This window comes from Mesorhizobium calcicola (assembly GCF_042682105.1).
Taxonomy (GTDB): domain Bacteria; phylum Pseudomonadota; class Alphaproteobacteria; order Rhizobiales; family Rhizobiaceae; genus Mesorhizobium; species Mesorhizobium calcicola.
Genome location: NZ_JBHUGY010000009.1, coordinates 56,147 through 144,397, shown reverse-complemented (window position 1 = coordinate 144,397; position 88,251 = coordinate 56,147). Strand labels below are relative to the sequence as shown.

Annotated in this window: 78 protein-coding genes and 1 tRNA gene; 36 read left to right on the top strand and 43 right to left on the bottom strand. The window is 64.1% G+C overall.

The window, feature by feature from the left end:
- The 3 genes from atpA to ACFSQT_RS05470 form a co-directional block, all read right to left on the bottom strand.
- Positions 1-1,243 (bottom strand): F0F1 ATP synthase subunit alpha (gene atpA, locus ACFSQT_RS05480; protein ID WP_379017346.1); only part of this gene is annotated, 1,243 nt, incomplete at its 3' end.
- Entirely contained in the window at positions 1,243-1,803 is a 561-nt protein-coding gene (locus tag ACFSQT_RS05475) for a F0F1 ATP synthase subunit delta (RefSeq protein ID WP_379017345.1), read from the bottom strand. The genes ACFSQT_RS05475 and atpA, both read right to left, overlap by 1 nt.
- Positions 1,804-2,048: 245 nt before the next feature.
- Complete coding sequence (locus ACFSQT_RS05470; RefSeq protein WP_379017344.1) at positions 2,049-2,444, bottom strand: AGROH133_08824 family phage infection protein; 396 nt, start codon at positions 2,442-2,444, stop codon at positions 2,049-2,051.
- 382 nt (positions 2,445-2,826) lie between these two features.
- Here ACFSQT_RS05470 and ACFSQT_RS05465 point away from each other — a divergent pair, with 382 nt between their 5' ends.
- Positions 2,827-5,796 carry a hypothetical protein gene (locus tag ACFSQT_RS05465; RefSeq protein WP_379017343.1) on the top strand — a complete coding sequence of 990 codons (2,970 nt, stop codon included), beginning with the start codon at positions 2,827-2,829 and terminating at the stop codon, positions 5,794-5,796.
- Between the two features lie 81 nt (positions 5,797-5,877).
- On the opposite strand, the gene ACFSQT_RS05460 is transcribed toward ACFSQT_RS05465, so the two are convergent.
- Positions 5,878-6,573 carry an aspartate/glutamate racemase family protein gene (locus ACFSQT_RS05460; protein ID WP_379017342.1) on the bottom strand — a complete coding sequence of 232 codons (696 nt, stop codon included), beginning with the start codon at positions 6,571-6,573 and terminating at the stop codon, positions 5,878-5,880.
- 53 nt (positions 6,574-6,626) lie between these two features.
- Positions 6,627-8,810 (bottom strand): primosomal protein N', encoded by a 2,184-nt coding sequence (locus ACFSQT_RS05455; RefSeq protein WP_379017341.1) that lies wholly within the window; start codon positions 8,808-8,810, stop codon positions 6,627-6,629.
- A 90-nt stretch (positions 8,811-8,900) separates the two neighbouring features.
- On the opposite strand from ACFSQT_RS05455, the gene fsa reads away from it, so the two are divergent.
- A complete protein-coding gene (fsa, locus tag ACFSQT_RS05450) occupies positions 8,901-9,557 on the top strand; it encodes a fructose-6-phosphate aldolase (protein ID WP_379017340.1) in 657 nt (218 codons plus the stop codon).
- A 104-nt stretch (positions 9,558-9,661) separates the two neighbouring features.
- Here fsa and ACFSQT_RS05445 read toward each other — a convergent pair whose 3' ends face one another.
- From ACFSQT_RS05445 to leuS, 3 genes are all read right to left on the bottom strand, one after another.
- A complete protein-coding gene (locus tag ACFSQT_RS05445) occupies positions 9,662-12,364 on the bottom strand; it encodes a DNA translocase FtsK (protein WP_379017338.1) in 2,703 nt (900 codons plus the stop codon).
- A gap of 289 nt (positions 12,365-12,653) precedes the next feature.
- Positions 12,654-13,235, bottom strand: coding sequence for an LPS assembly lipoprotein LptE (gene lptE, locus ACFSQT_RS05440; RefSeq protein WP_379017337.1), 582 nt, complete (start codon positions 13,233-13,235; stop codon positions 12,654-12,656).
- Positions 13,222-15,846, bottom strand: coding sequence for a leucine--tRNA ligase (gene leuS / locus ACFSQT_RS05435; protein WP_379017336.1), 2,625 nt, complete (start codon positions 15,844-15,846; stop codon positions 13,222-13,224). The genes lptE and leuS overlap by 14 nt, the downstream gene beginning before the upstream one ends.
- A 153-nt stretch (positions 15,847-15,999) precedes the next feature.
- Here leuS and ACFSQT_RS05430 point away from each other — a divergent pair, with 153 nt between their 5' ends.
- Both ACFSQT_RS05430 and ACFSQT_RS05425 read left to right on the top strand, forming a co-directional pair.
- Positions 16,000-16,662, top strand: coding sequence for a YggS family pyridoxal phosphate-dependent enzyme (locus ACFSQT_RS05430; protein ID WP_379017335.1), 663 nt, complete (start codon positions 16,000-16,002; stop codon positions 16,660-16,662).
- A 111-nt stretch (positions 16,663-16,773) separates the two neighbouring features.
- Complete coding sequence (locus tag ACFSQT_RS05425) at positions 16,774-17,823, top strand: aldo/keto reductase (RefSeq protein WP_379017334.1); 1,050 nt, start codon at positions 16,774-16,776, stop codon at positions 17,821-17,823.
- A gap of 56 nt (positions 17,824-17,879) precedes the next feature.
- On the opposite strand, the gene ACFSQT_RS05420 is transcribed toward ACFSQT_RS05425, so the two are convergent.
- Complete coding sequence (locus tag ACFSQT_RS05420; RefSeq protein WP_379017333.1) at positions 17,880-18,788, bottom strand: LysR family transcriptional regulator; 909 nt, start codon at positions 18,786-18,788, stop codon at positions 17,880-17,882.
- A 119-nt stretch (positions 18,789-18,907) separates the two neighbouring features.
- Here ACFSQT_RS05420 and ACFSQT_RS05415 point away from each other — a divergent pair, with 119 nt between their 5' ends.
- The 3 genes from ACFSQT_RS05415 (at position 18,908) to ACFSQT_RS05405 (ending at position 22,522) form a co-directional block, all read left to right on the top strand.
- A complete protein-coding gene (locus ACFSQT_RS05415; RefSeq protein WP_379017332.1) occupies positions 18,908-20,101 on the top strand; it encodes an MFS transporter in 1,194 nt (397 codons plus the stop codon).
- Between the two features lie 61 nt (positions 20,102-20,162).
- Positions 20,163-21,443, top strand: coding sequence for an SGNH/GDSL hydrolase family protein (locus tag ACFSQT_RS05410; protein WP_379017331.1), 1,281 nt, complete (start codon positions 20,163-20,165; stop codon positions 21,441-21,443).
- A 44-nt stretch (positions 21,444-21,487) separates the two neighbouring features.
- Complete coding sequence (locus tag ACFSQT_RS05405) at positions 21,488-22,522, top strand: aldo/keto reductase (RefSeq protein ID WP_379017329.1); 1,035 nt, start codon at positions 21,488-21,490, stop codon at positions 22,520-22,522.
- Between the two features lie 318 nt (positions 22,523-22,840).
- Here the strand turns inward: ACFSQT_RS05405 and ACFSQT_RS05400 are convergent, their stop codons facing one another.
- Positions 22,841-23,113 (bottom strand): usg protein, encoded by a 273-nt coding sequence (locus tag ACFSQT_RS05400; RefSeq protein WP_379017328.1) that lies wholly within the window; start codon positions 23,111-23,113, stop codon positions 22,841-22,843.
- Positions 23,114-23,417: 304 nt separating this feature from the next.
- On the opposite strand from ACFSQT_RS05400, the gene acs reads away from it, so the two are divergent.
- On the top strand, positions 23,418-25,373 hold the full coding sequence (gene acs / locus ACFSQT_RS05395) for an acetate--CoA ligase (RefSeq protein WP_379017326.1): 1,956 nt from the start codon (positions 23,418-23,420) through the stop codon (positions 25,371-25,373).
- On the top strand, positions 25,373-26,122 hold the full coding sequence (locus tag ACFSQT_RS05390) for an MOSC domain-containing protein (protein ID WP_379017325.1): 750 nt from the start codon (positions 25,373-25,375) through the stop codon (positions 26,120-26,122). Before acs ends, ACFSQT_RS05390 begins: the two co-directional genes overlap by 1 nt.
- Here the strand turns inward: ACFSQT_RS05390 and ACFSQT_RS05385 are convergent, their stop codons facing one another.
- From ACFSQT_RS05385 to ACFSQT_RS05375, 3 genes are all read right to left on the bottom strand, one after another.
- Positions 26,123-27,385, bottom strand: a complete 1,263-nt coding sequence (locus ACFSQT_RS05385) for a class I SAM-dependent methyltransferase (protein WP_379017323.1) — start codon at positions 27,383-27,385, stop codon at positions 26,123-26,125.
- 414 nt (positions 27,386-27,799) lie between these two features.
- A complete protein-coding gene (locus ACFSQT_RS05380) occupies positions 27,800-29,218 on the bottom strand; it encodes a pilus assembly protein TadG-related protein (protein ID WP_379017322.1) in 1,419 nt (472 codons plus the stop codon).
- A gap of 329 nt (positions 29,219-29,547) precedes the next feature.
- Entirely contained in the window at positions 29,548-30,417 is an 870-nt protein-coding gene (locus ACFSQT_RS05375; RefSeq protein WP_379017321.1) for a transglutaminase-like domain-containing protein, read from the bottom strand.
- A gap of 168 nt (positions 30,418-30,585) precedes the next feature.
- Here ACFSQT_RS05375 and ACFSQT_RS05370 point away from each other — a divergent pair, with 168 nt between their 5' ends.
- The gene (locus ACFSQT_RS05370) at positions 30,586-31,257 is read left to right on the top strand and encodes an HAD family hydrolase (protein ID WP_379017320.1); all 672 of its coding nucleotides are present in this window, start codon (positions 30,586-30,588) and stop codon (positions 31,255-31,257) included.
- A 123-nt stretch (positions 31,258-31,380) separates the two neighbouring features.
- On the opposite strand, the gene ACFSQT_RS05365 is transcribed toward ACFSQT_RS05370, so the two are convergent.
- Positions 31,381-31,602 carry a DUF1674 domain-containing protein gene (locus ACFSQT_RS05365; protein ID WP_379017319.1) on the bottom strand — a complete coding sequence of 74 codons (222 nt, stop codon included), beginning with the start codon at positions 31,600-31,602 and terminating at the stop codon, positions 31,381-31,383.
- 204 nt (positions 31,603-31,806) lie between these two features.
- On the opposite strand from ACFSQT_RS05365, the gene htpX reads away from it, so the two are divergent.
- The 3 genes from htpX to ACFSQT_RS05350 all read left to right on the top strand — a co-directional run bounded on the left by htpX (position 31,807) and on the right by ACFSQT_RS05350 (position 36,077).
- The gene (gene htpX, locus ACFSQT_RS05360; protein ID WP_379017318.1) at positions 31,807-32,820 is read left to right on the top strand and encodes a zinc metalloprotease HtpX; all 1,014 of its coding nucleotides are present in this window, start codon (positions 31,807-31,809) and stop codon (positions 32,818-32,820) included.
- On the top strand, positions 32,811-34,205 hold the full coding sequence (locus tag ACFSQT_RS05355) for an RsmB/NOP family class I SAM-dependent RNA methyltransferase (protein WP_379017358.1): 1,395 nt from the start codon (positions 32,811-32,813) through the stop codon (positions 34,203-34,205). The genes htpX and ACFSQT_RS05355 overlap by 10 nt, the downstream gene beginning before the upstream one ends.
- Before the next feature lie 147 nt (positions 34,206-34,352).
- A complete protein-coding gene (locus ACFSQT_RS05350; RefSeq protein WP_379017317.1) occupies positions 34,353-36,077 on the top strand; it encodes a heparinase II/III family protein in 1,725 nt (574 codons plus the stop codon).
- A 27-nt stretch (positions 36,078-36,104) separates the two neighbouring features.
- Here ACFSQT_RS05350 and ACFSQT_RS05345 read toward each other — a convergent pair whose 3' ends face one another.
- Positions 36,105-36,413: a putative quinol monooxygenase gene (locus tag ACFSQT_RS05345; protein ID WP_379017316.1), complete on the bottom strand. Its 309-nt coding sequence runs from the start codon at positions 36,411-36,413 to the stop codon at positions 36,105-36,107.
- Positions 36,414-36,563: 150 nt separating this feature from the next.
- Here ACFSQT_RS05345 and purH point away from each other — a divergent pair, with 150 nt between their 5' ends.
- Entirely contained in the window at positions 36,564-38,180 is a 1,617-nt protein-coding gene (gene purH / locus ACFSQT_RS05340) for a bifunctional phosphoribosylaminoimidazolecarboxamide formyltransferase/IMP cyclohydrolase (RefSeq protein ID WP_379017315.1), read from the top strand.
- A 139-nt stretch (positions 38,181-38,319) separates the two neighbouring features.
- On the opposite strand, the gene ACFSQT_RS05335 is transcribed toward purH, so the two are convergent.
- Both ACFSQT_RS05335 and ACFSQT_RS05330 read right to left on the bottom strand, forming a co-directional pair.
- Positions 38,320-39,696: an MFS transporter gene (locus tag ACFSQT_RS05335; protein ID WP_379017314.1), complete on the bottom strand. Its 1,377-nt coding sequence runs from the start codon at positions 39,694-39,696 to the stop codon at positions 38,320-38,322.
- 274 nt (positions 39,697-39,970) lie between these two features.
- Positions 39,971-44,758: an NAD-glutamate dehydrogenase gene (locus ACFSQT_RS05330; protein WP_379017313.1), complete on the bottom strand. Its 4,788-nt coding sequence runs from the start codon at positions 44,756-44,758 to the stop codon at positions 39,971-39,973.
- A 136-nt stretch (positions 44,759-44,894) separates the two neighbouring features.
- Between ACFSQT_RS05330 and ACFSQT_RS05325 the strand changes: the two genes are divergently transcribed.
- Complete coding sequence (locus tag ACFSQT_RS05325) at positions 44,895-45,458, top strand: peroxidase-related enzyme (RefSeq protein WP_379017312.1); 564 nt, start codon at positions 44,895-44,897, stop codon at positions 45,456-45,458.
- Positions 45,459-45,595: 137 nt separating this feature from the next.
- On the top strand, positions 45,596-45,919 hold the full coding sequence (locus tag ACFSQT_RS05320) for a YciI family protein (RefSeq protein WP_379017311.1): 324 nt from the start codon (positions 45,596-45,598) through the stop codon (positions 45,917-45,919).
- A gap of 92 nt (positions 45,920-46,011) precedes the next feature.
- Here the strand turns inward: ACFSQT_RS05320 and ACFSQT_RS05315 are convergent, their stop codons facing one another.
- A complete protein-coding gene (locus ACFSQT_RS05315; protein ID WP_379017357.1) occupies positions 46,012-46,623 on the bottom strand; it encodes a LysE family translocator in 612 nt (203 codons plus the stop codon).
- A gap of 100 nt (positions 46,624-46,723) precedes the next feature.
- On the opposite strand from ACFSQT_RS05315, the gene ACFSQT_RS05310 reads away from it, so the two are divergent.
- Both ACFSQT_RS05310 and ACFSQT_RS05305 read left to right on the top strand, forming a co-directional pair.
- Positions 46,724-47,620 carry an alkaline phosphatase family protein gene (locus ACFSQT_RS05310; protein WP_379017310.1) on the top strand — a complete coding sequence of 299 codons (897 nt, stop codon included), beginning with the start codon at positions 46,724-46,726 and terminating at the stop codon, positions 47,618-47,620.
- 431 nt (positions 47,621-48,051) lie between these two features.
- The gene (locus tag ACFSQT_RS05305) at positions 48,052-48,678 is read left to right on the top strand and encodes a DUF1062 domain-containing protein (protein WP_379017309.1); all 627 of its coding nucleotides are present in this window, start codon (positions 48,052-48,054) and stop codon (positions 48,676-48,678) included.
- Between the two features lie 63 nt (positions 48,679-48,741).
- Here the strand turns inward: ACFSQT_RS05305 and typA are convergent, their stop codons facing one another.
- On the bottom strand, positions 48,742-50,571 hold the full coding sequence (gene typA, locus ACFSQT_RS05300) for a translational GTPase TypA (RefSeq protein ID WP_379017308.1): 1,830 nt from the start codon (positions 50,569-50,571) through the stop codon (positions 48,742-48,744).
- A gap of 197 nt (positions 50,572-50,768) precedes the next feature.
- Here typA and ACFSQT_RS05295 point away from each other — a divergent pair, with 197 nt between their 5' ends.
- Entirely contained in the window at positions 50,769-51,050 is a 282-nt protein-coding gene (locus tag ACFSQT_RS05295; protein WP_379017307.1) for a hypothetical protein, read from the top strand.
- 128 nt (positions 51,051-51,178) lie between these two features.
- Here ACFSQT_RS05295 and ACFSQT_RS05290 read toward each other — a convergent pair whose 3' ends face one another.
- Complete coding sequence (locus tag ACFSQT_RS05290; RefSeq protein ID WP_379017305.1) at positions 51,179-52,753, bottom strand: alkaline phosphatase D family protein; 1,575 nt, start codon at positions 52,751-52,753, stop codon at positions 51,179-51,181.
- A 196-nt stretch (positions 52,754-52,949) separates the two neighbouring features.
- Complete coding sequence (locus tag ACFSQT_RS05285) at positions 52,950-54,233, bottom strand: MFS transporter (RefSeq protein ID WP_379017303.1); 1,284 nt, start codon at positions 54,231-54,233, stop codon at positions 52,950-52,952.
- 73 nt (positions 54,234-54,306) lie between these two features.
- Here ACFSQT_RS05285 and ACFSQT_RS05280 point away from each other — a divergent pair, with 73 nt between their 5' ends.
- Positions 54,307-54,924 (top strand): TetR/AcrR family transcriptional regulator, encoded by a 618-nt coding sequence (locus ACFSQT_RS05280; protein WP_379017301.1) that lies wholly within the window; start codon positions 54,307-54,309, stop codon positions 54,922-54,924.
- 44 nt (positions 54,925-54,968) lie between these two features.
- A complete protein-coding gene (locus ACFSQT_RS05275) occupies positions 54,969-55,562 on the top strand; it encodes a hypothetical protein (protein ID WP_379017299.1) in 594 nt (197 codons plus the stop codon).
- A gap of 275 nt (positions 55,563-55,837) precedes the next feature.
- On the opposite strand, the gene ppa is transcribed toward ACFSQT_RS05275, so the two are convergent.
- From ppa to ACFSQT_RS05245, 6 genes are all read right to left on the bottom strand, one after another.
- Entirely contained in the window at positions 55,838-56,371 is a 534-nt protein-coding gene (gene ppa / locus ACFSQT_RS05270; protein WP_379017298.1) for an inorganic diphosphatase, read from the bottom strand.
- Positions 56,372-56,470: 99 nt separating this feature from the next.
- Entirely contained in the window at positions 56,471-56,977 is a 507-nt protein-coding gene (locus ACFSQT_RS05265) for a GNAT family N-acetyltransferase (protein WP_379017297.1), read from the bottom strand.
- 117 nt (positions 56,978-57,094) lie between these two features.
- A complete protein-coding gene (locus ACFSQT_RS05260; protein ID WP_379017296.1) occupies positions 57,095-57,733 on the bottom strand; it encodes a TPM domain-containing protein in 639 nt (212 codons plus the stop codon).
- 9 nt (positions 57,734-57,742) lie between these two features.
- A complete protein-coding gene (locus ACFSQT_RS05255) occupies positions 57,743-58,636 on the bottom strand; it encodes a TPM domain-containing protein (RefSeq protein ID WP_379017295.1) in 894 nt (297 codons plus the stop codon).
- On the bottom strand, positions 58,636-59,448 hold the full coding sequence (locus ACFSQT_RS05250; RefSeq protein WP_379017294.1) for a TPM domain-containing protein: 813 nt from the start codon (positions 59,446-59,448) through the stop codon (positions 58,636-58,638). The genes ACFSQT_RS05255 and ACFSQT_RS05250 overlap by 1 nt, the downstream gene beginning before the upstream one ends.
- Before the next feature lie 200 nt (positions 59,449-59,648).
- Entirely contained in the window at positions 59,649-60,287 is a 639-nt protein-coding gene (locus tag ACFSQT_RS05245) for a LemA family protein (RefSeq protein WP_379017293.1), read from the bottom strand.
- Between the two features lie 163 nt (positions 60,288-60,450).
- On the opposite strand from ACFSQT_RS05245, the gene ACFSQT_RS05240 reads away from it, so the two are divergent.
- From ACFSQT_RS05240 to ACFSQT_RS05215, 6 genes are all read left to right on the top strand, one after another.
- Positions 60,451-60,702: a hypothetical protein gene (locus ACFSQT_RS05240; RefSeq protein ID WP_379017292.1), complete on the top strand. Its 252-nt coding sequence runs from the start codon at positions 60,451-60,453 to the stop codon at positions 60,700-60,702.
- 13 nt (positions 60,703-60,715) lie between these two features.
- Entirely contained in the window at positions 60,716-61,600 is an 885-nt protein-coding gene (gene pdxY, locus ACFSQT_RS05235) for a pyridoxal kinase PdxY (RefSeq protein ID WP_379017291.1), read from the top strand.
- Complete coding sequence (locus ACFSQT_RS05230; protein WP_379017290.1) at positions 61,597-62,367, top strand: DUF429 domain-containing protein; 771 nt, start codon at positions 61,597-61,599, stop codon at positions 62,365-62,367. The genes pdxY and ACFSQT_RS05230 overlap by 4 nt, the downstream gene beginning before the upstream one ends.
- Before the next feature lie 147 nt (positions 62,368-62,514).
- On the top strand, positions 62,515-63,159 hold the full coding sequence (locus ACFSQT_RS05225; RefSeq protein ID WP_379017289.1) for a carbonic anhydrase: 645 nt from the start codon (positions 62,515-62,517) through the stop codon (positions 63,157-63,159).
- A 60-nt stretch (positions 63,160-63,219) separates the two neighbouring features.
- Entirely contained in the window at positions 63,220-63,633 is a 414-nt protein-coding gene (locus tag ACFSQT_RS05220) for a nuclear transport factor 2 family protein (protein WP_379017287.1), read from the top strand.
- Between the two features lie 220 nt (positions 63,634-63,853).
- On the top strand, positions 63,854-65,908 hold the full coding sequence (locus ACFSQT_RS05215) for a M3 family metallopeptidase (RefSeq protein ID WP_379017286.1): 2,055 nt from the start codon (positions 63,854-63,856) through the stop codon (positions 65,906-65,908).
- Positions 65,909-65,925: 17 nt separating this feature from the next.
- Here the strand turns inward: ACFSQT_RS05215 and ACFSQT_RS05210 are convergent, their stop codons facing one another.
- The 4 genes from ACFSQT_RS05210 to ACFSQT_RS05195 form a co-directional block, all read right to left on the bottom strand.
- Positions 65,926-67,401 carry a M81 family metallopeptidase gene (locus ACFSQT_RS05210; protein WP_379017284.1) on the bottom strand — a complete coding sequence of 492 codons (1,476 nt, stop codon included), beginning with the start codon at positions 67,399-67,401 and terminating at the stop codon, positions 65,926-65,928.
- 88 nt (positions 67,402-67,489) lie between these two features.
- A complete protein-coding gene (locus ACFSQT_RS05205) occupies positions 67,490-68,314 on the bottom strand; it encodes a carbohydrate ABC transporter permease (RefSeq protein ID WP_379017356.1) in 825 nt (274 codons plus the stop codon).
- 26 nt (positions 68,315-68,340) lie between these two features.
- Complete coding sequence (locus ACFSQT_RS05200; protein WP_379017283.1) at positions 68,341-69,210, bottom strand: carbohydrate ABC transporter permease; 870 nt, start codon at positions 69,208-69,210, stop codon at positions 68,341-68,343.
- Positions 69,211-69,703: 493 nt separating this feature from the next.
- Positions 69,704-70,936, bottom strand: coding sequence for an ABC transporter substrate-binding protein (locus ACFSQT_RS05195; protein ID WP_379017282.1), 1,233 nt, complete (start codon positions 70,934-70,936; stop codon positions 69,704-69,706).
- A 288-nt stretch (positions 70,937-71,224) separates the two neighbouring features.
- On the opposite strand from ACFSQT_RS05195, the gene ACFSQT_RS05190 reads away from it, so the two are divergent.
- From ACFSQT_RS05190 to ACFSQT_RS05180, 3 genes are read left to right on the top strand one after another with little or no spacing between them, the layout of a single operon-like run.
- A complete protein-coding gene (locus tag ACFSQT_RS05190) occupies positions 71,225-71,962 on the top strand; it encodes an SDR family oxidoreductase (protein WP_379017355.1) in 738 nt (245 codons plus the stop codon).
- A gap of 2 nt (positions 71,963-71,964) precedes the next feature.
- Complete coding sequence (locus ACFSQT_RS05185) at positions 71,965-73,032, top strand: ABC transporter ATP-binding protein (protein ID WP_379017281.1); 1,068 nt, start codon at positions 71,965-71,967, stop codon at positions 73,030-73,032.
- Positions 73,033-73,042: 10 nt separating this feature from the next.
- Positions 73,043-73,924 (top strand): MurR/RpiR family transcriptional regulator, encoded by an 882-nt coding sequence (locus tag ACFSQT_RS05180; protein WP_379017279.1) that lies wholly within the window; start codon positions 73,043-73,045, stop codon positions 73,922-73,924.
- Between the two features lie 18 nt (positions 73,925-73,942).
- Here the strand turns inward: ACFSQT_RS05180 and ACFSQT_RS05175 are convergent, their stop codons facing one another.
- Positions 73,943-74,263, bottom strand: a complete 321-nt coding sequence (locus ACFSQT_RS05175; protein ID WP_379017278.1) for a DUF167 domain-containing protein — start codon at positions 74,261-74,263, stop codon at positions 73,943-73,945.
- A 13-nt stretch (positions 74,264-74,276) separates the two neighbouring features.
- Positions 74,277-74,567, bottom strand: a complete 291-nt coding sequence (locus ACFSQT_RS05170; protein ID WP_379017277.1) for a YggT family protein — start codon at positions 74,565-74,567, stop codon at positions 74,277-74,279.
- Between the two features lie 161 nt (positions 74,568-74,728).
- Here ACFSQT_RS05170 and ACFSQT_RS05165 point away from each other — a divergent pair.
- Positions 74,729-74,804 (top strand) — tRNA-Ala (locus tag ACFSQT_RS05165).
- 225 nt (positions 74,805-75,029) lie between these two features.
- On the opposite strand, the gene ACFSQT_RS05160 is transcribed toward ACFSQT_RS05165, so the two are convergent.
- Positions 75,030-75,446: a cupin domain-containing protein gene (locus tag ACFSQT_RS05160; protein WP_379017276.1), complete on the bottom strand. Its 417-nt coding sequence runs from the start codon at positions 75,444-75,446 to the stop codon at positions 75,030-75,032.
- A 181-nt stretch (positions 75,447-75,627) separates the two neighbouring features.
- On the opposite strand from ACFSQT_RS05160, the gene ACFSQT_RS05155 reads away from it, so the two are divergent.
- The 3 genes from ACFSQT_RS05155 (at position 75,628) to ACFSQT_RS05145 (ending at position 77,065) form a co-directional block, all read left to right on the top strand.
- Positions 75,628-76,104, top strand: coding sequence for a hypothetical protein (locus ACFSQT_RS05155; RefSeq protein ID WP_379017274.1), 477 nt, complete (start codon positions 75,628-75,630; stop codon positions 76,102-76,104).
- Positions 76,105-76,533: 429 nt separating this feature from the next.
- Complete coding sequence (locus ACFSQT_RS05150; protein ID WP_379017272.1) at positions 76,534-76,785, top strand: hypothetical protein; 252 nt, start codon at positions 76,534-76,536, stop codon at positions 76,783-76,785.
- A gap of 97 nt (positions 76,786-76,882) precedes the next feature.
- Positions 76,883-77,065: a hypothetical protein gene (locus ACFSQT_RS05145; protein WP_379017271.1), complete on the top strand. Its 183-nt coding sequence runs from the start codon at positions 76,883-76,885 to the stop codon at positions 77,063-77,065.
- A gap of 15 nt (positions 77,066-77,080) precedes the next feature.
- Here the strand turns inward: ACFSQT_RS05145 and ACFSQT_RS05140 are convergent, their stop codons facing one another.
- The 3 genes from ACFSQT_RS05140 to exbB are packed head-to-tail and all read right to left on the bottom strand — an operon-like array spanning position 77,081 to position 79,448.
- Entirely contained in the window at positions 77,081-78,016 is a 936-nt protein-coding gene (locus ACFSQT_RS05140) for a TonB family protein (protein ID WP_379017270.1), read from the bottom strand.
- On the bottom strand, positions 78,013-78,480 hold the full coding sequence (exbD, locus tag ACFSQT_RS05135) for a TonB system transport protein ExbD (RefSeq protein ID WP_379017269.1): 468 nt from the start codon (positions 78,478-78,480) through the stop codon (positions 78,013-78,015). Before exbD ends, ACFSQT_RS05140 begins: the two co-directional genes overlap by 4 nt.
- Before the next feature lie 11 nt (positions 78,481-78,491).
- Positions 78,492-79,448 carry a tonB-system energizer ExbB gene (gene exbB / locus ACFSQT_RS05130; protein WP_379017268.1) on the bottom strand — a complete coding sequence of 319 codons (957 nt, stop codon included), beginning with the start codon at positions 79,446-79,448 and terminating at the stop codon, positions 78,492-78,494.
- A 223-nt stretch (positions 79,449-79,671) separates the two neighbouring features.
- On the opposite strand from exbB, the gene ACFSQT_RS05125 reads away from it, so the two are divergent.
- Positions 79,672-80,346, top strand: coding sequence for a cysteine hydrolase family protein (locus ACFSQT_RS05125; protein ID WP_379017267.1), 675 nt, complete (start codon positions 79,672-79,674; stop codon positions 80,344-80,346).
- 250 nt (positions 80,347-80,596) lie between these two features.
- Here the strand turns inward: ACFSQT_RS05125 and ACFSQT_RS05120 are convergent, their stop codons facing one another.
- Both ACFSQT_RS05120 and ACFSQT_RS05115 read right to left on the bottom strand, forming a co-directional pair.
- Complete coding sequence (locus ACFSQT_RS05120) at positions 80,597-81,544, bottom strand: LLM class flavin-dependent oxidoreductase (protein ID WP_379017266.1); 948 nt, start codon at positions 81,542-81,544, stop codon at positions 80,597-80,599.
- Between the two features lie 134 nt (positions 81,545-81,678).
- Positions 81,679-81,834, bottom strand: coding sequence for a hypothetical protein (locus tag ACFSQT_RS05115; protein ID WP_379017265.1), 156 nt, complete (start codon positions 81,832-81,834; stop codon positions 81,679-81,681).
- Between the two features lie 292 nt (positions 81,835-82,126).
- Here ACFSQT_RS05115 and ACFSQT_RS05110 point away from each other — a divergent pair, with 292 nt between their 5' ends.
- A complete protein-coding gene (locus ACFSQT_RS05110) occupies positions 82,127-82,894 on the top strand; it encodes an SDR family NAD(P)-dependent oxidoreductase (RefSeq protein ID WP_379017264.1) in 768 nt (255 codons plus the stop codon).
- 252 nt (positions 82,895-83,146) lie between these two features.
- On the opposite strand, the gene ACFSQT_RS05105 is transcribed toward ACFSQT_RS05110, so the two are convergent.
- The 4 genes from ACFSQT_RS05105 to ACFSQT_RS05090 all read right to left on the bottom strand — a co-directional run bounded on the left by ACFSQT_RS05105 (position 83,147) and on the right by ACFSQT_RS05090 (position 87,950).
- Positions 83,147-84,091 carry an ABC transporter permease gene (locus ACFSQT_RS05105; RefSeq protein ID WP_379017263.1) on the bottom strand — a complete coding sequence of 315 codons (945 nt, stop codon included), beginning with the start codon at positions 84,089-84,091 and terminating at the stop codon, positions 83,147-83,149.
- The gene (locus tag ACFSQT_RS05100; protein ID WP_379017262.1) at positions 84,088-85,143 is read right to left on the bottom strand and encodes an ABC transporter permease; all 1,056 of its coding nucleotides are present in this window, start codon (positions 85,141-85,143) and stop codon (positions 84,088-84,090) included. Before ACFSQT_RS05100 ends, ACFSQT_RS05105 begins: the two co-directional genes overlap by 4 nt.
- Positions 85,143-86,654, bottom strand: coding sequence for an ABC transporter ATP-binding protein (locus ACFSQT_RS05095; protein ID WP_379017261.1), 1,512 nt, complete (start codon positions 86,652-86,654; stop codon positions 85,143-85,145). The genes ACFSQT_RS05100 and ACFSQT_RS05095 overlap by 1 nt, the downstream gene beginning before the upstream one ends.
- Before the next feature lie 264 nt (positions 86,655-86,918).
- Positions 86,919-87,950: a BMP family protein gene (locus tag ACFSQT_RS05090; RefSeq protein WP_379017260.1), complete on the bottom strand. Its 1,032-nt coding sequence runs from the start codon at positions 87,948-87,950 to the stop codon at positions 86,919-86,921.
- Between the last annotated feature and the right edge of the window lie 301 nt (positions 87,951-88,251).

Sequence of the window (88,251 nt, the reverse complement as noted above, 5' to 3'; positions counted from 1 at the left end):
GCGTGGCGGCATCGAGATCGGAGCCGAACTGCGCGAAGGCCGCCATTTCGCGGTACTGCGCGAGCTCGCCCTTGATCGAGCCGGCAACCTGCTTCATCGCCTTGATCTGCGCGGCCGAGCCGACGCGGCTGACCGACAGGCCGACGTTGACGGCCGGACGGATGCCCTGGAAGAACAGGTTGGTTTCGAGGAAGATCTGGCCGTCGGTGATCGAGATCACGTTGGTCGGGATATAGGCCGACACGTCGTTGGCCTGCGTCTCGATGATCGGCAGGGCGGTCAGCGATCCGCCGCCCAGATCGTCGTTGAGCTTGGCGGCGCGCTCGAGCAGGCGCGAGTGCAGGTAGAAGACGTCGCCCGGATAGGCTTCGCGGCCCGGCGGGCGGCGCAAGAGCAGCGACATCTGGCGATAGGCGACGGCCTGCTTCGACAGATCGTCATAGCTGATCAGCGCATGCATGCCGTTGTCGCGAAAATATTCACCCATGGTGCAGCCGGCGAACGGCGCCAGGAACTGCATCGGCGCCGGGTCGGACGCGGTGGCGGCGATGATGACCGAATATTCGAGCGCGCCGCGCTCTTCCAGCACCTTGACGAACTGCGCCACGGTCGAGCGCTTCTGGCCGACGGCGACGTAGACGCAGTAGAGCTTTTCCTTCTCGGGGCCGTTATCGTGCACCGACTTCTGGTTGAGCATCGTGTCGAGGATGATGGCGGTCTTGCCGGTCTGGCGATCGCCGATGACCAGCTCGCGCTGGCCGCGGCCGACCGGGATCAGCGCATCGATGGCCTTGAGGCCGGTCGACATCGGCTCGTTCACCGACTTGCGCGGGATGATGCCGGGCGCCTTGACGTCAACGCGCTTGCGCTCGACCGCCTTGATCGGGCCCTTGCCGTCGATCGGATTGCCGAGCGCGTCGACGACGCGGCCGAGCAGGCCGGGGCCGACCGGAACGTCGACGATGGCGCCGGTGCGCTTGACGATGTCGCCTTCCTTGATGTCGCGGTCGGCGCCGAAGATGACGACGCCGACATTGTCGGCTTCGAGGTTGAGCGCCATGCCGCGGATGCCGCCGGGGAATTCGACCATCTCGCCGGCCTGGACATTGTCGAGGCCGTATACGCGGGCGATACCGTCACCGACGGACAGCACCTGTCCGACTTCGGAGACCTCGGCCTCCTTGCCGAAATTCTTGATCTGGTCTTTCAGAATTGCGGAAATTTCCGCGGCGCGGATGTCCATCAGCCGACCTCTTTCAGTGCAAGCTTGAGCGAATTGAGTTTGGTTTTGAGCGACGTATCGATCTGGCGCGAGCCCATCTTGACCACCAGTCCGCCGAGCAGCGACGGATCGACGGTGACGGAGATGGCCACGTCCTTGCCGGCAACGCTCTTCAGCGCCGCCTTGAGTTCGGTCTGCTGGGCATCGGTCAGCTCGTGCGCCGACGTCACTTCAGCAGCGGTCTCGCCACGGTGTTCGGCGGCGATCTGGCGGAACGCCCTGATCATGCCGGGGATGGCGAACAGCCGGCGATTGCTGGCGACGACGCGCAGGAAATTGCCGGCGAGGCCGACAATCCCGGCCTTGTCGGCGATCGCCGCGATGGCCTTGGCCTGGTCCTCGCTGGAGAACACCGGGCTGTTGATCAGCCGGGTCAGGTCGGCGCTGCCCGCGAGCATCGCTTCGAAGCTGTTGAGGTCCGCCTCGACCTTGGCCACGGAATTTGCCTGCAGGGCGAGTTCGAACAGCGAACCCGCATAACGTTCTGCGACACCTGAGATTGGCGATGACGATTGAGCCACGGACCGTCTTTTCTCTTGTCTGACAGGCCGCAGATTGTTTGCGCGAGCAAAAACTCTGGCTAAATCTTTGACCTTACTGCATTTTTTCAAGCACGGAGACGCGGCTTCCGCTATCCCCGGCCGAAAGTCGATTGCCGTCTAGCACAGGCATTTTAAGACCGCAATGCGTCGTTCCGCATGGTTTTCAGGCACTATTGTCGCATCCGGCGAAAGTCACCCGTCTTCGGCCCCGGAATACCGGGGATTCAGGGCAGAAAGCCGAAGGCAAAGGCGAGCGGCAACGCCGCCAGCACCAATTCCACCACAATGGAAACCCAATTGAAAGGCGTATTGGCGCCATCCGACATCATCGACAGCAGCCGGCCGAAGGCGGTGAACAGCCAGGAGAAGCCAAGCGTCATGTAGATCAGCGGCTGCGCCAGCAGGATGCAGCACAGGCCGACGCCCAGATAGAAGCCCGACATCCTGCCGCGCCCCTCGGCGATCGCCGCAACCTTCTCGGGCTTGACCTGCAGCCGCAAGATCCGGAAGGCCAGGCCGGGCGCCAGGAAAAACAGAAGGCCGAGCAGCGCGGTGACGACGGCGCTCGACCAGGCCAGCCATTCGCCCTGGCTCATTGGCCATGGAAACGCAAAATCCATCTTGTCTCGCCCCCCTCACAGCAATTCCGGATGCATTGAATGTCGCCCGCGAAGGAAGTCAAGCGTGCGGCCGGCAAGTCGGGGTTTCGGCAACGCCGCACTGGAAATACTGTCGCCTGATATGAGCCGCCCGCTTGGACGCGACGGCTTTGCGGCCGGTTGGACTGCTGCGCAAACACCCCCCGGACAAGAGCATCCCAGGTGCGATTTCTTCAACAGTATAGATCGCGCGCCTTGCCGTAACGCACAGTAAGTACTATGCTTCAAATGTTCCTTTCGTCGACTTCTTGCTTAGTTTAGCAATTTCACATGTTTCGCCATCACTTGTGAAATCTACACGGACGGAGTGCGGCAGGCAGGATCTCAAAATTCGGAGAAGATCATGCCGGATCTCTGTCGGGCCTTGCATCTGGCCAGCTTCTGGGTCGCTGCGGCAGCCCTTGTCGGGATCACGCAGGGCGCACGCGCGGGCTGTATCGCCGAACGGCCGACGGTCATGGCTCCCGCCGATCCTCTGGTCTGCCAGCAGCTCGCGGCCACGATCAGGAAGCCCTCGGCGCTGTCCCTGGGAGACTACGAGAACAAGCTCAACCAATATCTGGGCAGTTACTGTTATCGCGACGAGGCTGCCGGATGGGTGCACGACAAATATGTGCGCCAGGCCGGGCCGCGCATCGCGACCCTGGTCAACGGTGCCTGGCAGGGCAAGGATTTCGGAACCCATGCGCCTGTCATGATCTGGTATTCGCCTGACATGATGGACTGGCTTCGCAAGAATCGTTCGGCCGGAGGCGAGGTCGATCATCCGCCGCCGGTTCCCGACGGCGCCATCATGGTGAAGGAGATGTTTTCTGAGCCGGCGTCGGATTGCCGGACGGTCGATCCTCTCAGGCTTTTTCCAACCAGCGGCGCCGCGATCATGATCCGCGATGCCAGCGCCTCTTACGACGGCTGGTTCTGGGGCTGGTACGGCTTCGGCAGCCAGAGCGGCTGGACTCCGGATTGGCCAGCCCTGCCGGCCGACAACAACAGCATGCCCAACATGGGCTTCGCCCAGTACTGCATGAACTGCCATGCCTCGGCGGCCGACAATCTGACCTTCGCCTCTCCCAAGAATGCCGCGGGCGAGCCAGGCAAGCCGCTCAACTATCTCGCACAGGATTTCTTCACGGGAGCGCCGGCAGAGACCTTGCACCAGACCGTCGTTTTGCCGGTCAATGCCAACCCGCGTCTTGGCCAACCGCTCTACAGTCCGAACGCCGACGTGATCGCCGCGTTGCAGGCCTATGTCCGCGAGATGCCGACCTATGAGACCGTCTCGCGAATGCCTTCCGAAACCTACGACAACACCTGGGTCGGAGCCAAGGGTCCCGATGCGTCCGATACGTTCCTGACCTCGAGCCAGTGCCTCGGTTGTCACGATGCCGGCAGCACCGGGTTGCAGTTCGACATGACCAGGCCAAACCCGCATGGCGATGGCATGATCAATCTGTCGCCACTGGCGACCTGGCGAACCTCGCCGATGGGGCTGGGCGGCCGCGATCCGATATTTTTCGCGCAGCTGGCCAGTGAAACGCAAAGCTTTCACCCCAAAATGTCCGGTGTCGTGCAGGACGTTTGCCTTGGCTGCCATGGCATCGCCGGAGAACGGCAGTTTCACATCGACGAGAAGGCGCGCTCGGGCAAATGCGAACTGTTCTCGCGCGACATGGTCGATGCGACGCCCTGGCCGGCCGACAATCCGAGTGCCGCGCACGCCAATTACGGCATGCTTGCCCGCGACGGCATCACCTGCACCTCCTGTCACCGCATGGTGCTCAACACCAAGGCCAGCGGACCGCTCGCCGATCAGCCGCAGAACGCCTGCGTCGACGAGCGGCAGGCGCTGCTCAATCCGCATGCGACCGGTTTTGCCAAGACCTTCACCGGCAGCTTCATGGTCGGTTCGCCCGAAACGCTCATCGGCCCCTTCGAGAAGCCGGAAGCCGGGCCGATGCATACGGCGCTGGGCATCAAACCGGTCCACGACGCCACGATCATGAGCTCCGAGGTTTGCGGGACCTGCCACACGGTTCATTTGCCGGTTCTGCAGGGCACCAACACATTGGCGCACATCTACGAGCAGACGACCTATCCGGAATGGGCGTTCAGCGCCTATCGAACCGGCAGCAGCCCGGATGGACCGCTCCCGCTGGGCGCCGGCGCCACGCCGCGCAGCTGTCAGGGGTGTCACATGTCATCGACGGAACCGGACGGATCGCCGACGATGAGCAAGATCGCCAGCATCCAGGAAAATCTGAATTTCCCGCAGACCGAGTCCAGCAACGCACCGGATCTTTCGGTCCGCGAGGGATTTGCCCGCCACACGCTCGTCGGTCTCAACGTCTTCCTGGTCAAGATGGCACAGCAGTTTCCCGATGTCTTCGGCATCAGGACGCGCGATCCGATGATGGGCAAGAAGGCTCTCGATCCTCTCGTCCTCACCGAGCAGGCGATGCTGGACCAGGCGTCGCAGGCAACCGCCACCGTAGCCATCAGCGATCTTGCCATGACCACCGAGGCGCTCGATGCCAAGGTGACGGTGAAGAACCTGGCCGGTCACAAGTTCCCCTCCGGAGTGGGTTTCCGGCGCGCGTTTCTCACCTTCAGCGTGCTCGACCAGAACGGCGAGCAGCTCTGGGTCTCCGGTCGTACCAACGCCGCCGGTGTGATCGTCGGTGCCGACGGCAAGCCGCTTGATGGCGAGCTTTGGTGGAAGGACGATTGTTCCGGCCGCGTCCATCCCGGCGAACGGCCGCATCAGCCGCATTACCAGAAGATCACGCGACAGGATCAGGTTCAGATCTACCAGGAACTGGTCTCCACGCCGCCCGCCAATACGCCCAATCCAGTGTGCAATGCACAGTCGAAGCCGGAAGGCGAGCTAACGACCAGCTTCCTGTCGATCTGCACGGAGGTGAAAGACAACCGGATATTGCCGGCTGGCTTCCTGCCGGTTGAAAGCCGGCTGGAAATCGCCAAGGCATTGGGCGCGGATGAGGAACTCGCCGTCGATGTCGGCACCACCGCCGTCGAGGACGATCCCGACTATATCGAGGGCGGCAGCGACACGCTGAGTTACTCGATACCGCTTGCCGATTTGCCGAAGGGCACACACCCCGCCAGCATCGAGGCGGACCTCTACTACCAGGCGACGCCTCCGTCCTATCTGCAGGACCGGTTCTGCACCGCCAAGGGCCCTGACACCGACCGCCTGTATTTCCTGGTCGGGCATCTCAACCTCGCCGGCACGCAAGCGGACGGGTGGAAGCTGAAAGTGGTCGGCAGCGGAACTGTCGCCGTCCAGCCCTGACCTCTGTCTGACGCAATTCCCCAGGGAAAGCGCTCCGCGATTTTCCCGGGAAAACCGCCTCACACTTTTCCTGGAATTGCTTCAGGGCAGCATGAACGCCACCGCCGCCTCGGCATGGATCCGCGTCGTGTCGAAGACCGGAATGTCGAAGTCCGGCTGGCCGATCAGCATGGTGATCTCGGTGCAGCCCATGATGACGCTGTCGGCGGCCTCCTCGCGGCGCAAGCGCTCGGTCTCGGCGATATAGGCCGCTTTCGAGGCTTCGGTGACGACGCCCTGGCACAGTTCCTCGTAGATGACGCGATGCACCATGTCGCGCCCGGCTTGATCCGGCACCACGGGTTGAAGTCCATATTTGTCGGCGAGCCGGCCCTTATAAAAATCCTGCTCCATGGTGAAACGCGTTGCCAGCAGCGCCGGACGCTGCATACCGGCGCGCTTGACGGCGACCGCGGTGGCATCGGCGATATGGATCAGGGGGATAGACACCGCCGCCTGCACCTGGTCGGCCAGTTTGTGCATGGTGTTGGTGCACAAAAGCAGGCCTTCCGCGCCGCCTGCCTCGAGCTTGCGCGCGGCGTCAGCCAGAAGCACGCCGGCACCATCCCAGTCGCCGTGATGCTGCCGCTCGGCGATCTCGGCGAAATCGAACGACCACAGCAGCAGCTTTGCCGAATGCAGCCCGCCGAGACGCTCGCGCACGATCTCGTTGAGCAGGCGGTAGTAGATGGCGGTCGATTCCCAACTCATGCCACCGAGAAGGCCGAGGGTTTTCATGTGATCTTCCTGTCTTGCCGGCTTGGAGGCAGCTTATCGCTGGAATCGCGACCTTACAAAAAACTCTGCGGATCGATATCCACCTGTACCCGGACCGAGCCGCGCTGTTTCGGCCCGTTGGCCAGCATGGCGCGGATGAAGCCTTGCATATCGGCGCGCCGTTCACCCTGGATCAGCAGGCGGAAGCGGTGGCGGCCGCCGAGCAGTGACAGCGGCGCCTCGGCCGGACCGAGCACGAACAGGTCGGCGGCCTCGGGTGCGGCGCGGCGCAGGCCGCGCGCATGGCCCTCGGCTTCGGCCCGCGTCACCGCGCTGACGATGACACCGGCGAGCCGGCCGAACGGCGGCAGGGCCGCGCGTTCGCGCTCGGCGATCTCGCGCTCGTAAAAAGCCTCGGCATCGCCGGAGACGATCGCCCGCATCACCGGATGGTCGGGCTGGAACGTCTGCAACAGGCCGAGGCTCTTCTTGCCGGTGCGGCCGGCGCGGCCGGTCACCTGGCTGAGCAGCTGGAAGGTGCGCTCGGCGGCGCGCGGATCGCCATTGGCGAGACCGAGGTCGGCATCGACGACGCCAACCAGCGTCATGTTGGGGAAGTTGTGGCCCTTGGCGACCAGTTGTGTGCCGATGACGATGTCAGCCTCGCCATTGGCGATCGCTTCCAGCTCCAGCCGCAGCCGCCGCACGCCGCCCATCAGGTCGGATGACAGGACGATGGTGCGCGCGTCCGGGAAATGCGCGACGACCTCCTCGGCGATGCGTTCGACGCCTGGTCCGCAGGCAACCAGATGGTCGAGCGTGCCGCATTCCGGGCAGGCTTCGGGGCGGCGCTCATTGTGCCCGCAATGATGGCAGACAAGCTGGCCGCGGAAACGATGCTCGACCAGCCAGGCCGAGCAGACCGGACAGCCGAAGCGGTGGCCGCAGACGCGGCACAGCGTCAGCGGCGCATAGCCGCGCCGGTTGAGGAACAGCAGCGATTGCTCCTTCCTCTCCAGCGTCTGGCGCATGTGATCGAGCAGCACCGGCGACAGGAAGCCGCCACGCGCCGGCGGCGCCCGCCGCATGTCGACTGCCTTCAGGTGAGGCAGGGCCGCCTCGGCAAAGCGGGCGGAGAGCACCGCCCTGTTGTAGCGGCCCTGTTGGGCATTGACCCGGCTTTCGACCGATGGCGTTGCCGACGCCAGCACCACCGGAAAGCTGCCGATATGGCCGCGCACCACCGCCATGTCGCGCGCATTGTAGAAGACGCGGTCTTCCTGCTTGTAGGCGGGGTCGTGCTCCTCGTCGACGACGATCAGGCCAAGCTCCTTGAACGGCAGGAACAGCGCCGAGCGCGCGCCGGCGACGACACGCACGCCGCCCTCCGCCACTTGCCGCCAGACCCTTTCGCGCATCCGCGGCGGCAGGTCCGAATGCCATTCGCCCGGCTTGGCGCCGAAGCGCTGCTGGAAGCGCTCGAGAAAGGCATGCGTCAGCGCGATTTCCGGCAGCAGGATCAGCACCTGCTTGCCCTGGTCGAGCGCGGCCGCCACCGCCTCGAAATAGACTTCCGTCTTGCCCGATCCGGTGACGCCGTCGAGCAGCGCGACATTGAACACACCGGCCGCGACATTGGCGCGCAGCATCCGCGCGGCGTCGTTCTGGTCCGGCATCAGTTCCGGTGTCGCATAGCTGGTGTCGGGCGCGGCCACCACCGGGCGCGGCGGAATCATCACCGTCTCGAACACACCCTGTGCCCTCAAGCCGTCGATCACCGTCGACGACACGCCGGCGGCATGCGCCAGGCCGGACCGCGTCCAGGCAAGGCCGCCCTCGGCCGTCTCCAGCACGCGCTCTCTCGCCCCCGTCATCCGGTCGGGTGCCAGAAGGGTGCGCTGCAGCCCCTCGATCCATGGTTCGGGGTCAAAAGCCTCCGGCGCCCTGAGCAGCATGCGCGCCACCATGCCCGGCGGCGACAGCGTGTACTGCGCCACCCAGTCGACGAAGCGGCGCATGGCGCGGTCGATCGGCGGGCAGTCGAAGACCTGTTCGATCGGGCGCAGCTTTTTCGCATCGACCGTCTCGACCGCGCCATCCCAGACGATGCCGGCGACCTGGCGTGGGCCAAGCGGCACGCGCACGATCGAGCCCGGCACCACGCGCATGCCGATGGGCACGGCATAGGTGTAGGGACGTTCGGCGGGCATCGGCACCAGCACCGGTGCGGCTGCGACAAAGGGCGAATCTTGGATCATGAGGCGTGACCTTGCCCTGACTTTGGTCTAGATCAAAGCGCAACGCTGAACGTGCCTTTCCCAGCACGACGAAATCGTCAGGAGACCGCCATGAAATTTTTTGTCGACACCGCCGACGTCAAGGATATCCGTGAGCTCAACGACCTGGGCCTGCTCGACGGCGTCACCACCAACCCGTCACTGATCCTGAAATCCGGCGGCAAGATCGCCGAAGTCACCAGGGAGATCTGCGACATCGTCAAGGGTCCGGTCTCGGCCGAGGTCACCGCCACCGAATATTCCGAGATGATGCAGCAGGCCAAGGTCCTGGCCAAGATCGCCGACAATGTCTGCATCAAGGTGCCGCTGACGCTGGACGGTCTGAAGGCCTGCAAGACCATCCGCACCGAGATGAACCGCCTGGTCAACGTCACGCTGTGCTTTTCGGCCAACCAGGCGCTGCTCGCGGCCAAGGCCGGTGCGTCCTTCATCTCGCCCTTCGTCGGCCGCATCGACGACATCGGCATCGACGGCATGGAGCTGATCCAGGAGATCCGGCAGATCTACGACAATTACGATTTCCAGACCGAGATCCTCGTGGCTTCGGTTCGCACCGTGAACCATGTCAAGCAGGCGGCACTCATCGGCGCCGATGTTGTCACCGCGCCGCCGGCGACGCTGAAGGCGCTGGTCAAGCATCCGCTGACCGACAAGGGCCTGGAACTGTTCCTCGCCGACTGGGCAAAGACCGGCCAATCGATCGGCTAAGATGGCGATCGGCTGAGGTCACACCGCTTTCAACAAAAAAAGGCCGGGAAACCGGCCTTTTTTATTGCGCTTCCGAAGAAGAAGAAACGCCAAGGCCCTGCCGATCAATCGGTGCCGTCATCGTCGGGCGCGTTCACCTGCTGGCGCCGGCCCATGATGATCTCGCGCTTGCCGACATGGTTGGGTGCACCGACGAGCCCTTCCTTTTCCATGCGCTCAACCAGCGATGCGGCGCGGTTGTAGCCGACACCGAGGCGGCGCTGGATGTAGGACGTCGAGCACTTCTTGTCGCGCACCACCACCTTGACCGCCTCGTCATAGATGGAATCATTGTCTTCGGCTGCAACGGATCCCTTGTCGAAGACCGCGCCCTGATCGCTTTCGGCTTCTTCCTCATCCTCGTCGGCTGTTACTGTCTCCAGATATTCGGGGCGGCCCTGCGCTTTCAGATGCGCCACGACATGCTCGACTTCCGCGTCGGAAACAAACGGGCCATGCACACGCGAAATGCGCCCCCCACCCATCATGTGCAGCATATCGCCCTGGCCAAGCAGCTGTTCGGCGCCCTGTTCGCCCAGGATGGTGCGGCTGTCGATCTTGGATGTCACCTGGAAGGAAATCCGGGTCGGGAAGTTGGCCTTGATCGTGCCGGTGATGACATCGACCGAAGGGCGCTGCGTTGCCATGATCAAATGGATACCGGCCGCGCGCGCCATCTGCGCCAGACGCTGGATGGCGCCTTCGATCTCCTTGCCGGCGACCATCATCAGGTCGGCCATCTCGTCGACGATGACGACGATATAGGGCATCGGCGCAAGGTCGATTTCCTGCTGTTCGAAAAGCGGCTCGCCCGTGCCCTTTTCGAAGCCGGCCTGCACGGTCATCACGACCGTCTCGCCCTTGTCGCGGGCGGCAGCCGCGCGCTCATTGTAGCCGTCGATGTTGCGCACGCCGAGCCGCGCCATCTTGCGATAGCGGTCCTCCATCTCGCGCACCGCCCATTTGAGCGCGGTGACCGCCTTTTTGGGATCCGTGACGACGGGGGTCAAAAGATGCGGGATACCGTCATACACGGAGAGCTCCAGCATCTTGGGGTCGACCATGATCAGGCGGCACTCTTCCGGCTTCAGTCGGTAAAGCAACGACAGGATCATGGTGTTGATGGCGACCGACTTGCCGGAGCCGGTGGTGCCCGCCACGAGCAGGTGCGGCATCTTCGCCAACTCGGCGATGACAGGCTCGCCACCGATCGTCTTGCCGAGACAAAGCGCCAGCTTGCAGCTGGTCTTGCGGAAGCCCTCCGATTCGATCAGCTCCCGGAAATAGACCGTTTCGCGCGTCTCGTTCGGGAGCTCGATGCCGATAACGTTGCGGCCGGGCACGACGGCGACGCGCGCCGAAACCGCCGACATGGAGCGGGCGATATCATCGGCGAGGCCGATGACACGAGAGGATTTGACACCCGGCGCCGGCTCGAACTCATAGAGCGTGACAACCGGGCCCGGGCGCACGTGAATGATCTCGCCGCGCACGCCGAAATCTTCGAGCACGCTTTCCAAAAGATCGGCATTCTGCTCGAGCCGCTCCTGCGACATGTAGAATCCCTGACCCTCCGGTGGCTGCTGCAACAACTCTTCGGAGGGGAGCTGATAGGAATCGCCCGCCATTGAAGGCGCGATTTTGCCGGCCAGAGGCAAGCGTGGGGACGCGGCCGCGACCCGCACGGCGACGTCCCGACGCGGCACGATTGGCACGGCAACGGCGTCACTTGCGGCAGCGGGGACTGCAGCGACTTCGGCCTGCAGCGCATTGCTCGCCGGCACGTCGGGCTGCACCACAGCTTCGTTCGCGTTGGACGGCCAGACATCAGGCAAAGGCTTCGAGGGCCGGCCTGGAAGCCATTCGATGACACGAAACAGCGAGGTGGCGTCGGCCGCCATCGATGGGCGGCCGATACCGATCCGCGCAGCGGCGGCCGGCGCCGGCGTGGTCGGGCTGGCCGGCCGGGCCTGGGACGTAACGTCGACCAGATAGGGCGCCATGACCTCGAAGAAGGCGTGATCCGAAAGATGAGGCCAGCGCGGTGTCTCGGGGATGACTGTTTTGGTCGCGGCGCGGCCTGCCGGGACGGCGGCCGCGCGCGCGGATGCTCGTCCGGTTGCGGCCGTCATCGGAGATGCCGACGGAGCAGGTCGTGCCTTGTCGTTGGCACGCCCCGGCGCGGCATACGCCGCAGCCAGCGGCGACGTCCTTTGTGCGGCCGATTCGCTGCTGCCCTGCAACCGGGTTGTTTCCAAATTGCGGCTTTTCACCGAAGCCGGCAATGCCAGCAGCGAGGGCGCAAGTGGTGCCTCATCGACGACGGGCTGCGTGGCTGCCTGCTGCGCTGGCAGCGCGTCGGGAGCGTCTTGCTCGACGACACGGTCGCCCTGCTGGCGATGCTTCTTGGCCTCATAATCCGGCGTGCGTGTAAAACGCACATTGGGCGCGAGGAAGAAATATTCCTGCCAGGCGGGACTTTCGATGTCGCCGATTTTGGCGGACGCATCGCTGGTCCCAAGGCCACCCCTCGGCTCCATATAAGGCCGCCTGTTACCGCCGAGATCGACAAGCCGCGCGGAATAGCCGGCCTGTTGGGTGCCGGATTGCCGGCCGTCCTGTCCCTGGTGAGTCGGGCGATTATGGCCGCCTGTCGCGGCTGAAGCGGCTCGCTGACCGGCCCTGCCGCCATCGAAGCGCTCCACCCCGGGGTCATCGGGCGAAGTTGCCTTCAATGAATTGACCCGGTGAAAACGCTTGGATTCCATTCTCAAGACTCGCTCTGAAACGTTCGCTGAGCAATAGGGAGCGAGTGGTTAACAGTTGCTTCCCGGCGGCTCGATCGTCGACGATCTTGGGATAGCAATGTCATCGCACCGGTCGCAACGAGCGAGACCAGCACTTACACCGGTGGCGCGATCTGCCTGCGTGAACGACGAGGAGTGAGGTAGGGTATCTCTACGGCAATGTCCGATGGACTGGCTTTGGGCGCGTGATCGATGTCACCATTGCCCTCCATACCCGCGTTTTGACGCGAGTGCGTTCGAAACGATAACGCTAGCCGGCCTTGCCGTGCCTGACCAGGTCCTGGGCGATGGACAGCTGCAGCGCTTCGGCCAGCTCGCGCGCGGCACGGTTCTCGGCGTCGATCTGCGCCCGGTATGCGGCGAATTCCTGACGCGGCCTGTCGAAGGACGAGGTGATCGAGCGCCTGCCGGACGCGATCTTTGCTCCCGTTTTCGCGTCGCTAAGCGTATAGGTGGCGGTCAGCGTCACGGAACCGGCGGTCGGCTCGTCCTCGTCGGTTCCAACCTGCACGAGTGCCGAGGACTCGACGGCTTCGCCTACGCCGAGATAGAGCGAATAGACGGGCGACGCCGGTTCGCCGGCGCCTCGTCCAAATCCGAAGATCAAATTGTTGCGCACCTGCTGTCCGAAACGCGTGTTGACCGGCTTGATGGCGATCGACGCCAGCTCGGCGTTGGCGCTGCCGGTCGAGCCGGTCGACGACGGCGCGCTCGAATAGAGCGGCCGCACCGTGCAGGCCGAGGCCAGCGCAAGCGAGCCGAGCAGGCCAGCAAGCGCGACGCGGCGCAGCAAACGGCGCAGCTCTGTCTTTTCCCGATCAGGCAACGACATTGACGATCCTCTGCGGCACGATGATCACCTTGCGCGGAGCCTTGCCTTCGAGTGCTTTCTGCACGAAGTCGAGAGCCAGTACCGCTTTTTCGACCGCACCTTGGTCCGCGTCGCGGGCAATTGTCAAATCCCCCCGCTTCTTGCCGTTGACCTGTACCGGATAGGTGACGTCGTTGTCGACGACCAGTGCCGGATCGAAGACCGGCCACGGCCGTTCGGCGACGAGATCGGTGCCGCCGAGCGTCTCCCAGCACTCCTCGGCCAGATGCGGCATGACCGGCGCGATCAGGTGCACGAGCATCTCCACGGCCTGCCGGCAGGCGCCTTTCAGCGCCGCATCGGCCTTGCCTTCGGCCACCTCGCTGAGCGGCGTGGTCAGCGCGTTGGCCAGTTCGTAGATGCGGGCGATGGCGCGGTTGAAGGCGAGCTTCTCGATATCCTCGCCGACCGCCTTCAGGATCTTGTGCGCCGCCTTGGAAACCGCTCCAGCCTCGCCGTCACTGGCCGCCTCGGGCTTGATGCCGGCCAGCGTCTCGGCCGCCGTCGACACCAAACGCCAGACGCGCTGGATGAAGCGATGCGCGCCGGCGGCACCGTCGTCCGTCCATTCGACGTCGCGCTCGGGCGGCGAGTCCGACAGCATGAACCAGCGTGCCGTGTCGGCGCCGTAGCCGTCGGTAATGTCTTCCGGGCTCACCGTGTTCTTCTTCGACTTCGACATCTTTTCGAGCGGGCCGATCGTCACCGCCTCGCCGGTGGCGATGTCGATGGCGCGGTGCTTGCCGTCGACCTCTTCCAGCCTGACCTCGGTGGGCGCCAGCCAGCGGCCATTCGATGCCGAGCCGACGCGATAGGTCTCGTGCACCACCATGCCTTGCGTGAACAGGCCCTTGAACGGCTCGGCCAGATCGACATGGCCGGTCTCGCGCATGGCGCGGGTGAAGAAACGCGAATAGAGCAGATGCAGGATCGCGTGCTCGATACCGCCAATATACTGGTCGACCGGCAGCCATTCGTTGGCCGCCCTGGGATCGGTCGGCTCATGCGCCCATGGCGCCGTGAAGCGGGCGAAATACCACGACGAATCGACGAACGTGTCCATCGTGTCGGTTTCGCGACGCGCATCCTTGCCGCATTGCGGGCATTTGACCTGGCGCCAGGTCGGATGGCGGTCGAGCGGATTGCCAGGCCGGTCGAAATCGACATCGTCGGGCAGCTTGACCGGCAGGTCGGCCTTCGGCACCGGCACCACGCCGCAATCCTCGCAATGGATCATCGGGATCGGGCAGCCCCAGTAGCGCTGGCGCGAAATGCCCCAGTCACGCAGGCGGAAATTCACCTTGCGCTCGGCCATCGGCCGGTTGCCGATGGTCTTCTGCTCCAGCAGTGTCGCGACCTCGTCGAACGCCTGGGCCGGCTTCATGCCGTCGAGGAAGCGCGAATTGATCATCACGCCGTCGCCGACATAGGCTTCATCGATGATCTGGAAGCTCGCCGGATTCTCAGCCTCCGGCATCACCACCGGGATTACCGGCAGGCCGTATTTGTTGGCGAAGTCGAGGTCGCGCTGGTCGCCGGACGGACAGCCGAAGATGGCGCCGGTGCCGTATTCCATCAGCACGAAATTGGCGACATAGACCGGCAGCGTCCAGCTGTCGTCAAACGGATGAACGACGCGGATGCCGGTGTCGAAACCCTTCTTCTCGGCCGTCTCCAGCGCCGCCACCGAGGTGCCCATATGGCGGACCTCGTCGATGAACTTGGCCAGCGCCGGATTGGTCTCGGCGGCCTTCTTGGCCAGCGGATGATCGGCGGCGACAGCCATGAAGGAGGCCCCGAAGATGGTGTCGGGCCTTGTCGTGTAGACTTCCAGTTCCTGCTCGCCGCCAGAAGCTCCTGCCAGCGGCCAGCGGATCAGCAGGCCTTCGGAGCGGCCGATCCAGTTCTGCTGCATCAGCTTCACCTTTTCCGGCCATTCGTCGAGGCCGTCGAGCGAATCCAGCAGGTCCTGCGCGAAGTCGGTGATCTTGAAGAACCACTGCGTCAGCTCGCGCTGTTCGACCAGCGCGCCCGAACGCCAGCCCCGCCCGTCGATGACCTGCTCGTTGGCGAGCACCGTCATGTCCTCCGGGTCCCAATTGACCTTGGAGGATTTGCGCGTCACCAGCCCCTTCTCGACGAAATCGAGGAACAGCATCTGCTGGCGGTGGTAGTAGTCGACGTCGCAGGTGGCGAATTCGCGCGCCCAGTCCAGCGACAGGCCCATTACCTTGAGCTGCTCGCGCATGGTGGCGATGTTCTGGTAGGTCCATTCCTTGGGATGGACCTTGTTCTGCATCGCCGCGTTCTCGGCCGGCATGCCGAAGGCGTCCCAGCCCATCGGATGCAGCACGTTGAAGCCCTTGGCCCGCTTGTAGCGCGCCACCACGTCGCCCATCGTGTAGTTGCGGGTGTGGCCGATGTGGATGCGCCCCGACGGATACGGGAACATCTCCAGCACGTAGTATTTCGGACGCGGATCGTCATTGTGCGCTTCGAAAAGCTTCCTGGCGTCCCAGGCCTTCTGCCATTTGGGCTCTGACGCGCGCGGATTGTATCGTTCGGTTGCCATGGGACGTTTTTCACTTAAAAGCATGCGGACTGCGGGCGACAGCTCGGCAGTTCATTGGATATGGTCCGGGTGTTCACCATGGTTTGGCAAACCCGTCAACCATATGGGTCTCGCGTCGGTCAAAAACGCGGATCAAAACAGCGGGATTTGCATATGGGTGACGCCGTTCAGCAGTTTTTCGCGGTCAAGGCGAAGATCGCCGCCGCCGAGCGCGAGGCCGGCCGCCAAGCCGGCACGGTGACGCTGGTCGCGGTTTCCAAGACCTTTGAGGCCGCCGACATAAGCCCGGTCGTCGAGGCCGGCCAGCGTGTGTTCGGCGAAAACCGCGTCCAGGAAGCGCAAGGCAAATGGCCGGCGCTGAAGGAGGCTTTTCCCGACATCGAACTGCACCTGATCGGTCCGCTGCAGTCGAACAAGGCGAAGGAGGCGGTGGCGCTGTTCGACGTCATCGAGACGGTCGATCGCGACAAGATCGCCGTTGAACTCGCCAGGGAAATCGCCAGGCAGGGCCGCGCGCCAAAGCTCTATGTCCAGGTCAACACCGGCTCCGAGCCGCAAAAGGCCGGCATCGAGCCCCGCGACGCCGTCGCCTTCGTCGCCCGCTGCCGCGATGGCCATGGCCTCGCCATCGAAGGCCTGATGTGCATCCCGCCGGCCGACGAGAACCCCGGTCCGCACTTCGCCTTGCTGGAAAAGCTTGGGCAAGAGGCCGGCGTCGCCAAACTGTCGATGGGCATGTCCGGCGACTACGAGACGGCGATCGCCTTCGGCGCCACCAGCGTCAGGGTCGGTTCGGCGATCTTCGGCAACCGCTGACACGCCGCGACCTTTGGGCCAGTCTGGCGATCTCGCTGTGCCAGGGATTGGAAACGAAACGTACCGTTCCTATTTGCTGGATGTCATCACGATTTTCTGGAGCCACCACCCATGCGTTACAACCAGCTTGGAAATACGGGGATGTTCGTCTCCGAACTTTGCCTCGGCACCATGACCTTCGGCGCCGCCGGCGAAAATGCCCAATGGGGCCTGATCGCCAGCCTCGACCAGAAGGGCGTCAACGAGATCGTCGCCCGCTCGCTCGCTGCCGGCGTCAATTTCTTCGATACGGCCGACGTCTACTCGTTCGGTCAGTCCGAGCGGCTGCTCGGCCAGTCGCTCAGGGATCTCGGCGTCGACAGGCAGAAGGTGGTCATCGCCACCAAGGTGCACGGCGCCATGGGCGACGGCCCGAACCAGCGCGGCTCGTCGCGCGGCCACATCATGGATTCGGTCGACGCCAGCCTCGAGCGGCTGCAGCTCGATCATATCGATCTCTATCAGCTGCACGGCACCGACACGGTGACGCCGATCGACGAGACGCTGCGGGCGCTGGATGATCTCGTTGCCAGCGGCAAGGTCCGCTATGTCGGCGTTTCCAACTGGCAGGCCTGGCGCATCGCCAAGGCGCTCGGCATCGCCGACCGCAAGGGCTTCGCCCGTTTCGAGACCATCCAGTCCTATTATTCGATCGCCGGCCGCGATCTCGAGCGCGAAATCGTGCCGCTCATCAACGAGGAGAAACTCGGCCTGATGGTGTGGTCGCCAATGGCCGGCGGTCTGCTCTCCGGCAAATACGGCCCCGGCGCGCCCGGCAATGGCGAGGGCCGCCGTGCCAGCTTCAACTTCCCGCCGGTCAACGAGGATCGCGCCTGGGCGGCCGTCGCCATCATGCGCGAGATCGCCAGCAAGCACGATGTCAGCGTTGCCACGGTGGCGCTCGGCTATGTCCTGGCCAAGCCTTTCGTGATGAGCGTCCTCATCGGCGCCAGCCGCATGGAACAGCTCGAGCAGAACCTCGCCGCCACTGAAGTGAAGCTCGACACCGACGATCTCCTCCGTCTCGACGAGGTCAGCGCCTTGCCGGCCGAATATCCCGGCTGGATGGTGGAGCGCCAGGCCGCGGGCCGGCGCCCGGCGCCGTTCACGCCGAAAGCATAGAAGCTGCCAGCACAGACTATCTCGGGAGCCCGGCGGCTCCCGAGAGCCTTCTCACGTCAGGTCAGCCGCACGCTCTCTCCCAGAAAATCCAGAAAGGCCCGCACCCGCGCCGGCAGATGCCGGCCCTGGCCGACATAGACGGCGTGGGTGGCTTCCTCGTCGCCCGGATTGAAATCCTCAAGCAACCGCACCAGCCGGCCCGCCGCTATATCGGCCGCCACGTGCCAGTACGCCAGCCGGGCGATGCCGGCGCCCGCCAGCGCCATCAGCCGCATCGCCTCGCCGTCGCTGACCAGCGTGTTGCCGGTGATCGGAACCATGATGGCGTTTCCGGCCGCGTCGAGAAACGGCCAGCCGTCGATATGCCTGGCGAAACCGAAGCCCATGCGGTTGTGCCTGTCGAGATCGGTCGGTGTCAGCGGCGTGCCATGCGTCTCGAGGTATGAAGGCGCGGCAACGACGACCACCCGGCTTTGCCCCAGCTTGCGCGCCACCAGCCGTGATTCGCCGAGCGGCCCGGCACGGATGGCGACGTCGGCGCGTTCCGCCATCAGGTCGATGACGTTGTCGGTCAGCACCAGATCGACCGAAATCTCGGAGTAACGTTCGAGGAAGCGCGGCAGAAGCGGGATCAGCCGGTGCACCCCGAAGGGAACGTAGGTGTTGACGCGCAGCCGTCCGCGTGGCGCCGCACCTGCCGCGGCCTCCTGTTCGGCCGCCGCCATGTCGGCCAGGATGCGCAGACCGCTGTCGTAGAACGCGGTGCCTTCCGGCGTCAGTTGCAGCTTGCGTGTCGAACGGCTGACCAGCCGCGCGCCAAGCCGTGCCTCCAGCCGCGCGATCAGCTTGCTGACCGCCGACGGCGTCATGCGCAACGCGCGTGCCGCGGAAGAGAAACTGCCTTCCTCGACGACGCGCACGAAGACTTCGATCTCGCCGGAGCGGTTGATGTCGGGCCTGGCCATCTGTGAATCTATTTCATAAAAAATGTGCCCGGCGCAAGTCTGGTTCACAATGCATGGCGACACGATCTTTCGGGTCGGGGCGCAGACGGCGCTCTTCCTCATCGAAGTGGAACTCCGCCATGCCTCTTGCTCTTTACGCCCTTGCCGCCGGTGCCTTCGGCATTGGCGTCACCGAATTCGTCATCATGGGTCTGCTGCTCGACGTCAGCAAGGATCTCGGCGTCTCGATCTCGGCCGCCGGCCAGCTCATTTCGGGCTATGCGCTCGGCGTCGTCATCGGCGCGCCCCTGCTGACCATCGCCACCGGCAACTGGCCGCGCAAGACCGTGCTCCTGGCGCTGATGGCGATCTTCACGCTTGGCAATCTCGCCTGTGCGCTGGCGCCCGACTACTGGACGCTGATGGGCGCTCGCGTCATCACCGCCTTTGCCCATGGCACCTTCTTCGGCGTCGGCTCTGTCGTCGCCACCGGGCTGGTCGCGCCCAACAAGAAGGCCTCGGCGATCGCGCTGATGTTCACCGGCCTGACCATCGCCAACATCCTCGGCGTGCCCTTCGGCACCTGGCTCGGCCAGGCCTTTGGCTGGCGGGTGACCTTCTGGGCGGTAGCCGTGGTTGGCCTGGCGGCCTTCGCGGTCATCCTGGCTCTGGTGCCACGCAGCGAAGCAGCGCCGGAAAAGAGCGACCTGCGCGCCGATCTCGCCGTGCTGCGCCGCACGCCCGTGCTGCTCGGCCTTGCCACCACCGTGCTCGGCTATGCCGGCGTCTTCGCCGTCTTCACCTACATCGCCCCGTTGCTGACGCAGATCAGCGGCTTTGGGGAAGCAGCCGTGTCGCCGATCCTGCTCGTCTTCGGTGGCGGCCTCATCGCCGGCAATCTCGCCGGCGGCAAGGTCGCCGATCGTTGGCTGGTGCCGGCTGTGCTGGGCAGCCTCGTGGTGCTGGCCCTGGTGCTCGCAACCATGACCTTCGCCATCCACAGCCAGGTGATGGCCGTCCTCTATGTCGGCCTGCTGGGTGCCGCCGCCTTCGCCACCGTGGCGCCGCTGCAGATGTGGGTGCTGGAGAAGGCGCAAGGTGCCGGCCAGAGCCTTGCCTCGTCCTTCAACATCGCCGCCTTCAATCTCGGCAATGCGGCCGGCGCCTGGCTTGGTGGCGCGGTGATTGCCCATGGCCTTGGCCTCGGTGCGCTCACCTGGGTCGCCGCCCTGCTGCCGCTCGCCGCACTCGCCGTGGCGGGACTGGCACTGCGTCTCGACAGACATGAGGAGCGGCTGATCCCGGTTGCTGCCGGCACCGCCTCCATCAAGTGATGGCAACACCGAGATCCACCAACGGCAGACGCCCCGAAACCAGAACCCGAGAGGAGAACCTATGACGCATCCGATCCGCCGCACCACCGTCGCCCTTCTGGCAACGCGCCTGACGCTCGGCGCGCTCGCTTTGGCGGCTTTATCGATAGTCAACCCGGCAATTGCCGGCGAGAAACAGGATTGGGTGGGCACCTGGACGGCCAGCCCTCAACCGACATGGGGGGCCGATTTTGCCTTGCCGGTGAAAATGATGCCAAAGCTTGAGAACCAGACCATACGCCAGACGATCAGGACCAGCGTTGGCGGCAGGCGGTTCCGCATCGTCCTGTCGAACGAGTATTCCAACCTGCCGATCCAGATCGGTGAAACGCATGCTGCGATCGCCGGCGTGGAATCGAAAATCACCGCCGGCACCGATCGCGTCGTAACCTTTGGTGGCCAGGCCAAGGCAACAGTTCCGGCAGGCGCGCCTTTGGTCAGCGATCCGGTGGAATTGCCCCTCGACGCCTTGAGCCGCCTTTCGATATCGATCTATCTGCCGCAGCCCACACCGATCTCCACCTTCCATTGGGACGGCAAGCAGACCGCTTATGTCGGCAACGGCAATCAGACGGCTTCCGAAACAATCGCAGCCGCGCAGACCACCGACGCGCGTACCTTGGTCAGCGAGATCCTGGTCGATGCGCCGGCAAATGATGGCGCCGTCATCGCCATCGGCGATTCGATCACCGACGGCAATGGCGCCACGCTGGACGCCGACAACCGGTGGCCGGACGTCCTCGCCGAGCGTCTCGTCTCGAAGCAAGTGTCGGTGCTGAACGCAGGCATATCCGGCGCCAGGCTGCTGGACGATGCGATGGGCGTGAAGGCTTCGGCGCGCTTCGACCGTGATGTGCTGGCTCAGCCCGGCGCCAAGGCGGTCATCCTACTCATCGGCATCAACGACATCAGCTGGCCCGGCACGCCATTCGCACCTGGGAAATCCCTACCCTCCCTGGCGGCACTCACCACTGGATACCTGCAACTCGCAGCCCAGGCCCACGCCCACAATCTGATGATCGTCGGCGGCACGTTGACGCCCTTTGAGGGCGCGCTGAGCGGCACGCCGCTCGATGCCTACTACACGCCTGAAAAAGAAGCGTTGCGCCAGAGGGTCAACAACTGGATCAGAACCAGTGGTGCCTTCGATGCGGTCGTCGACTTCGACCTGCTGCTTCGCGATCCCGTGCACCCGACACGCCTGCTGCCGGAGTTCGATTCCGGCGACCACCTCCATCCGGGCGACAAGGGAAACCGGGCCATGGCCGAGGCCATCGATCTCCGCCGGCTGATCAGGAACTGAGCAGCCCGCAATTGACTTCATCCAGCAATTGAAAGGACAAAACCATGGACTATCGACGTCTCGGCGCGTCGGGCCTGAAAGTGCCCGCACTCTCATTCGGCGCGGGAACCTTTGGTGGCGCCGGCCCGCTGTTCGGCGCCTGGGGCAACAGCGACGCCAGGGAAGCGCGGCGGTTGATCGACATCTGCCTTGAGGCCGGCGTCAACCTGTTCGACACCGCCGACGTCTATTCGAACGGCGCTTCCGAACAGGTGCTTGGCGAAGCGATAAAGGGCCGCCGCGATGCCGTGCTGATCTCGACCAAGACCTCGCTGCCGATGGGCGACGGCCCGGCCGATTACGGCTCGTCGCGTTCGCGGCTGATCAAATCGGTGGACGATGCGCTGAGGCGCCTCGGCACCGATTACATCGACCTGCTGCAGCTGCATGCCTTCGATGCCGGCACACCGATCGAGGAGGTTCTGTCGACGCTGGACGAGCTCGTGCGCGCCGGCAAGCTGCGCTATGTCGGCGTCTCCAACTTTTCCGGCTGGCAAGTGATGAAGTCGCTGGCGCAAGCCGACAGGCACGGCTATCCGCGCTATGTCGCGCATCAGGTCTACTATTCGCTGGTCGGCCGCGACTATGAGTGGGAGCTGATGCCGCTCGGCCTCGACCAGGGCGTCGGCGCGCTGGTGTGGAGCCCGCTCGGCTGGGGCCGCCTGACCGGCAAGATCCGCCGCGGCCAGCCATTGCCGGAAAAGAGCCGGCTGCACGACACCGCGAGCTTCGGCCCGCCGGTCGACGACGAGCATCTCTACCGGGTCATGGATGCTCTTGACGCGGTGGCCGAGGAAACCGGCAAGACGGTGCCGCAGATCGCCATCAACTGGCTTTTGCGGCGCCCGACCGTATCGTCGGTCATCATCGGCGCCCGCAACGAACAGCAGCTGCGCCAGAATCTCGGCGCCATCGGCTGGACCTTGACGCCGGAGCAGATGAAAAAACTCGACGCGGCGAGCGAGGTCACCGCGCCCTACCCGTATTTCCCCTATCGTCGCCAGGAAGGTTTCGCCCGCCTTAACCCGCCGGCGGTTTAAACTCGCGATCGTTCATTTGGGCGGCAACGTTCGGGATTGGCCGACGCCTCCCAGTTTCGTCATCCACGGGCGAAGCAGGAGCGAAGCTCCGTCGCGGAGACCCGAGGATCCATGCCGTGACGGCTGTTGAGCAATGCGGCGGATCAGAATTCTGGACCGCAGCAACGCCGAGAGGTCGCGGCATGGATCCTAGGGTCTGCTCTCTTCGCTCCGCTCCTCGCTGCGCCCTAGGATGACGAAGCGATAGGCGTTCTGTCAATCGCCATGCATATCGGCCCGTCAACGGAAGCGAGCCTCAAAGCTTCTGCGCCGGACCCCCTAATGCAGCACGAACTCGCCGTCGACCTTGCGCCATTCGTTCGGCGCGATCAGCTTCTGGTGCGTGTAGACAACCGAATGCAGCGGGCCGTCGAGGCTGGTCTTCCAGAATTCGATGAACCGGATCAGCACCGGAAACTCCGGAGCGATGTCGTAGTCCTGCCAGATGTAGCTCTGCAGCAGATGCGGGTGATCGGGAAAATGGTACAGAATCTTGGCTGTTGTCAGGCCGTAGCCCCTGAGCATCAGGTCCATTTCGGTATGATCGTACATTGCAGCCCCCTGGGTCGATCTCCTTTCCTCCCGACATCGGATTGTGCGCTTAGTTATTTAACTGTCTATTGATTTTTCTTGATCGAAAACGGGTTTTCCGCGCGAAAACATACGGTTAGCAGCGACCGTGGCCGAGTGCTGATACAAGCAAAAAGGCCCCCTGCGGCATCCCGCCACGCAAACCCAACGTCTAATATTGCCGTAACGGAGGAACTGGTAATAATGCCGCCGAATTCGCGGCCGCTTCGCCGCGATCCCGCTGGCGTTTCAAGCCGGCGGATTGGTTTGGGAGGAAAGCGAAGAAATGTCCGAGGCTCATGTCCACCGCGTCCAGCCGGCGTGGAAGAAAAACGCGCTGATCGACAATGATACCTACCTGAAATGGTATGCCGACAGCGTCAAGAACCCGGACAAGTTCTGGGGCAAGCACGGCAAGCGCATCGACTGGTTCAAGCCCTTCAGCAAGGTCAAGAACACCTCCTTCGATGGCAAGGTCTCGATCAAATGGTTCGAGGACGGGCTGACCAACGTCTCGTACAACTGTATCGACCGGCACCTGAAGAAGCGCGGCGACCAGACCGCCATCATCTGGGAAGGCGACAATCCCTACGACGACAAGAAGATCACCTACAACGAGCTCTACGAGCATGTCTGCCGGCTCGCCAATGTGATGAAGAAGCACGGCGTCAAGAAGGGTGACCGCGTCACCATCTACATGCCGATGATCCCGGAAGCCGCCTATGCGATGCTGGCCTGCACGCGGCTGGGCGCCATCCACTCGATCGTCTTCGGCGGCTTTTCGCCGGACGCATTGGCCGGCCGCATCGTCGACTGCGAATCGACCTTCGTCATCACCGCCGACGAAGGCCTGCGCGGCGGCAAGCCCATCCCGTTGAAGGACAATACCGACAAGGCGATCGACATCGCCGCCAGACAGCATGTGATGGTCAAGAACGTCGTCGTCGTGCGCCGCACTGGCGGCAAGACCGGTTGGGCTCCTGGCCGCGACGTCTGGTACCATGACGAGATCGCGACGGTGAAGGCCGAATGCAAGCCGGAGAAGATGAAGGCCGAGGATCCGCTGTTCATCCTCTACACCTCGGGCTCGACCGGCAAGCCGAAGGGCGTGCTGCACACCACCGCCGGCTACCTCGTCTATGCCTCGATGACGCACCAATATGTCTTCGACTATCATGACGGCGACATCTACTGGTGCACCGCCGATGTGGGCTGGGTCACCGGCCACAGCTACATCGTCTACGGACCGCTCGCCAACGGCGCCACCACGCTGATGTTCGAGGGCGTGCCGAACTATCCGTCGCAGTCGCGCTTCTGGGAGGTCATCGACAAGCACAAGGTCAACATCTTCTACACCGCGCCGACCGCATTGCGCGCGCTGATGGGCGCCGGCGATGCGCATGTCACCAAGACCTCGCGCAAGTCGCTGCGCGTGCTGGGTTCGGTTGGCGAGCCGATCAATCCGGAAGCCTGGGAATGGTATTACAACGTCGTCGGCAACGGCAAGGTGCCGATCGTCGACACATGGTGGCAGACGGAGACCGGCGGCATCCTGATCACGCCGCTGCCCGGCGCCACCGACCTCAAGGCGGGTTCGGCGACGCGGCCCTTCTTCGGCGTCAAGCCGCAGCTGGTCGATGGCGACGGCAAGGTGCTGGAAGGGGCGGCGGACGGCAATCTGTGCATCACCGATTCCTGGCCGGGCCAGATGCGCAGCGTCTATGGCGACCACGACCGCTTCGTGCAGACCTATTTCTCGACCTACAAGGGCAAGTACTTCACCGGCGACGGCTGCCGTCGTGACGCCGACGGCTACTACTGGATCACCGGCCGCGTCGACGACGTCATCAACGTCTCGGGCCATCGCATGGGCACGGCCGAAGTCGAATCGGCGCTGGTCAGCCACGACAAGGTTTCGGAAGCGGCCGTCGTCGGCTACCCCCACGACATCAAGGGCCAGGGCATCTACTGCTATGTCACGCTGATGGCCGGCGAGCAGCCTGGCGAGGAGCTGCGCAAGGAGCTGATCGCCCATGTCCGCAAGGAGATCGGCGCCATCGCTTCGCCCGACAAGATCCAGTTCGCGCCCGGCCTGCCCAAGACGCGCTCGGGCAAGATCATGCGGCGCATCCTGCGCAAGATCGCCGAGGACGATTTTGCCACACTCGGCGACACCTCGACGCTCGCCGATCCGGCCGTCGTCGCAGACCTGATCGCCAACCGGCAAAACAAGAAGGGCTGATGCAGGGCGAGGCTTTGTTGGGCACTGTCACCGAGCTCTGGCGCTATCCGGCGAGTTCGCTTGCCGGCGAACGCCTGGACGCGATTTTGGTGGATCAGGAAAGCATCTACGGCGACCGCATGTTCGGTCTCGTCGATGTCTCCGACAACGAGATCGCGCGGCCGGACCGCGACGTGAAATGGCACAAGGTGCCGCGCATCCGCACCCGGCTGTCGCAGGCCCGCGCGCTTGAGATCGCCGTCCCCGACGGAGACTGGCTGGCTGCACCCGGCGCCGAGTGCGATCGCGCCGTTTCCGCCTATCTCGGCTTCGCGGCTTCGATCCGGCCGTTTCGGAGGGAAAACGCGGCGCCCGGCTATTCCGGACCGTTGACCGCCGAGCGTTACCGCAAGGCCCCGATCCACCTGCTCACCACGGCTTCGCTGGCACGGCTGAAGGCATTGCACCCCGAAGGTGTCCCCGACCCGCGCCGCTTCCGCCCCAACATCGTCGTCGACATGGCGCCGGTCGAAGGATCGTTCCCGGAGACTGAATGGATCGGCCGCAAGCTGGCGATCGGCGACCTGCACCTGACCATCTCCGAGCCGTGCCGCCGCTGCGGCTTCACCATCATCGCCCAGGACGGCTTCGACAACGACCCGGCCATCTTGCGCAATCTGGTCCGCCACAACGCGCACAATCTCGGCGTCTACTGCACGGTCGACCAGCCCGCCCGCGTCGAACTCGGCGCGCCGATGCGATTCGTCTGATCACCGGTAGAGATCCGCCCGCGTCGGCGGCAGGCCGCTCGAGCCGCGCGTCCGCTTGGTGACGACGGTCTGGAATATCTGCGCCGAGGCGCGTTCGAAAGTGATCGAACAGCCGGTGAGATAAAGCAGCCACAAGCGCGCCTTCGGCTCGCCGACCTCGGCGATTGCCTCGTCGAACCTTGCGTGCAGACGCTCGGCCCACAGCCTGCAGGTGCGGGCATAGTGCTCGCGCAGGTTCTCGATATCGTGGACGAGAAAACCATGCGCCTCGAGATTGCCGAGCGTCATGCCGATCGTGTCGACCTCGCCGCCGGGGAAGATGTATTTGATCAGCGCCTTGTATTCCGCGCCCTTGCGCAGCGTCTTCTTCGCGCTGCCCTTGCCGCGCCTGGTGATGGCATGGTGCAGATAGATGCCGCCTGGCTTGAGCAAGCGATGGATGGTCGAGAAATAGGTGGCGTGGTTGGCAAGGCCGACGGCCTCGAACATGCCGATCGAGGAGATCTTGTCATAGCTGCCGCTAACTTCCGTATAGGATTTTATGTCGATGGTGATCCGATCATCGAGGCCCTCGGCGCGGATGCGTTGGCGCGCCAGCAGGGTTTGTTCTTCCGACAGCGACACGCCGTGGCCGATGGCGCCATAGTGCTTCGCGGCATGGATCAGCATCGCGCCCCAGCCGCAGCCGATGTCGAGCAACCGCTCGCCCGGCTTCAGCCTGAGCTTGCGGCAGATATGGTCGAGCTTGTCTTGCTGTGCCTGGTCGATGCCGTTGGCGAAATCGGTGAAATAGGCGCAGGTGTAAACCATGCGCTCATCGAGGAAGTGCCCGTAGAACGCGTTCGAAATGTCGTAGTGATGCTCGATCGCCTGCTTGTTGGAACCGCTGACGAAGGGGTTGCGGCCGGCAAGATCGGCCCGTTGCGTCATCCGCTTTCGCGAGAACAGGACGGCGGGCAGGTCGCGCAGGATCGCCAGCTTCGGCAGCGCCTTCAACCTCAGCTTGCCCTGTGAGGGCAAGGCGTAGAGGTCGAACAGCGAGCCGTCCTCGACGTCGATCGTCTTGGAAATCCACATCTCGAGCAGCGTCGAGAAATTAGGCCGGCGGGCCAATTGCCAGACGATGTCCTGGTCGTTGATGGCCAGCACCGGACCGCCGGCGGGACCGATCCGTTCGCCGGTCCATAGCTTAACGGCAAAGCCCGGCTTCAGCGCTTCAACGACCGTTCGAACGATCCGCGCGGCCTTGTCGGTGGCGTCCATGCTTCCTCCCCGAAGCCAGAGCGCCAATGTTGTCTGTTTGCCCCTGGACTGCAAGCCGCCCCGTCTGGCCGCCCGTCTGGCCCGCCTGTCTGGAAAGACACACCGCCGGCTTTTTGAGGGTGACACCTTGCCATTTGCCAAATCAGACCCCATCATCTCCCACGTGTTCAACAAATCGAAAGGAGGTGATCCGATGTCGAGTGATTTCGTTTTCCAGAACGTGGCCTCAGCGGATTGCACTTTCGGGAAGCAGTCTTCCCGTTAAGGCGCGAGATGCGCGGCGGGTGACCTCAACGGTCGCCGCCATTGGCCGCGCCACGGACGGAAACACGGAAGGCCGCCGGCTTCGCAAGAAGCGGCGGCCTTTTCCTTTGGGCGGCCAACATCGCGCAGAACCGCCTCGGGCTCAAAAACTCACTTGGCGACGGTGATCTTCTCGATGTTCTGGACGATGTCGTCGAACGCCCGTTTCAAATCCGCACCGGTGGCGGCCTCGTAATAGTGTTTCAGCGACGACGTGTCCGCCGTGGAGCAGTCCTGGAGCACGCTTTTTGCCTGGTCCCGTTCGGTCGCCGTCATGGTTGGATCGTTCAGGTCGAAGCCGATCGTGAATATCTCGATGCCGTCGCGCTTCATGTCGTCGCAAATGCCTTCGGCATTGCCGCGGGACATCTGGCCCGCATTCTGTGATTTTGGCGCACCGCGCTCGCCGGCGAAGGCTGTGTTGAACTGGCCGTCCGTCATCAGGATGGCGACCTTGGCGACTTTCCTCTTGTCGAAATTGGCGGGACCCGCACCGAGCCCGGCTTTGACGATGGTCGCGCGCCACGAGGGTGAAAGCATGTAGTAGCCCCACTGCGCCGCGATGCCGCCGGCGGTCACGCCAGCCGCGCTGAAATCGTCGATCGTGTCGAGCAGCTTGTCCTCGTCGGCCGATAGCGGGATGAGTTCCGGCGTTGGGCAGGTTCTCATGTGATCGTCCCGATTGATTTTGGCCAGGTACTCCTTGCCGTTGTTGTCCCACCGCGATGTCGAAGGCCCGTCGGACGACGTGTCGGCATAGCCGTCCTTGTCCTTGCGCTCGGTGGCACATTTGTCCGGCGCTGGTGTCACCGACACTGAAACCGGAGCATCCACGGGTGGCGGCAGGTCCGGCCCGCCCTTCTCTTCGACGAAGACGCTGTCAGCAAGACCGCCGGTGTTCACAGCTTCGGCGTAGGGAACAATCGCCACGCGCACACGTGGATTCTTCGGATCGATGTTGTTGTCCAGCAGGTCCTTGACTGCCCCGGAAGCGGCAATCTGCAGGTCGCCGATCTTGTTGGTCTTGGCCCATATGTTCGGCGCCATGGACCCGGTCACATCGAGCATCATCGCCACTTCGATGGTCTTGTCCGAATAGAGCGCCGTCGTGGAAGCGGCGACGCGTTTCATGTCACCCGTGTTGAAAATCGGGAAATACAGGGCGACATCGACATGGGCGTCCGCCTGGACCGTCTTGGCGGTCCTGTTGACAATCAGCCTGTCGAGCACGATCTGGTCGGCCTGCAGGATGCCTGCCGTGCTGTTGGCGTCGAGAAAGGCCTGCACGGATTTGTTGGCATCGGCTTCCCTGATGACACCGGTCGTCAGGTCGCGCGCCGTCGACGTGACCGCGGCGTCGACCACGCCCTGCAGGCTCGATCTGGCATTGTAGAACTGCGATATGTTGACGGAAAAGCCAACGGCCAGCGCCAAGACCGAGGCGCCAAGGCCGAACAGGACCGCGAAATTTCCACCGCGATGTCCGGCGAAAACGCCGACCGCGCGAACAAGACCCTCGTAATTCCGCATCCACAGCCTCCACTCGCCTCGGCCTCGTCGCCGCGGGAAGGGCAGTGCAGGATTCCAGCCGAGTGACGCCGCCACGGGGCAAAGGCCAGCCGCTCGCCAGCACCTTGTTGTTTTTGTTTGATTTCGAGCTGCGCGAAGGTGAATGACTGGTAAACAAAAAGACGCTTTTGCGGCTTCGTTTACGAGCCGCTTACCATGATCGGACCGAGGGATTCCGGAATGCCCGATGACGTCCTGTTGCGGCACAGGGCTTCTGTGCCGAAGCGGACCATCTGTTGCGAAACCATAGGGCGCCAGGCGGTCGGTTGAGAGACCCGGCTGCCGGAAGACTAGGCCAGCATCTGCGCGCTGACCGTCCTGTTGATGCCGTGATAGGGCGGGTTGAACAGATTGCGTTGCTGTTCGTAGGTCCACACCTTGAACAGGCTGAGCCGATGCGGGCCGAAACTGTGCAGCAGCGGCACGTCGGTGGCGTCGCGGCCGCGCGCGATGACGACGCGGCCAATCCTCGGCGTGTTGTGGCGGGGGTCGAACGTGTACCACTTGCCGTCGAGGAAGACTTCCAGCCACGCCGAAAAATCCATCGGCGCCGGATCAAGCGGCACACCGATGTCGCCGAGATAGCCGTTCACATAGCGCGCCGGAATGTTCATGCAGCGGCAGAGCGTGATCGCCAGATGGGCAAAGTCGCGGCAGACGCCGACGCGCTCCTCATGCGCCTGCGCGGCGGTACGGGTCGGACGGGCATAGCCGTAGCCGAAGGACAGCCGGTTGTGGACATAATCGACGATCGCTTGCACCCGCGCCCAACCCGAGGGGACATGGCCGAAAAGCTGCCACGCCAGGCCGCTGAGATGATCGGTCTCGCAATAGCGGCTGCCGAGGAGATAACCGAGCACCTCGTCGGGCAGTTCCGCCACCGGCACTTCCCTGGCCAACGTATTGACCGCATCGATCTCGCCGCTGTCCTCGACGACCGCATCATAAAGGATGCGAAAACCGCCGGCCGGCGCGGTGAAGCGGCGGCAGCCATTGCCATACAGATCGTGGTAGAGCCTGGTCGACACGGCGGGCGACGTCAGCACCCGCGTCTGCCGCTTGATGTCGGCCTGCCTGTCCTTGTGGATCTCGAGCAGTGAAATCACCGGAGTGGCCGCCGTGCATTCGATGGCGATTTCGTAGCCGAGCCGGATCAGCATCGCAGTCCCCCTCGATTGTCGCGGAAAACAGTTTCGCTAGAACGCGAGAAGACGGGCCATGGTTCCCTGGGAATCATCGAAAAGGTGACCTTCGCGCCTTCCCATGGAAACGCCGCGACGTTAGGTTCGGCGACCGCCACAAGCGCTCCCCCGGACCCAAGGAAAACCATGTTCGCAGGCAAGAAATTCGCGGCCTTCCTCTTCGACATGGACGGCACGCTGCTCAATTCGACCGCTGCCGCGGAACGCGTCTGGAGCAATTGGGCGATGGGGCACGGCCTCGACGTGGCGGCTTTCCTGCCAACCATGCACGGCAGGCGGGCCATCGAGACCGTCCGCCGGCTGGCACTACCCGGGGTCGACCCACAGCACGAGGCGAACGAGATTACACGGGCCGAAATCGCCGATGTCGAAGGGGTCAATGCCATCGCCGGCGCCGCGGCATTCCTGAGTGCGCTACCGCCGGATCGCTGGGCCATCGTAACATCATCGCCGCTCGCGCTTGCGCTGGTGCGGATCGAAGCGGCGGGCATCCCGCGTCCGGCGACAATGGTCACGGCGGAAGACGTGGTTAACGGCAAGCCTGCCCCCGACTGCTTCCTGTTGGCGGCCGAACGGCTTGGCTTCGCCGCTCACGACTGCGTGGTTTTCGAGGACGCAACGCCGGGCATCCAGGCGGGCGAGGCGGCCGGCGCCACGGTGGTGGTGATCACCGCGACACATCAGCACAAGATGGACACGCTACACGCCACCATTTTTGACTACAGCAACCTGACGGCAGTCACCGGCGCGCAGGGCCGGCTTGGTCTGGAGCGAATCCAAAGTGCCGCTGCGTCCTAGAGCAATTCCAGGAAAAGTGTGAGACGGTTTTCCCGGGAAAAGCGCGTAGCGCTTTCCCTGAGGGAATTGCGTCAAAACAAACTGATAGAGCGGTTCGGCGTTTCCGTGAAACGGTGAACCGCTCTAGAAATCGCTGGCCATGCCCTTGACCTCCCAGTCGCCGTAGCGACCGGGCTCCTTGCCGCCACGGCCGCCGATTTCCTTCGGCGCCGCGGCTTCCTTCTCCAGATATTTCGCGCGCCTTGCTTCGGCTTCCGCGAGCGCACGTCTGGCTTCCGGCGTCAGCGCCTTTGGCTGGACGTCATGGCCAGGGTCGGCATCGATTTTACTGGTTTCGTCGTTCATGCGATATGTCCAGCGGATTGAAACAGGGGCAGGCCTTTCCCATCATATAGCGATGAGCCCGCGCATGCCCCCCGGAAATCGGAATCGATTTTCGGAAAGGATCATGCGCAAATGAGAGCCTACAGCGTCCTTTGCGCGTCCGAAAGGACGCGCGGCGCTGTAATGATCGACCCCTTTTCACCGCCGCCGGGACAGGAGCAGACGATGAACACACTTCGCACCGCCATGCTTCTTGCCGCGATGACGGCGCTGTTCATGGGCGTTGGCTTCTTGATCGGCGGCACCGGCGGCATGATGATCGCGCTGCTGATCGCCGCCGGCACCAATCTGTTCAGCTACTGGAACGCCGACAAGATGGTGCTGTCGATGAACCGCGCCGTCGAGGTCGACGAAAAGAACGCACCCGAATATTACGCCATCGTGCAGTCACTGGCCCAACAGGCCGGCCTGCCGATGCCGAAGACCTACCTGATCGACAATCCGCAGCCGAACGCCTTCGCCACCGGCCGCAACCCGCAGAACGCGGCCGTTGCCGCCTCCACCGGCCTGCTGCAGCGGTTGAGCCATGAAGAAGTCGCCGCGGTGATGGCGCACGAACTCGCCCATGTGCAGCACCGCGACACACTGACCATGACCATCGTCGCCACCTTTGCCGGTGCCATCTCGATGCTTGGCAATTTCGCTTTCTTCCTCGGCGGCAATCGCGACAACAATCCGTTCGGATTTGTCGGCGTGCTGGCGGCGATGATCGTGGCGCCTTTCGCGGCGATGATCGTGCAGATGGCGGTCAGCCGCACCCGCGAATACGAGGCCGACCGGCGCGGCGCCGAAATCTGTGGACACCCGCTCTGGCTGGCATCGGCCCTTGACAAGATCGCCCGCGGCGCCGAACGCATTCCCAACCCCGATGCAGAGCGCAATCCGGCGATGGCCCATCTCTTCATCATCAATCCTCTCTCCGGCGAGCGCATGGACAGTCTGTTTTCCACCCACCCGAGCACCGAAAACCGCATCGCCGCCCTGCAGGCAATGGTGCGCGAAGGCGGCGACACTCGGGCCGCACCACGCCAGGCCCCGGTGCCCCGGCAGGCAGACGAACAACCGCCTTCAGGTCCGTGGGGCCGGGCTGCACAACCCGAGCAATCGGCGGAGCCAGCCGGGCCGAAGCCCAATCCGTGGGGTCGCAACCCGACCGGGCCCAAGGGCCGGTGGTCGTGAGCGTGGCGGACAGGGGACCTCGGCGCACGGTTTCAGACGATCAGGAACACAAGGACGGCGGCGACTTCGTTGCCGGCCTCGCCGCCCGCAAGGCGGCGGCGCGCCTGCTTGCCGCCGTCATCGATGCCAGGACGCCGCTCGACGGGCTCACCGACCACGAGAACGGCCACCCGCAATACAAGGCGCTCGACCTGCGCGATCGTGGCCTGGTTCGCGCCATTCTGGTCACCGCGCTGCGCTATCGTATGACCATCACCGGGCTGCTGGCGCGGCGCCTGGAAAAGCCGCTGCCGCCCAACGCCACCGCGCTGTCGCACATATTGCATGTGGCGGCGGCACAGATCCTGTTCCTCGATATTCCCGACAGCGCCGCCGTCGACCTAGCCGTGACCCACGCCAAGTCCGACCCGCGCACGGTGCGCTTTTCCGGCCTGGTCAACGGCGTGCTGCGCACGCTCGCGCGGGCCAAGGAAACGGAGCTGCCTGCCGCCCTTGCCGCCACCGACGAAGCGCCGAAATGGTTTTCCGACCGGCTGAAGGCAGCCTACGGCCCTGAGAAGACCAGGCAGATTCTCGCCGCCCATCGGCTCGAGGCGCCGGTCGATTTCTCGGTCAAGGCCGATCCCGAGCTGTGGGCTGAACGGCTCGGCGGCATCGTCCTGCCGACCGGCACAATTCGGGTGGAAAAGCTTGCCAATGCCGTCACCGAACTGCCCGGCTTCACCGAGGGCGCCTGGTGGGTCCAGGATGCCGCGGCCAGCCTGCCGGCCAGGCTGTTCGGCGATGTCAGGGGCTTGCGCGTCGCTGATCTCTGCGCCGCCCCCGGCGGCAAGACCGCGCAGCTCGTTCTCGCCGGCGCCAAGGTCACCGCCGTCGACACCTCGAAGAACCGGCTGGCGCGGCTGGCGCAAAATCTCGACCGCCTCGGCCTGTCGGCCGACATCGTCCAGGCCGACCTCACCAAATACGAGCCGAAGGAATTGTTCGATGCCGTGCTCCTCGACGCGCCCTGTTCGTCGACCGGCACGGTGCGGCGGCATCCCGACGTGCCGTGGACCAAGACCGCGGCCGATGTCGAAAAGCTCGCCGATCTGCAACGCAGGCTGCTCGCCCGCGCCGTCACGCTGGTAAAACCCGGCGGCAGGGTCGTGTTTTCCAACTGTTCGCTCGACCCGATCGAGGGCGAGGATCTCTACCGCGCCTTTCTGGCTGGCACGGCTGAAGCAACCAACGATCCGCTGCGGCAAGGCGAGATCGCCGGCATCGATCCGTTCCTGACGTCGCAAGGCACGCTGCGCACCACGCCCGCCGATCTGGACCTCGGCGCGCCGAAACGTTCGGGCCTGGATGGTTTCTTCGCCGCCCGCATGAGGATAGCCGGCTAATTATTTAACTCATCGGATTTACTGGCTTTTTTAGCGAGGGGCCGGGGCAAAACCTGGTGAACCGTCGGCGGCCGACGGAATTCGCCTTCGCACGAGTCGCGCAATCATGTAAACTTGCTCCGGGGAAGCGGACGATCAGGAGGGGTTTTGGCACTTGCTGCCAGCAGCACGACGCGTCTGTGGACGCTGGTCGCGAAGGAGTTCTGGCGCAAAACGCGCCGGCGCTTGCGTGCCGGCCCGGTCTATCGCTGGCGCTATTCCGGCCGCACGCCCGAACGTGTGCTGATCGCACCGCCGGACCTGCGCCTGGCCGATCCGCAGATCGCGCTCGAGATCTACTACGGCCGCTATCCCCTGTCGGGGCATCTGGTCGAGACCGGCGGCAAGTCGCCCTTCCAGATCAACGTGCCCAACCACGGCTGGCAAAAGACGCTGCATGGCTTTCGCTGGCTGCGCCACATGCGTGCCGCCGGCACCGAGCTCGCCGCCGCCAACGCCCGCGCCCTGGTCTCCGACTGGCTCACCATGCATAGCAGCCATATTTCCGGCATCGCCTGGGAGCCCGGCACGACGGCCAAGCGCATCATCGCCTGGCTGCAGCACTCCTCCGTCGTGCTGCAGGGCGCGGAATTCCCCTTCTACCGCGCCTTCCTGAAATCGCTCGCCGTCCAGATCCGCTACCTCAAGTCGATGGCGCGCGAAATGCCTGACGGCAAGGACAGGCTGCGCGCCCGCATCGCACTCGCCTTCGCCGCCCTGTCCTTGCCGGCGCCGGCATCGGCGCTGCGCGGCGCGACCCGCAACCTTGCCGAGGAACTCGACCGCCAGATCCTCGCCGACGGCGGGCACATTTCGCGCAATCCGATGGCCGTCCTGGAAATCCTCGCCGACCTTCTGCCGCTGCGCCAGACCTATGCCAACCAGGCGGAAACGCCGCCGCAGGCCCTCATCGGCGCCATCGACCGCATGCTGCCGGCGCTGCGCTTCTTCCGCCATCAGGACGGCAGCCTCGCCCGCTTCAACGGCATGGGCGCCACCATCCACGACCGCATCGCCACCATCCTGCGTCACGACGATACAGCTGGCTCGCCGCTGCTGCATGCGCCGCATTCGGGCTATGAGCGCCTGTCGATGGGCGGCGTCACGGTCATCGCCGACACCGGCTTGCCGCCGCCGGTCGACGTATCCAACGCCGCGCATGCCAGCTGCCTCGCCTTCGAACTGTCGTCCGGCCGCCAGCATTACATCGTCAACGCCGGCATCGACACCTATGGCGCCGCCGAGTTCCGGCCGCTTGCACGCGCCACCGCCGCGCACTCGACCGCCACCATCAACGACACCTCGTCGGCACGCTTCAGCCATTCGCTGCGTGTCAACGACCTGCTCGGCTCGCCGCTGATCGGCGGCCCGCAGCATGTGCAGTGCAAGCGCACCGACCAGAAGGGCGTTCAGGGCTTCATCGCCCGCCATGACGGCTATGTCGCCCGCTTCGGCTTCCTGCATGAGCGCGAGCTGAAACTATCGGCGAACGGCAATGTGCTGGCCGGCAGGGACCGCCTCCAGCGGCCCGGCAATGCGGCGATCCGCAACAACGGCCGCGACTTCGTCACCATCCGCTTCCACATCCACCCCGACGTCAGCCTGCTGCAGGACGAGCACGATCGACTGGTCCTGGCCGGCGACCAGGCCGACACCTGGGTGTTCACCTCCGGCGAAGTGATGCCGGTGGTCGAGGAATCGATCTATTTCGCCGGTCTTGGCGGCCCGCGCCGCAGCCGCCAGATCGTGCTTGCCTTCAAGGCCTCGGAAGTCGCCGAAGTCCACTGGCAGCTGACGCGCACCAGCATCGCCGGTTACCCGGAAAACAACTGAGCTGGCGCACGAGAACAGCCGGCTCGCTCAAGCCGGTTGCGAAATACCGAAGGCGTCATAGGTGCTGAGCGATGGCGGGCCGGCGAAGGCGAAGCGGATCTTGTCGACCATCGCCGCCGCCTGGCCGCTGCGGTCATAGCGCTCCGCGTCCTCGACAGTGCTCCATACGGTGATTGCCATGAAGGTGTCGCGCGCTTGATGCTGCTGCAGCAGCACGGCGCTGATATTGCCGTTTGCGGCGCGGATAGCGGGAATCGCCTCGGTTTCGTAGATCGCCCGCAATTGCTCCGTCGTATCCGGCAACGCTGTGAACTGGCCAATACGGACAAATGCCATCGGTTTCCTCCATTGACGAAGAGAAGAGCCTATATCCAAGGCCGGCAAATTGCATATGAAACCATCGAATGACGCGCGTCGCTTGATTTCCGGGCCTCATGTGCTACGGCGCGGGCATCCATCACACCAGCCGTGAAAGGCCGCCAGCCCATGGCCGTCGCCGCCAAGAACATTCCCGCACCTGATCTCGTTCCCGTGCGTCGCGCCCTGCTCTCCGTCTTCGACAAGACCGGCCTGATCGATTTCGCCAAAGCGCTGGCAGCGGCCGGCGTCGAGCTGGTCTCGACCGGCGGCACGGCAAAGGCGATCGCAGAGGCCGGCCTGGCCGTGCGCGACGTCTCCGAGCTCACCGGTTTTCCTGAGATCATGGATGGCCGCGTCAAGACCTTGCATCCCAGCGTGCACGGCGCGCTGCTTGGCGTGCGCGACGACCCAGAGCACGCGGCCGCGATGCGCAAATACGGCATCGAGCCGATCGATCTGGTCGTCTCCAATCTCTATCCGTTCGAGGAAGTCCGCCGCTCCGGCGCCGACTATGCCGCGATTGTCGAGAACATCGACATTGGCGGCCCGGCGATGATCCGCGCCTCGGCCAAGAACCACGCCTATGTCGCCATAGTCACCGACCCCGGCGACTACGCCTCGGTGCTGAACGCATTGGAGATGAACATCGGCTCGCTGTCGCTGGATTTCCGCAAGAAGCTGGCGGCCAAGGCGTTTGCCCGCACCGCCACCTACGACGCGGCGATCTCCGGCTGGTTCGCCGAGGCGCTGGAGATCGAACATCCGACATGGCGCGCCTTCGGCGGCAGGCTGGTCGAGGTGATGCGCTATGGCGAGAACCCGCACCAGAGCGCCGGCTTCTACGTCAGTGGCGACAAGCGGCCGGGCGTCGCCACGGCACGCCAGCTGCAGGGCAAGCAGCTGTCCTACAACAACATCAACGACACCGACGCCGCTTTCGAACTGGTCGGCGAATTCGATCCGAGCCGCTCCGCCGCCGTCGCCATCATCAAGCACGCCAACCCGTGCGGTGTCGCCGAAGGCACCTCGCTGAAGGCAGCCTACGCCAAGGCGCTCGCCTGCGATCCGGTCTCGGCCTTCGGCGGCATCGTCGCTATGAATCGCACTCTCGACGCTGAAGCCGCCGGGGAGATCGTGAAAACCTTCACCGAGGTGATCATCGCGCCCGACGCGACCGACGAGGCAGTGGCAATCGTCGCGGCGAAGAAGAACCTGCGCCTGCTCGTCACCGGCGGCCTGCCGGACCCGCGCACGCCTGGCACGACGGCCAAATCCGTCGCCGGTGGCATGCTCGTCCAGGGCCGGGACAACGCCGTGGTCGACGACATCGAGCTGAAGGTGGTGACCAAGCGCGCGCCGACGCCGGTCGAAATGGCGGACCTGAAATTCGCCTTCCGCATCGCCAAGCACGTCAAGTCCAACGCCATCGTCTACGTCAAGGACGGCGCCACCGTCGGCATCGGCGCCGGCCAGATGAGCCGGGTCGATTCCTCGCGCATCGCCGCCCGCAAGGCACTCGACGCGGCCGAGGCTGCAGGCCTTGCCGAACCGCTGACCAAAGGTTCGGTCGTCGCCTCTGACGCCTTCTTCCCCTTCGCCGACGGGTTGCTGTCGGCGATCGAAGCCGGCGCTACCGCCGTCATCCAGCCGGGCGGCTCGATGCGCGACGACGACGTCATCGCCGCCGCCGACGAACACGGCATCGCCATGGTGTTTACGGGGGTGAGACACTTCCGGCATTAGGCGCCTTCCCCTCCCCCTTGTGGGGAGGGTCGGTGAACGATCTTTGCGAAGCAAAGTTCGTGAGACGGGGTGGGGGCAGCGCCGCCCCCACCCCCGCTCCGCTTCGCGGATCGACCCTCCCCACAAGGGGGAGGGTACGTCACTCCACCGGCTGGTCCGCCGGATAGGGCGTCCTGATCAGGATCGCCATGCCGATGGCCAGGAACAGGATGATCACCGCCATGCCGAGCCGCGCCGAGCCGCTGACGGCGGTGATGGTCGCCACCAGGAACGGCGCCAGAAAACTGGTCGCCCGTCCGGCCAGCGCATAGATGCCGAAATAGCGGCCGGATTCCGCCGCCGTGACGCTGCGCGCCATGTAGGAGCGCGACGACGCCTGCACCGGCCCGAAGGCCAGGCCGATTAACAGGCCGTACAGGATATAGGCTTTTTCGGCGGCCGTGCCGAACAGGCCGCCCGAATCGACGGGCGAGAGCTGTATCAGGCCGAGCAGCGTGAAGCCCGGGCCGGTCGAGACGACGCCGATGGTGGCGACCGACAGCATGACCAGCGCAATCATCACAACCGCCTTGGAGCCGAGTGCGGTGTCTAGACGCGCCGCGGCCCAGCAGCCGAAGATGGCGACGACATTGAGGATGATGCCGAACATGCCGATCTCGGTGATCGACCAGTGGAACATCGCCGCCGCAAAGGTGCCGCCCAGCGCCAGCAGCGCGTTGACGCCGTCCTGGTAGATCATGCGCGCGACGAGGAAGCGGAAGATGCCGCCGCGCTGGCGCACTTCGGCCAGCGTCGATTTCAGCTCCGACAGGCCTTCGCGCACCGCCGGTCCGATCGGGATGCCCTTGATGGCATCCGGCGTGAACAAGAACATCGGCAGGATGAACAGGAAGTACCAGGCCGCCGACAGCGGCCCGGTTGCGCGGGCATCCTCGCCGAGCTTCGGGTCGAGGCCGAACAGCGGGTCGAGGCCGATGATCGTCTTGCCGGTCTCGGGCGAGCCGGCCATGCAGGTGACGACGAAGATCAGCGCGATCATGCCGCCGAGATAACCGAGGCCCCAGGCGATGTTGGAGATCCGGCCGATTTCGCTTTTCGGCACGAGCCGCGGCATCATCGAATCATTGAACACGGTCGAGAATTCCGCCGCCACCGAGGCCAGCGAGAACAGCGCCACGATCAGGAACAGGTTGGAGCCGGGAGCGGCGAACCAAAGCAGGCAAAGACTGGTGATCTTGATCGCGGCGAAGAACGCGATCCACGGCTTGCGCGGTCCGGTCTGGTCGGCGATCGAGCCGAGGATCGGCGACAGCACCGCGATGACCAGCCCGGCCGCGGCGATGCCATAGCCCCAGACCGCCTGGCCGGTATTGGGATCGCTCGCCATGCGCGAAACGAAATAGGGGCCGAAGATGAAGGTGGTGACGACGGTGAAGAACGGCTGCGCCGCCCAGTCGAAGAACATCCATCCCCAGATGCCACGCCCGGACGCACGCTGCACTGTCTCTACCGCCATGATGATTCCCTCGGCCCCACCCGCGTCGGGCGCCATGTCTGCATTTTTCTGATGCTCATGCAAATGACAAGCGTCGCGCCGCCCCTCATTGTCCTGCCGGACATTTCTCCCCGTGTAGTGACGGGGAGAAAGACGCCGTCACGGCGGATTTCGCCAATTGTCGACGTCGCAGAATGGGCGCCGGCCTTGCGGCCAGTTCCCTTCTCCCCGTCACTATACGGGGAGAAGGTGGCGGCAGCCGGATGAGGGGCGGCGCCGACCTCGGCAAGAACCCTCACATCCCCGCCAGATCGCTCATCAGTCCGGAGGCGACCGACAGCCGCGACACGGTGATGTCGCCGCCTTCGGTGAGCGCCTGCAGCCGCTCGCGGATACGCGCCACGCGCTCGCCGCCGGCTTCCAGCCAGGCCGCCACCGGATCCGCTGCCTTGGCATGGCCGGTGAGCGCCGCGACAGCAATGCCGCGCCGCGCCCCGCCGATCGTGTCGGTGGCGCGCGACAGCGCCAACTGGTCGTAGTAGTCCGAAGGCGTGATCGAGCGCGCTGCGTCCTCGACACGCGGGATGCGGAAGGCATCGCTGACCGCGAAAAACGCCTTGGCCGCGGCGACGATGTCGGCCCCGGCAGTGCGCGCAGTCAGCGCGATGTCGGGGATGAGTTCGGCCACCTCGCTCAGCGCCAATTGCTCGGCCAGCTTTTCCGGCGCGCCGCTCTTGAACAGCCCGTGCCGCTTCTCCTCGATCCGCTCGCGCGAGAAGGCCGGCAGCAGCGAAACGAGCTTGGGCTCCAGCGCCTTGCGCGCTTCCTGCAGTTCGGCGATGCGCTGGCCAAGCGGTGCCGTGCCGGCATCATTCTTGAGATACCAGCCGCTGGTCACATAGATTAGCCGGCTGAGCATCTGGTAGAGATCGAGCTGCACCTGGCCGTCGATAAGATTGTCGAGCGCGTCGATCTCGCGATAGAGCGCCGGCACGGCAAAACCGTCGCGCACCACCGCGAAGGTCCGCACGACGTCGGCGGCGGTGCGGCCAGTCGCCTCCTGCAGCCGGTTGACGAAGGACGGGCCGCCGCGATTGACCAGGTCGTTGGCGACGACGCGGGCGATGATCTCGCGGCGCAGCCTGTGGCCGTGGATTTCGGCGGCGTATTTCTTCGCCATCCGGTCCGGGAAATAGCCCATCAGGTCGCGATCGAAATGCGCGTCGTCCGGCACATCGCTGGCGACGATGTCGGAGAACAGCACGATCTTGGCATAGGCCAGCAAGACGCCGAGTTCGGCCCTGGTCAGCGGTTCGCCGCGCGCCTCGCGCTCGGCAAGTGCTGCCGGAGACGGCAACGTCTCGACGGCGCGGTCGAGCAGACCGCGTGCCTCCAGTGCCGTCATGAAGCGGCTCTGATGCGCGATGTCGGCGAGGCCGCGCTTGCGGGCGATCGAAAGCGCCAGCGTCTGCTGGTAATTGTTGGACAGCACCAGTCCGCCGACCTCGTCGGTCATTTCGGCCAGCAGCTTGTTGCGCGCCGGGCGCGTCAACGATCCCTTGCGCATGGCGGACGCCAGCGCGATCTTGATGTTGACCTCGACGTCCGAGCAGTTGACGCCGCCCGAATTGTCGATGGCGTCGGAGTTGCAGCGGCCGCCATTCATGCCGAACTCGATGCGCGCCCGCTGCGTAACACCGAGATTGGCGCCCTCGCCGATCACTTTGGCGCGCACGTCGAGCGCGGTGATGCGGACGGCATCATTGGCGCGGTCGCCGACCTCTGCGTTGGTTTCGGTGGATGCCCTCAGATACGTGCCGATGCCGCCGAACCAGAGAAGATCGACCGGCGCCTTGAGGATCGCGCCCATGATCTCGACCGGCGTGGCGGTGGTCTTGCTGAGGCCGATCGTCGCCGCCGCTGCCGCCGGCAAGGTGATCGACTTCTGGTTGCGCGAGACGATGATGCCGCCTTCCGACAGTTTGGTCTTGTCGTAGTCCTGCCAGCTCGAACGCGGCAGGGCGAACATGCGCTCGCGCTCGGCCATCGACGCCGCCATGTCGGGATCGGGATCGATAAAGATGTCGCGATGGTCGAAGGCGGCGATCAGCCGGGTCTTCGGCGACAACAGCATGCCGTTGCCGAACACGTCGCCCGACATGTCGCCGACGCCGACGACGGTGAAAGGCGAGGTCTGGATGTCGCGGTTCATCTCGCGGAAATGCCGCTTGACCGCTTCCCAGGCGCCCTTGGCGGTGATGCCCATCTTCTTGTGGTCGTAGCCGGCCGAGCCGCCGCTGGCGAAGGCATCGTCGAGCCAGAAGCCGTGCTTTTCGCTGATCGCGTTGGCGGTGTCGGAGAAGGTCGCCGTACCCTTGTCGGCGGCCACGACGAAATACGGATCGTCCTGGTCGCGGCGCACGACGCCGGCCGGCGGGATGACACCGTCGAGGCCGATATTGTCGGTGATCGACAGCAGGCTGGAGACAAAGTTCTTGTAGGCCGAGGTGCCGGCCTCGAAGATCGCGTCACGGCTGCCGCCCGCCGGCAGGCGCTTGGGGAAAAAGCCGCCCTTGGCGCCAACCGGCACGATGACGGCGTTCTTGACTTGCTGCGCCTTGACCAGGCCGAGCACCTCGGTGCGGTAGTCCTGGGCGCGGTCCGACCAGCGCAGGCCGCCACGCGCCACCGGGCCGAAGCGCAGATGCAGCCCCTCGACCTCGGAACCGTAAACGAAAATCTCCCGCCACGGCCGTGGCGCCGGCAATCCCTCGACCGCTTGCGATTCGAGCTTGATCGCCAGCGACTGGCCCTTTTCCTTCGTATCGGCAACGAAATGATTGGTGCGCAGCGAGGCTTCGATCAAATTGAGATAGCGGCGGATGATGGTGTCGTCGTCGATGTTCGGCACATCTTCCAGCGCATCCCTGATCTTGGCCTTGAGGTGCTTTGCCGCCACCACGCCTTCCGTCTCTGCCGTCGGGCCAAGCCGGGCGATGAACAGCGCATGCAGGCCGCGCGCGATGTCGGGATAGCGGTTGAGCGCGGCGGCGATGAAATCCTGGCTTTGCGGAATGCCGACCTGCTGCAGATAGCGGCCATAGGCGCGCAGGATGGTGATCTCGCCCGACCACAGGCCGGCGGTCTGGGCAAGGCCGTTATAGCCGTCATTGTCGACGTCGCCGCGCCAGACGGAGAGGAACGCGTCCTCGAACAGCGCGCCGCCATCGGCAAGGTCGATCGGCTTGCCGTAGCTGTTCTCCAGTTCCATGTCGTGGATGAAGACCATGCCTGACTGGTCGCCGCCAACCTCGAAAGTGCGCTCGCTGATGACGCGGAAACCGATGTTTTCCAGCACCGGCACGCGCCGCGACAACGCCACCGGGCTGCCGTGGTGATAGATTTTCAACGAAGCCTGGTGCGGTTTCTGCTCGGCATGGCGATAATAGTCGATGGCGATCGGATTGCTGGCGCTGATCTTGGCGATGCGCCCGGCATCGGCCAGCGCCACCGCGGCGCTGAACGTGTCCCGGTAGCTTTCCGGCAGCCGCGCGGCAATTGCTTTCAACGCCTGATCGCCGCCAGTGGCATCCGCCGCGTCGGAAAGGGCATCCTCCCAGGTGCGCACGATGTCGCGGATCGCCGCCTCGACCGCCGCTTGCTCGATCTTTGGCGTCTTGCCGCCGGAGCGGCCGATGATGAAATGCACGCGCGCCAGCCCGCCTTCGGGGAAGGCCGGGTAATAGGCCGACAGCCGGCCTTCGAACACGGTCTTCAGGTAGCTGCCGATCTTCTCGCGCACCACGCTGTCGTAGCGGTCGCGCGGCACGAAGACGAGGATCGAGACGAAGCGGTCGAACTGGTCGACACGCACCAGCGCCCGAACCCGCGGCCGCTCGACCAGGCCGAGAATGGCGGCGGCGTGCTTCCTCAGGACCGGCACCGGCACCTGGAACAGTTCATCGCGCGGATAGCTCTCCAAAACGTTGATCAGCGCCTTGCCGGAGTGGTCGTGCCGGTCGAAGCCGGACTTGGCGATGATGGTTTCGGCCTTCGACCGCAGATACGGGATCTTCATCACCGAGCGCGTGTAGGCGGTCGAGGTGAACAGGCCGACGATGCGCAATTCGCCCGCCAGCGTGCCCTTGGCTGTGTAGGTCTTGACGCCGATGTAATCGAGATAGATGCGGCGATGCACGGAAGACTTGGCATTGGCCTTGGTGACGATCAGCGGCTCCGGTCCGTGCAGGAAGGCGCGGATTTCCGGCGTTGTCGTCACCGCTTCGGTGCCGCGCCTCAGCACCAACACGTCGGGATCGGACAGGATGCCGAGACCGGGCTTGTCGGCGCGCTCCAGCGTGCCGCTTTGCTCGCCGCCGGTGTATTTGAATTCGCGCATGCCGAGGAAGGTGAAATTGTCGTCGCGCAGCCATTCCAGGAAGGCTATCGCCTCGGCAACGCTCTTCTTGTCGAGCGGCACCGCGGTATAGCGGAACTCCGAGATCGCCTGGTCGAGGCGGGCCAGCATCGGCCGCCAGTCGTGGACCGCGGCGTGCACCTGGCCAAGCATCTTGCGCAGCCGCTCGGTCAATGCGGTCGCCTGCTCGGCGGTCAGCCGCGGGATGTGGACATGAATGACGCTCAGCCGGTCGTGATTGCCGTCGTCCTTGCCGAAATTGCCGTCGCCGAGGATTTCTTCCACACCGCCTTTGCCGTGGCGAACGGTGATGACCGGGTGGGTGACCAGGGTCGGCTCGCCGGCGCTCTCGGTGACCTCGCCGAGGATGGAATCGAACAGGAACGGCATGTTGTCGTTGACGACCGTGATGATCGTCACCGGGCGGCCCTCGCGGACAACGCCAGAATCGGCATCGACCGCAACGACGCATTCGCCCTTCTTGTGGACGGCGACCGCCTGGCCGGCGAGATCGGCGGCGCGTTCGAGATCGGCCGCTTCATAGGCTGCGATGTCTTCAGCCGGCGCACGGGCGAGCAGATAATCGGCAAGCCTGGCTGGCCTTTCCTCCGTTTTCGCCGCCGCCGTGGCCTTCTTCGACTTAGCTGCGGATTTCACGCCGGCCATGATGCCATTTCCTCCCGTCGCATGCTTTTGTGACTATGGTAGCAGATGACCGCTGTTTGGCGACAAAGGTTTGACGGCTTGCCAAGAATTATCGGAATTCGGCGACAGGACACCGCCCAACGAGGAGAAATGACCCATGACCGGCAAGATCACCGCGCTTGACCTCGCTTCGGGAGAGCTGAGCGAGGCGACAACAGCCTATTTCGCCAAATGCCAGGAAAAGCTCGGCCTCGTTCCCAACGTCCTGCGCGCCTACGCCTTCGACGACAAGAAGCTGCGCGCCTTCACCGACATGTACAACGACCTGATGCTGGGCGAGTCAGGCCTGACGAAGCTGGAACGCGAGATGATCGCGGTCGCCGTTTCCTCCATCAACCATTGCTATTATTGCCTGACCGCGCATGGCGCGGCGGTGCGCCAGCTGTCCGGCGACCCGGCGCTCGGCGAGATGATGGTGATGAATTTCCGCGCCGCCGACCTTTCGCCCAAGCAGACCGCAATGCTCGAATTCGCCGTCAAGTTGACCGAAGAGCCGGCGAAGATCGTCGAGGCCGATCGGGCCGCACTGCGCCAGGCCGGCTTCACCGACCGCGACATCTGGGACATTGCCTCGACCGCCGCCTTCTTCAACATGTCGAACCGGGTGGCGGCGGCGATCGACATGCGGCCGAACGACGAATACCACGCCATGGCGCGGTGAGGCTTGGCGGCTGGAACCCAACCGCGCCTTATATTAGCTGCTTCGCATTCTCGTTGCATGTTCGCCGGTTTGGTCCGATGATCGCCGGGCGGCGTGACCGCATGCCGGTTCGATGCCGCTGATCAAGGGAGGAGAACATGGCGAAGTTTCTCTACGTCTATCACGGCTCGGGCAAGATGCCGACCGAGGAGGCCGAACGGAAAGCGGCGATGGACGCCTGGACGGACTGGTACGGCAAACTCGGCTCGGCCGTGGTCGACGGCGGCAATCCGGTCGGCATGTCGAAGATGGTGCTGCCCGGCGGCAAGGTCGAGAACAATGGCGGCAGCAATCCAACCGCCGGCTATACAATCGTTGAAGCTACGGACATCGACGATGCCGTCGGCAAGGCCAAGGACTGCCCTATTCTGATGGACCCGGGTTTCAGCGTCGAGATCGCGCCGATCATTGAAATGATGTGACGCGGCGTTTGTTTAAGCACGAAGGTCTGCGGAGCAAGAAACGGTTCCCGCCTTTCGCTGACGCGGTCCTTCGGTTCGGGACTATGCTCTATTCACCGCGCCGCGATCGCCGCGGCGGCGCCGGCCATCGTCGTGGCGCTGACGCGGTTGGCGATCTTCATGGCGCGCTTGCTCTTCAACAGCTTGCGCGCCTGCGAGGCGGCCAGCACCCAGGCGAGATCGATGGCGACCAGCACCACGGCCATGGTCGCCGTCAGTTCGACCCAGCCGACGATGCTGACCGAAGCGAGGTCGATGATGGTCGGCAGCAGCGCCAGGTAGAACATCATGATCTTGGGGTTGCCGAGCGTCACCGCCATGCCGGCGAAGAACAGTTTCGCGGGCGAATCCTCGCGCGGCATCTCGCCCTCTTTCGCGTCGACCGGCGCGGTCCACATCTTGAAAGCAAGATAAGCGAGATAGGCGACGCCGATCCATTTCACGACGACGAAGGCGAAGTGAAAACTCTGCGCCACGACAGCCAGCCCGAACACCGCCAGCGACAGCCAGATGGCCTCGCCGATCCACATGGCGAGCAGGAACGGAAACACGTCGCGAAAGCCTTTCGAGATGACGCGGGCGACAAGCGCCGCGATCGACGGGCCGGGCGAACCAGCGGCAACGAACAAAGCGGCGGCGAAGATCAGCAGCGAGGCGAGGTGCATGGCAGTGCCTTTCAGCGATTGAGGGGCGGACGATATCCGATCGACATCGCCGCTTGCAATGTCTGCGTCGGCGGATCGCAGACCGGCTCGGCGTTCGACCATGCCCTTGACTGCCATGCCTGACTTGCGTCAGGTCGATCTTGCCGAGCAAGCGGGAGGAGACGTTTTCGTGGTTGGGCAAAGTTGGCACGCGGTCGTTCGACGGTTGTCCACGGTGGCGGTCCTGACAGCCAGCATTGCGCTGAGCGGAGCGCCCCTGGCCGTCGCCTCGTCGAGGAAGCCGCCGAAGTATGATCACGTCGTTGTCGTCATCATGGAGAACCACAGCTTCGAGCAGATTTCTCTGGCGGGACGAGCCGCCCCCTATTTGAACAAGCTGGCAAAGGGCGGCGCTCTGTTCGATCGATCCTACGGGGTTGCTCACCCCAGCCAACCCAACTACTTCGCGCTGTTCAGCGGCCTGACACAAGGCGTCCATGACGATGGCATGCATAGCTTTGCGGCGCCGAACCTGGCCGCTCGTCTTCGGTCTCACGGCAAGACGTTCGCGGGCTACGTCGAAGCCGGATCGCCGCGAAAACACAATCCCTGGGAATCGTTTGCGGACGCGAAGGGATTTGAGAAGCCTTTGGCCCACCTCCCTCGCGACTACGCGAAGCTACCATCCGTTAGTTTCGTGATCCCCAATCTCGAAAATGACATGCATGATGGCACGATAGAGGCGGCGGATGCCTGGTTGAAAACTTACCTTGGAGGCTACGCGGCTTGGTCGAAGAAAAACAACAGCCTTTTTATAGTGACGTTCGATGAAGACGACTACCATACAGAGAATCATATATTTACTGTATTCTATGGATTTGGAGTTGAACCAGGACGTTACTCCGAAAAGGTCGATCACTATTCCGTCTTGCGAACCATTGAAGACATCGAGAGCATACCCCCCTTGGGCACCAGCGTCATCAGAACGGTGATCGCAAGTGGCTGGAGCCGGCGGTAATTTCGCGTCGGACGTGCCGCAGGCACCGATCGCCCGCGTCGCCGCCAGTCCCTGCTCCCGTCGCCTCGACAATTGGCCGTCTCCAAACCAGTTGGGAGCCATCATTCGTTTGCCGCCCTTGCCGTCCTTGTTGGCTACGGCTAGAAGTTCCGCCCCGACACCATTTCGAGCGTCACTTTGCCTCAGTAACCGCCGGTCTCGTCAACTCCCCCGACACACTGCATGGCGCCGCATTCGCGGTGCCTGTTTCATGTTCATGTGTTCCTCTGGGCGGCGGTTCGAGACCGGTTTGGCACTGCTGAACCGCTGTCGCGCGCTTTCCGCCCGTGACGCCTGATTTCCGATCATACTAGCTGCCGCCACGCCGCGCCCACATGGGCATCTCGACATCGCCGGCCTGATGAACTTCCCGACGGGAAGGGCTTACTGGCATGTCCGGACTATCGCGTATCCGCTGGGCGATCGCGCCCACGACCACACCTCGACCGCTCATCAACTGCAATCGCTGCGGCACCGTGAAGGCCTATCGCTGCAGCGAAAAATTCCGCGTCAACGCCAACGGCAAGCGCATCGACGTCTGGCTGATCTATCGCTGCATCGACTGCGACAACTCCTGGAATTTCGGCATATTGGAGCGCTGCAACCGCCGCGACATCGAGCCGGCGCGGCTGGCGGCGCTCGAAAGCAACGATCCGGCGCTGGCGCGTCGACACGCTTTCGATGCCGTTGCGCTGCGCGGCCGGGTGGAGCGTGTCGAGGAGTTTCCCGACGTCGCCGTCGACAAGCAGAGGCTTGGCGACAGGAGGAAAAGCGCAACGGGATTGGAACTCCAACTCGGCCTCGAAATGCCGACATCGCTGCGGCTCGACCGCTTGCTCGCCAATGAACTCGGCATCTCGCGATCACGGCTTCAGGCGCTGGTAGAAAGGCGGCTGCTGGTCGTGGACCCGGACGGCGCCAAAACCCTGCGCAAGCCGGCCCGCGCCGGAACCACGATCCGCATCGACCTCGCTGGCGAAGCCGATCGGCAGGCCATCATTGCGGCTGCCGGCGGATGAATGAAGAAAGGGGCGGAGCACTGATGTACTCCGCCCCACGCAACTTGTTGGAAATAGAGAAGATTAAGCCGCGCCGACCGCCTTGGCCGACTTCTCGAAGCGCTTGCGCTCGTTGGGGTCGAGATAGAGCTTGCGCAGGCGGATGGTCTTCGGCGTCACCTCGACCAGCTCGTCGTCCTGGATCCAGGCCAGCGCGCGTTCCAGCGTCATGCGGATCGGCGGTGTCAGCTTCACCGCCTCGTCCTTGCCGGCGGCGCGGATGTTGGTCAGCTTCTTGCCCTTCAGCACGTTGACTTCGAGGTCATTGTCGCGGGAATGGATGCCGATGATCATGCCCTGATAGACCTTGACGCCGGGATCGATGACCATCGGGCCGCGGTCTTCCAGGTTCCACATGGCATAGGCCACCGATTCGCCCTGCTCGTTGGAGATCAGCACGCCATTGGTGCGGCCCGGCAATTCGCCCTTGTAGGGCTCGTAGGCATGGAACAGCCGGTTCATCACCGCGGTGCCGCGCGTGTCGGTCAACAGTTCCGACTGGTAGCCGATCAGGCCGCGCGTCGGCGCGTGGAAGACGATGCGCTGGCGGTTGCCGCCGGACGGGCGCAATTCGACCATCTCGGCCTTGCGCTCCGACATTTTCTGCACGACCACGCCGGCATGCTCCTCGTCGACGTCGATGACGACTTCCTCGACCGGCTCGAGCAATTCGCCGTTTTCGCCCTTCTGCATGACGACGCGCGGCCGCGACACGGCGATCTCGAAACCTTCGCGGCGCATCGTTTCGATCAGCACGGCCAGCTGCAATTCGCCGCGTCCGGAGACGAAGAACGAATCCTTGTCCGGCGATTCCTCGATCTTCAGCGCGACATTGCCTTCGGCCTCGCGCAGCAGGCGGTCGCGGATGACGCGGCTGGTCACCTTGTCGCCTTCGGTGCCGGCAAGCGGGCTGTCGTTGACCAGGAAGGACATGGTCACGGTCGGCGGATCGATCGGCTGCGCATGCAGCGGTTCGGTCACGGACGGGTCGCAGAACGTGTCGGCGACGGTGCCTTTCGACAGGCCGGCGATGGCGACGATATCACCCGCCTGGGCTTCCTCGATCGGCTGGCGCTCGAGGCCGCGGAAGGCGAGGATCTTGGAGATACGGCCGGTCTCGACCAGCGTGCCGTCATGGTGCAGCACCTTGACCGGCTGGTTGGACTTCAGCGTGCCGCTCTCGATGCGGCCGGTGATGATGCGGCCAAGGAACGGATTGGCTTCCAGGATGGTGCCGATCATGCGGAACGGACCGGGATGCACGGTCGGCGCCGGCACATGCTTGATGACGAGATCGAACAGCGGCGCCAGGCCCTGGTCCTTCGGGCCTTCCGGATTTTCCGAAACCCAGCCATCGCGGCCCGAGCCGTAGAGGATCGGGAAGTCGAGCTGCTCGTCGGTGGCGTCCAGCGCTGCAAACAGATCGAACACCTCGTTGACCACCTCGACATGGCGGGCGTCCGGACGGTCGATCTTGTTGATGACGACGATCGGCTTCAGGCCGACCTTGAGCGCCTTGCCGACGACGAACTTGGTCTGCGGCATCGGCCCTTCGGCGGCGTCGACCAGCACGATGGCCGAATCGACCATCGACAGGATGCGCTCGACCTCGCCGCCGAAATCGGCGTGGCCGGGGGTGTCGACGATGTTGATGCGGGTGTCCTTCCAGTCGACCGAGGTCGCCTTGGCCAGGATGGTGATGCCGCGTTCCTTTTCGAGGTCGTTGGAATCCATGGCGCGCTCGGCGACGCGCTGATTGTCGCGGAAGGAGCCGGATTGCCGGAGCAATTGGTCGACGAGGGTGGTCTTTCCATGGTCGACGTGCGCGATGATCGCGATATTACGAATTTTCATGTTCTGGTCTCGGAAGCGTTGCGGGCAGCAGGCCAAAAGGCGCTGCCTCTTTCGGTTGCGCGGCTCATACAGGGTTTTTCGCAGTTGCGAAAGAGGCGGCGCGACACCAAATACTCATCAAATCTTAAGCATCTGCGTGTGAGATGATTTTGTTAACCAAGGCGGGAACCTTTCGAGGCCCGGGCAGTTCGAACGTCATGACCGATAAACTCAACCGATTTTGGCCGCTCATCGCGTCCGCTGCCTTTGCCGTCCTGCTGGCGGCCAACGCCGCGCAGTCTGCCGCGACGCAGAAGGAAGCGCGGCCCGCCTTGCCGTCCGATGCGCCGTCCGCCGAGCAGGTTTTCGCCGACGCGCCAGACGGTGTCGACCCGATGGTGACCGGCCCGGTCAGCGCCGCCTTCAAGCAGAGGCAGGCCGCCGCCAACTGCGACACCGCCGTCTGGCCGAACATCCCGATGGTCTGCTACCCGGACTAAGGACCGGGCATCCGCGAAGCGGAGCGTGGGTCTCCCACGCCGGCGCGTCACCCCACCCCGTCTCGCCAGCTTCGCTTGCGAAGCCGCCTCGCCGACCCTCCCCACAAGGGGGAGGATGAAAGGCGCGCTTACGCCGACCGCACCGGGTCGAGCGTCACCTTGTAGAGCTCGTTGTCGTCGCGATCCATCAGCCGCACCGTCATCTGTTCGCTGGCGCCGTTGATATCGACCAGGCCGAAGAATTGCAGGCCGGCCGACGGCGGCAGGTTCTGGCCTTGCTCGGCGGTCGGCGCCTTGATGAACTTCAGCTCCGGACCAAAGGTCATGTCGAAATCGTTCGGGCCGAACGTGCCGGCATGGATCGGCCCCGAGACGAATTCCCAGAACGGGTTGAAATCCTGGAACTGCGCCTTGTCCGGATTGTAGTAGTGCGCGGCGGTGTAATGCACGTCGGCGGTCAGCCAGACGGTGTTGCTGATGCCGGCGTTCTTGATGAAGCGCAACAGGTCGGCGATCTCCAGCTCGCGTCCCTTGGCCGGGCCGTTGTCGCCGTTGCTGACCGCTTCTGCGCCGACCTTCTTGGCGCCATCGTCCCAGACGACGAGGCCGAGCGGCATGTCGGCGGCGATGATTTTCCAGGTCGCTTTCGAATTCGCCAGCTCGCGCTTCAGCCATTTCGTCTGCTGTTCGCCGAGCATGCGCGACTGCGGCGTCATCTCATCCTGCATGTCCGGACCGTTGGGGCCGCGATAGGACCGCATGTCGAGGAAGAACACGTCGAGCAGCGGCCCGTAGGCAATCTTGCGATAGACGCGGCCGGGCTCCGACGGTTCGTAGCGGATCGTCGTCATTTCATGGAAGGCGCGCGCCGCGCGTGCCGCCAGCACGTGGATGGATTTCTCCGTGTAGCGGTTGTCGGCGCTGAGATTCTTCGAATCCGACCAGTTGTTGAGCACTTCGTGGTCATCCCACTGGTAGAAGGTCGGGCAGATGGCGCTCAGGCCGAGCACGTTCCTGTCCATCATGTTGTATTTCCACTGGTCGCGGTATTCGTCCAGCGTCTCGGCGACCTTGCGCTTGCCGTCGATCAGCACGACGTTCTTCCACTTGCCGCCGCCGGGCAGGTCGACTTCGTCCTTCATGACGCCGTCGGCATAGATGGTGTCGCCGGAATGCAGGAAGAAGTCGGGCGTGTGCTTGCCGATCGTGGCATAGGTCTTCATGCCGGTCTCGTCGATGCCCCAGCCCTGGCCGGCGGTGTCGCCCGACCAGGCGAACTTGATGTCGCGCCTGGAAGCGGGCGCCGTCCTGAACCGGCCGACGATCGGCTCGGAGACGGTGTTGATGTCGGCGAGATCGGCTGCCGTCATGCGGTAGAAGATGTCCTGGTCGGACGCGAGGTCGGTGAGCAGCCGCTTGACCGTGTAGTCGCTGGCCGGCGAGGTATCGAGCGGCGCCAGGCGGACGGCATCAGTGAAATTCTCCGTCGACGACACTTCGAACATGACGCGCGACGGACGATCGGTACGCGTCCACACCATGCCGCTGGTGGCGTCGACATCGCCTGACTGGACACCATGGGTAAAGGCCGGGCGCTGGTTGGCGCGCGAATAATATGGCAGCGCCAGGCTGGAGACGCCGACCAGGCCAACGGCGCTGGCGGAGGTGACGAAAGCACGGCGGGTCATCGAGAGCTTGTTCATGGCTGTCTCCTGGATGGCTTGAAAGGTGCCACCAAAGTCCAGCCTCAATGTTTCAGGCGCATTTCGAAACCATGAAGGTTTTCTGACGATCAACAGGCGTGTCGACAGTTCGCGCGGACGGCGAAGCACCGATCCCCCCCACGAGGGGGAGATCGGCAGTTTGGCCGACGGCGCCTCTCTCCTGTGACGGCAGCGATTAAGCCGCTTGCGGCTCCGGTTCGAACGCCGGCCGGCTGGTGTTGATCAGAAGCGAGATACAGGCGGCGGCGATCGCCGTCATGCCGGCGATCAGGAAGGCCAGCTCGTAGTTGCCCTGCAGTTCGCGCATGGTGCCACCGAAGGCAGCCGCGGTGGCCGCACCGATCTGGTGGCCGGCGACGATCCAGCCAAACACAATCGGGCCGCTGCGGTCGCCGAATGCCTCGTTGGCAAGCCTCAGCGTCGGCGGCACGGTGGCGATCCAGTCGAGGCCGTAGAGCACGGCAAAGATGATCAGGCTGGTCGCCGAGAAGCCGGAATAGGGCAGGTAGATCAGCGACAGGCCACGGATGCCGTAGTAGACGCCGAGCAGCTTGCGCGGGTCGAAGCGGTCGGTGAGCCAGCCCGACAATGTCGTGCCGATCAGGTCGAAAATGCCCATCATCGACAGCAGGCCAGCGGCCTGCACCTCGCCGATGCCCATGTCGCCGCAGAAGGCGATCAGATGCGTGCCGACCAGCCCGTTGGTGGTGAAGCCGCAGACGAAGAAGGTGGCGAACAGGTACCAGAACACGCGCGTGCCGGCGGCACGGCGCAGCGTCGAGAACGTGTGGGCGAGGAAATTGCCCTGTGATGCGGGCGGCATTGGCGGCACGTCGTCGGCTTCGGCGCCATAGCGCACCATGCCGATCGAAGCCGGCCGCTCCGGCACCAGCAGCCAGACCAGCGGTATCAGGGCCGCGGTGGCGATCGCGACCGCAATGACGACCGGCTGCCAGCCGCCCGACTGCGCCAGCGCGGCGATCAGCGGCAGGAACACCAGCATGCCGGAGGCACTGGAGGCCGACATCAATCCCATGACAAGGCCGCGATTGGTCTTGAACCAGCGGTTGACGATGGTGGCGCCGAGCACGCTGGCGACAGCGCCCGAACCAATGCCCGAGAACACGCCCCAGGTGATGAACAGGTGCCAGGGCTTGGTCATCAGCAGGCTGAGCGCGGTCGAGCCCGACATCACCACCAGCGAGGCAAGCAGCGTGCGGCGCAGCCCGATCCGCTCCATCAGGGCGGCGGCGAACGGCCCGGTGAGACCGTAGAGCAGGATGCCGACACCGGCGGCCAGCGAGATGACGTCGCGCCGCCAGCCAAAACTGTTCTCCAGCGGCAGCATCATGACGGCGGGGGCGGACCGCAGGCCGGCCGCGACCAGCAGGCAGAGGAAGATGACACCAACCACGACGAAAGCGTAGCGCTGGCCAAACGGACGGGATTGAGCTATCATGTTACTGACCGGTACGTTGCAGACGGGAGAAGGTATACGTACCGATCGGTAACATTGTCAATCGAGTTTCAAGATGCCAACGGACAAAAATATTGAAGTGACCATCAGCGACGGTCATGCATCGGCGCCGCCGAAGGCCGCCAAGAAAATCCTCGATGTGGCCTACGAGCTGTTCTACCGGCGCGGCATCAGGGCGATCGGCGTCGACGAGATCGTCAAACGCGCCGGTGTCACCAAGCCCAGCCTCTACCGCAGCTTCCCCTCCAAGGATGAACTGGCCGCCTCCTATCTCAGGCAATACGACCTTGAGTACTGGGAGCGCTTCGATGAGGCGGTCGCCGCTCACCCCGGCGACCCGCGCGCGCAGATCAAGGCTTTCCTGACCCGCATCGGCAAGCGCACGCAAGTGGCGGACTATCGCGGCTGCGGCATGACCAATGCCGCGGTCGAGTACCCCGAACACAGCCATCCGGCCCGCATGGTCAGCGAGACCAACAAGCAGGAACTGCGCCGGCGGCTGCGCGCCATGGCGGTTGCCATGGGCGCGCAAGACCCCGACACGCTGGGCGACGGCCTGCTGCTCCTGATCGAAGGCGCCTATATCAGCGGCCAGCTGTTCGGGCTCGCCGGCCCGGCGCAATCGGTTGCCCGCAATGCCGACCTGCTAATCGAAGCGAGCTTGAAGAAATAGCGTTTGGCGCTACGCTGCGGTGGCTTGCAACGAGATCGTCCGCCATGCGTGCCATTCTGATCCCGCTCGCCCTTGCCGGCCTTTGTCACGCGGCCCGTGCCGACGGCATCTCAAGCGCCTACACCGATCTCGACTGGAAGAAGGACTGCGTCACCTACGCGCAGGCCGGGGAAGGCGACGGCGACTGGGCCGATCTCGCCTGTTCGGGCTATCGCGGCTATCCCGTGCTGATCGCCTATGACGATGCCCGTGAATCGCTGTTCTATGGGTTTCCGCCCGGCAGCGACATGACATCGGTCTGGGAAAGTTTTTCCGGCTTCAATTCGTCCGGAGCCAAGATCGAATGGCGCGTCGAGACCAAGGGCGACAAGGCTGTGCCCTTTGCCGTGATCCACCGCCGCTCGATCAGCACTCCCGAGGATCAGAACAAGCCGACCGAGGTGCTGCTCGTCGCCAAGGTCGGCCAGATGGACGCCCGCGACGGCTGCACGATCGGCCTTGTGCTGGCCACCGGCAATCCCGCCGCCAACGATCAGGCGCGCAAGCTGGCTGACGAGAAAGCGCGGACGTTCGCCTGCGGCAAGGACAAGCACACCGTCATCGGCAACGTGCCGGCTTTCGGCCGGGTCGATAATTAAGCGCGCGTCGCGATAGAACGACCTCGGACGAAGCGTTGCCCAGGCATCGCCGTCGGCGCCGCCCCTCATTGCCCTGCCGGGCATTTCTCCCCGTATAGTGACGGGGAGAAAGATGCCGTCATCGCGGCTTTCGCCAGTCACATACGTTGCAGGAAATGGAGCCAACGCTGCGACTACCCCCTTCTCCCCGTCACCATACGGGGAGAAGGTGCCGGCAGGCGGATGAGGGGCGGCGCTACGCCTGGTGGGTTCGCTCGCAAACTCCGGACGGCGGCCTACTTGCTCGCCTTGGCCCGCGCGATCGCGTCGACGATCATCTTCTTGGCGTATGCGGCATCGTGCCAGCCTTCGATCTTGACCCATTTGCCGGGCTCGAGATCCTTGTAATGCTCGAAGAAGTGCTGCACCTGCTGGCGCGTGATGTCGGGCAGCTGGGTGTATTCGGTGACGTTCTCGTAGCGCAGCGTCAGCTTCGGCGACGGCACGGCGATGATCTTCTCGTCCTGGCCGGCATTGTCTTCCATGATCAGCACGCCGATCGGCCTGACATTGATGACGCAGCCCGGCACCAGCGCGCGCGTGTTGCAGACCAGCACGTCGATCGGATCGCCGTCGCCCGACAGCGTGTGCGGCACGAAGCCGTAATTGCCGGGGTACCGCATCGAGGTGTGCAGGAAGCGGTCGACAAACAGCGTGCCGGCCTCCTTATCCATCTCGTACTTGATCGGCTCGCCGCCGATCGGCACCTCGATGATGACGTTGATGTCCTCAGGCGGATTCTTTCCGCTGGCTATGGCTTCAATGCGCATGGCTTGTCCCTCTTATCGATGAAAGACCGATAGCGGGCGCCGCGGCGCGGCGCAATGCGGCGAATGGTGCTGGGGCTTGGGGAGAAGATGGGCCGAACGTCACTCCCAGACGAAAGCGACCTTCTTCAGCGCCTTCTGCTCGAAGATTTCGACACCCTCGGCAACATCGCGGCCGCCGGCGCCGGCATAGAAGGCGAGCGCTTTCTGGTTGTCTTCCAGCGCCCACACCACCATGCCCTTCAGCCCGTGATCGGCCAGGCGCGCCCTGGCTGCCGCGAACAAACGGCTGCCGAGCCCGATGCCCTGATATTCCGGGCGCATGTACAATTCGTAGATTTCGCCTTGCTGCTTGAGTTCCCGGGCGCGGTTCTTGCCGATCGTCGCATAGCCGGCGATTTTGCCGCCGATCTCGACGACCAGAACGGTCGCAGCGCGGCGGATGGCATTGGCCCACCAGTCGGCGCCGCGGCGGTTGATCATCGATGTCAGCGTGCGATGCGGAATGATGCCGGAATAGGCGCCGCGCCAGGCCTGCAGGTGCACCTCGGCGATGGCGCCAGCGTCTCTCGGTTCGGCCTTTCGGATGTCGATCGTCAGCGTATTCATGATTTGTTAACCATAAACCCGCATTGCCCGATTGCAAGAGTCAGCGCGGCTCGCCGACCGCTTTCTCACAGGCGATCATCGCGTCAGCGACGTGGCTTCGACACCGTCTGGAAAGGCTCAGATCTCGACGAGATGGTCGTCGAGCTCGTTGGTGTCGCCGGATGTGACCGGGAAATGCTCGGCCAGCACCGCCCCCACCGATTCGATCGCCTTGACGAAGCCATCGGCAAGCCGGTCGTCGCCGGCATGCGCGGTCAAGTCGCGGACGACACCGTCCCAGACATGCTGGCCGACCTTGGCATCGATGCCCGAATCGGCGACCACCTCGGCATAGCGTTCGGCAATCGAGACGAAGACCAGCACGCCGGTGCGCGCCGTGGTGCGGTGGACGTTGCGGGCAAGGAACTGCTTGATCGCATTGGCGTGCGCCGCCTCATAGCGCAGCCGGCTCGGCACCAGATGGATGCGCAGTCCGGGCAGCGCCAACAACAGGGTCAGCACGCTGGCCAGCGCCAGCAGCTGGGCGATGACGAAATGCGGCAGCCGGATCGACAACCACCAGGCTTCCAGCCCATAGCCGACAGCGAGACTGACGATCAGCATGGCTGCTGTCGCCATGAAGGCTGCCGGGAAGAAATAGCCGTCGCTGGCATGCGCCACCACGCAATAGATCTCGCCATCGGTCCTGGCTTCGGCGGCGCGGATCGCCGTGGCGATGCGCTCATGGTCCTGCGGGCTGATCGGTCGTGTCGCCATGATCTTGTCTCACCAGCTTCCAGAAGAACCGCCACCACCGGACGAACCGCCGCCGCCGGAAAACCCGCCGCCGCTGCTTGAACCCGACGACCAGCCGCTGCTCGAACTTCCCGACGACCAGCCGCTGCCCGACGACGAACCCGTTGTCCATCTGGTGCCAGAGGATCCGCTCGGTCCGCGGCCGTAACGAAATGTCATGCCCAGCCATTTGTACACGCCCGGCGACAGCTTTGTGCCGAACATCGGCGGCAGGAACGCCATCGCCATCCCGCCGAAGAACATCGTGCCCCACAGGATCAGGAACACCGCGACGATGGGGTCGATGGGAGTGCTGTTATGGGCGGGATTGCGCTGGCCGCGCGCTTCCAGCTCCTCCGGATTGCCTTCCAGCACCATGACCATGTCGTCGACGGCCTTGCTGATGCCGCCGGCGAAATCGCCGGCACGGAACGCCGGCACCATGTCGTTTTCGATGATCAGCCTGGTGTGCAGGTCGGTCAGCGTGCCTTCCAGCCCATAGCCGACCTCGATGCGCATCTTGTGGTCGTCCTTGGCCACCAGCAGCAGCACGCCGTTGTTTTCTTTCGCCTGGCCGAGTTTCCAGAAGCGGAACAGCCGGTTGGCATAGGGCTCGATCTCCTCGCCGTCGAGGCTATTGATGGTCGCGACGACGATCTGGTCGGAGCCCTTGGTCTCGAAAGCAGCGAGTTTTTGCGTCAGCGCCGCCCTGGTGGCGGGGTCGATGATGCCGGCATTGTCGACGACACGCCCGGTCAGCGCCGGCAGCTCGGCGGCGAAAGCCGTGAAGCAGGAAACCAGCACGGCAGCCAAGACGATCAAGGCCGCGCCGATCGCCGTTGCCGGGCGGCGGGATGTCGACGGATCGATGCCGCGTGTTGCCATCACCAGCTTCCCGAAGAGCCGCCACCGCCGGACGAGCCGCCACCGCCGGAAAAGCCACCGCCGCCGCCGCCCGATGACCAGCCGCCACCCGAACTTCCCGACGACCAGCCGCCACCAGACGACCGCCGGTGTGGCTCGAAAGTCATGCCGAGCCAGCGATAACGGCCGGGACCAAGCTTCCGGCCGAAGATCGGCGGCAGGACGGAGACCGCGATGCTGCCGAAGAAGATGATCGCCCAGATGCCGATGAAGACGGCGAAGAACAAGTTGTCGGAATCGAAGGGCGCCTGCTGGTTGCGCTCGCCCCGCGCCACCAGCTCCTCCGGATTGCCTTCCAGCACCATGACCATGTCGTCGACGGCCTTGCTGATGCCGCCGGCGAAATCGCCGGCACGGAACGCCGGCACCATGTCGTTTTCGATGATCAGCCTGGTGTGCAGGTCGGTCAGCGTGCCTTCCAGCCCATAGCCGACCTCGATGCGCATCTTGTGGTCGTCCTTGGCCACCAGCAGCAGCACGCCGTTGTTTTCTTTCGCCTGGCCGAGTTTCCAGAAGCGGAACAGCCGGTTGGCGTAAGGTTCGATCTCCTCGCCGTCGAGGCTGGGAATCGTCGCGACGACAATCTGGTCGGAACCCTTTTTCTCGAAATCGGCGAGCTTCTGCGTCAGCGCCGCTTTGGTCACGGCATCGATGATGCCGGCATTGTCGACGACACGGCCGGTCAGGGCGGGCAGCTCGGCGGCGAGGGCGGTGAGCGGGAGGAGGAAGATTAGAAATAACGCTAGGAGTGCCAGGTTGGTGTTTCTTCCCACCCCCCTCTGGCCTGCCGGCCATCTTCCCCGCAAGGGGGGAGATTGGCTGTCATCACTGACAGCTCCCGTTTTGCAATGCTGAAGATTAGCCAATCCGCCAAAGCTGCCGATCTCCCCCCTTGCGGGGAAGATGGCCGGCAGGCCAGAGGGGGGTGGGACGGAGCTCAAGGCCGACAAGGACCAAGATCACCAGGCGCTCTTCACCCGCCCTGCTTGGTGCCGAAATCGACCTTCGGCGTCTGCAGCTTGTCATCCTCGATGGTGAAGTTGGCGAAGGGCTGGTTGCTGCGGAACCAGAAGGTTGCCCACAGCACCGAGGGGAAGGTCCTCAGCGTCAGATTGTAGTCCTTGACCGCCTGGATGTAGTCGCGCCGTGCCACCGCGATGCGGTTTTCGGTGCCTTCGAGCTGCGCCTGCAGCGCCAGGAAGTTCTGGTTGGCCTTGAGATCGGGATAGGCTTCCGATACCGCGATCAGCCGCGACAGCGCGCTGGTCAGCCCTGCCTGGGCATCCTGGAACTTCTTGAGGGCTTCGGGATCCTTCAGCGTTTCTGGCGTCACCGTTATCTGCGTTGCCTTGGCGCGCGCTTCGACCACCGCGTCGAGCGTGTCCTTTTCATGCGAGGCGTAGCCCTTGACCGTCTCGACCAGGTTGGGGATGAGGTCGGCGCGGCGCTGATACTGGTTCAGCACCTCGCTCCATGCCGCCTTGGCGTTTTCCTCCGCCGTCGGGATGGTGTTGTAGCCGCAGCCGGCAAGCAGCGGCAGCACGATAGCCATCATCAGGAAGGCGGGCAGCGTGCGGAACATGGATGGTGAAGCAAGGCGCTGGGCAGACATGATGGGATCCCTCGGTCGAAGTTGCATGCGAAGCATTACCACAATCAACGCGCAAGAAAACGGCCCCGGTCGGCGGGGCTTGCCTGGCACGCTCCGTGCCGTTGCAAGGCCCTGTGATTGGCCGCGCGAACGCGATAAGGTCTGGGCAAAACGGGACATCATCATGGCGGAACGCCAGGACAGCGACAGGGAATCGCGCCGTATCCTCGAGCGTGTCGGGCGCGAGACGGATCCGGGTGGCACCTCGTTTGTGGCGCGCAGCACGAAAGGCGTACGCGATCACGTCACCGCGGCCGATGCCGACCGTGCCGACCCGATCGAACTCTGGGGCACGCGCATTGGCCGGACGCTCGGCCTGCTCCTGGCGCTGGGTCTGATGGTCTGGCTCGTGCTTTACGTCATCCGGGGCAGTTAGGAATCAAAGAACAATGAGCGCCGAACAAACCGACGCGCCGCGTGCGGTCATCGTCATTTCCAGCCATGTCGCGCGCGGTTCGGTCGGCAACCGCGCCGCTGTCTTTGCGCTGGAGACGCTGGGCTTCCCGGTGTGGGCCGTACCCACGGTCATCCTGCCCTGGCATCCCGGTCATGGGCGGGCGACGCGGATCGTGCCGTCGCTGGATCAGTTCAAGGCGCTGCTGGCCGATCTGGAGCGCGCGCCATGGCTGGGCGAGGTCGGCGCCGTGCTGTCCGGCTATCTCGGCGAGGCCGGCCAGGCCGAGGCCGTTGCCTCCCTGGTTGCCGCGGTGAAGGCAAAGACGCCCGACGCCGTCTATATCTGCGATCCGGTGATGGGCGATTCGGGTGGCCTCTACGTGCCGGAACCGACTGCCGCTGCCATGCGCGACCGGCTGATGCCGATCGCCGACATCGCCACCCCCAACCGCTATGAACTGGAATGGATGGCCGGCGCCCCCTTGCCCGACCTCAAATCGGTGATCGCGGCCGCCCTTCATGCAGGCCCATCGACCATGCTGGTCACCTCGGCGCCGTCGATGATGACCGGCGGCACCGGCAATCTGCTGCTCGACGGCAGCCAGGTGCTGCTGGCCGAGCATCGCCTGATCGACAAGCCGCCGAATGGTCTCGGCGACCTGACAGCGGCCGTCTACCTGGCGCGCATCCTGTCTGGCCAGCCGGCGATCAAGGCGCTGCAGTCGACCACGGCGGCGGTCTACGAGATCCTGGCGCGCACGGCCAAGCGCGGCGGCGACGAATTGCAGCTCGAGACCGATGCGCAAAGCCTGTCGCACCCGATGGCGATGGTGCAGCTTCGCCACCTCACGCATCCGGGGCGGGATCGCAGGGCGTGACATCAGCCGACGCCGTGCTTGTCGGCGTCGACGGCTGCAAGGCCGGCTGGATTGCCGTGCGGTGCAACCCCGGCATGGAGCCCACGGTCGATATCTATGCGAGCTTCGCCGCACTGCTCGCCGCAAATCCCGATGACGCGGTTCTCGCTGTCGATATGCCGATCGGCTTGCCCGAGTTTTCGTATAAGGGCGGGCGCGGGCCGGAGGCGCTGGTGCGGCCACTGCTCGGGCAGCGCCAATCCAGCGTCTTTTCGATCCCGTCCCGCGCCGCGCTCTATGCCGACACCAACGACTTCACCACCATCGAAGCCTGGTATGCCGCGCATCGCCGGGCAAGCGAGGTGGCCAAGACCACATCCGACCCGCCGCGCGGCGTTTCGATCCAGGCGTTTGGCATCTTTTCGAAGATCCGCGAGATCGACGCCTTGTTGATCGCACGTCCCGAATTGCGCGGCCGCGTCTTCGAATCGCATCCGGAAGTCGCTTTCTGCCGGTTGAACGGCGACCAGGCGATGCAACTGCCGAAGAAGATTAAGGGCACCATCAATCCGGCCGGCATGGCGGAGCGCAAGGCGCTGCTGTGCCGGCATGGCTATGAGATGGGCTTTCTCGATCGGGCGCCGCCGCGCGGTGCCGCCGCCGACGATTTTCTCGACGCGGCGGCGATGATGCTGATCGCGGGTCGCCTCGCCGGCGGTAGCGCGAAGCCATTTCCCAAGCCGCCACTCGCTGACGGTTTTGGCATACCGGTCGCGATCTGGGCATGACAGTGTCAGCGGACGTACCGCTTATACGCATGGCATTTATGGTCAGCCCCCACAATTCTGCATTGCTCGCAACGGGCTTTTGCCGTTAGAGGCTTTCTCGACCGCAACGAGCTGCCGCCTCCAACCGCGGAAAGGCCTTAGCCGCCCATGCCTCATCTCCCCGACCACCTTCTCGCCGGCTACCGCAACTTCATGACCGGCCGCTATCTCACCGAGAGGGGACGCTATCGCGAGCTTGCCCGCGAAGGCCAGGCGCCGGAGACGATGATCGTCGCCTGTTGCGACTCCCGCGCGGCCCCCGAAGCGATCTTCGATGCCGGCCCCGGCGAACTCTTCGTGCTGCGCAATGTCGGCAATCTGGTGCCGCCCTACGCGCCGGACGGGGAGTTCCATTCAACCTCTGCCGCACTCGAATTCGCCGTGCAGAGCCTCAAGGTCAAGAACATCGTCGTCATGGGCCATGGCCGCTGCGGCGGCATCCGCGCCGCGCTCGACACCAATTCCGCGCCGCTGTCTCCCGGCGACTTCATCGGCAAATGGATGAGCCTCATCGCGCCAGCGGCCGAGACCGTTTCCTCCAGCACCTTCATGACGGCGTCGGAGCGCCAGACCGCGCTGGAGCGTATTTCCATCCGCTATTCCATCGCCAATCTCAGGTCCTTTCCTTGCGTCTCGATCCTCGAAGGCAAGGGGCGGCTGTCGCTGCACGGCGCCTGGTTCGACATCTCGACCGGCGAACTCTGGGTGATGAACAAGAAGACCGGCGATTTCGAACGGCCGGAGACGGCGTAGGCCATGATCCCGAAAGGGGCCGGGTTTTCGGGTAGTCAAACAATAAGATGGAGGCAGCGCATGGGAGATTGCCGTTCGATCGTTTTCGTCGCGGCAGCGTTGCTGTTTTCGATTGTTCCGGCCCGCGCCGATGATGGCGCCATCATCAGCCGCTGGTATTCGGCACTGCTGGTCGCCGACCGCACCGAACTGTCCGACCTGCTCGCCGACGACGTCCGCATAAAGCTGGAAGACCTCGGCATCGTGCAAAGCAAGCAGGAATTCATCGCCTCGATCGACGAATGGCGAGGCGCCGTCGCGGGTGCTGCGATCCGGCACCGGATCGAGAAGAGCGAAGGCGGCGTCACCACCGTGATCGCCTGCTATGATTTTCCCAACAACGACATGCTGATGCAGGAAACCTTCACGGTGACCGACAACCGCATCACCGCCAGTACGCAAGCGGCAATCGCCGAAAACTGCGACGGCTACTAGCGCAATTCCAGGAAAAGTGTGAAACGGTTTTCCGTCCGGAATTGCGTTAGAACAATGAAATAGAGCGGCTCATCGTTTCCGTGAAACGGTGAACCGCTCTGACGAAAACCTGACCGATAGCACCGTTGCGTGCGGCGACCCTGCGCCCTACATCGGTACCGACCCACCCCTGCCTGCCTTGACCAGCACCCGGCCTGCCTTCACCTGAGAAAGACTGTCCATGCCTTCCACGAAAACCGTCGACCTCGCCGCCCATCCGCTGACCGCGTGGCAAGGGCCGCTCGGCCTGCCCGATTTCAACCGCATTGGCGACGACGACTTTTCCCCGGTCTTCGACGCGGCACTGAAGGCGCATGAGGCGGAGATCGAGGCGATCGCCGGCAACATGGATGCGCCGACCATCGAGAACACGCTGCAGGCCCTGGAACTCGGCGGCGAGGCGCTCGATCGTGTCTCGTCGATCTTCTGGTGCCGCGCCGGCGCCCACACCAATGAGACGATCCAGGCGCTGGAGCGCGACATCTCGCCAAAAATGTCCAGGCATTTCTCGGCGATCTCGATGAACGAGAGTCTGTTCGCCCGCATCGACGATCTCTACCAGCGCCGTGAGGGCTTGCAGCTCGACGCCGAGACGCTGCGCGTGCTGGAGAAGACCTGGAAGGGTTTCGTCCGTTCCGGCGCCAAGCTCGACGCCGACGGCAAGAAGCGGCTGGCAACAATCAACGAGGAATTGTCTTCGCTGGGCACGACCTTCGGCCAGAATGTGCTTGCCGACGAGCGCGACTGGGCGCTGTTCCTCGACGAGGCCGACCTTGCCGGCCTGCCCGATTTTTTGAAGAGCTCGATGGCCGAAGCCGCCGAGATGCGCGGCCAGAAGGGGCGCTATGCCATCACTTTGTCGCGCTCGATCTACGAGCCGTTCTCGACCTTCTCCGAGCGCCGCGACCTGCGCGAGATCGCCTTCCGCGCCTTCACCATGCGTGGCCAGAATGGCGGCGCCACCGATAACACATCCGTGGTGCGCGACATGCTGAAGCTGCGCGCCGAGAAGGCAAAACTGCTCGGCTACGGCTCCTTCGCCGCGCTTAAGCTCGATGACACCATGGCCAAGACGCCGAAGGCAGTGCATGCCTTGCTTGATCCGGTCTGGGAAAAGGCGCTGGAGAAAGCTGCGGCCGATCAGACCGAACTGCAGCGGCTGGCGACTGAGGCCGGCAGCAACGAGACATTCGCCGCCTGGGACTGGCGCTTCTACCAGGAGAAGCTGCGTGCGGAGAAATTCGCCTTCGACGAGGCTGAACTGAAACCCTATTTGCAGCTCGACCGCGTCATCGACGCCTGCTTCGATGTGGCGACAAGGCTGTTCGGCATCACCTTCGAGGAGAAAAAAGGCATTGCCGTGTGGCATCCCGACGCGCGCGCGTTCGTGGTGAAAAATGCCGACGGCAGCGAGCGCGGCCTGTTCCTCGCCGACTATTTCGCGCGGCCGTCCAAGCGCTCCGGCGCCTGGATGAGCGCGCTGAAATCCGGCTACAAGCTTGGCCACGGCTCGAAACCGGTGATCTACAACGTCATGAACTTCGCCAAGCCGCCGGCCGGCGAGCCGGCTCTGCTGTCGGTCGATGAGGCGAAAACGCTGTTCCATGAGTTCGGCCACGCGCTGCACGGCATGCTGACCGATGTCACCTGGCCGTCGGTTTCCGGCACTTCGGTCAGCCGCGATTTCGTCGAACTGCCCTCGCAGCTCTACGAACACTGGCTAACGGTGCCGGCGGTGCTTGAAAAGCACGCACTGCATGTGAACACCGGCAAGCCCATGCCGAAGGCACTGCTCGACAAGATGCTGGCCGCGCGCACTTTCGGCGCCGGCTTCGCGACGGTCGAATTCACCGCTTCGGCGCTGATCGACATGGCCTATCACGCGCGGCCGGATGCGCCTGAAGCGCCGCTTCGTTTCGAAGCCGAAACGCTTGAAAAGCTCGACATGCCGGACACCATCGCGATGCGCCATCGCACCCCGCATTTCGGCCATGTGTTTTCCGGCGACGGCTATTCGGCCGGCTATTACTCCTACATGTGGTCGGAAGTGCTCGATGCCGACGCCTTCGCCGCCTTCGAGGAGACGGGCGACCCGTTCAATCCGGCGCTGGCCGAGCGGCTGCGCAAGAACATCTACGCCGCCGGCGGCTCGAAGGACCCGGAAGAGCTCTACACGGCGTTTCGCGGCAAGATGCCGTCGCCTGACGCGATGATGGCCAAGCGCGGGCTGGTGTAGTGGAGAAGGAAGAACCTCTACATCGCCCACGGATCGGCCACCCTCGGCCACACTGGCCGCGTCAGCTTGGTGTAGTTGGTCGCCGCCGGATTGCTCGGATACGAACTCGGCGCCGAGACATAGATGATCTCGGCGGCGATCGGCTCGAAGCCGGCGTAGAAATGGTTGGTCGACTTGATCAGCAGCACGTCCTTGCTCATCGGATCGACACCGATATTGGAAAAGATATCCGGCTCGAAGGTCTGCGTGCGATTGGTGTTGAGGATGATGTCGACCTCGGTGCCTTCGATGCGCACCAGCGCCGTTGGCCCGAGCGTTACCCGGCTCGGGCCGAAACTTTGCCAGCCCTCCGGAACCGCCTTCAGCACCCGCACGCGCGCGTCGATCGGCTCGCCGGCCTGAGGGCCGGCCTTGCCGCCGAAACGCAGGTCGATGACGGCGCCCTCGCCTGCCGCCAGGCAGAAGGTCACGGCGATCGGATCCCAGATCGTGGCGACGCCGATAGTGTTCAGGCCGCGCGCCAGCATCTGGCGCAGCACGATGGTGCCGTCGCCGGGCACACCACCGCCGGGATTGTCCCAGATGTCGGCGATCACAACTGGCTTGCCCGGATTTCCAGCGCGCACAGCTAGCGCCCGCTCGATGCCGTCGGCGGCGCTCAGCATGGTCATCGCCGTCTTTTCGCGCAGCGCGTAGAGCTCCCGCCCGAGCCGTTCCGCCAGCGCATCGCCCTTGGCCTTGTCGTTGTCGGTGACGACCAGGATGCGCGTGCCCATTTCGGCCACGTCGGCCGCCATGAAGCCGTGGATGACGGAAATCGACAGCACGCCGTCCTTGCCATGCAGCGCCTTGATGCGGTCGACGAAGGAGCGCATCGGCTCGCGGCTGGTCGGCAGAACCTGGATCATGCGGCAGTCGAAGGTCGAGATGACAGGCTTGATCTCACCGCGCGCCGCAGCGAGGCCAAGCTCGACGACATGGTCGCCACGCTCGTAGAAATCGGTGTGGGGAAATTCGAGGAAGTAGGCCATGATGTCTGACGCCGCCACACGCCTCAGTGTCAGATGGCTGTGCGGATCGAACTCCGAGGCGATCACCACCTCCGGCCCGACGATTGCGCGAACGCGCTCGAGCAGGTCGCCTTCGCAATCGTCATAGCCTTGCGCCACCATCGCGCCATGCAGGCCGAGGATGACCGCATCGACCGGCAGCGCCACCTTGAGCTGACCGAGGATCTCGTCGCGCAGCGCTTCATAGGTCTGCCGCTGCACCAGGCCGCCGGGCTCCGCCCAGGTGGCGGTGCCCTCGATGACGGTCAGCCCCTCAGCGACCGCGCGCCGGCGCAGGGCGACCATCGGCGACGAGCACAGCGTCGGCGTTTCCGGATGCTGGCCTGGCCCGGCATAAAAGGCCATCTCGAATGAGGCCCGGTCGGTCGGCACCGGCGAGAAGGTGTTGGTTTCCGTCGCCAGCGAGGCGGTGAAAATGCGCATGGAAGCTCCGTGGGTGGTAGAGCAATTCCCGGAAAACTGTGAAGCGGTTTTCCGTCCGGAATTGCGTCAAAACAATGAGATAGAGCGGCTATTTGACCGCCCCGAGCGCCAGTCCCCTGACGAGGTAGCGCTGCAGCCAGATGAACAGGATCGCCACCGGCAAGGTCGCCAGCAGCGTCGCGGCCATGACGTGGTGCCATTCGATGGTATAGCGGCCGGCGACAAGCGAAAACACCTGGATCGGCAGCGTGTAGCTTTCCTGGCTGCGCAGCATGGTCAGCGCCACGACGAACTCGTTCCAGGCATTGATGAAGGTGAAGATCGCCGTCACCGCGATCGCCGGCAGGCAGAGCGGCAGGAACACCTTGCGCAGGGTCAGCCAACGGCCGGCGCCTTCCATCCAGGCCGCTTCCTCGAGATCGCGCGGGATGGTGTCGAAATAGCTTTGCAGCATCCACACGGTGAAGGCGACGTTGAAGGCCATGTAGATGAAGCCGAGCGCCGTCGTGCTCTCGACCATGCCCCAGGCCGCCATCAGCCGGAACAGGCCGAGCACCAGCACGATCGGCGAGATCATCTGCGAGATCAGCAGGAACTGGCGCAAGGCGCCGTAGCCGGCAAAGCGGAAGCGCGACATCGCATAGGCGGCCGGAACCGAGATCAGGATGGCGCCGACGGTGGCGATAACAGACACATAGAGCGAATTGAGCAGCGCCTGGCCGAAGCCGGTCGCCACCCACATGTCGGAAAAATTCGACCAGCGGAATTCGCTCGGCCACCAGGTTGGCGACAGCACTTCCTGCCGTGGCTTGACCGCGGTCAGGAACATCACGGTGAAGGGAAAGATCGTCACCACGATCAGCGGTGCCAGCAGCAGCCAGGCGACGATCGAACGCTTCAGCTTGCCCGTCATGAGCTTGCCCGTCATGAGGTTGTTTGTCATGCGCGTTGCTCCCGCATCGCCACCCGCACATAGATCATGGTGAAGACCAGCAATATGGCGAACATCACCAACGACACAGCCGATGCCTCACCCAGTTTGCCGATGCGGAAGGCCAGCTTGTAAAGGTGGGTGACCAGGATGTCGGTCGAATTGGCCGGCCCGCCTTGCGTCATCACCCAGATGATCGGGAAGGAATTGAAGACGTAGATGGTGTTGAGTACTATGGCGATATTGATGAACGGTTTCAGCAGCGGAAAGGTGATCTCGCGGAACTGCTGCAGCGGCGTCGCCCCTTCGAGCGCCGCCGCCTCGTAGAGGTCGTCCGGGATCGACGACAGCCCGCCGAGGAAGATCGTCGTCGTGAAGGGCACAGTCACCAGGATGCCGATCAGCACCTGCATCGGAAAGGCGGTCCTGGCGCTCGCCAGCCATTGGATGTTGTGGTCGATGAGGCCGAGGCCGATCAGCGCCGAGTTCAGCATGCCGCTTTCGCCGCTCAGCGCCCAGCGCCAGACCACCGCGGTCATGGTCAGCGACACCGCCCAGGGCAGCATGATGATGACGCGGGCGATGCCGCGGCCATAGAAATCGGTGTTGAGGATCATCGCCACCGGGATCGACAGCAGCAGCGCGCCGCCGACCACCAGCACGGTCCACACACCGGTGCGCCAGAGTGCCGCGACGAAGTCGGGATCGGCGGCAAGCGACGCGAAATTGGCAAGGCCGCTGAACTCGCGCAATTGGCCGAAGCGGTTGACGTCATGCGTCGATATCTGGATCAGGTCCCAGACCGGCCAGAAGATGACGACCGCCGCCAGGAACAGGCTGGGCAAGGTCAGGAGATAGGGCAAGAAACGATTTTGCATCGGCCGGTTTGTACCGTGTTTGCGGGTGGAGATTGGATTGCGCTGGCTTAACAGATTAACTTAATCCCGCCTCGTTCTTCTCAGGGCCTTCAGGATTCCTTGCAAGCATCGGCGCTGCCCATCACCTGCCTGCCCCGTCCTCCGCAGCAGTTGCGGAAGGGGGCCTTTCCTCTCCCCCCGTCGATAGGGGGAGAGGCGTCGAGCGAAGCTCGACGGAGTGGGGGTCGACCCTTGGGCGCAAGGCAAGGCGACATTTGCGCCTAGTGCCCTTCCCGTGTCCGTTCGCGGCGGTTGCCAGGTGGTTCCCCCACTCCGTCTCGGCTGCGCCGAGCCACCTCTCCCCCTCCGGAGGGAGAGGAAGGAGCCTGGCTGGGGCGGCGCTGACATCGACGAAGTATCTTTCTTCTCAAGTCGGCAAGGGTGCGGCGCGCCCCGCCTGAGTGGGGCGCGCCACGGGCGCAGGGAGATACGCCCTATTTCTTGAGCACGGCCCCTATTTCTTCAGCACTGCATTGGCCTTGGCCGCCGCGTCCTTCAACCCTTCCTCGGGGTCGCCGCCGAGATAGATCTTCTGCATAGCGTCCGACGTGATCTGGGCGATCTCTTCCCAGCCCGGAATGACCGGCGCGAAACGGGCGTCGGGCAACAGCGCGGTGAAGGCGGCGAGATCGGCATTGTTGACGTAATAATCCATCTTGGCCTCTTCCTTGTTCACCGGCAGGAAGCCTTCGCCCTGCGTGAACTTGGCGCGCTGCTCCTTGGTGAACAGGAAATCGAGCAGCTTCCAGGCCTCGTCCTTGTTCTTGGAATTCTTGAACATGATGATGGAATCGGTGACGCCATAGGTGCCGCGCGCGCCGGTCGGCCCTGCCGGAATGGCCGCCACGCCATATTTCAGGCTCGGCGCCTCGTCCTTGATCTGGTTGGACAGGAAGGGCGCCGTGATCATCATGCCGACCTTGCCCTGCTTGAACAGGTTCTGCACATCCTCGCGGTTGTTGGAGGTGACGCCCGGCTCGGTCAGGCCTTCGTCGATCATCGACTTGTAGAGCTTGGCGGCTTCAAGCGCGCCCGGCGTGCCGAGGCCGGAGGTGCCATCCTTGTTGAGGATCTCGGTGCCTTGGGACCACATCGCATAATAGTAATAGACGTCGGTCTCGATCTCCTTGCCTTGCAGGCCGAGCCCGAAGGTGCCGGAACCGAGCGCCTTGATCTTGCGCGCGTCTTCCTGCAACTCGGTCCAGGTTGCCGGCGGATTGGCGATGCCGGCTTTCTCGAACAGCTCCTTGTTGTAGTACATGGCGCGCGCCGAAGCCGCGATCGGCAGACCGTAGGTCTTGCCGTCCATGATCGACGGCGACAGGAAGGTGTCGATGAACCGGTCCTTGAAGTCGGGCTTGATGTAGCTGTCGAGCGGCTCGGCGACATCCTGCTGGACGAAGTCGATCAGCCAGCGCGTGCCGATGATCGACAGATCGGCATTGGTGCCGGCGGTGATGTCGGTGGTCAGCTTCTGCAGCAGCACCTCCCACGGCACCACCTCGAACTTGACCGTGATGCCGGGGTTGGCCGCCTCGAATTCCTTCTTGACGCTGTCGAAATAAGGGCCAGTCTTGGCGCTGTACTCGGCAACGGTGACGCGCACCTCGCCCGCATCCGCCTGCGCCGCAAATGCCAGCATGCCCATTCCAGCCATCAGGCCGACAGTCCATTTCGCAAGGCTCATTTGATGTCTCCCATTTTTGATTTTGCACGTGCGCGCCTCTCCGCGACCGGCACAGAAGATTTATGTGACTTTCCTACATTATCGATGATTTGAAGGCTTGCAAGCGGATTGTTCTGTTGCTTAATTACATTTCGTGGACTAGGCCTCAGATTGTCAGTCAGAGTTGCCGGAGGATGAAGCACGGTGGTTTCGCGAGCAAAGTTCGAAGGCAGGGCCAAGTTCGAAGATAGGGCCAAGTTCGAAGACAGGGCCAGATTCGAAGGCAGGGCCGAGTTCGAAGACAAGACCGTGCTGGTGACCGGTGCAGGCGGCGGCCTTGGCACGGCCATCGTGGCGCTGATGGCGCAAAGGGGCGCCAGGATCATCGGCTGCGACCAGTCCAGCGAAGCATTGGAGAGCCCGCACCTTGCCTCCCGCCATGTCTTCGATCTTGTCGACCGCGCTTCGATAGAAACAGCGATCGCCGCGATCCTCGACAGGGATGGCGTGCCCGACATCCTCATCAACAATGCCGGCTGGACGCGCGCCGAGACGCTTGCCGCCCTCACCCCCGACAGGATCGAGCGGGAACTCGACCTCAACCTGACCGGCGTGATGGCTTTCGCCGATCCGCTGGTCAAGGCAATGGCCGGCCGCGGTTCGGGCAGCGTCGTCTTCATCTCCTCGGTCAATGCCATCGCGCATTTCGGCAATCCCGCCTATGCGGCGGCCAAGGCGGGCATCAACGCCTATGCCAAGGCGATCGCCGTCGAACTTGGCCGCAGCGGTTTGCGGGCCAATGTCGTCTGCCCCGGATCGATCCGCACCGCCGCCTGGGACCACCGCCTTGCCAAGGACCCCGAAATCCTCGGCAAGCTGCAGCGGCTCTATCCACTCGGCCGCATCGTCAACGCTTCGGAAGTGGCGGAAGCCGTCGCCTTCCTTGCGTCGGATCGCGCATCGGGCGTAACAGGCGTGGTGATGCCGGTGGACGCAGGCCTGACGGCCGGTTGCCTGCCATTCATCGACGACATTCTGGGAGCGTGACCATGACCGACGTCGAGTTCCGCGACCTGTCGAAATCCTTCGGGCAGCACAAGATCCTCGAGCACATCAACCTTGACATCAAGAGCGGCGAGTTCGTCGTGCTGGTCGGGCCATCCGGCTGCGGCAAGTCGACCTTGCTGCGCATGCTGGCCGGGCTGGAGACGATCACCGCCGGCGACCTCATGATCGGCGGCGTGCGCGCCAACGCGCTGCCGCCGCAGCAGCGCAACATCGCCATGGTGTTCCAGTCCTATGCGCTGTTCCCGCATCTGAAGGCATCGGACAATATCGGCTTTGGCCCGAAGATCCGCGGCGAGGCGCGCGCCTCGGTCGACGCGAAGGTCAAGAAGGCGTCCGGTGTCCTCAATCTGTTCTCCTATCTCGACCGCTATCCCCGCCAGCTGTCGGGCGGCCAGCGCCAGCGCGTCGCGATGGGCCGTGCCATCGTGCGCGAACCGTCGGTGTTCCTGTTCGACGAGCCCCTGTCCAACCTCGACGCGCAATTGCGCGTGCAGATGCGCGTCGAGATCAAGGCGCTGCACCAGCGGCTGAAATCAACGATCGTCTATGTCACCCACGACCAGATCGAAGCCATGACCATGGCCGACCGCATCGTCGTAATGGACCGCGGCAGGATCCAGCAGGTCGGCGCACCGCTGGAACTCTATGACCGGCCGGCCAACAAGTTCGTCGCCTCCTTCCTCGGCTCCCCGTCGATGAGCTTTGTTTCCGGGTCTCTCAGGACGTCGCCTGAGAAAACCTGGTTCGAGTCGGCCAGCGGCGGGCGGCTTGCGCTGGCCGGCAAGGCTGTGCCGGCGGGCAGCGCGGTGGAGGCCGGCATCCGGCCCGAACATTTTGTCATCGGCGAGGCTGCCGATGCGATGGCGATCAAGGTCGATGTCGTCGAGCCGACCGGTTCCGAAACCCATGTCTATGGCGCCATCGGCACCGATACGGTACGTGCCGTGTTCCGCGACAGGGTGCCGGTCAGGCCGGGCGACGTGCTGCCGGTGAGCGTCGATCCCGGAAATATCCATTTGTTCGACAAGGCGACGGGCCTTCCCCTATGAAAACACCAGCATGAAAACGCCGGCCGACATCATCACGCGCCTGCAACTGATGGCGCAGGACGGCACCAAATCGGATCGCAAGCTGGCCGGCTTCGTGCTTGCCGATCTCGATTTCGTCTCCAAGGCGGCGATCTCGGAAATTGCCGCCCGCGTCGGCGTCAGCGAGCCGACGGTGACGCGGTTCTGCCGCAACCTCGGCTGCGAGGGCCTGCGCGACTTCAAATTCTATCTGGCGCAGGCCATCGCCATCGGCGGCCAGTATCTGTCGCCGGAGCCGCTGAGCCGCGATGCCCGCGAGCAGCGCATAGCTTCCGCCATCACCGAGGCGGCGATATCCGCCATCCAGCGCGCCAGCGAGAACCTCGACATGACGACGCTGGTTGCCGTCGCCGCGCGCATCGCCGTCTCCGGCAATGTGCTTTGCATCGGCTCGGGCGGCATTTCGTCGATGATGGCGACCGAAATGCAGAACCGGCTGTTCAGGCTGGGCGTGCCGGTGCTGGCGCAGATCGACGGGCAGCTGCAGCGCATGTACGCGGCCGTCGCCACGCACGACACAACGCTGATCGCCTTTTCGGTTTCCGGCTATGCGCGATCGGTCATCGATGCGGTGCAGGTCGCCCAGCAATATGGCGCCACCACCATCGCCATCACCCCGCCGGACTCGGCGCTCGCCAAAGCCGCCGACACGGTCATCCATTTCCAGTCGCTCGAGGATGGCAACATCTACAAGCCGACATCGTCGCGCTACGCGCTGCTGTCGATCGTCGACATGATCGTCACATCGGTCGCCGAGACGCGCGGACCAAGGGTTTTGGAAAACCTGCGCCGCATTAAGCAGAGCGTAAACACGTTGAAAGTCGACGATCCGCGTTTGCCGCTGGGGGATTGAACCTCCCATCGAAGGGTATCATGAGGACTGCCGACCGAGCGCCTCGATGCTTTCCGCCAGCGTCGCCGGATCGCCTGCAATGCGCAGCGTCTTCAGCCGGGCGGTGCCGCCGGCGACAATCGAGACGGCGGACGCCGGCACGCCCAGCGCCTTGGCGATCAACTTTTCGAGCGCTTTGTTGGCGGCGCCGTTTTCCGGCACGGCGCGGACCCGCGCCTTCAAATGGCTGCGCCCGTCCGCCGCCGTTACGACGCCTTCGAACCTGTCCAGGGAAGACTTTGGTGTCAGCCGCACGAACAGGTCGATGCCGTTCTCGTGGATGCGGAACGGCGCGCTCATGCGGTCGCCAGGCTCAAAGCACCAGGGGCGCCACCGTGGTAAGAATGAACTGCCTGATGAAGAACAGGACCAAGAGCAGGATGATCGGCGAGATGTCGATGCCGCCAAGGTCCGGCATGAAGCGGCGGATCGGCCGCAGCGCCGGCTCGGTCAGCCGATAGAGCATGTTGCCGATGCTGCCGACGAACTGGTTGCGCGAATTGACGACGTTGAAGGCATAGAGCCAGGAAAAGATCGCCGAGGCGATGATGATCCACCAATAGAGGTCAAGCGCCATGACGATGGTTTGAATGAGGGCGAGCATGCCGGTCTCCAATTGTTGCCGACATGTAGCCATTGCGGGCGAAACCGGCAAGGGCTGCCTTCCTCCGCGTGCTGGCCTGACGCCTCTCAGCGGCGGATTTCAGCGAAACGCCGCCTTGACAGGAAAGCGCGGTGCCCGATAAATGCGCCCATCCGCTGGACGGGGCTGTAGCTCAGCTGGGAGAGCGCGTCGTTCGCAATGACGAGGTCAGGAGTTCGATCCTCCTCAGCTCCACCAGCGGAATTTGGAAGGCATATCTCACAGCAAAATCAACAAGATAGCCGAATGGGCCTCTTTAGTTTGGCCCACGCGTTTGGCCCACGTTTCGGGCCATCTCCGGTGGATCGTCGCTGCTTTGTGCCCTTCGCCTTTGTTCAAATCACTCCGAACGACCGAGTTCGACCCATAACGGACACCCACAGCCTCCGACCAATGCACGAATCGACGCGTGACCGGCAGCTCTCACCGATCTCGCGACGCCTGTGGCCAACCTTCGGGAGCATTCGGCGTCCAGGGGCCCGCAATGACCGTCGCCTCCTTGTCGCCGGGCCAGCGTGGCATGGTGATGCACAGGAACTCGAGCGAGTCGGTACCGTTGCAGCGATACTGGAATGCGGTCCCGACCGGAATGTCGATGGATACGCCGGTCCTCAGAACGGTCGTCTCCTCACCAGTGCCGTCGCGCCGCCATATCTGCCCCTCGCCCGAGAGAATGTACCAGAACTCGCTCACCGTGGCGTGGACTGTGGCCCGGTTCACCTGACCTGGTGGGACGGTGGAGTGGATCATGCCGCCTGTCTCGCCTTCGATCAGGAGACGGACCTCTGCCCCCGCGGGGGAACGGGCATGCGGAACGGACGGAAACGGGTGGGTCTGCATCGGGAACCTCCTCTCAACCATACAACATCTGGCGCTCCTGGGTGAAGAGATCGTTCCAGATGGGCGGTAGCTTCCTGCCGTCCGCCGCTGCGCGCAGGGTGTTAGGGAAGAGCCCGAAGGGGGCTTTGAGCTTGGGGCAATGGTTCACCGGGATGGCGACCTCCCCCCTTCGGGAATGGTGGTGCTGCTATATGCCCAGGTCGAGGCGCATCTTGGCGGCTGCTCGGGCATGGGTAGTCAGGAGCTGCCAATCGCCTTTGGCGACTGCGCTCCGGAAGGCTGGCAACTCGGCTTCATCGATATGCTCTTGCCACTGAGCCATGGTCAGGCCCAGCGGAGAAAGGATTTGCCGTTCGATGTGTTTGGTGAAGCTCGCTTCGACGATCTGGGCTTCAAGACCTGGGAGCCGTCGCTGATCTCCGTGCAATGGGCTCCCATCTCCGAACCGGTGCTGACGGGCAAGGCCATGCTTCTGAGGGAGGCCGGGCCGGCCTTCGTGTCGGTCGTCATACGGCACGATATTGCCAATATCCGCCCAAGGGATGCCATCAGCATGGCATATGTCGTCAGGCTCGACGATCCGAGCGTCGACCAACTGGTCGTCAGCCTCACCCGGGGCTGGGCTAGCCTCTCGGCCGCAGCCGCTTACGCTAAATAAGAATAAGCATACATCGAAAAAGCGTATACCAACGATTGTCTACTCCGTATCTGAATAAAATCGATATTTTACACTTTAGCCTCAGGAAAGATAATTCATCAGACCGCCTTTGGGCGCGCTGCTTTACTACAATATTAACAAACCATTAACTCTTTCGACCTTACCTTTCTGGGCGTGGATCCCGCTTTGGCGGGTCTTTCAACGGATCCCTACGGGGAGGTCAGGAAAGGGATGAAAATGGCCAAGAAAGTGAACATTCGGCGATCAAGCGCCTGCTTGGTCTCGAACGCCTCACCGATGCGCCGATCTATGCCTTGACCCTTTCGACCCCGCAAACAAGCCGCCTTCGGCGGGCCGATCAATCAATTAGTCGGCTTGGTATATTGAATTACGCGTTCCCTGAGTTCCACCAGATGACAGGAGCAGCACGTGCCAAATCAATCCTTACGTCAGTCGGAGATCGACAGTCTTCAATACATCTCGTCGATGGCCAATGAGCTCGTGCAGATGGCCGAAGCAAGCCGTTTTCCCATGATCTCCTATCTGCTGGGCATGGCCTATGCCGAAGCCTTCGACGTCCTTCGCGGCGCACGTCCGGCCAGGCATGCGCAGCTCAGCGGCAACCCGCTGCACCCCAAGGCGCAGGCAAAAGACAATCGCGCTCATGCAAGGAGAGCGTAGCCGCATGCAATCGTCGGCCGCATGCGCGGTGGCAGGTTCGACCTTCCGGCCAAACCGCTGGGAGTCACTGTGCGCGGTGCAAAGTTTGCTGCCACTGTTGAAAAACGCTGCCGCGGATCTTGGCCGCGCCGACATGGTCTGCTGGTTCGAACAGGCCGACACCGAGGTCGCCAACATCATCAAGGGCAGGCCGTCCGATGCGGCCGCCATTCCGGCCCTGATCGCATCCTGCCCACAGAACCGGCATGTCGCGGCTCTGTGCCGGTCGCTGAGCTATTGATCGACCAGATCTGTTCTAGTTGCGCAAGCTGAACACGAACGGCGCTGTGCGGCTTTGGCGCGCGCCGAGTTCCGGCGGCGGTGCCGGCACGGTTGCGCCTTGCAGCACGGCGAGTGCCGCACGGTCCAGATCGGCATCCCCGGAGGAACGGGTCAGCCTTGCGGACAGGACCCGGCCGGCCGAGTCGACCGTGAAGGCGACATACGGCCGGCCTTCCACGCCGCGAGCCCTTGCCGAACCGGGATAGCGCGTGTGCCGCTTGATCCAGGCGCCCAGGCGGGAGTCCCATTTGCTGGAATCGCCGGATCGCGACGTCGATTCCGCCGACTTCGGCGCAGCCGTCCTGGCCGCCGGCCTCGCATCGGCGCTGGCGATGCTTGCCGTGTTCGGCGGTGCCGGCTTCTCCTTCTTCGGCCGTGGCTTGAGCTTGTCGACAGGCTTCTTCGCCTTGGCTTCGACCGGTTTCTTGTCCTTGGGCGCCTCGACCGGTTTCGGCTGCGGCAATGGAACGACCACGTCGGGTGTGGCAGCCTCGACAATGTCCGGGACCACCCCGTCCGGCGGCTGGTCGACCTGTTCAGCCATCTCGGTTTGGGTGGCCTCGTTGGGTGGAACCGATGGCGGCTGTTCGATAACCGGCTCCACCCTCTCGACCGGATCTTCGGGCGTCGGCTCGGGCGTCGGCGCCGGCTCAGTCTGATCCGATGTCACCGCGTCCAGCGTGGCAACCTGTTCGTCGACTGCCGGCGTCGCCACCATCGGCGCCATCTCGATCAGCTGCGCCGGTGGCGGGCCGCCATCCGCTTCGTCGACCATGCTGAAATTCTGCACGGCATAGGCGACCACGACATGGGCTCCGAGGACCAGCGCGGCCGCACCCGCCCACAAGCCAAGGTCGCGCCGGCTGAAGCGCGACAACGCGACCGAGGGCAAGGCGGCCGCTCGCGTCATGGCACTTCTGCTCCGGTGGTGGCGGATACGGGGGCATCGGCCGCGGGCACCGTCTCCAGGCCGACCAGCGCGATCTTCAGATAGCCGGCAGCACGCAGCAGGTTCATTGCCTCCATCAGGTCGCCATAGGCGACCGCCTTGTCGGCGCGCAGGAAGATGCGCGTCTGCTTGTCGCCTTTTGTCCTGCCGTCCAGCGTGGCGGCAAAGGCCGGGCGCGGCACGGTATCGTTGCCGATCGCCAGCGTCAGATCGTCCTTCAGCGTCAGGAACAACGGTGTTTCCAGGCGCGGCGCCGGCGTTGCGGTCGAGCCCGGCAGGTCGACATTGACATCCACCGTCGCCAGCGGTGCCGCGACCATGAAGATGATCAGCAGCACCAGGATGACATCGATGAACGGGGTGACGTTGATCTCGTGGCTTTCCTCGAGATCGTCGTCCATGGTCTGCCGGAACCTGCTTGCCATGCGTTGCTCCGCTATTCCGCGGCCAGCGCCGTTGCCGGGGCGATGGTGCGGAAGTCGAGGTCACGGCTGACCAGCCGTTCGACGCCCGCAGAGGCATCGGCGAGGATCTGCCGGTAGCCGGCTACCGAGCGCGCAAAGACATTGTAGATAACGACAGCCGGTATCGCGGCGACAAGGCCCATCGCCGTGGCCAGCAGCGCTTCAGCGATGCCAGGGGCGACCACGGCGAGATTGGTGGTCTGCGCCTGCGAGATGCCGATGAACGCGTTCATGATGCCCCAGACGGTACCGAACAGGCCGACGAAGGGCGCGGTCGAGCCGATCGTCGCCAGCAGGCCGGTGCCGCGCGACATGCGCCGCGACGCCGCCGCCTCGATGCGCGACAGGCGCGAGGTGACCCGTTCCTTCAGTCCGTCTCCGGGGACATGATCGAGCGCTCCGGCTGAAAGTGCGGTCTCCTCCTCGGCCGCGCGCACCAGCAGCACGCCGGGGCCGCCGCTGCGGTCGAGCGCACGGCTGGCCTGCTTCAGCGTGGCGGCATCACCGATCGCCCGGACGGCGCGACGGATGCGCAGCTTGCCGCTGAGAACCTCCAGCGATTTGGCCAGCCATATCGTCCAGGTGACCAGGGAGGCGAAGGCCAGCCCGATCATCACCGCCTTGACGATGATATCGGCCGCCATGAACATCCCCCATGGCGACAGATCATGCGGCAAGGTCAGCTCCATCGCCGTCGAAGGTCCGGCCTCGGCCGGCGTGTTCGGCTGGGCGCCTGGCTGCTGTTGCGCGGGCGCCATCGTGGCTGGCGGGGCGACTGCCGGTGCTGGCGCGGCGGGAGCAGCGGGGGCTGGCGCGGCGGGCGCCTCGATCGCGGGGGCGGCGCCGGCCGGTTGCTCCTGGGCCGTCGCATTGCCGGCCGACAGGATCACGGATGCGACCAACGCCGCCAACAAACCATTTCTCGACAACAGCTTCTTCCTGGTTTCGGCAAGCTATGCCCGGTTGACTATGAAACATGACATTACTAGTCAACATTGAAGATGACTGCAATGCTCAACAAATCCCGCGACCGTCCGTATCGGTGCGAAATTCGGAAAACGAGCTTGTGCCGGGTGATCACCGGACGTGGACCAACGTGGTTCCACTCGGATGGAACAGGCTCTAGTGTCTGCGCGAAGCAGAGAGCCAGAGATGATCAAGGCGACGCCCTTCGACTTCCCCTATGACGGCAGGCTGGTTGCCGAAAACACCGCGCTCGTCGTCATCGACCTGCAGCAGGATTTTTTGTCGCCGACGGGCTATTTCGCCAGACAGGGTTACGACCCTTCCCCGCTTAGGGCGATCCTTCCGACTGTGAGCCAGCTGATCGCCGCCGCCCGCAAGGCTGGCGTCAGGGTCATCCACACAAGGCAGGGTTATCGGGCCGACATGGCAGACATGACGCCTTACGAAAAATGGCGCCGCAAGCGCGCCGGGCTCGAAGGCACCGAAATCCTGCTTCGCTCGGGCCCCGGTTTTCAGATCGTTCCGGAGATCGACGTCGCGCCTAAGGACATTGTCGTCGACAAGACCTGCAACAGTGCCTTCACCTATACCGATTTCGAGCTTGTCCTGCGCGCGCAAGGCATCACGCATCTGCTGTTTTGCGGCTGCACGACGGATGTCTGCGTCCACACCACGCTACGCGAGGCCTGCGACCGCAACTTCCAGTGCCTGACGATTTCCGATGCCTGTGCCAGCGGCGACAGACAAGCCCACGAGGCGGCGCTTCACATGGTGACGGTCGAGGACGGCGTCTTCGGCGCGCTGGCGGAGTCCGGCGCTGTTATCGAAGGCCTGTTACAATTGTCCAGCAAGGCGAGTTAGAGCGTTAGGATCGGTGGCGTACGGTGTGCAGATTATTGACGCCGGCGGGATAGCACCCCCCTCTGGCCTGCCGGCCATCTCCCCCGCAAGGAGGGAGATCGGCAGCTTCCATGGTGGCCACAACTTTTCAGCGTTGGAGATAGGCGAAAGCCAAGATGACGGCCAATCTCCCCCTTGCGGGGGAGATGTCCGGCAGGACAGAGGGGGGTGGGAAGGATCGCGACCGAATGGCTTCGTCCCGCAGGGCACTTCACCCCGTGGCGCGCGTTTCCAGGATCGCCCGCGGCGCATATGCCCCGGGTTGCGGCACCTCCGCCTCGCGACGCGCCAGGGAGTTGCGCAGCAGGGCGATCGTTTCCCGGCCGACCGTTGCGATCTCGCGCGGCGTGTCGACGCCGACAATCATGAACTCATCGATCCCGAGAGCCGCATAGGCAAGCAGCGACAAGGCGGCCTGAGCCGGCGGCCCGGCAACGTCGACCGCCTTGTGGCCGGTGGCGGAAGGTCCCTGGTGAATCCTGACCGGAAGCGCAAAGCGCAGCCTCCCGGCCCGGCCGTGTTCGGCGGCGGCGCCACGCACCCGCTCCATCAACTGCCGGACCTCATCGATCGAGCCTGGCGCCAGTTCGAAGACATCGGCATGCCGGCCGGCCACCTTGAGCGCCGTTCCGGACTGCCCACCCATGCGGATGACCAGGTCGGCGCCGTGCGGACCCTTGCGCGGCACGTAGCCGCCCTTGATGCTGTAGAATGCGCCTTCATGGTCGAATGGCCGGTCGTTCGACCACAGCCGCTTCAGCAAGACCAGATATTCGTCGATGCGCTGCCAGATGACGGTGTGCCCGACCGGCCGCGTCTCGGCATCATCGTCGTTCAGTGGTTCGCTGATCATCCTGAGCGCCAGCCGTCCACCGCTTTTCCTGTCGATCGACGCCAGCTGGCGGGCCGCCACCGTCGGTTCGACCACGCCCGCCCAGTGGGTGAGCACGACTTCCAGCGACAAGGTGCGGTCGAGCACCTGGGTGGCAAGATCCATGTTGGTCAGCAGTCCGGCCGAATCGTCGACGACGATCTTCCTGAAGCCGCCATCCTCGATCAGCCCGAGCTTGGTCGCGGTCTCGGCGAAGTCGTAGAAAAAGGGAACGACGGCACCAGCAGGATGGGTCTTTCCGGGAACATGCGTGAACTCGATCGGCATTGTCATCTCCTCCATCTCTGGAATCATTGATGCGGTGAAATTCGGATCACCAGCCGCGCGAAAGCGCACCGGGAATCCGGTCCATTCAACTCCGATTGCCTGAAGGGGCAGCTAATCCCCGTCGATGTGACGACTCAGGGAATGAGGCCCAGAACAACTGCCCCGGTGAACACGAACGCAAGGGCAAAGACGAGGTAAGCGAAGGCACCGGCATAGGCCGGGCGAAAGGCCTGGGCATTGACCAGCCTCTGGCCGCTGCGGTCTGTCTGAGCGTTCTGGATATAGGACATATCGACCTCCGTCTCGCCGGTTAATCTATAAAACTTGTAGACTTTGTCGATTGCTATTTTTCGGTGATGGGCAGAATGATTTTCTCACATCGAGGCGAAAATTGGCATCGGCTTGCTTAGTTGGCATGTTTGGCTACCGATCGACACGGCATGCCCGCGTGGCTCTGGGCCTTGAATGGACCTATGGCGCCTTGTCTTCGCTGCACCCAATTCGTGCATTGGCCGCCCGCAGCGCGCGCGATAGCATCGCCCGACCAGCACATGCGAAATCGTCCAACAGGGGAGCAGAAAAATGGGCACGAGACTGGCCGGCAAGGTCGCCATCATTTCAGGCGGCGCAACGGGAATGGGCGGAGCGGCCTCGGAACTGTTCGCCGCGGAAGGCGCCAAGGTGGCGATCATCGACCGCAATGGCGAGGCGGCGGCCGCAACCGCAGCGGCGATCCGCGCGCGGGGGCACATAGCTGAACATTGGGTGGCCGACGTGTCCGACGAGGCCCAGGTCGAGGCGGCGGTGAAAGGGGCAACGGAAACGCTTGGTCCGGTCACCGTGCTGTTCAACCATGCAGGCACCATCGTCATAAAGCCGTTCCTGGAGACGACGGTGCAGGAATGGGACTGGCTGCATGCCGTCAATGTGCGCTCGATGTTCCTGATGACGCGCGCCGTGCTGCCCGACATGATATCGGCCGGCGGCGGCTCGATCGTCTGCACCTCGTCGATCTCGGCGGTGGCGGCGACGCCGATGGAGGTGCTCTACGACACCACCAAGGGCGCCTGCCATATGTTCGCGCGCGCCATCGCCGTCGAATTCCGCGACCGCAACATCCGCTGCAACGCGGTCTGCCCCGGCTTCATCCGCACGCCGCACGGCCTGCGCGAGGTTGCCGATCTCGGCCGCCTCGGCGTCGATGTCTCCGACGCGGCGCTTGCCGCGCAGCAAGGAAGGATTGGCGAGCCGGAAGAGGTGGCCAAGGCCGCGCTTTACCTGGCCAGCGACGAGTCGAGCTTCGTCAACGGCACGCATCTGTTCGTCGACAATGGCTTTACGGCGATGTGAGGCGTCCAAGGTCCAGGTTTTTCGTCCCAGAGACAGCTTGGCGCCCCTCCTCTACCCCGTCGATCGGGGGAGAGGTGTCGAGCGCAGCTCGACGGAGTGGGGGCCAACCCGGTGCAGGAAAATTCTTGCGACTTGGTCCCCTTTCAATAGCGTTGGCGACGGTTGCCAGGTGGTTCCCCCACTCCGTCGCTGCTGCGCAGCGCCACCTCTCCCACCTCCGGAGGGAGAGGAAAGACACCAAGTCCTGCTCGACTACCGCTCTTCCCTGCGAAACGGCTTCAGCAGCGCCGATGGCGCCACCGCATTGCGCGACATCACCGCCATGGCGACGATGGTGAAGATGAAGGGCAGCATCAGGAACGTCTCGTAGGGGATATGCCCCAGCCCGCTCGCCTGCATGCGCAACTGCAAGGCATCGACGAAGGCGAACAGCAGCGCCGCGCCCGCCGAGCGCCACGGATCCCAGCGACCGAAGACGACCAGCGCGATCGCCACCCAGCCGCGCCCCGACACCACGCCGAAGGTGAAGGCGTTGAACTGCGCCATCGACAGGAAGGCGCCGGCCAGCCCCATCAACGCACCGCCGAGGATGACCGCCTGGAAACGCGTCGCGATGACGCTGACGCCGGCCGAATCGGCGGCACGCGGATTTTCGCCGACCATGCGCACCGACAGGCCCCAGGGCGTGCGGTAGAGCACGAAGGCGGCCAGCGGAATGGCCAGAATCGCCATGTAGACCAGCACAAACTGGTTGAACACCGCCGGTCCGAGCACCGGGATGCCGGAGAGGACCGGGATCGGCAGCGTCTCGAACCCCTTGATAGCAGGCGGCACCGATTGCTGGCCGAAGATCAACCGGTAGAGGAAATAGGCGAGGCCCGACGAGAACAGGGTGACGCCGATGCCGCAGACATGCTGGCTGAGGCCCAGCGCCACCGTGAACAACGCATGCAGCGCGCCCATCAGCATGCCGGTCAGTATGGCCGCCAATACGCCGAGCCACAGGCTGCCGCTGAGGCTTGTGGCGGTGAAGCCGGTCATCGCCGACAGCAGCATGATGCCTTCGATACCGAGATTGAGCACGCCGGCCCGCTCGGAGAACATTTCGCCAAGCGTCGCAAAAGCCAGCGGCGTGGCGATGCGGATGATGGCGGCGAGGAAGCCGACCTGAAAAATCTGTTCGAACACCGCGCTCATCGGGCAACTCCGACGCGGCGGATGCGATAGGCGGTGAACAGCAGCGCCACCAGCATGGCAAGCAAAGCCGTGCCCTGGATGACATCGCTGAGGAAGGGCGGAACGCCGGTCGCCCGCGACATCGCCTCGGCGCCGGTCATCACGGCGGCCAGGAAGATCGCCGCCGGCACCGCGCCGAGCGGATTGAGCCGCGCCAGCATGGCGACGACGATACCGGAATAGCCATAGCCCGGCGAGATGTCGCTCATCACCTGGAAATGCACGCCGCCGACTTCGCCGACGCCGGCCAGCCCCGCCAGCGCGCCGGACAGCAGCGCGGTCGAGATCAGCACCCGCTCGACATGGATGCCGCCATAGCGCGCCGCTTCCGGGTTTTCGCCGGTCACCCTGATGCGGAAGCCGAGTGTCGTGCGCACGATCAGGAACCAGATCAAAGGTGCCGCGATCAGCGCCACGACGACGCCGAGATGAAGCCGCGTGCCTTCGAGCAGCACCGGGAAATTGGCAGAATCCTCGATCGGCGGCGAGATCGGGTAGCCGCTGAAACTATCCTTCCACGGCCCTTCGATCAGCGCCATCAGCGCATAGTAGATGACCGAGTTGAGCAGCAGCGAGCTGACCACGTCATCGACCTTGAATTTCACCCGCAGCGTCGCCGGCACCAGCGCCACCGCGGCGCCGGCCGCGGCACCCGCCACTGCCATCAGCAGCATGGCGAGCGGTCCCGGCATCGGGATCGCGCCGACAAAGCAACTGGCGACCGCGCCGGCCAGCAACTGTCCCTCGGCGCCGATGTTCCAGAACTTTGCCCGGAAGGCGACGGCCACCGCCAGCCCAGTGAAGATCATCGGCGCGGCGCGCACCATCGTTTCGGTGATCGCGTAGCTATCGCCGAGCGAGGCCGTGAACATCACGCCATAGGCATCGATGACGCCGGCGCCGGCCAGCGCGATCAGGCCGCTGCACAAGACAAGCGTGGCACCGATCGCCAAAAGCGGCAAAGCGAGATTGAACCAGGCGGGCGTCGAGGTGCGGACTTCCAGGCGAAACATCAGCCATGCCCCTCCGCGCCGGTCATCATCAGCCCGAGCCGTGCGATGGTCGCATCGGCGCTGTCGAGCGTGCCGGCGATGCGGCCCTCATACATCACCGCGATGCGATCGCAGAGCACCAGCAGCTCCTCGAGATCCTCGCCGATGACGACGATGCCGCAGCCCTTGGCGCGCATGTCGAGGAACTTTTCATAGATGAAGCGGGCGGCGCCGATGTCGAGCCCGCGCGTCGGCTGCGACACGATCAGCACCTTCGGATCGAAGGCGAGCTCGCGCGCCAGCAGCGCCTTCTGCAAATTGCCGCCCGACAGCGCCCCGGCGCGGGTCATCGGCCCGGGGCAGCGTATGTCATAGGCCTTGATCTGGGCCTCGGCGAAGGCACGGATCGCATCCGGCTTGAGCAGGCCCTTGCTGCTGAACGCGGCGGTGCCGATGCGCGGCAGCACCATCGAATCGGCGAGCGGCAGGTTGGTGACCAGCCCGGTGGTCATGCGGTCTTCGGGGATACGGCCAAGGCCGAGCGCCTGCACCTCGCGCGGCGAAAACCCGGACACTTTCTGGCCGGCGATCGTCATCTGGCCGGCATTGGGCACGCGCACGCCGGAAATCACCTCCGCCAAAGCCCGTTGGCCATTACCCGAGACCCCGGCAATGCCGAGGATCTCGCCGGCGCGAACGGCAAGCGAAACGTCGCGCAACGCCGTGCCCGAATGCTGCGATGTCGAGATACCGTCGAGGGTCAGCACTGCGGCGCCGGGCGTCGATGGCCCCCTCGCCGGCGGCACGATCTCGTGGCCGCACATCAGTTGCGCCATTGCCGCCGACGTCGTGTTGGCGGGGTCATCGACGCGGCCGGCGACGCGGCCGTGCCGCAGCACCGTGCAGCGATGGGTCAGCGCCCGCACCTCGTTGAGCTTGTGCGAGATGAAGATGATGCCGAGGCCCTGCGCCGCCATCGAGCGCAGCGCCGAAAACAGCCCGTCGACCTCGCTCGGCGCCAGCACCGCGGTCGGCTCGTCGAGGATCAAGAGCCTGGCGCCGCGAAACAGCGCCTTGACGATTTCGAGCCGCTGCTGCTCGCCGACCGACAGCGCCGAGACGGGCAGGTCGGGATCGAGTGTCAGTCCATGCTGGCGGCCGATTTCCGTCAGCCGTGCCAGCCCGCCGGCACGATCGATCCGCCCCGATTTGCCTGGAATACCGATGAGCAGGTTCTCCAGCACCGTCAGCCGCGGCGCCAGATGGAAATGCTGGTGCACCATACCGATGCCGGCGGCCAGCGCATCGGCCGAACTGGTGATCCGCACCGGCAGGCCCTGGATCAATATCTCGCCGGCGTCCGGCGCATAGGCGCCGAACAGCACGTTCATCAGCGTTGTCTTGCCGGCGCCGTTCTCGCCGAGCAGCCCCAGGATCTCGCCCGGCGCGACGCTGAGATCGACGGCCTCGTTCGCCTTGACGGCGCCGAAGCTCTTGGTAATGCCGCGCATTTCGATGAGTGGGGCGGGCAAAGGAACTCCTGCGGAGAGATGGCGCGGGATCTCACCCTCCCCCCTGTGGGGGTGAGGAGCGGTGGCTGAAGGCCACGAAAAGCCAACTGCTTGGCTTTTCGAGCTACGTACGCCCTGAGCCTGCGAAGGGCCGGGCGCTAAGGCTGCCGGGTCCCCGCTGCTTCGCAGCGTCCCGGCGTTCGCTGGCCTTTCATCGTGCCACTGGCACGGTGAATTCGCCTACGGCGAACCGGCTGCTCACCCCCACAAGGGGGAGGGTAAAAATCAATCCGAAACCGGCGTGTTTTCATCCACGTCGACGCGGAAATTGCCTTCGAGGATTTCGGCCTTCTTCTTCTCGACCAGTTCCTTGACGTCGGCGGGCAGCGTCTTGTCGAACTTGTGGTAGGGCGCCAGCTGGGAACCGCCCTTAGCCATGCGCGAGAAATCGCCATAGTCCTGCGCGGTGAAGACGCCGGCCTTGACCAGCTTGATCGCCTGCTCGACCGTCGGATACATGTCCCAGACCGGGCCGGTGATGACCGTGTCGGGACCGAGGCTCGACTGGTCCGACATGTTGGAGATGGCGAGGATCTTCTTGTCCACGGCCGCTTCGATGACGCCGAAACGCTCGGCATAGATGACGTCGACACCGGCGTCGATCTGCGCGACAGCCGCTTCCTTGGCCTTCGGCGGATCGAAGAAGGAGCCGATGAAGGCGACCTTCTTCTTGATGTTGGGATTAACCTCCTTGGCGCCGGCAAAGAAGGCGTTGACCAGCCGGTTCACTTCCGGAATGCCCATCGCCGCGACGGCGCCGATCGTGCCCGACTTCGACATCTTGCCGGCGATCATGCCCGAGAGATAGGCGGGCTCATGGATCCAGTTGTCGAAGACGCCGAAATTCGGCTCGGCCGGGCCAGCGCCGGAGCCGAAAAGGAAAGCGGTCTTCGGGAACTGCTTGGCGGTGCGGCGCGATTCGCGCTCGGCGGCGAAGGCATCGCCCAGCACCAGCTGGTAGCCGCCTTGCGCATATTCGCGCATGACGCGGCTGAAATCGGCGGTCTGCACCTTCTCCGACCATTTGTACTCGATGCCGAGTTCCTTCTCGGCCTTCTGCAGGGCGACATGGATCTGGTTGTCCCATGGCTCCTCGATCGGCGTGGCGAAGATCGCCGCCACCTTCAGCTTCTTGTCCTTGGCGAAGGCTGCTCCCGGCAGCATCGCCGCAGCCAGGCCAAGCGCGCCCAGCTCCAGCACATTGCGTCGCGAAAGCCCTTCGCGTTTTATCTGGTCTCTGTTCTTCCGGTTTTCCATTGCATTCCCCTCTGCTCGACGACCGTGTCGAGCCGGCCGTTCGTGAAAATGTCAGACGGGGAACTATGGAACGGGTCCGGACTTTTGTCCACCTGGTCAAATTTGGCAGCAGAGCATTGCTCATGGTTGTAAAGCCGGGTCCAAACTCAAAGGCCAATCGCGCCAGGTTTGCGCTGCCGCTCACCTGCCTGCCGGCATCCTCTCCCCGTATAGTGACGGGGAGAGGGGCGCTGTCATCGACGGTTTCGCCAATTGTCGGCGTTGCAGAAATGGCGCCGAGATTGCGGCAAGTCCGCTTCTC

What these genes read in the sequence shown, in the direction of transcription:
- ACFSQT_RS05140 (WP_379017270.1), bottom strand. Translation starts at nt 78,016, where the DNA reads ATGACGCGAGCGGCCGCCTTGCCCTCGGTCGCGTTGTCGCGCTTCAGC.
- ACFSQT_RS05385 (WP_379017323.1), bottom strand. Translation starts at nt 27,385, where the DNA reads ATGGACGCCACCGACAAGGCCGCGCGGATCGTTCGAACGGTCGTTGAA.
- ACFSQT_RS05305 (WP_379017309.1), top strand. Translation starts at nt 48,052, where the DNA reads ATGTCCGGACTATCGCGTATCCGCTGGGCGATCGCGCCCACGACCACA.
- ACFSQT_RS05160 (WP_379017276.1), bottom strand. Translation starts at nt 75,446, where the DNA reads ATGCAGACCCACCCGTTTCCGTCCGTTCCGCATGCCCGTTCCCCCGCG.
- ACFSQT_RS05470 (WP_379017344.1), bottom strand. Translation starts at nt 2,444, where the DNA reads ATGGATTTTGCGTTTCCATGGCCAATGAGCCAGGGCGAATGGCTGGCC.
- ACFSQT_RS05210 (WP_379017284.1), bottom strand. Translation starts at nt 67,401, where the DNA reads ATGCGCATTTTCACCGCCTCGCTGGCGACGGAAACCAACACCTTCTCG.
- ACFSQT_RS05415 (WP_379017332.1), top strand. Translation starts at nt 18,908, where the DNA reads ATGCCTCTTGCTCTTTACGCCCTTGCCGCCGGTGCCTTCGGCATTGGC.
- ACFSQT_RS05180 (WP_379017279.1), top strand. Translation starts at nt 73,043, where the DNA reads ATGAAAACGCCGGCCGACATCATCACGCGCCTGCAACTGATGGCGCAG.
- ACFSQT_RS05460 (WP_379017342.1), bottom strand. Translation starts at nt 6,573, where the DNA reads ATGAAAACCCTCGGCCTTCTCGGTGGCATGAGTTGGGAATCGACCGCC.
- ACFSQT_RS05285 (WP_379017303.1), bottom strand. Translation starts at nt 54,233, where the DNA reads ATGATAGCTCAATCCCGTCCGTTTGGCCAGCGCTACGCTTTCGTCGTG.
- ACFSQT_RS05225 (WP_379017289.1), top strand. Translation starts at nt 62,515, where the DNA reads ATGCCTCATCTCCCCGACCACCTTCTCGCCGGCTACCGCAACTTCATG.
- ACFSQT_RS05185 (WP_379017281.1), top strand. Translation starts at nt 71,965, where the DNA reads ATGACCGACGTCGAGTTCCGCGACCTGTCGAAATCCTTCGGGCAGCAC.
- ACFSQT_RS05090 (WP_379017260.1), bottom strand. Translation starts at nt 87,950, where the DNA reads ATGGAAAACCGGAAGAACAGAGACCAGATAAAACGCGAAGGGCTTTCG.
- ACFSQT_RS05215 (WP_379017286.1), top strand. Translation starts at nt 63,854, where the DNA reads ATGCCTTCCACGAAAACCGTCGACCTCGCCGCCCATCCGCTGACCGCG.
- ACFSQT_RS05105 (WP_379017263.1), bottom strand. Translation starts at nt 84,091, where the DNA reads ATGAGCGCGGTGTTCGAACAGATTTTTCAGGTCGGCTTCCTCGCCGCC.
- ACFSQT_RS05200 (WP_379017283.1), bottom strand. Translation starts at nt 69,210, where the DNA reads ATGCAAAATCGTTTCTTGCCCTATCTCCTGACCTTGCCCAGCCTGTTC.
- ACFSQT_RS05195 (WP_379017282.1), bottom strand. Translation starts at nt 70,936, where the DNA reads ATGAGCCTTGCGAAATGGACTGTCGGCCTGATGGCTGGAATGGGCATG.
- ACFSQT_RS05125 (WP_379017267.1), top strand. Translation starts at nt 79,672, where the DNA reads ATGATCAAGGCGACGCCCTTCGACTTCCCCTATGACGGCAGGCTGGTT.
- ACFSQT_RS05265 (WP_379017297.1), bottom strand. Translation starts at nt 56,977, where the DNA reads ATGAATACGCTGACGATCGACATCCGAAAGGCCGAACCGAGAGACGCT.
- ACFSQT_RS05320 (WP_379017311.1), top strand. Translation starts at nt 45,596, where the DNA reads ATGGCGAAGTTTCTCTACGTCTATCACGGCTCGGGCAAGATGCCGACC.
- ACFSQT_RS05280 (WP_379017301.1), top strand. Translation starts at nt 54,307, where the DNA reads ATGCCAACGGACAAAAATATTGAAGTGACCATCAGCGACGGTCATGCA.
- ACFSQT_RS05465 (WP_379017343.1), top strand. Translation starts at nt 2,827, where the DNA reads ATGCCGGATCTCTGTCGGGCCTTGCATCTGGCCAGCTTCTGGGTCGCT.
- ACFSQT_RS05120 (WP_379017266.1), bottom strand. Translation starts at nt 81,544, where the DNA reads ATGCCGATCGAGTTCACGCATGTTCCCGGAAAGACCCATCCTGCTGGT.
- ACFSQT_RS05260 (WP_379017296.1), bottom strand. Translation starts at nt 57,733, where the DNA reads ATGGCGACACGACCGATCAGCCCGCAGGACCATGAGCGCATCGCCACG.
- ACFSQT_RS05410 (WP_379017331.1), top strand. Translation starts at nt 20,163, where the DNA reads ATGACGCATCCGATCCGCCGCACCACCGTCGCCCTTCTGGCAACGCGC.
- ACFSQT_RS05325 (WP_379017312.1), top strand. Translation starts at nt 44,895, where the DNA reads ATGACCGGCAAGATCACCGCGCTTGACCTCGCTTCGGGAGAGCTGAGC.
- ACFSQT_RS05170 (WP_379017277.1), bottom strand. Translation starts at nt 74,567, where the DNA reads ATGCTCGCCCTCATTCAAACCATCGTCATGGCGCTTGACCTCTATTGG.
- ACFSQT_RS05365 (WP_379017319.1), bottom strand. Translation starts at nt 31,602, where the DNA reads ATGAACGACGAAACCAGTAAAATCGATGCCGACCCTGGCCATGACGTC.
- ACFSQT_RS05345 (WP_379017316.1), bottom strand. Translation starts at nt 36,413, where the DNA reads ATGGCATTTGTCCGTATTGGCCAGTTCACAGCGTTGCCGGATACGACG.
- typA (WP_379017308.1), bottom strand. Translation starts at nt 50,571, where the DNA reads ATGAAAATTCGTAATATCGCGATCATCGCGCACGTCGACCATGGAAAG.
- purH (WP_379017315.1), top strand. Translation starts at nt 36,564, where the DNA reads ATGGCCGTCGCCGCCAAGAACATTCCCGCACCTGATCTCGTTCCCGTG.
- ACFSQT_RS05315 (WP_379017357.1), bottom strand. Translation starts at nt 46,623, where the DNA reads ATGCACCTCGCCTCGCTGCTGATCTTCGCCGCCGCTTTGTTCGTTGCC.
- ACFSQT_RS05380 (WP_379017322.1), bottom strand. Translation starts at nt 29,218, where the DNA reads ATGCGGAATTACGAGGGTCTTGTTCGCGCGGTCGGCGTTTTCGCCGGA.
- ACFSQT_RS05405 (WP_379017329.1), top strand. Translation starts at nt 21,488, where the DNA reads ATGGACTATCGACGTCTCGGCGCGTCGGGCCTGAAAGTGCCCGCACTC.
- ppa (WP_379017298.1), bottom strand. Translation starts at nt 56,371, where the DNA reads ATGCGCATTGAAGCCATAGCCAGCGGAAAGAATCCGCCTGAGGACATC.
- ACFSQT_RS05245 (WP_379017293.1), bottom strand. Translation starts at nt 60,287, where the DNA reads ATGTCTGCCCAGCGCCTTGCTTCACCATCCATGTTCCGCACGCTGCCC.
- ACFSQT_RS05295 (WP_379017307.1), top strand. Translation starts at nt 50,769, where the DNA reads ATGACCGATAAACTCAACCGATTTTGGCCGCTCATCGCGTCCGCTGCC.
- ACFSQT_RS05100 (WP_379017262.1), bottom strand. Translation starts at nt 85,143, where the DNA reads ATGTTTCGCCTGGAAGTCCGCACCTCGACGCCCGCCTGGTTCAATCTC.
- ACFSQT_RS05175 (WP_379017278.1), bottom strand. Translation starts at nt 74,263, where the DNA reads ATGAGCGCGCCGTTCCGCATCCACGAGAACGGCATCGACCTGTTCGTG.
- ACFSQT_RS05390 (WP_379017325.1), top strand. Translation starts at nt 25,373, where the DNA reads ATGCAGGGCGAGGCTTTGTTGGGCACTGTCACCGAGCTCTGGCGCTAT.
- lptE (WP_379017337.1), bottom strand. Translation starts at nt 13,235, where the DNA reads ATGTCGTTGCCTGATCGGGAAAAGACAGAGCTGCGCCGTTTGCTGCGC.
- ACFSQT_RS05220 (WP_379017287.1), top strand. Translation starts at nt 63,220, where the DNA reads ATGGGAGATTGCCGTTCGATCGTTTTCGTCGCGGCAGCGTTGCTGTTT.
- fsa (WP_379017340.1), top strand. Translation starts at nt 8,901, where the DNA reads ATGAAATTTTTTGTCGACACCGCCGACGTCAAGGATATCCGTGAGCTC.
- ACFSQT_RS05375 (WP_379017321.1), bottom strand. Translation starts at nt 30,417, where the DNA reads ATGCTGATCCGGCTCGGCTACGAAATCGCCATCGAATGCACGGCGGCC.
- htpX (WP_379017318.1), top strand. Translation starts at nt 31,807, where the DNA reads ATGAACACACTTCGCACCGCCATGCTTCTTGCCGCGATGACGGCGCTG.
- ACFSQT_RS05115 (WP_379017265.1), bottom strand. Translation starts at nt 81,834, where the DNA reads ATGTCCTATATCCAGAACGCTCAGACAGACCGCAGCGGCCAGAGGCTG.
- ACFSQT_RS05455 (WP_379017341.1), bottom strand. Translation starts at nt 8,810, where the DNA reads ATGATCCAAGATTCGCCCTTTGTCGCAGCCGCACCGGTGCTGGTGCCG.
- ACFSQT_RS05275 (WP_379017299.1), top strand. Translation starts at nt 54,969, where the DNA reads ATGCGTGCCATTCTGATCCCGCTCGCCCTTGCCGGCCTTTGTCACGCG.
- ACFSQT_RS05255 (WP_379017295.1), bottom strand. Translation starts at nt 58,636, where the DNA reads ATGGCAACACGCGGCATCGATCCGTCGACATCCCGCCGCCCGGCAACG.
- ACFSQT_RS05370 (WP_379017320.1), top strand. Translation starts at nt 30,586, where the DNA reads ATGTTCGCAGGCAAGAAATTCGCGGCCTTCCTCTTCGACATGGACGGC.
- ACFSQT_RS05330 (WP_379017313.1), bottom strand. Translation starts at nt 44,758, where the DNA reads ATGGCCGGCGTGAAATCCGCAGCTAAGTCGAAGAAGGCCACGGCGGCG.
- ACFSQT_RS05110 (WP_379017264.1), top strand. Translation starts at nt 82,127, where the DNA reads ATGGGCACGAGACTGGCCGGCAAGGTCGCCATCATTTCAGGCGGCGCA.
- ACFSQT_RS05310 (WP_379017310.1), top strand. Translation starts at nt 46,724, where the DNA reads ATGCCCTTGACTGCCATGCCTGACTTGCGTCAGGTCGATCTTGCCGAG.
- leuS (WP_379017336.1), bottom strand. Translation starts at nt 15,846, where the DNA reads ATGGCAACCGAACGATACAATCCGCGCGCGTCAGAGCCCAAATGGCAG.
- ACFSQT_RS05290 (WP_379017305.1), bottom strand. Translation starts at nt 52,753, where the DNA reads ATGAACAAGCTCTCGATGACCCGCCGTGCTTTCGTCACCTCCGCCAGC.
- ACFSQT_RS05335 (WP_379017314.1), bottom strand. Translation starts at nt 39,696, where the DNA reads ATGGCGGTAGAGACAGTGCAGCGTGCGTCCGGGCGTGGCATCTGGGGA.
- acs (WP_379017326.1), top strand. Translation starts at nt 23,418, where the DNA reads ATGTCCGAGGCTCATGTCCACCGCGTCCAGCCGGCGTGGAAGAAAAAC.
- ACFSQT_RS05425 (WP_379017334.1), top strand. Translation starts at nt 16,774, where the DNA reads ATGCGTTACAACCAGCTTGGAAATACGGGGATGTTCGTCTCCGAACTT.
- ACFSQT_RS05205 (WP_379017356.1), bottom strand. Translation starts at nt 68,314, where the DNA reads ATGACGGGCAAGCTGAAGCGTTCGATCGTCGCCTGGCTGCTGCTGGCA.
- ACFSQT_RS05240 (WP_379017292.1), top strand. Translation starts at nt 60,451, where the DNA reads ATGGCGGAACGCCAGGACAGCGACAGGGAATCGCGCCGTATCCTCGAG.
- ACFSQT_RS05400 (WP_379017328.1), bottom strand. Translation starts at nt 23,113, where the DNA reads ATGTACGATCATACCGAAATGGACCTGATGCTCAGGGGCTACGGCCTG.
- ACFSQT_RS05445 (WP_379017338.1), bottom strand. Translation starts at nt 12,364, where the DNA reads ATGGAATCCAAGCGTTTTCACCGGGTCAATTCATTGAAGGCAACTTCG.
- pdxY (WP_379017291.1), top strand. Translation starts at nt 60,716, where the DNA reads ATGAGCGCCGAACAAACCGACGCGCCGCGTGCGGTCATCGTCATTTCC.
- ACFSQT_RS05420 (WP_379017333.1), bottom strand. Translation starts at nt 18,788, where the DNA reads ATGGCCAGGCCCGACATCAACCGCTCCGGCGAGATCGAAGTCTTCGTG.
- exbD (WP_379017269.1), bottom strand. Translation starts at nt 78,480, where the DNA reads ATGGCAAGCAGGTTCCGGCAGACCATGGACGACGATCTCGAGGAAAGC.
- ACFSQT_RS05430 (WP_379017335.1), top strand. Translation starts at nt 16,000, where the DNA reads ATGGGTGACGCCGTTCAGCAGTTTTTCGCGGTCAAGGCGAAGATCGCC.